General features: G+C 72.5%; 100 protein-coding genes (1 of these 100 cut by a window edge). 42 read left to right on the top strand and 58 right to left on the bottom strand.

Translation table 11 applies throughout. The features are described 5' to 3' along the window. Positions 1–394 carry the 3' end of a zinc-dependent metalloprotease gene (locus ACGFWJ_RS26515; protein ID WP_392954025.1) on the top strand. It extends 1,163 nt beyond the left edge of the window, so only the last 394 of its 1,557 coding nucleotides appear in the window; the start codon falls outside the window, past its left edge; its stop codon occupies positions 392–394. Next, the gene (locus tag ACGFWJ_RS26510; RefSeq protein WP_387637516.1) at positions 391–954 is read left to right on the top strand and encodes an NUDIX hydrolase; all 564 of its coding nucleotides are present in this window, start codon (positions 391–393) and stop codon (positions 952–954) included. The genes ACGFWJ_RS26515 and ACGFWJ_RS26510 overlap by 4 nt, the downstream gene beginning before the upstream one ends. Before the next feature lie 89 nt (positions 955–1,043). On the opposite strand, the gene ACGFWJ_RS26505 is transcribed toward ACGFWJ_RS26510, so the two are convergent. After that, on the bottom strand, positions 1,044–1,703 hold the full coding sequence (locus ACGFWJ_RS26505; RefSeq protein WP_392954022.1) for a M48 family metallopeptidase: 660 nt from the start codon (positions 1,701–1,703) through the stop codon (positions 1,044–1,046). Positions 1,704–1,932: 229 nt separating this feature from the next. Here ACGFWJ_RS26505 and ACGFWJ_RS26500 point away from each other — a divergent pair, with 229 nt between their 5' ends. The 3 genes from ACGFWJ_RS26500 to ACGFWJ_RS26490 all read left to right on the top strand — a co-directional run bounded on the left by ACGFWJ_RS26500 (position 1,933) and on the right by ACGFWJ_RS26490 (position 5,361). Then, positions 1,933–3,042 carry a ThiF family adenylyltransferase gene (locus ACGFWJ_RS26500; protein ID WP_392954020.1) on the top strand — a complete coding sequence of 370 codons (1,110 nt, stop codon included), beginning with the start codon at positions 1,933–1,935 and terminating at the stop codon, positions 3,040–3,042. Positions 3,043–3,362: 320 nt separating this feature from the next. Further along, positions 3,363–4,697 (top strand): ABC1 kinase family protein, encoded by a 1,335-nt coding sequence (locus ACGFWJ_RS26495; RefSeq protein ID WP_392954017.1) that lies wholly within the window; start codon positions 3,363–3,365, stop codon positions 4,695–4,697. 79 nt (positions 4,698–4,776) lie between these two features. After that, positions 4,777–5,361 (top strand): hypothetical protein, encoded by a 585-nt coding sequence (locus ACGFWJ_RS26490; RefSeq protein WP_392954014.1) that lies wholly within the window; start codon positions 4,777–4,779, stop codon positions 5,359–5,361. A gap of 43 nt (positions 5,362–5,404) precedes the next feature. Here the strand turns inward: ACGFWJ_RS26490 and ACGFWJ_RS26485 are convergent, their stop codons facing one another. The 5 genes from ACGFWJ_RS26485 to ACGFWJ_RS26465 all read right to left on the bottom strand — a co-directional run bounded on the left by ACGFWJ_RS26485 (position 5,405) and on the right by ACGFWJ_RS26465 (position 10,477). Further along, positions 5,405–6,478: a phosphotransferase gene (locus tag ACGFWJ_RS26485; RefSeq protein ID WP_387865577.1), complete on the bottom strand. Its 1,074-nt coding sequence runs from the start codon at positions 6,476–6,478 to the stop codon at positions 5,405–5,407. Positions 6,479–6,656: 178 nt separating this feature from the next. Beyond that, positions 6,657–7,067 carry a hypothetical protein gene (locus tag ACGFWJ_RS26480; RefSeq protein ID WP_392954010.1) on the bottom strand — a complete coding sequence of 137 codons (411 nt, stop codon included), beginning with the start codon at positions 7,065–7,067 and terminating at the stop codon, positions 6,657–6,659. Further along, entirely contained in the window at positions 7,064–7,429 is a 366-nt protein-coding gene (locus ACGFWJ_RS26475) for a WhiB family transcriptional regulator (RefSeq protein ID WP_387637533.1), read from the bottom strand. The genes ACGFWJ_RS26480 and ACGFWJ_RS26475 overlap by 4 nt, the downstream gene beginning before the upstream one ends. A 171-nt stretch (positions 7,430–7,600) precedes the next feature. Continuing rightward, positions 7,601–8,020: a hypothetical protein gene (locus ACGFWJ_RS26470; RefSeq protein WP_392954007.1), complete on the bottom strand. Its 420-nt coding sequence runs from the start codon at positions 8,018–8,020 to the stop codon at positions 7,601–7,603. A gap of 159 nt (positions 8,021–8,179) precedes the next feature. Next, positions 8,180–10,477 (bottom strand): ATP-dependent DNA helicase UvrD2, encoded by a 2,298-nt coding sequence (locus ACGFWJ_RS26465; protein ID WP_392954004.1) that lies wholly within the window; start codon positions 10,475–10,477, stop codon positions 8,180–8,182. A gap of 167 nt (positions 10,478–10,644) precedes the next feature. On the opposite strand from ACGFWJ_RS26465, the gene ACGFWJ_RS26460 reads away from it, so the two are divergent. After that, positions 10,645–10,896, top strand: a complete 252-nt coding sequence (locus ACGFWJ_RS26460; protein WP_387637542.1) for a mycoredoxin — start codon at positions 10,645–10,647, stop codon at positions 10,894–10,896. A 22-nt stretch (positions 10,897–10,918) separates the two neighbouring features. Here the strand turns inward: ACGFWJ_RS26460 and ACGFWJ_RS26455 are convergent, their stop codons facing one another. The 6 genes from ACGFWJ_RS26455 to ACGFWJ_RS26430 all read right to left on the bottom strand — a co-directional run bounded on the left by ACGFWJ_RS26455 (position 10,919) and on the right by ACGFWJ_RS26430 (position 18,622). After that, on the bottom strand, positions 10,919–11,698 hold the full coding sequence (locus ACGFWJ_RS26455; RefSeq protein WP_387637544.1) for a GntR family transcriptional regulator: 780 nt from the start codon (positions 11,696–11,698) through the stop codon (positions 10,919–10,921). A gap of 212 nt (positions 11,699–11,910) precedes the next feature. Continuing rightward, on the bottom strand, positions 11,911–12,852 hold the full coding sequence (nudC, locus tag ACGFWJ_RS26450; RefSeq protein ID WP_392954000.1) for an NAD(+) diphosphatase: 942 nt from the start codon (positions 12,850–12,852) through the stop codon (positions 11,911–11,913). Between the two features lie 55 nt (positions 12,853–12,907). Further along, positions 12,908–14,305, bottom strand: coding sequence for a dipeptidase (locus ACGFWJ_RS26445; RefSeq protein ID WP_392953997.1), 1,398 nt, complete (start codon positions 14,303–14,305; stop codon positions 12,908–12,910). Positions 14,306–14,389: 84 nt separating this feature from the next. Then, on the bottom strand, positions 14,390–17,230 hold the full coding sequence (locus ACGFWJ_RS26440; protein WP_392953994.1) for an FtsX-like permease family protein: 2,841 nt from the start codon (positions 17,228–17,230) through the stop codon (positions 14,390–14,392). After that, positions 17,227–17,991 (bottom strand): ABC transporter ATP-binding protein, encoded by a 765-nt coding sequence (locus ACGFWJ_RS26435; RefSeq protein ID WP_387637555.1) that lies wholly within the window; start codon positions 17,989–17,991, stop codon positions 17,227–17,229. Before ACGFWJ_RS26435 ends, ACGFWJ_RS26440 begins: the two co-directional genes overlap by 4 nt. Positions 17,992–18,007: 16 nt before the next feature. Then, positions 18,008–18,622, bottom strand: a complete 615-nt coding sequence (locus ACGFWJ_RS26430; protein WP_387637558.1) for a PadR family transcriptional regulator — start codon at positions 18,620–18,622, stop codon at positions 18,008–18,010. 78 nt (positions 18,623–18,700) lie between these two features. On the opposite strand from ACGFWJ_RS26430, the gene ACGFWJ_RS26425 reads away from it, so the two are divergent. Next, positions 18,701–19,612 carry an endonuclease/exonuclease/phosphatase family protein gene (locus tag ACGFWJ_RS26425; RefSeq protein ID WP_392953990.1) on the top strand — a complete coding sequence of 304 codons (912 nt, stop codon included), beginning with the start codon at positions 18,701–18,703 and terminating at the stop codon, positions 19,610–19,612. Between the two features lie 4 nt (positions 19,613–19,616). Here ACGFWJ_RS26425 and ACGFWJ_RS26420 read toward each other — a convergent pair whose 3' ends face one another. The 4 genes from ACGFWJ_RS26420 to ACGFWJ_RS26405 form a co-directional block, all read right to left on the bottom strand. Next, positions 19,617–20,804, bottom strand: a complete 1,188-nt coding sequence (locus ACGFWJ_RS26420) for a PP2C family protein-serine/threonine phosphatase (RefSeq protein WP_392953987.1) — start codon at positions 20,802–20,804, stop codon at positions 19,617–19,619. 198 nt (positions 20,805–21,002) lie between these two features. After that, on the bottom strand, positions 21,003–24,191 hold the full coding sequence (locus tag ACGFWJ_RS26415) for a UvrD-helicase domain-containing protein (protein ID WP_392953984.1): 3,189 nt from the start codon (positions 24,189–24,191) through the stop codon (positions 21,003–21,005). Next, entirely contained in the window at positions 24,178–27,450 is a 3,273-nt protein-coding gene (locus ACGFWJ_RS26410; protein ID WP_392953981.1) for an ATP-dependent helicase, read from the bottom strand. Before ACGFWJ_RS26410 ends, ACGFWJ_RS26415 begins: the two co-directional genes overlap by 14 nt. Before the next feature lie 111 nt (positions 27,451–27,561). Then, positions 27,562–27,900, bottom strand: a complete 339-nt coding sequence (locus ACGFWJ_RS26405) for an MGMT family protein (RefSeq protein WP_387637571.1) — start codon at positions 27,898–27,900, stop codon at positions 27,562–27,564. A 143-nt stretch (positions 27,901–28,043) separates the two neighbouring features. On the opposite strand from ACGFWJ_RS26405, the gene ACGFWJ_RS26400 reads away from it, so the two are divergent. After that, positions 28,044–30,851 carry a lysylphosphatidylglycerol synthase domain-containing protein gene (locus ACGFWJ_RS26400; protein ID WP_392953978.1) on the top strand — a complete coding sequence of 936 codons (2,808 nt, stop codon included), beginning with the start codon at positions 28,044–28,046 and terminating at the stop codon, positions 30,849–30,851. Here ACGFWJ_RS26400 and ACGFWJ_RS26395 read toward each other — a convergent pair. From ACGFWJ_RS26395 to ACGFWJ_RS26370, 6 genes are all read right to left on the bottom strand, one after another. After that, on the bottom strand, positions 30,848–31,774 hold the full coding sequence (locus tag ACGFWJ_RS26395; protein ID WP_392953975.1) for an NAD-dependent epimerase/dehydratase family protein: 927 nt from the start codon (positions 31,772–31,774) through the stop codon (positions 30,848–30,850). The two genes, ACGFWJ_RS26400 and ACGFWJ_RS26395, sit on opposite strands and share 4 nt — an antisense overlap. 150 nt (positions 31,775–31,924) lie before the next feature. Beyond that, positions 31,925–33,103, bottom strand: coding sequence for an adenylyltransferase/sulfurtransferase MoeZ (moeZ, locus tag ACGFWJ_RS26390; RefSeq protein ID WP_387637578.1), 1,179 nt, complete (start codon positions 33,101–33,103; stop codon positions 31,925–31,927). 161 nt (positions 33,104–33,264) lie between these two features. Continuing rightward, positions 33,265–34,209 (bottom strand): NAD-dependent epimerase/dehydratase family protein, encoded by a 945-nt coding sequence (locus tag ACGFWJ_RS26385; RefSeq protein WP_387637580.1) that lies wholly within the window; start codon positions 34,207–34,209, stop codon positions 33,265–33,267. After that, positions 34,206–35,279, bottom strand: coding sequence for a hypothetical protein (locus ACGFWJ_RS26380; RefSeq protein ID WP_392953971.1), 1,074 nt, complete (start codon positions 35,277–35,279; stop codon positions 34,206–34,208). Before ACGFWJ_RS26380 ends, ACGFWJ_RS26385 begins: the two co-directional genes overlap by 4 nt. Further along, positions 35,276–36,808: a DUF3492 domain-containing protein gene (locus ACGFWJ_RS26375; protein WP_392953968.1), complete on the bottom strand. Its 1,533-nt coding sequence runs from the start codon at positions 36,806–36,808 to the stop codon at positions 35,276–35,278. Before ACGFWJ_RS26375 ends, ACGFWJ_RS26380 begins: the two co-directional genes overlap by 4 nt. Before the next feature lie 300 nt (positions 36,809–37,108). Beyond that, positions 37,109–38,026, bottom strand: a complete 918-nt coding sequence (locus ACGFWJ_RS26370) for an alpha/beta fold hydrolase (protein WP_392953965.1) — start codon at positions 38,024–38,026, stop codon at positions 37,109–37,111. Positions 38,027–38,253: 227 nt separating this feature from the next. On the opposite strand from ACGFWJ_RS26370, the gene ACGFWJ_RS26365 reads away from it, so the two are divergent. The 3 genes from ACGFWJ_RS26365 to ACGFWJ_RS26355 all read left to right on the top strand — a co-directional run bounded on the left by ACGFWJ_RS26365 (position 38,254) and on the right by ACGFWJ_RS26355 (position 39,682). After that, positions 38,254–38,910 carry a TetR/AcrR family transcriptional regulator gene (locus ACGFWJ_RS26365; protein ID WP_387637590.1) on the top strand — a complete coding sequence of 219 codons (657 nt, stop codon included), beginning with the start codon at positions 38,254–38,256 and terminating at the stop codon, positions 38,908–38,910. A gap of 141 nt (positions 38,911–39,051) precedes the next feature. After that, positions 39,052–39,279: a DUF3107 domain-containing protein gene (locus ACGFWJ_RS26360; protein WP_387637592.1), complete on the top strand. Its 228-nt coding sequence runs from the start codon at positions 39,052–39,054 to the stop codon at positions 39,277–39,279. A 121-nt stretch (positions 39,280–39,400) separates the two neighbouring features. Further along, a complete protein-coding gene (locus ACGFWJ_RS26355) occupies positions 39,401–39,682 on the top strand; it encodes a hypothetical protein (RefSeq protein ID WP_387865603.1) in 282 nt (93 codons plus the stop codon). Positions 39,683–39,689: 7 nt separating this feature from the next. On the opposite strand, the gene ACGFWJ_RS26350 is transcribed toward ACGFWJ_RS26355, so the two are convergent. Continuing rightward, complete coding sequence (locus tag ACGFWJ_RS26350; RefSeq protein WP_380487407.1) at positions 39,690–40,415, bottom strand: ferritin-like fold-containing protein; 726 nt, start codon at positions 40,413–40,415, stop codon at positions 39,690–39,692. 582 nt (positions 40,416–40,997) lie between these two features. Between ACGFWJ_RS26350 and ACGFWJ_RS26345 the strand changes: the two genes are divergently transcribed. The 6 genes from ACGFWJ_RS26345 to ACGFWJ_RS26320 all read left to right on the top strand — a co-directional run bounded on the left by ACGFWJ_RS26345 (position 40,998) and on the right by ACGFWJ_RS26320 (position 47,491). Beyond that, complete coding sequence (locus ACGFWJ_RS26345) at positions 40,998–43,418, top strand: DEAD/DEAH box helicase (RefSeq protein ID WP_392953960.1); 2,421 nt, start codon at positions 40,998–41,000, stop codon at positions 43,416–43,418. Positions 43,419–43,609: 191 nt separating this feature from the next. Then, entirely contained in the window at positions 43,610–44,464 is an 855-nt protein-coding gene (locus tag ACGFWJ_RS26340) for an alpha/beta fold hydrolase (protein WP_392953957.1), read from the top strand. Between the two features lie 418 nt (positions 44,465–44,882). Continuing rightward, positions 44,883–45,026 carry a hypothetical protein gene (locus tag ACGFWJ_RS26335; RefSeq protein WP_167349416.1) on the top strand — a complete coding sequence of 48 codons (144 nt, stop codon included), beginning with the start codon at positions 44,883–44,885 and terminating at the stop codon, positions 45,024–45,026. A gap of 259 nt (positions 45,027–45,285) precedes the next feature. Further along, entirely contained in the window at positions 45,286–45,924 is a 639-nt protein-coding gene (locus ACGFWJ_RS26330) for a DUF6758 family protein (RefSeq protein ID WP_392953954.1), read from the top strand. A 47-nt stretch (positions 45,925–45,971) separates the two neighbouring features. Beyond that, on the top strand, positions 45,972–46,820 hold the full coding sequence (locus ACGFWJ_RS26325) for a PHP domain-containing protein (RefSeq protein ID WP_392953952.1): 849 nt from the start codon (positions 45,972–45,974) through the stop codon (positions 46,818–46,820). A gap of 53 nt (positions 46,821–46,873) precedes the next feature. Then, the gene (locus ACGFWJ_RS26320) at positions 46,874–47,491 is read left to right on the top strand and encodes a MarC family protein (protein ID WP_387637610.1); all 618 of its coding nucleotides are present in this window, start codon (positions 46,874–46,876) and stop codon (positions 47,489–47,491) included. 40 nt (positions 47,492–47,531) lie between these two features. On the opposite strand, the gene ACGFWJ_RS26315 is transcribed toward ACGFWJ_RS26320, so the two are convergent. Next, on the bottom strand, positions 47,532–48,182 hold the full coding sequence (locus ACGFWJ_RS26315) for a suppressor of fused domain protein (RefSeq protein WP_387637612.1): 651 nt from the start codon (positions 48,180–48,182) through the stop codon (positions 47,532–47,534). A gap of 436 nt (positions 48,183–48,618) precedes the next feature. On the opposite strand from ACGFWJ_RS26315, the gene ACGFWJ_RS26310 reads away from it, so the two are divergent. Continuing rightward, positions 48,619–49,734, top strand: coding sequence for a magnesium and cobalt transport protein CorA (locus ACGFWJ_RS26310; protein ID WP_387637614.1), 1,116 nt, complete (start codon positions 48,619–48,621; stop codon positions 49,732–49,734). Between the two features lie 18 nt (positions 49,735–49,752). Here the strand turns inward: ACGFWJ_RS26310 and ACGFWJ_RS26305 are convergent, their stop codons facing one another. Next, positions 49,753–50,670: a DMT family transporter gene (locus ACGFWJ_RS26305; protein ID WP_392953949.1), complete on the bottom strand. Its 918-nt coding sequence runs from the start codon at positions 50,668–50,670 to the stop codon at positions 49,753–49,755. A 120-nt stretch (positions 50,671–50,790) separates the two neighbouring features. Here ACGFWJ_RS26305 and ACGFWJ_RS26300 point away from each other — a divergent pair, with 120 nt between their 5' ends. The 4 genes from ACGFWJ_RS26300 (at position 50,791) to ACGFWJ_RS26285 (ending at position 54,581) form a co-directional block, all read left to right on the top strand. Beyond that, positions 50,791–51,324 (top strand): hypothetical protein, encoded by a 534-nt coding sequence (locus tag ACGFWJ_RS26300; RefSeq protein WP_392953946.1) that lies wholly within the window; start codon positions 50,791–50,793, stop codon positions 51,322–51,324. Positions 51,325–51,461: 137 nt separating this feature from the next. Further along, a complete protein-coding gene (locus tag ACGFWJ_RS26295) occupies positions 51,462–52,745 on the top strand; it encodes a magnesium transporter MgtE N-terminal domain-containing protein (protein ID WP_392953943.1) in 1,284 nt (427 codons plus the stop codon). Then, positions 52,735–53,364 (top strand): DUF1003 domain-containing protein, encoded by a 630-nt coding sequence (locus tag ACGFWJ_RS26290; protein WP_392953940.1) that lies wholly within the window; start codon positions 52,735–52,737, stop codon positions 53,362–53,364. Before ACGFWJ_RS26295 ends, ACGFWJ_RS26290 begins: the two co-directional genes overlap by 11 nt. A gap of 56 nt (positions 53,365–53,420) precedes the next feature. Next, positions 53,421–54,581 carry an Mrp/NBP35 family ATP-binding protein gene (locus tag ACGFWJ_RS26285; RefSeq protein WP_387865619.1) on the top strand — a complete coding sequence of 387 codons (1,161 nt, stop codon included), beginning with the start codon at positions 53,421–53,423 and terminating at the stop codon, positions 54,579–54,581. 79 nt (positions 54,582–54,660) lie between these two features. Here the strand turns inward: ACGFWJ_RS26285 and ACGFWJ_RS26280 are convergent, their stop codons facing one another. The 4 genes from ACGFWJ_RS26280 to sigE all read right to left on the bottom strand — a co-directional run bounded on the left by ACGFWJ_RS26280 (position 54,661) and on the right by sigE (position 57,622). After that, positions 54,661–55,317 (bottom strand): hypothetical protein, encoded by a 657-nt coding sequence (locus ACGFWJ_RS26280; protein ID WP_387865620.1) that lies wholly within the window; start codon positions 55,315–55,317, stop codon positions 54,661–54,663. A gap of 209 nt (positions 55,318–55,526) precedes the next feature. Next, the gene (locus ACGFWJ_RS26275) at positions 55,527–55,949 is read right to left on the bottom strand and encodes a sec-independent translocase (protein WP_387637633.1); all 423 of its coding nucleotides are present in this window, start codon (positions 55,947–55,949) and stop codon (positions 55,527–55,529) included. Between the two features lie 132 nt (positions 55,950–56,081). Next, positions 56,082–56,918 carry an anti-sigma factor family protein gene (locus ACGFWJ_RS26270; RefSeq protein WP_387637636.1) on the bottom strand — a complete coding sequence of 279 codons (837 nt, stop codon included), beginning with the start codon at positions 56,916–56,918 and terminating at the stop codon, positions 56,082–56,084. Then, positions 56,915–57,622, bottom strand: coding sequence for an RNA polymerase sigma factor SigE (sigE, locus tag ACGFWJ_RS26265; RefSeq protein WP_387637639.1), 708 nt, complete (start codon positions 57,620–57,622; stop codon positions 56,915–56,917). The genes ACGFWJ_RS26270 and sigE overlap by 4 nt, the downstream gene beginning before the upstream one ends. Positions 57,623–57,869: 247 nt before the next feature. Here sigE and ACGFWJ_RS26260 point away from each other — a divergent pair, with 247 nt between their 5' ends. Next, positions 57,870–58,547 carry an O-methyltransferase gene (locus ACGFWJ_RS26260; RefSeq protein ID WP_387637642.1) on the top strand — a complete coding sequence of 226 codons (678 nt, stop codon included), beginning with the start codon at positions 57,870–57,872 and terminating at the stop codon, positions 58,545–58,547. 105 nt (positions 58,548–58,652) lie between these two features. Here the strand turns inward: ACGFWJ_RS26260 and ACGFWJ_RS26255 are convergent, their stop codons facing one another. After that, entirely contained in the window at positions 58,653–58,820 is a 168-nt protein-coding gene (locus ACGFWJ_RS26255; RefSeq protein WP_014137929.1) for a DUF3117 domain-containing protein, read from the bottom strand. 292 nt (positions 58,821–59,112) lie between these two features. Between ACGFWJ_RS26255 and ACGFWJ_RS26250 the strand changes: the two genes are divergently transcribed. Continuing rightward, positions 59,113–59,913 carry an enoyl-CoA hydratase/isomerase family protein gene (locus ACGFWJ_RS26250; protein ID WP_392953935.1) on the top strand — a complete coding sequence of 267 codons (801 nt, stop codon included), beginning with the start codon at positions 59,113–59,115 and terminating at the stop codon, positions 59,911–59,913. A 102-nt stretch (positions 59,914–60,015) separates the two neighbouring features. On the opposite strand, the gene ACGFWJ_RS26245 is transcribed toward ACGFWJ_RS26250, so the two are convergent. Together ACGFWJ_RS26245 and ACGFWJ_RS26240 are read right to left on the bottom strand one after the other, a co-directional pair. Beyond that, positions 60,016–60,582 carry a DNA-3-methyladenine glycosylase I gene (locus ACGFWJ_RS26245; RefSeq protein WP_392953933.1) on the bottom strand — a complete coding sequence of 189 codons (567 nt, stop codon included), beginning with the start codon at positions 60,580–60,582 and terminating at the stop codon, positions 60,016–60,018. Next, the gene (locus tag ACGFWJ_RS26240) at positions 60,579–61,034 is read right to left on the bottom strand and encodes a DivIVA domain-containing protein (RefSeq protein ID WP_392953931.1); all 456 of its coding nucleotides are present in this window, start codon (positions 61,032–61,034) and stop codon (positions 60,579–60,581) included. The genes ACGFWJ_RS26245 and ACGFWJ_RS26240 overlap by 4 nt, the downstream gene beginning before the upstream one ends. Before the next feature lie 207 nt (positions 61,035–61,241). On the opposite strand from ACGFWJ_RS26240, the gene folP reads away from it, so the two are divergent. After that, on the top strand, positions 61,242–62,054 hold the full coding sequence (gene folP / locus ACGFWJ_RS26235) for a dihydropteroate synthase (protein ID WP_392954060.1): 813 nt from the start codon (positions 61,242–61,244) through the stop codon (positions 62,052–62,054). Positions 62,055–62,074: 20 nt separating this feature from the next. On the opposite strand, the gene ACGFWJ_RS26230 is transcribed toward folP, so the two are convergent. Together ACGFWJ_RS26230 and dapE are read right to left on the bottom strand one after the other, a co-directional pair. Then, the gene (locus ACGFWJ_RS26230; RefSeq protein WP_387637652.1) at positions 62,075–62,857 is read right to left on the bottom strand and encodes a TIGR00730 family Rossman fold protein; all 783 of its coding nucleotides are present in this window, start codon (positions 62,855–62,857) and stop codon (positions 62,075–62,077) included. Between the two features lie 340 nt (positions 62,858–63,197). Continuing rightward, positions 63,198–64,271, bottom strand: a complete 1,074-nt coding sequence (dapE, locus tag ACGFWJ_RS26225) for a succinyl-diaminopimelate desuccinylase (RefSeq protein ID WP_392953929.1) — start codon at positions 64,269–64,271, stop codon at positions 63,198–63,200. Positions 64,272–64,427: 156 nt separating this feature from the next. Between dapE and ACGFWJ_RS26220 the strand changes: the two genes are divergently transcribed. Together ACGFWJ_RS26220 and ACGFWJ_RS26215 are read left to right on the top strand one after the other, a co-directional pair. Beyond that, positions 64,428–65,381, top strand: a complete 954-nt coding sequence (locus ACGFWJ_RS26220; RefSeq protein WP_387637658.1) for a hypothetical protein — start codon at positions 64,428–64,430, stop codon at positions 65,379–65,381. A gap of 347 nt (positions 65,382–65,728) precedes the next feature. Beyond that, complete coding sequence (locus ACGFWJ_RS26215) at positions 65,729–66,457, top strand: hypothetical protein (RefSeq protein ID WP_392953927.1); 729 nt, start codon at positions 65,729–65,731, stop codon at positions 66,455–66,457. 56 nt (positions 66,458–66,513) lie between these two features. On the opposite strand, the gene dapC is transcribed toward ACGFWJ_RS26215, so the two are convergent. Both dapC and fdxA read right to left on the bottom strand, forming a co-directional pair. After that, a complete protein-coding gene (gene dapC / locus ACGFWJ_RS26210) occupies positions 66,514–67,659 on the bottom strand; it encodes a succinyldiaminopimelate transaminase (protein WP_392953924.1) in 1,146 nt (381 codons plus the stop codon). Positions 67,660–67,676: 17 nt separating this feature from the next. Then, positions 67,677–68,003: a ferredoxin gene (gene fdxA / locus ACGFWJ_RS26205; RefSeq protein ID WP_350511846.1), complete on the bottom strand. Its 327-nt coding sequence runs from the start codon at positions 68,001–68,003 to the stop codon at positions 67,677–67,679. Positions 68,004–68,223: 220 nt separating this feature from the next. Between fdxA and ACGFWJ_RS26200 the strand changes: the two genes are divergently transcribed. Further along, positions 68,224–69,135 (top strand): GNAT family N-acetyltransferase, encoded by a 912-nt coding sequence (locus tag ACGFWJ_RS26200; protein ID WP_392953920.1) that lies wholly within the window; start codon positions 68,224–68,226, stop codon positions 69,133–69,135. Between the two features lie 50 nt (positions 69,136–69,185). Continuing rightward, complete coding sequence (locus tag ACGFWJ_RS26195) at positions 69,186–70,055, top strand: transglutaminase family protein (RefSeq protein ID WP_392953918.1); 870 nt, start codon at positions 69,186–69,188, stop codon at positions 70,053–70,055. Between the two features lie 241 nt (positions 70,056–70,296). On the opposite strand, the gene ACGFWJ_RS26190 is transcribed toward ACGFWJ_RS26195, so the two are convergent. The 5 genes from ACGFWJ_RS26190 to ACGFWJ_RS26170 form a co-directional block, all read right to left on the bottom strand. Beyond that, positions 70,297–70,926, bottom strand: a complete 630-nt coding sequence (locus tag ACGFWJ_RS26190) for a response regulator (protein WP_392953916.1) — start codon at positions 70,924–70,926, stop codon at positions 70,297–70,299. 10 nt (positions 70,927–70,936) lie between these two features. Further along, positions 70,937–72,169 (bottom strand): sensor histidine kinase, encoded by a 1,233-nt coding sequence (locus tag ACGFWJ_RS26185; RefSeq protein WP_392953914.1) that lies wholly within the window; start codon positions 72,167–72,169, stop codon positions 70,937–70,939. A gap of 8 nt (positions 72,170–72,177) precedes the next feature. After that, the gene (locus ACGFWJ_RS26180; protein WP_392953911.1) at positions 72,178–72,900 is read right to left on the bottom strand and encodes an ABC transporter permease; all 723 of its coding nucleotides are present in this window, start codon (positions 72,898–72,900) and stop codon (positions 72,178–72,180) included. After that, positions 72,897–73,850, bottom strand: coding sequence for an ABC transporter ATP-binding protein (locus ACGFWJ_RS26175; RefSeq protein WP_392953909.1), 954 nt, complete (start codon positions 73,848–73,850; stop codon positions 72,897–72,899). The genes ACGFWJ_RS26180 and ACGFWJ_RS26175 overlap by 4 nt, the downstream gene beginning before the upstream one ends. Positions 73,851–73,971: 121 nt before the next feature. After that, positions 73,972–76,089 (bottom strand): alpha/beta fold hydrolase, encoded by a 2,118-nt coding sequence (locus tag ACGFWJ_RS26170; RefSeq protein WP_392953907.1) that lies wholly within the window; start codon positions 76,087–76,089, stop codon positions 73,972–73,974. Positions 76,090–76,318: 229 nt separating this feature from the next. Between ACGFWJ_RS26170 and ACGFWJ_RS26165 the strand changes: the two genes are divergently transcribed. From ACGFWJ_RS26165 to ACGFWJ_RS26120, 10 genes are all read left to right on the top strand, one after another. Next, positions 76,319–76,513, top strand: coding sequence for a DUF2304 domain-containing protein (locus ACGFWJ_RS26165; protein ID WP_380487809.1), 195 nt, complete (start codon positions 76,319–76,321; stop codon positions 76,511–76,513). A gap of 67 nt (positions 76,514–76,580) precedes the next feature. Continuing rightward, on the top strand, positions 76,581–77,468 hold the full coding sequence (gene mshB / locus ACGFWJ_RS26160; protein ID WP_392953905.1) for an N-acetyl-1-D-myo-inositol-2-amino-2-deoxy-alpha-D-glucopyranoside deacetylase: 888 nt from the start codon (positions 76,581–76,583) through the stop codon (positions 77,466–77,468). Next, on the top strand, positions 77,465–77,920 hold the full coding sequence (locus ACGFWJ_RS26155; protein ID WP_392953903.1) for a DUF6113 family protein: 456 nt from the start codon (positions 77,465–77,467) through the stop codon (positions 77,918–77,920). The genes mshB and ACGFWJ_RS26155 overlap by 4 nt, the downstream gene beginning before the upstream one ends. Before the next feature lie 300 nt (positions 77,921–78,220). Then, positions 78,221–80,575: a hypothetical protein gene (locus ACGFWJ_RS26150; protein ID WP_392953900.1), complete on the top strand. Its 2,355-nt coding sequence runs from the start codon at positions 78,221–78,223 to the stop codon at positions 80,573–80,575. Positions 80,576–80,768: 193 nt separating this feature from the next. After that, positions 80,769–82,496, top strand: a complete 1,728-nt coding sequence (locus ACGFWJ_RS26145; RefSeq protein ID WP_392953897.1) for an ABC transporter family substrate-binding protein — start codon at positions 80,769–80,771, stop codon at positions 82,494–82,496. A 484-nt stretch (positions 82,497–82,980) separates the two neighbouring features. Next, complete coding sequence (locus ACGFWJ_RS26140) at positions 82,981–84,018, top strand: ABC transporter permease (RefSeq protein WP_392953894.1); 1,038 nt, start codon at positions 82,981–82,983, stop codon at positions 84,016–84,018. Positions 84,019–84,107: 89 nt separating this feature from the next. Beyond that, a complete protein-coding gene (locus ACGFWJ_RS26135) occupies positions 84,108–85,871 on the top strand; it encodes an ABC transporter substrate-binding protein (protein WP_392953891.1) in 1,764 nt (587 codons plus the stop codon). Positions 85,872–85,952: 81 nt separating this feature from the next. Then, complete coding sequence (locus tag ACGFWJ_RS26130; protein WP_392953888.1) at positions 85,953–86,930, top strand: ABC transporter permease; 978 nt, start codon at positions 85,953–85,955, stop codon at positions 86,928–86,930. Between the two features lie 64 nt (positions 86,931–86,994). Continuing rightward, entirely contained in the window at positions 86,995–88,068 is a 1,074-nt protein-coding gene (locus tag ACGFWJ_RS26125) for an ABC transporter ATP-binding protein (protein WP_387637700.1), read from the top strand. A 10-nt stretch (positions 88,069–88,078) separates the two neighbouring features. Continuing rightward, complete coding sequence (locus tag ACGFWJ_RS26120) at positions 88,079–89,143, top strand: ABC transporter ATP-binding protein (RefSeq protein ID WP_392953885.1); 1,065 nt, start codon at positions 88,079–88,081, stop codon at positions 89,141–89,143. A gap of 54 nt (positions 89,144–89,197) precedes the next feature. Here ACGFWJ_RS26120 and ACGFWJ_RS26115 read toward each other — a convergent pair whose 3' ends face one another. The 17 genes from ACGFWJ_RS26115 to ACGFWJ_RS26035 form a co-directional block, all read right to left on the bottom strand. After that, positions 89,198–90,280, bottom strand: a complete 1,083-nt coding sequence (locus ACGFWJ_RS26115; RefSeq protein WP_392953883.1) for an ABC transporter ATP-binding protein — start codon at positions 90,278–90,280, stop codon at positions 89,198–89,200. Then, a complete protein-coding gene (locus ACGFWJ_RS26110; protein ID WP_392953880.1) occupies positions 90,270–91,322 on the bottom strand; it encodes an ABC transporter ATP-binding protein in 1,053 nt (350 codons plus the stop codon). Before ACGFWJ_RS26110 ends, ACGFWJ_RS26115 begins: the two co-directional genes overlap by 11 nt. Positions 91,323–91,338: 16 nt before the next feature. After that, positions 91,339–92,352, bottom strand: coding sequence for an ABC transporter permease (locus ACGFWJ_RS26105; protein ID WP_387868308.1), 1,014 nt, complete (start codon positions 92,350–92,352; stop codon positions 91,339–91,341). Then, positions 92,345–93,271, bottom strand: a complete 927-nt coding sequence (locus ACGFWJ_RS26100; protein WP_392953877.1) for an ABC transporter permease — start codon at positions 93,269–93,271, stop codon at positions 92,345–92,347. Before ACGFWJ_RS26100 ends, ACGFWJ_RS26105 begins: the two co-directional genes overlap by 8 nt. Before the next feature lie 78 nt (positions 93,272–93,349). Continuing rightward, a complete protein-coding gene (locus ACGFWJ_RS26095) occupies positions 93,350–94,972 on the bottom strand; it encodes an ABC transporter substrate-binding protein (protein ID WP_392953874.1) in 1,623 nt (540 codons plus the stop codon). A 252-nt stretch (positions 94,973–95,224) separates the two neighbouring features. Then, positions 95,225–96,241, bottom strand: coding sequence for an ABC transporter ATP-binding protein (locus ACGFWJ_RS26090; RefSeq protein WP_392953871.1), 1,017 nt, complete (start codon positions 96,239–96,241; stop codon positions 95,225–95,227). Continuing rightward, positions 96,234–97,286 (bottom strand): ABC transporter ATP-binding protein, encoded by a 1,053-nt coding sequence (locus ACGFWJ_RS26085; RefSeq protein WP_387637722.1) that lies wholly within the window; start codon positions 97,284–97,286, stop codon positions 96,234–96,236. Before ACGFWJ_RS26085 ends, ACGFWJ_RS26090 begins: the two co-directional genes overlap by 8 nt. Positions 97,287–97,303: 17 nt before the next feature. Further along, complete coding sequence (locus tag ACGFWJ_RS26080) at positions 97,304–98,227, bottom strand: ABC transporter permease (RefSeq protein ID WP_392953867.1); 924 nt, start codon at positions 98,225–98,227, stop codon at positions 97,304–97,306. Further along, a complete protein-coding gene (locus ACGFWJ_RS26075; RefSeq protein WP_387637728.1) occupies positions 98,220–99,146 on the bottom strand; it encodes an ABC transporter permease in 927 nt (308 codons plus the stop codon). Before ACGFWJ_RS26075 ends, ACGFWJ_RS26080 begins: the two co-directional genes overlap by 8 nt. 138 nt (positions 99,147–99,284) lie before the next feature. Then, complete coding sequence (locus ACGFWJ_RS26070; RefSeq protein ID WP_392953863.1) at positions 99,285–100,910, bottom strand: ABC transporter substrate-binding protein; 1,626 nt, start codon at positions 100,908–100,910, stop codon at positions 99,285–99,287. A gap of 345 nt (positions 100,911–101,255) precedes the next feature. After that, complete coding sequence (typA, locus tag ACGFWJ_RS26065; protein ID WP_392953860.1) at positions 101,256–103,160, bottom strand: translational GTPase TypA; 1,905 nt, start codon at positions 103,158–103,160, stop codon at positions 101,256–101,258. A gap of 201 nt (positions 103,161–103,361) precedes the next feature. Beyond that, positions 103,362–105,902: a SpoIIE family protein phosphatase gene (locus ACGFWJ_RS26060; protein WP_387637735.1), complete on the bottom strand. Its 2,541-nt coding sequence runs from the start codon at positions 105,900–105,902 to the stop codon at positions 103,362–103,364. A gap of 75 nt (positions 105,903–105,977) precedes the next feature. After that, positions 105,978–108,788, bottom strand: coding sequence for a SpoIIE family protein phosphatase (locus ACGFWJ_RS26055; RefSeq protein WP_392953856.1), 2,811 nt, complete (start codon positions 108,786–108,788; stop codon positions 105,978–105,980). A gap of 216 nt (positions 108,789–109,004) precedes the next feature. Further along, positions 109,005–109,400, bottom strand: coding sequence for an NUDIX domain-containing protein (locus ACGFWJ_RS26050; RefSeq protein ID WP_387637740.1), 396 nt, complete (start codon positions 109,398–109,400; stop codon positions 109,005–109,007). A 45-nt stretch (positions 109,401–109,445) separates the two neighbouring features. Next, the gene (locus ACGFWJ_RS26045; protein ID WP_392953852.1) at positions 109,446–109,916 is read right to left on the bottom strand and encodes a CYTH domain-containing protein; all 471 of its coding nucleotides are present in this window, start codon (positions 109,914–109,916) and stop codon (positions 109,446–109,448) included. An 80-nt stretch (positions 109,917–109,996) separates the two neighbouring features. Continuing rightward, positions 109,997–110,206, bottom strand: coding sequence for an SPOR domain-containing protein (locus ACGFWJ_RS26040; RefSeq protein ID WP_392953849.1), 210 nt, complete (start codon positions 110,204–110,206; stop codon positions 109,997–109,999). A 61-nt stretch (positions 110,207–110,267) separates the two neighbouring features. After that, positions 110,268–111,071 carry a methyltransferase domain-containing protein gene (locus ACGFWJ_RS26035; RefSeq protein WP_392953846.1) on the bottom strand — a complete coding sequence of 268 codons (804 nt, stop codon included), beginning with the start codon at positions 111,069–111,071 and terminating at the stop codon, positions 110,268–110,270. 138 nt (positions 111,072–111,209) lie between these two features. Here ACGFWJ_RS26035 and ACGFWJ_RS26030 point away from each other — a divergent pair, with 138 nt between their 5' ends. The 3 genes from ACGFWJ_RS26030 to ACGFWJ_RS26020 all read left to right on the top strand — a co-directional run bounded on the left by ACGFWJ_RS26030 (position 111,210) and on the right by ACGFWJ_RS26020 (position 113,009). After that, entirely contained in the window at positions 111,210–111,797 is a 588-nt protein-coding gene (locus ACGFWJ_RS26030; protein ID WP_392953843.1) for a pyridoxamine 5'-phosphate oxidase family protein, read from the top strand. Positions 111,798–111,828: 31 nt separating this feature from the next. Then, positions 111,829–112,275 carry a deaminase gene (locus tag ACGFWJ_RS26025; RefSeq protein ID WP_387637754.1) on the top strand — a complete coding sequence of 149 codons (447 nt, stop codon included), beginning with the start codon at positions 111,829–111,831 and terminating at the stop codon, positions 112,273–112,275. Between the two features lie 74 nt (positions 112,276–112,349). Continuing rightward, entirely contained in the window at positions 112,350–113,009 is a 660-nt protein-coding gene (locus ACGFWJ_RS26020; protein ID WP_392953839.1) for an HAD-IA family hydrolase, read from the top strand. Positions 113,010–113,402: the final 393 nt, after the last annotated feature.

Raw genomic sequence — 113,402 nt, 5'->3', positions numbered from 1 at the left:
GACCTTCGCCACCCTGGTCGGCCTGGAGCTCCGCCCGCGCCGCCTGCGCGACGCCTCCCGCCTGTGGGCCTCGCTCGCCGACGCCCGAGGCGTCGAGGGCCGGGACGCGCTCTGGAGCCACCCCGACATGCTGCCCACCGCCGCCGACCTGGACGACCCGGACGGCTTCGTGCACCGCGACACCACCGCCGAGACCGAGGGCGGCTTCGACTTCGACGCGCTGAACAAGCTGCTCGGCGAGGCCGCGGGCGGCGGCGCCGGGAAGCCCGACCTGACCAAGGGCGACGCCTCCACCGAGGGCGATGCCTCCGCCGAGGGCGACTCCGACAAGCCCGCTTCGGGCAAGTCCTCCCCAGACAAGGACGACGACGGCACGGAGGGCGACACCAAGTGACGTCGCTGCACACCGATGCCGTCCGCGCGCTGACCGACTGGGCGCCCGACGAGGACGGCCAGCAGGAGCTGCGCCGCGACTACCTGGCGCACCTGGCGGCCCACCCCGACGGCCTGTGGCGGGCCTGCCTGCCCGGCCACATCACCGCCAGCGCGCTGGTGGTCGACCCGGCCGAGGGGCGGGTGCTGCTGACGCTGCACCCCAAGGTCGGCAGGTGGCTGCAGATGGGCGGCCACTGCGAGCCCGGGGACGAGACGCTGGCCGCGGCGGCGCTGCGCGAGGCCGTCGAGGAGTCCGGCATCGCCGAACTGGAGCTGCTCGCGGTCGGCGGCCGCACCGCGCCGGTGAAGCTGGACCGGCACCACGTGCACTGCCTGGGCAAGGACCGGCCGGAGAACATCCACCTGGACGTGCAGTACGTCGCCCTCGCCCCGGCCGGGGCGCGCGAGCTGATCAGCGAGGAGTCGCTGGACCTGCGCTGGTTCGGCTGGGAGCAGCTGCCGGCCGACACCGACCACTCGGTGCGCGACCTGGTGGCGCGGGCCCGGGCGCTGGTCTGAGGCCACTCGCTTTCGACCCCTGTGGGGCCCTGACGGGTCCCGCGGGGGTCGTCGCGCGTCCGGGGGGCGTCGCGCGTCCGGGAAGACCGTCAGGTGTTCCGGGCGCCGGGGATGTGCGGCAGCCGGGCGGCGGAGGCGACGCCCTCCAGGTAGCCGCGAGCCCGCTCGGTGCGCGGGTAGGCGTCCAGCAGCGCCCAGAACCGGGGGCCGTGGTCGGGCACCAGCAGGTGGGCGAGCTCGTGCAGCAGCACGTAGTCCACCACGTACTCGGGCATGCCCTGGAGACGATGGGAGAGCCGGATGGTGCGCTCGCTGGGGGTGCACGAGCCCCAGCGGGAGTTCTGGTTGGTCACCCAGCGGACCTGGTCGGGCTCGGCGCGGCCGCCCAGGTACAGCTCGGAGAGCTCGGTGGCCCGGGCCTGCAGGGCCTCGTCGCCGAGCACCCGGCGCTTCTCCTGCGCGGCCAGTTTGTCGAGCATCTGCGCCACCCAGCGCTGTTCCTCGGCGTGCGACATCCGGGCCGGGATCAGCACCACGGTGCGGTCGCCCTCGCGGTAGGCGGAGACGGTGCGGCTGCGGCGGGCGCTGCGGCGCACCTCGACCTTGCTGCGGTCGATGCCCCGCTCGGGGCCGCGGGCCCGGTCGGCCTCGGTGCTGACATGCGCACCGGGCGCCGCGGCCGTGGACCCGGAGGCCGCCCGGGCACGCCTACGCGACGCCGACCGATGGGAGTCGCGTTCGGCTGCCATGGCATGGACGTTACCCCGTCCTCGCGACAGAAGTCCGGCACCGGGACGGCGCGGCCCCGGGGACCACCCGGGCGCGTTGTCCACAGGCTGTGCACGGCGATGACCGGATTGTCAGTACGGGCCTGTGGACAACGCGCTTTCGTGTACGGAAGGTCGCGGGCATGCTGCGGTCACCAGTTGATCCGACGCCTCGACCGGGACGCCGGAGACCGACGCTTGGAGGACCGACATGCGCCCCGTGATCAAGCCCGCCCTGTCCCGGCTCTGGCGGGAGAAGCAGACCCTGCAGTTCGGCACCGTCCGGCGGCATGCCCGCCTGATCGAAGGCGTCGACCGCAAGCTCGCCATGTTCCTGGAACTGATCGACGGCACCCGGGACGGGCCCGCGCTGGTCGCCGCCGGGAAGCGGATCGGCCTGAGCGCCGAGTACTGCCAGGGCATGCTCGACTCGCTCGCCCGGAGTGAACTGCTGGACGACACCGAGGCCTTGGCCAACGTGCTGGAACTGCACCCGCCGGCCCGCCGGGAGTTGCTGGGGCCCGACCTCGCCTCGCTCTCCCTGGTGCACCCCGCGCCCGAGGAGGCCGCCGCCGTGGTGCAGAGCCGCGCCGCGGCCCGGGTCGAGGTGCGCGGTGCGGGGAGGGTCGGCGCGGCCGTCGGCACCGCGCTGGCCGCCGGCGGCATCGGCGAGGTCGCCGTGCTCGACCGCGGCCGGGTCACCGTCCGGGACTGCGCACCCGGCGGTTTCCCGCCGGGAGACGTCGGGCGGCTGCGCGCCACCGCCGCCCGCGAGTTGGTGCACCGCGCCATCGGTGCCCCGGTCGGCGAGCGCTACAAGCGGCCGCCCGCCACTCCCCCGCCGCCCACCCTGGTGGTGCTCGCCCCGCGAGACGGCTCCGCCGCGTACACCGGCGCCGCCGTCGACGCCCAGGAGTTGATGCGGGCCGGCATTCCGCACCTGTACACCGGGGTGCTCGAACACCTCGGCGTGGTCGGCCCATTGGTCGTCCCGGGGGCCTCCGCCTGCGGCAGCTGCGCCACCCTGGCCCGGCGGGACGAGGACGAGGCCTGGCCCCGGCTGCTCGCCCAGCTGATCGACGAAGGCCCCGGCCGCCCCCGCGCCCCGGCCTGCGACGGCGCGGTCGCCGCCTCCATCGCCGGGCTCGCCGCCCTGCACGTCCAGCTGTACCTGGACGGGGTGCTGCCACCGAGCGTGGACGGCTGGTGCGAACTGTCCGCGGCCGACGGCATGGTGCGGCGGCTGCGGCTGCGCAGTCACCCCGACTGCGGTTGCCTGTGGCAGTCCGTCACACCCGCCCAAGCGGGCACAATGGCATAGGACATGCCTTCGGGTCCGTCCGGCGAGACCCAGCCGATCCACCGCACGCCCTGCCCGGTGCACGCCTCCGGAGCGCGCGGCCCGGCGGGGAGGAGCGCCGGGCGGGCCCCGGGAGTCCACGTACCACCGCCGGCGGGGGGCCGCCGGTCGGTCCGGCTGATCTGGAGGTCCGGTGAGCGATCTACCGCGCAAGGCAGTGACCGGCACGGCGCGACCGGTCGCCCACCCGCGCCCGGCGGCGGCCCGGCGGCATGTGGCGACGGCTGGTCTGGCGACGGCGACGGCCGCTGTTGACCGCACGGCCCGAACGGAGACGGCCGATGTCTGAGATGCCGCGCAAGGCGGTCTCCCGTACGGCCCGGCTGGCGGCGCTGCCGCTGAGCTTCGCCGGCCGTGCCACGCTCGGCCTGGGCAAGCGGCTCGGCGGACGTCCGGCGGAGGAGGTCGCGGCCGAGCTCCAGGCCCAGACCGCCGAGCAACTCTTCGCCACGCTCGGCAAGTTGAAGGGAGGTGCGATGAAGTTCGGGCAGGCCATGTCGGTCTTCGAATCGGCCCTCCCGGAGGACGTGGCGGGCCCCTACCGGGCCGCACTGACCAAGCTCCAGGACTCCGCCCCGGCCATGCCGACCCGCACCGTGCACTCGGTGCTGGCCGCCGACCTGGGCGACGACTGGGCCGCCAACTTCCGCTCCTTCTCCGATCAGCCGTCCGCCGCCGCCTCCATCGGTCAGGTGCACCGGGCCGTCTGGCAGGACGGGCGGGACGTCGCGGTCAAGATCCAGTACCCGGGCGCGGGCGACGCCCTGCTCAGCGACCTCGGCCAACTCGCCCGGCTGGCCCGGATGCTGGGCCCGCTGATCCCGGGCATGGACATCAAGCCGCTGATCGCCGAGCTGCGCGAGCGGGTCGCCGAGGAGCTCGACTACCAGTTGGAGGCCGAGTCGCAGCAGCTGCACGCCCAGGAGTTCGCCGACGACGCCGACATCCGGGTGCCCCGGGTGGTCGCCCAGTCCGGGCGGGTGCTGGTCACCGAGTGGCTGGACGGCAAGCCGCTGTCCCAGGTCATCTCCGACGGCACCCGGACCGAACGCGACCGGGCCGGGCAGCTGCTCGCCCGCTTCCTGTTCGCCGGCCCGGCCCGCACCGGCCTGCTGCACGCCGACCCGCACCCCGGCAATTTCCGGCTCGTCAAGACCGGCCGGGCCGCCTCCAGTTGGCAGCTCGGCGTGCTCGACTTCGGCACCGTCGACCGCCTCCCCGGCGGTCTGCCCCGCCCGATCGGCACCTCCCTGCGGCTCGCCCTGGCGGGCGACGCAGGCGCCGTCTACGACCTGCTCAAGCAGGAGGGCTTCGTCCGCCCGACCATCTCGCTCGATCCGGACGCGGTGCTCGACTACCTGCTGCCGATCATCGAACCCACCCGTGCCGAGCAGTTCACCTTCAGCCGCGAGTGGATGCGCACCCAGGCCGCCCGGATCGCCGACCCGCGCTCCCCCGCCTACAACCTCGGCAAGCAGCTCAACCTCCCGCCCTCCTACCTGCTGATTCACCGCGTCACGCTCTCCACCATCGGTGTGCTCTGCCAGCTCGGCGCCACTGTCCGCCTGCACGAGGAACTCCTCCGCTGGCTGCCCGGCTTCGCCGAGCCCGAATAGACGCCCGCCGGACGGACGGACGGAAGAGGGCACGGGCAGGCAGGTGGCGGACCATACCCGGTGGGAACAGTCGTTCCCGGTGCGGTTCCTGATCGTCGGCGAGCGCGACGACGAGGACGCGATCGGTGTGGACCTGCTGCTCGGCCGGTGCGCCGCCGTCGAGGGGCTGTTCGCCGACCCGCCGCCGCCGCCGCGCGAGATCCTGGCGCTGCCCGGCTCGGCCGCCCGCGAGGTCTGGCGGCAGTGGCAGCCCGGGCCGCCGCAGCAGCCGGGCAGTTGGCGCGGGTTGAGCGTCGCCGCCAAGGAGGAGTGGCAGTCGCCGGCGCTGGATCGGCGCGATCCCGAGCCGGACCGCTCCGGCGGCGAGTACCACCTGGCGGGCGCGGGCGTCGAGGACGAGACCGGCCTGCACTGCGCCCTGGGCGAGGCGATCAACGGCCCGGGCGGCTACTACGGGCGGGAGTCGATGGGCTTCGCAGACTGCCTGGGCGGCGGTTTCGGCGCGGTCCCGCCGTTCACCCTGGTCCGGCACGACTTCGCCGCGATTTTCGCCGCAACGGAGCGGGAGTTGGCGGAAGAGACCGACCTGCCCGCGGGGCGGAGCTGCCCGGAGTTCCTGGCCAGGGCGATGGAGTACCGCAAGGTGCGGGTGGTCCGCGCCTGACGGTCCGCCGGGGAGCGCCCGGCGGGCGGGAGCCGACGGCGGGTCAGGAGCGTTCGCTCGGCAGCGGCCCGGCGGCCGGCCAGGCGGTCCGGACGCGGGTGGCGAGGGTGGCGCAGAAGCGGCCGAAGACCGGGAGGGCGCTGTCCTCGCCGGCCAGGGCGGCCACGGCCCGGAGGCGGTGTGCCAGGCGGCGGCGGGCGGTGGCGTTGCCCCAGGTCCAGTCCGCGTGGTGTACGCGGGCGAGTTGGTCGGCGAGGCCGCGTTCGGCCTTGGGGACGAGGGCATCGCCGCGCAGCAGCCAGCCGGCGCAGGCGTCGGCGAGCTCGGCGTCGGTGGCGGCCGCGGTGCCGGTGGCGGCCCGCCAGGCGGTGCGGTAGGCGGCCTCGGCCTCGGTGAGTACGTCGGCGGGCGGGGCGGTGGAGCACCAGCAGGTGGGGAAACCTATTCGCAGATAGGCGAATTCGGCCGCGCCCGGGCCGAGCGAGGACTGCTCGAAGTCGATGAACCGGACGCCCTCGGCGGTGTGCAGGTCATTGCCGGGGCAGGGATCGCCGTGCAGCAGCGCGTGCCGGACGGGGGTGGCGGAGAGCCGGGCGAGCAGTGCCTCGGCCTCGGCGCGGGCACCGGGCGGGGCTGGGACGTCGAGGGCGCGGGCCAGCGCGAGGAAGCAGCCGAGGTCGCGGCCGGTCGGTCCGGTCCAGGCGGGCAGCGCGGTGCCGGGAGCCGTCCCGGCCAGGTCGTCCAGGTCGGCGGGGGCGCTCGCGTGCAGCCCGGCCAGCGCGACGGCGTAGTCGATCTGCCAGCCGGGGCCGGGGGTGCGGTTCTCCAGGCGTTCCAGCACCACCATGCGCGCGTCGGGGTCGGTACCGAGCAGCGTGGGCACCACAGGGCGACCGGCGCGGCCGGCCCGCCGGGAGGCGAGGGACAGTGCGGCCGCCTCGCGGGCGTAGCGGTCGTCGGCGCCGGGCGAGTCGACCAGTTGCTTCACCACCACCGGGGCGCCGGACAGTTCGGCCCGCCAGACCCGGGAGCGCGGACTGCTGGCCAGGCGGCGGACCTTGCGCGGCGAACCGAGCTCGGCACGCAGCCGCTCGCCGAGCGGAAGGGAGGACCACATGCGGCACATCCTCGCACGTTACGTTCGAGCGACGAACGACAGTACGACCCTGCGGAGTTGGACGGGGAAACGCCTGGACGCGCCGATGGCCGGCTCCCGGGAGAGGAGTCGGCCATCGGCGTTCAGGGGTTGGTCACCGATGTGGGCACGGGCCCGGTCGGCGGGGGCGGAGCGTCCGTCACATCAGGGCGACGGCAAGGGCCTTGCGGGCGCGCAGGGAGGCCTGTTCGGCCTTACGACGCAGTCGCGTCGCGCGCATCACCCGCAGGCCGAGGCGTTGCTCCTCGGCCTCGTGGAGGCGTTCCTGCATATGCGCACGCGCCAGGGATTCTTGGAGGAGATTCATCTCGAGGGTCCTGTTCTGGATCTGAAGTTCGGTGGTCTGCTCGGAGCGGACGGTCGGATCGATGCCGGCGGGGTTCATGTGGTGGTCCTGCTCGTGGTGCGTAGTCGGGAAGGGACGGGTCAGTTCGGAGTCGGCCTTGGCGGCCGCGAGGCGTACCGAGTCGCGCAGTGCGGTGTCCAGCGGGGGCTGCTCTCCCCTGCGGACGGCTGCGGCTTCGGTGCGGGGACGGGCTGCGGGGTTCACGCCATGACCTCGGTCTTGCGCGGACGGCCACGGGGACGCTTGCGGGCGACGACGACGCCCTGGACGAAGAGCTCGCCACCCCAGACGCCCCACGGCTCGCGGCGCTCGAGCGCGCCGGTCAGGCAGGAGGCCTTGACGGGGCAGGTGCCACACAGCGACTTGGCGTACTCGACGTCGGCGGGCGTCTCCGCGAAGAAGACCTCCGGGTCGAAGGCCCGGCACGGAATGGGAAGCCCGAGCGAGTCAGCCTCGTCGATGGCGGTGAGCTGCATGAGTGTTACCTCCGGGGGGTCGGCCTGGTCGGCCTTGATGGTCTTGTCGGGTACGGACGGGAGGGGCGGCGGTGTGATGACCGTGGACACTGTGGGCGTCTTCCTCGTCTTTTGATGGGTCCGGCCGGGCTCGTTGTTCGAGTTCGGCCGGAGGCCCGCGTGGGGCCTGGGTGGGTCGTGCGTACCGGACAAAACAGAAGGGCCGCGGAACCCGGTTGCTGGGTTTCCGCGGCCCTGGAGGCACCGCCCTGACGGGTTGCGTCAGGGTCGTTCGCTCCAGGGTCCAGGCCCGCGGAAAGCCTGCTTCCGGACGGCTCCGGCGCCGCGAACGGCGGCCGTGGCCAGAATGCTCTGCTGCTTCTGCTGCTTGACTCCGGCACCGACGACGGCCGCATAGCGACCATGGGCCGCTTCTGCCGCTACTGCCTTCGGTGCCTTGGTCGGTCGCTCATCGGACAGCGTGATGCCGTCGACAAACACGGACCGGTCACGGGACGGACCCGCCTCGACACTGGTGCCCTCAGCATTGCCACGACCACTGACAAGGCAGTGCTCGGCAATCAGCAGGACTCCGGCGTTGCCGCCGGCCACGTCGAGACCCAGACCCGGCACGAGGACGCGCGCGGGCATGGCGAGGGTGGACATCGGGTCAATCATTTTGGTGATCGTCTTCGTCGACACTGAACTCGCCTCCTCTCGGCGTCTCGCGGTGCCCAGTCCCCCGGGCTCCGATATCTGGTTGATGGTCAGCGCACGCAGAAACAAGCCCTCTGCGAGCGTTGCGGTCTCGTCCCCTTGACCGCTCCGGCAGGCTATTGCGCCGTACGCGCGGCGCGCAAACTATTTTTCCGGCGAGTTTTCCGGTGAGTTCTCGGCCTGCTCGGCGGCCTCGTCCCCGGGTGAGTCCTGCACCTGCTCCCCGTCGGGCTCCCCCACGAGCTCCGGACTCTCCCCCGCACACAACAACAGCACGTCGGAACCGTACTTGTCCAGCTTCATGGCCCCCACCCCGGAGATCCGGGAGAGCTCCGCGAGGCTGCCCGGCACGTTCTCCGCGATGGCCATCAGGGTGGCGTCGGTGAACACCACGTAGGCCGGGACGCTCTGCTCCTTGGCGCGGGCCGAGCGCCACTCGCGCAGCCGCTCGAACAGCGCCTCGTCCATGTTGGACGGGCAGTCCTCGCAGCGGCCGAGCTTGCGCTCGACGGCCTCGGTCAGGGTGCGGTCGCAGACCCGGCACTTGACGGGGCCACGCACCCGGCGCGCGGCCGGGCGCTCCGCCCCGGGCTCGATGCCCCCGCGCCCGCCGCGGGTGCGCGGGCCGGAGCTGGAGGAGCCGGGGCGCAGGCCGTCCAGGAAGCGGGTGGGCTTGCGGGAGGCGCGGCCGCCCGGCGAGCGGGACAGCGACCAGGAGAGGGTGAGGAAGCGGCGGGCCCGGGTGACGCCGACGTACAGCAGGCGGCGCTCCTCCTCGACCTGCTCGTCGGTCTTGGCGTAGATGATCGGCAGCGTGCCCTCGGTGAGGCCGACCAGGAACACCGCGTCCCACTCCAGGCCCTTGGCGGCGTGCAGCGAGGCCAGCGTGACGCCCTCGACGGCGGGGGCGTGCTGGGCGGCGGCCCGGGCGTCGAGTTCGGCGACGTAGGCCGAGAGGTCGGCGCGCTCGCCGGCGGCGGTGCGGGCGGTCTCGAACTCCTCGGCGAGGCGGACCAGCGCGTTCAGCGACTCCCAGCGCTCGCGGACGGCGCCGGAGCCGGCCGGGGCGGTGGCGGAGAAGCCGCGGGTGGCGAGCACCGCGCGGACCTGGGCGGCGAGGTCGGGCGCGCCGGCGGTCAGCGGGTCGTCGGCGGCCCGGGCGGCGCCCTTGAGCAGCACCCCGGCCTCCCGGACCTCGGGCCGCTCGAAGAACCGCTCGGCGCCCTTGAGCTGGTAGGAGATGCCGAGGTCGGCGAGCGCCTGCTCGTACACCTCGGACTGGCTGTTGGTGCGGAACAGCACGGCGATCTCGCTGGCCCGCACGCCGGTGCCGAGCAGGTCGCGGATCAGCCGGGCGGTGGACTCGGCCTCGGTGGGCTCGTCCTGGTACTCGCGGTAGACCGGCTCGGGACCGGCCTCGCGCTGGGAGATCAGCTCCAGGCGGTGCTGGGCGGCCTGGCCGCGGGCCTGGGCGAGCAGGCCGTTGGCCAGGTGCACCACCTGCGGGGTGGAGCGGTAGTCGCGCACCAGCTTGACCACCGTCGCCTCGGGGTGGCGCTGACGGAAGTTCAGCAGGTAGTCGGGGGTGGCGCCGGTGAAGGAGTAGATGGTCTGGCTGGCGTCGCCGACCACGCAGAGGCTGGCGCCGCCGTCGCCGCCCGTCCACTGCTCCAGCAGGCGCTGCTGGAGCGGGGAGACGTCCTGGTACTCGTCGACGGTGAAGTGCCGGTACTGGGCGCGGACCCGGTCGGCGATCTCCGGGCGGTCCTCCAGGATGGCGGCGGTGAGGAGCAGCACGTCCTCGAAGTCGATCAGGCCGCGGTCGCGCTTGGTCTGCTCGTAGGCGGCGTAGACCCGGGCGATCTCGGCCGGGTCGCGCGGGGCCTCGCGGGCGGACTTGGCGACGGCGGTCGGGTAGTCGTCGGGGACGACCTGGGTGACCTTGGCCCATTCGACCTCGGCGGTCAGGTCGCGCAGTTCGGTGCGCTGGACGCGCAGGCCGCTGCGGCCGGCCGCCTCGGCGACCAGCTGGACCTTGCGCTCCAGCAGCCGGGGGACGTCTCCGCCGATGGCGCGCGGCCAGAAGTACTGGAGCTGGCGCAGCGCGGCGGAGTGGAAGGTGCGGGCCTGGACGCCCTCGGCGCCGAGCTGGCGCAGCCGGCCGCGCATCTCGCCGGCGGCGCGGGCGGTGAAGGTGACGGCGAGGACCTGGGCGGGCTGGTAGACGCCGCTGCGCACGCCGTAGGCGATCCGGTGGGTGATGGCCCGGGTCTTGCCGGTGCCGGCGCCGGCCAGCACGCAGACCGGGCCGTGCAGGGCGGTGGCCACGGCGCGCTGTTCGGGGTCGAGTCCGGCCAGCACGGCGTCCGCTCCGAGGGGGGCGAAGCCGCCGGGGCGGTGCTGCTGGCTGGGGCCGCCGAGGCCGGGGAGGTCATCCTGCATGCCTTCCATCCTCGCAGGCGCGCCGGACAGTCCGGACGGTGTTGTCCACAGGCCCGCTCGGATGATCGGATCGTGCCACTGTTACCCGTCCTGGAATGGGGGCGGCCCGCCGGACGTTTGCTCCGTGGGCTGCACGCCCCGTTCGTCGACCGAAGGAGTCCCTCACCATGTCCGGCACCGTCACGATGTACAGCACGACCTGGTGCGGCTACTGCAACCGCCTCAAGAGCCAGCTGGACCGCGAGGGCATCGCCTACACCGAGGTCAACATCGAGCAGGACCCGGCCTCGGCGTCCTACGTGGAGTCGGTGAACGACGGCAACCAGACGGTCCCGACGGTCGTGGTGGTCGGCGCCTCCGGCGAGCAGAGCGTGATGACCAACCCGAGCCTGCGCCAGGTCCAGGCCGCGCTGGTCTGACCACTGGGCGCCCGGGCCCCGGTCAGCCGGCCGGGGCCGGGTCGCCGAGTTCGTAGAGCAGCCGGGCCCGGTCGGCTGCGTAGCGGGTCTCCACCACCCGGATCGGGCCGCGCCGGTCGCGGGTGACGCGGGTGTTGACCAGCAGTGGCACGCCGGGTCCGAGCCCGAACCAGGCGGCCTCGGCGGGGTCGGGCATCCGCGCGGTGAGGTGGTCGGTGGCAGCGGTCTCGGTGCGGCCGAGGTCGGCCAGTGTCCGTTCGTCGCCGCCGGGGGCGGGCAGGTCCTCCATCAGCGGGGTGCCGGCGGCCAGTCCGGGCCGGTAGTGGCTGTCCTCGATGGCGTAGGGCTCCTGGGCGACGCGGCAGAGCTGGCGGCGCATCATGACGCTGTCGTCGGGCTGGAGTCCGAGCCAGTCGGCGATGTCGCGGCGGGCCCGGACGGCCCACACCTCGTACTCGAAGCTGAGGTCCAGTCCGGCTGCCCGGGCTTCGGCGGCGTACGTCTCGCCGCCGGCCGGCAGGGCGCCGCGGCGGTGCGGCCGGGGATAGACCCGGTGGTCGTGCCGGGCCCGGCGGCGCAGGAAGGTGCCCTTGCCCTGGACGCGCACCAGCCGGCCCTCGTTGACCAGGACGTCGACGGCGAGGCGGACGGTGTTGCGGGCCACCCGGTACTGCTCCTCCAGTTCGCTCTCGACGGGGAGCCGGCCGTCGTCCTCCCATTCGCCGGAGTCGATGCGGCGGCGCAGGTCGGCGGCGATGCGCTGGTACTTGGGCGGGGTCGCGGCGGCGCGGGGGATCGTCACGCGAGCGAATGTAGTCAGGCCTTTTGTGGCATTTCAGCCGAACCGGGCAGCCATGGTCGCGGGTCTGTTCGGGAAACCCTGGCGATTCCGCCCCGGGGGATTCGAACATTTCCGTTCGGCGGAGCGGGACCCGGCCGGTCCCCCGGGTCGGTCGGATGCACCGCAGGGGCGCGCGGAGTGCTCCGCACGCCCCTGCGGGTACCGCTTTTCGCTCACCAGCGGGCGGCCGCCGGAAGCGGTTCGCCGTACCAGAGTTCGACCAGGTGTCGGGCGATCGAGATGCCGGACGGCGGCAGGATCTCGCCGGCCGCCATGCCCGCCCGCAGTTCCTCCCGGGTGAACCAGCGGGCCTCGGACAGCTCCTCGCCGTCCACGGTGATCCCGGTGCCGTCGGGGTGCGCCCGGCCGAGGAAGCCGAGCATCAGGCTGGACGGGAACGGCCAGGGCTGGCTGGCCACGTACTCGACCTCGGCGACCCGGACGCCCGCCTCCTCCAGCACCTCGCGGCCGACCGTCTGCTCGATCGACTCGCCGGGCTCGACGAACCCGGCCAGCGTCGACCAGCGGCCCTCCGGCCAGAGCGCCTGCCGGCCCAGCAGGCAGCGGTCCTCGCCGTCGGTGATCAGCATGATCACCGCCGGGTCGGTGCGCGGGTAGTGCTCGGCCGCGCAGGAGGTGCAGCGGCGCAGGTGTCCGGCGCCGGCCTTCTCGGTGCGGTGGCCGCACCGGGAGCAGAAGGTGTGCAGCCGGTGCCAGTGCTCCAGGGCGACGGCGTGCACCAGCAGCCCGGAGTCCCGGTCGGAGAGCGAGCCGCCGACCTCGCGCAGCCCGGCCGGGCGGGCGTCGCCGTCCAGTCGGCCGGGCAGCGACTCGCAGTCCAGCGCGAAGTAGTGGACGCCGTCGTCGTCGGTGCCCAGGAAGTAGCGGGAGCCGTTCTGCGGGGCCTCGAAGGAGGGCAGCAGCACCAGTTCGGTGCGGCTGCCGGTGTCCACCACGAACGCCTCGCCGCCGGCGATCGGCAGCACCTTGGTGGTGGGGTGGCTCCAGGCCGCGGCCAGCCACGGCTCGTCGAGTCGGCGGTGCGCCGACCGGTCCACCCCGGCGCGGGTCAGCGCGAGGTGCTTGGTGTCAGGGGCGCTGCTCAACTCGTCCATCCCCGTTCGCTTCGGTACGGCAGGTACGGCGCCTTCGCCGCTTCGGGACGCGCGCTCACGGCCGGAAGTTCTCCGCGAGGTCGCCCCACAGGTACGCGGAGGTCTCGACGCCCTTGCGGAGCAGGTCGAGTTCCACCTTCTCGTTGATCGAGTGCCAGCCGTCCGAGGGCACCGAGATGCCGAGGAACAGCACCGGCGCGCCCAGCACGTCCTGCAGGTCGGCGGCCGGGCCGGAACCGCCCTCACGGGTGAACAGGATCTTCTGCTCGAAGGCCCGGCCCATCGCCCGGACGGTGGACTGCAGGGCGGGGTGGTCCAGCGGCGTCAGGCACGGGCGGGTGGCGCCCGGGAAGACGATCTCGTACCGGATGCCCGCCGGGACCTGCGCGGAAACCCAGGCGGCGACGGCCTCCCGGACCTTCTCCACCTCCATGCCGGCCACCAGCCGGAAGGACAGCTTGAGGTGCGCCTCGGCCGGGACGATGGTCTTGCCGCCGGGGCCGGTGTAGCCGCCCCAGATGCCGTTGACCTCGGCGGTCGGACGGGCCCAGACCCGCTCCAGGGTGGTGTAGCCGGCCTCGCCCTGGGTGCCGTACGACTTGGCGACCTTCAGCCACTGCGCCTCGTCGAAGGGCAGTTCGGCGAACAGCGCCCGCTCCTCGTCGGTGAGTTCGACGATGCCCTCGTAGAAGCCGGGCACCGCGACCTTGCGGTCCGCGTCGTGCAGGCCGGCGGCGAGCGCGGCGGCCACGTCGGCCGGGTTGGGGACGGCGCCGCCGAACGAGCCGGAGTGGATGTCGCTGTCCGGGCCGTACAGGTCGATCTGGCAGTCCGCCAGGCCGCGCATGCCGGTGCACACGGTCGGGGTGGTCTCGGACCACATGCCGGTGTCGGAGATGATCACCACGTCGGAGGCGAGCCGGTCGGCCTCGCGGCGCACCAGGGCGGCGAAGTTCGGCGAGCCGGACTCCTCCTCGCCCTCGATCAGCAGCTTGAGGTTGACGGCGGGCGCGGTGCGGCCGGTGGCGGCGAGGTGGGCGCGCACGCCGAGGGTGTGGAAGAAGACCTGGCCCTTGTCGTCGGCGGCGCCGCGCGCGTACAGCCGGCGGCCGACCACGGTGGGTGTGAACGGCTCGGTGTCCCAGCCGTCCTCCTTGGCGGCGGGCTGCACGTCGTGGTGGCCGTAGACCAGCACGGTCGGCGCGCCCTCGTCGCCGGACGGCCACTCGGCGAACACCGCGGGCAGCCCGTCCGTCTCCCACACCTCGGCGACCGGGAAGCCGGTCGCGCGCAGCTTGTCGGCCAGCCACTCGGCGGAGCGGCGGACCTCTCCGGCCCGGCCGGGGTCGGCCGAGACGGAGGGGATGCGCAGCCAGTCGGCGAGGTCGGCCAGGAAGGTGTCCTCGTGCTGGTCGATGAAGGAGCGGACGGCGCTGTCCGGGGTTTTCGTCATGCGGACGACTTTAGTTCGCCCGGATGGGTCCGTGCCCACGGCCTCCCTCGGCCGTGAGCACGGTCACCCTGCCTGTGCCGGGCCTCAGGCGGCCCGGCGGCCCATGGCGATCTTGGAGCGGGTGAGCGCCGCCGCGAGCAGCACCGCCAGCACCGGCAGGCCGATCACCATCGCCGCGAGTTCGCCCCACGGGATCGCGATCACCGCTTCGGGAGCGGGCTGGCCCGGCATCGCCCACTTCGCCTGGTCCTGCGCCTGGAAGATGCGCAGCGCGATGGACGGGACGGCACCGCAGAACAGACCGAGCACCGCGCCCATCGCGGCGATCACACCGCACTGGAAGCCGGACAGCCGGCGCCGGATGCCGCCGCTCGCGCCGACCGCGGCCAGCGTGGCGAGGTCCTGCTGGGAGTCCGCGGCGGCCAGGCCGGTGGCGATGCCGGCCGCGCCGAGCGCCACCAGTCCGGCGAACACCGTCAGACCGACGGTGATCAGGTCGACGTCCGGGTGGAAGCCCCGCTCGACCGTGATCATCGCGTTGTCGTCCAGCTTGGCCAGCGAGCCGTTGGCCTTCTGGTACGCCTTGTCGGACGGCTCCGCGGTGGGCATCCAGAGCGAGCCGGCCGCCCGGGTGCCCAGGCCGATCTTCTCGGCGGTCTGGCGGGTCATCATGGCGTTGCCGAACGGCGCCTGGACGTGCACCTCGACCGCGTCCGCCACCAAGTGGCGCTCCGCCGGCCGGTAGTTGTTGTCCTCGCGCATCTTCTTCTGGTCGAAGGGGTCGGTGACCAGCAGGTCGACCTTGCCGTTCTCCACGTAGTCGGGCCGGAACACCAGGATCTTGCCGTCGGCGAGGGCCTTCTCGGCGGCCTGGTCGCGCACCCCGAACAGGGTGTGCAGCAGGGCCGCGTCACCGACCAGGGTTTCGCCGAACATGGTGCTCCGGCGCTCCCCGCGGTTCCGGTTCACCTCACAGCGGGGGTCGGTGTGCAGGCGCTCGTACTCCTCGGCGGAGCGGGCCGAGTCGGCCGGGCAGCGCTTGGACTCCGGCAGCACGACCTGGACCCAGCCGCAGGGCGCGCCGGGGTTGCACTTGGCGGTCGGCGTCGCGTCCCACACGTCGGCGCGCTCGCCGAGGTCGGGGATGTTGCTCTCGATCACCTCGCGCATCATCGGCAGCCGGTTCTGGTCGGCGGCCGGCCCCCAGCCGGCGTACAGCGCGACGGTGTTGGGGGGCGCCGACGGCATGTACTCGCGGCGCTGCTGCTCGGTGCTGCTGGTGGTGTAGATGCCCACGGCGACGGCACCGGCCACGGCGGCCATCACCGCGGCCACCGCCGGGGCGGTGCGGCCGCGGTGGCGCACCGAGTCGCGCAGCGCGAGGCGCGGGCTGAGCGGCAGGTGGCGGCCGAGCCGGCCGAACAGGCCGATCAGCATCGGGGTGCACATCAGCATGCCGATCTCGGCGATCACCGAGCCGCCGAGCAGGCCGTAGACCACGGCGGTGCCGGTGGCCGCGCAGGCCAGCGCCAGGGCGGCGCCGCCGCCGATCATGATCAGGCCGAGCACGGCGACGATCCGGCTGGGGGGCTTGCTGCCGCCGCGTCCGGTGAGCGCCACCACCACGTCCTGCCGGGAGGCCTGGACGGCGGGCACCACGGCCGCGAGCAGGCCGGTGACCAGGCCGACCACGACGATCGCCAGCAGGTCGAGCGGCTGCAGGTCGAAGTGGCCGAAGCGGCGTCCGGCGAACTGTTCGGCGTTGTCGCGGAACACCGCGACCAGCACGATCGCGAGCACCAGGCCGGTCAGCGCGCCGGTCACGCCGAGCACCACTCCGCCGCCGAGCACCACGGCGCGCACGTGCCCGCGGTCGCCGCCGCCGGCGGCGAGCAGGCCGAGCTGGCGGCGCGAGCGGCGGGCGCCGACCGCGAAGGCCGGTCCGGCGAGCAGCACGATCTCCAGCAGGGCCATGCCGACCACGGTGCCGACGATCGCGACGGTCACCTTGTCGATGCCGCCGTAGTCCTGCCGCCCGGGCTGCTGGTACAGCGGCACCTCGGAGCGGGCGGGCGGGTCCATCAGGACTGCCTTGGAGGCGACCGCGAAGCCGTACTTGTTGAGCTCCAGCACCTTCGGCCAGTCCAGCGCGGCCGCTCCGGCGGGCAGTTGGACCAGCCAGGTGTCGCGGCTCTCCGGGACGACCGTCCGGTCCGGGTCGGCCTGCGCGAGCGGGGCGATCACGCTGCCGGGGCGGGCGAACAGTTCGGCGCGCTTGAGTTCGGCGGGGATCTCGACGACGGCCGTGATGGTGAACGGCTTGGACTCCAGGCCGTGGATCGCGGTGGAGTCGCCGAGCCGCAGCCCGGACTGGTTCAGGAACTCCTGGGTGGCGGCGATCTCGTTCGGCTGGGCCGGGGCGGTGCCGCGGATCCTGTTCACCATGCCGTGCCAGACCTGGTCGGACAGGTCGACCTCGACGGCCTCGACCGTCATCCGGCCCTCTTTGGTGGTGACCGTGGTGCGCGGTCCGGCGGGCATCGGCACCAGCTTGGTGCCGGCCGGGAGCAGTTCCTTGATCAGGTCGACGGGCTCGGTGCTCGCGCTGCGCTGCTCCTCGGGCGTCTTCGCCCGCGGCTTTCCGTCGGGGCCGGGCGCGCCGGTCTGGGTCTCGTCGTCGGGGTTGGGCGCCTGCAGGACGATGTCGCCGCGCTGGCTCACGGAGATCCGGGCGTCGGCGGTGCCCATCACCCGGGCGACCTTCTCGCCCGGTTCCAGCTGGGCACTGCGGGCGACCACGTCGACGCCGGCCACGCCGAGGATCGGCAGGCCGATCATCGCCACCACCAGGGCGCTGCGGCCCTTGGCGCGCATCGCGTCGCGGCGGGCGATCCGCAGGGCTGCCCGCCAGGCGGTCAGCCTCACTGGTCCTCGCCCTTCAGCGCGTTGGCGGCGGCGGTGACCAGCAGGGTGCCGGCGTCCTGCCGGGCGGTCTCGTCGACCAGCCGGCCGTCGCGCAGGAACACCACCCGGTCCGCCCAGGCGGCGTGCCGGGCCTCGTGGGTGACCATCATGGCGGCGGCGCCGGCGTCGCAGCGGGCGCGCAGGACGGCGAGCACGGATTCGCCGGTGGTGGAGTCGAGGGCGCCGGTGGGCTCGTCGGCGAGCACCAGGCGGCGCTCGCCGATCAGCGCGCGGGCGATGGCGACGCGCTGCTGCTGGCCGCCGGACATGTCGTCGGGGAAGCGGTCGGCGAGTTCCGGGATGCCGAGTTCCTCGAGCGCGGCGAGCGCCTCCTTACGGGCGGCGCGGGCGGATATGCCGTCGAGTTCGCGGGGCAGCGCGATGTTCTCGGCGGCGGTGAGCGCCGGGATCAGGTTGTAGTCCTGGAAGACGTAGCCGACGGAGCGGCGGCGGACCGCGGCGAGCTTCTTGCGGTCGAGGCTGCCGAGCACGATGCCCTCGACCAGTACCTGGCCGTCGCTGGGGCTGTCGAGGCCCCCGGCCAGGGTCAGCAGGGTGGACTTGCCGGAGCCGGAGGGCCCCATCACGGCGACCAGCTCGCCGGGGTACACCTTCAGGTCCACGGCGCGCAGCGCGTGCACCTCGGCGGCGCCGTGGCCGTGCACGCGGCTCACCCGGTCCAGGTGCAGCACGGGCTGGGCCGGCTTGAGTTGTTCGGTCATCGCTCCCCCAGGAGTTTCAGAGGCGGCCGCGGGCGCGGCTCTTGACGCCGCGGCGCGCGGGCGGCGCGGCGGCGGGTTCGGCCGTGGCAGCGGCCTGTCGCTCGGCGTGCTTGCCGAGTCGGGATTCGCAGTGGTCCAGCCAGCGGATCTCCGCCTCGGTCTGGAAGATCAGCTGCTCCAGCACCAGCAGCCAGGCCAGGTCCGCGCCGTCGCCGGTGTCGGCGGCCAGCGCCCGGCCCTTGAGCCGGGTGTAGTCCTGCAGCGCCTGCATGCTGTGCCGGCGCTGGCCCTGGACGACGCCGGTGACGTCCACTCCCGGGACGGTCACCGCCATCGCCAGCTTGATGGCCAGTTCGTCGCGCGGCGGGTTGGTGCGCGGCACCGGGGTGTCGAACCAGCGGAGCAGTTCCGCGCGTCCTTCGTCGGTGACGGCGTAGAACTGGTGGCCCTCGTCGTCCTCCCCCGCGGACTCGACCAGGCCGTCGCGCTCCAATCGGCCCAGGGTGGTGTAGACCTGGCCGACGTTCAACGGCCAGGTCGCCCCGGTACGGGCCTCGAACTCGGATCGCAGCTGGTAGCCGTAGCGCGGGCCCTGGTCGAGCAGGGCGAGCAGGCCGTGACGGATCGACATACTGAGTATGTATACCCGGTATGGCCTGACCTGCTCAAGCCGCCACCCCGGTCACACCCACCCGGTACCGTCGGCTCCGTGACCACTCTGCGGATCGCCACGTACAACCTGCTGCACGGCCAGCCGCTCGCCGCCGACGGCAGCCCCGCGCCCTACCCGGTCGAGCCGGGCGGCCCGCTGGCCGAGGCCGTCGCCGCGCTGGACGCCGACGTCCTCGCCCTCCAGGAGGTGGACCGCGGCCAGGAGCGCTCCGGCCGCACCGACCAGGCCGCCGTCGCCGCCAAGGCGATGGGCGCCGCCGACTGGCGCTTCGCCGCCGCCCTGCACGGCACCCCCGCCCGGTCGGCCGGCTGGGTCACCGACCCGGCCGTCCCGGGCCTCCAGGTGTACGGGCCCGCCGAGGCGGACGACGGCGCCGACCGCCCGTCGTACGGCACCGCGCTGCTGACCAGGCTGCCGGTGCTGCACTGGCGGGCCCGCCGGTTCGCGCCCGCCCCGTTCGGGCTGCCGCTGCGGGTGGCCGGGCGGCGCGGGCTGACGGCGGTGCCGGACGAGCCGCGGGCCGCGCTGGCGGCGGTACTGGCCGGGCCGGCCGGGGAGTTCACCGTGGTCGCCGCGCACCTGTCGTTCGTGCCGGGCTGGAACGTCGCGCAGCTGGCCGCGATCCGGCGCTGGATCGCCGACCTGCCGCAGCCGTACCTGGTGCTCGGCGACTTCAACCTGATCGGCGCGGTGCCGCGCACCGTGCTCGGCTCGGCGCACGCGATCCAGCGCACCGCGGCCCGCGACCGGGTCCGCACCGCCCGCCGCACCCGCCTGCAGGGCTGGTACGACCTGGCCCGCACCCCCACCTACCCGGCGCACCGGCCGACGGTGCAGTTCGACCACATCCTGGGCATCGGCGTGCCGCGCAGCACGGTCGGCTCGGTGTCGGCGCCGCGCACCGGGGTGTCCGACCACCGGCCGCTGGTGGTGGAGATCGAGGTCTAGGCGTTCAGAGGGTGTGCCCGACCGGTGCCTCGGCCTGCTGCTGCGCGGGCAGTTGCACCGGATCGAACTGGAGCATCAGCATGGCGGCGTCGTCGCCGAGCTTGTGCCCGACGTGCCGGACGACGTCCTCGTGCAGGCGGTGCAGGACCTCGACCGGGCCGCTGTCGGCGAGCAGCGGCAGCCGGTCGGTGAGCGGGTAGAACGCGCCGAGGTGGTCGCGGGCCTCGATGACGCCGTCGGTGTACAGCAGGATGCGGTCGCCGGGTTCGGTGATGAGCAGTTGCAGCGGCGGGCAGACGTCGACGGGGTCGAGCACCCCGAGCGGCGGGACGGTCTCGTCGGCGGTCAGCAGCCGGGGCGCGTCCTCGCCGCGCAGCAGGACGGGCGCGGGGTGGCCGCAGTTGGCGATCTCCAGGGCGCCGTCGGGGCGGACCCCGATCAGCACCAGGGTGACGAACTCCTCCTCGACGCCGGGGTGGTCGTTCTCGTGCAGGGCGCGGTCCAGGCTGACGGCGAGCCAGCCCGCCACCCGGTCCAGCGCGGGTTCCTGGTGGGCGGCCTCGCGGAACGCGCCGAGCACGGCGGCGGCGGTCTCCACCGCGGCCAGGCCCTTGCCGCGTACGTCGCCCATCACGGCGCGCACCCCGTGCCGGGTGTTGACCACCTCGTACAGGTCGCCGCCGATCGAGGCGTGCGCGGCGGCGGCGGCGTAGCGGACGGCGGCCCGTACCGGCCCGACCCGTTCGGGCACCGGGCGCAGCAGCACCCGGCGGGCGACCTCGGCGACCAACTGGGCCTCGGCGAGGGCGAGTTCCTGGCGCAGCCGGAGGGTGGCGCTGAGGTGGCCGATGCCGGCGATGAGCACGATCGCGGCGACGGTGGCGGTGTGCACGGACTGGCCGAGCACGCCGTTGTACCAGGCCATGCCGAAGGCGCACACTTCGGCGAGCGCGCCGGTGAGCAGCGGGTACCAGGTCCGCCGGGAGACCACGGCGGCGAGGGCGGGGACGGCGGTCAGTGCGGGTTCGACGGTGACGTGGCTGTTGGTCAGCAGGTCGAGGGAGACGACCAGCGCCATGCCGATCAGCGGCAGGGCGTGCGAGGTCTTGGGCCATGTGCCGGTGACGGTGTTGGGTACCGGCCCTGGGGTGGGGCCGTGGAGGACGTCCCTGATCCATCCGGTCGCGCTCAACGTCGGTCTCTCCAGCGGAAGGTGCGGGTGCTGCTCGGCACCTGCGGGTCTGACGGGAGGTCAGGGGGTCGGGGCCCTGACGGCGGCCGGAGTACGGGAGGATGACCGGTTACCGACCCCACAATAGGCACGAAACGTGCAGGGCGCACAGGTTTCACTTGATCTCGTGACGGGTTGAATGCTCTGAGTGACTCTTTTCTACCTATTCCCGATCAGAAGATCGCTCAACTCTTTTCGGCCGGGAAGTCCTGACGGTGTTTCGATCCGGCCGCTGCGCACGTAGCAGAACGAGGCCGTGACCTGCTCCACCGGGACGCCCGCCTGCTCGGCCCAGGCGAGGCGGTAGACGGCGAGTTGCAGCGGGTCGCCGCTGTCCTCCCGGCCGGTCTTCCAGTCCACCACCTCGTAGCGCGGTGACCCTGCGCCACGGTCCGCGTCCCGGTAGACCGCGTCGATCCGGCCGCGCACCACCCGTCCCGCCAGCACCAGTTGGAACGGCGCCTCGACCCGGTAGGGGGTGCGGCCGGCGTACGGGCCGCGCAGGAAGGCCTCCTTGAGGCGCTCCAGGTCGCGTTCGTCCTCGATCTCGTCGATGTCGACGTCCAGGCCGGGCAGCGCGTCCGGGCCGAGCAGCAGCGGCTGGTCGAACCGGGCCTGCACCCAGGCGTGGAAGCGGGTGCCGCGGCGGGCGGCGGGTGCGGGCGGGCGGGGCATCGGGCGGGCGAGTTCGCGGGCGAAGCCGTCCGGGTCGGCGGCCAGCCGCATCAGCTCGGTGGCGGACAGCGAGGCGGGCAGCTCGACCTCCCGGACGGTGCGCCGGGAGCGCTCCAACTCGCCGATCAGCGCGCTCAGATCGCGGTCCCAGGAGGCCACCGTCCGCTGGTCCTCGACGCCCATCTGCTCGGCCTCGGGCGCGGGCGCCCCAGCGAGCCGGCGGCGGACCACGTCCGCGACCCGGCGGCGGGCGTGCTGTGCGGACGGGTCGAGCGGCAGCGGCCAGGGGGTCTCCACGGACACGTCGAACGCCGGGTTCTGCGCATCGCCCGCAGGCTCCTCGGCCCAGTGCCCGATCTCGCCGTTGCCGGGCCGCTCGGCGTGCGCACGCAGCTTCAGCAGGAACTCGGACGGCCCGCGCCGGCGCTTCTGCGAGGGCCCCCACCAGTGGCCGGAGGCCAGCAGCAGCGACCGCGGGCGGGTGAACGCGACGTAGCCGAGCCGCAGTTCCTCGACCTCGGCGTGGTGCGCCATCTCCTTCTTGAACAGGCCCATGCCCTTGGCGTTCCACGCCGGGTCGGCGGGCAGCGTGGCGGCGTCGCCGCGCAGCGCGTGCGGCAGCACCTTGCGAGTGGAGGTCCAGCGCTCCCGGCCCTGCCCGGACGGGAAGCCGCCCTTGACCAGGCCGGGGACGGCCACCACGTCCCACTCCAGGCCCTTGGACTTGTGCGCGGTGAGCACCTTGACGGTGTCCTCGCCGCCCGGCAGCCCGGCGTCCAGGCCGCGCTCGTACTCCTGGGCGGCCCGCAGGAAGGCCAGGAAGGCGGCCAGGCCGGGGTCGCCGTCCAGGTCGGCGAAGGACGCGGCGATGTCCAGGAAGGAGTGCAGGGTCTCCCGGCGGCGGGCGGCCAGTGCCAGCGGGGAGGCGGACAGTTCGACCTCCAGGCCGGTGACGGTCAGCACCCGGTGCAGCACGTCCATCAGCGGCTCGGCGAGCGCCCGGCGCAGGTCGCGGATCTCCCGGGCGAAGCGGGCGAAGCGCACCCGGGCCTCGGGCGAGAACGGCAGCTCGTCGGGCTGTTCGGCGTCGACGAAGGTCTCCAGCGCGTCGGCCAGCGAGACCACCTCGGTGGGGTCGGTCTCGGCGACGGCGGCGGCGAGGGGGTCCTGGTCGCCGAGCCGGGCGGTGCGCACCAGGTCGGCGGCGCGGCGGCCGAGCAGGGCCAGGTCGCGCGGGCCGATCCGCCAGCGCGGGCCGATCAGCAGGCGCACCAGGGCGGCGTTCGCGGTCGGGTCCTGGAGTACCTCGCAGACGGCCACCAGGTCGGCGACCTCCGGGAGTTGGAGCAGTCCGCCGAGGCCGACCACCTCGACCGGGACGCTCCGCGCCACCAGCGCGGCGTGGATGTCGGGGAAGGCGGTGCCGGCCCGGCAGAGCACGGCGATCCGGCCGGGCGCGGTGCCGGTGCGCACCAGGTGGGCGATCGAGTCGGCCAGCCAGTCCACCTCCTCGGCGTGGGTGGGCAGCAGCGCGGTGCGCACGTACCCGTCGAGTTCGGCGCCGGGCGCGGGCCGCAGCGCCTCCACGCCCTCGTGCATCTCGCGCAGATCAAAGGCCAGTTCGTTGGCGAAGGCGAGCAGCCGGCCGCCGCTGCGGCGGTTCTCGCTGAGCGCGAAGCGGTGCGCCGGGCTGCCGTCGGCCTGCGGGAAGTGCTGCGGGAAGTCGTCCAGGTTGGCGACCGAGGCGCCGCGCCAGCCGTAGATCGCCTGGCAGGGGTCGCCGACTGCGGTGACAGGGTGTCCGGCGCTGTCGGGGCCGCCGAACAGGCCTGCCAGCATGAGGCGTTGGGCGACCGAGGTGTCCTGGTACTCGTCCAGCAGCACCACCCGGTACTGCTCGCGCAGCAGCCGGCCGACCTCGGGGCGCTGCTGGGCGAGGCGGGCGGAGGCGGCGATCTGGTCGCCGAAGTCGAGCAGGCCGAGCTTCTGCTTGCGGGCCCGGTAGTCCTCGACCAGGTGCAGCAGCTCCTGCCGGCCGCGGGCGGCCTTCGGGACGGCCCGGAGGTCCTCGTTGCTCAGCTTGACGGTGGCCAGGTGGTCGAGCAACTCCTCGTCCCAGTCGCGCAGTTGCGACGGCTCGACCAGGTGTTCGGCGAGTTCGGAGTCGAGCGCGATCAGTTCGGCGACCAGCGCGGAGAAGGTGCCGGTGAGCGCCGGGTAGGGGCCGCGGGCCTGCCGCAGCACCCGGGCGGCGAGCTGGAAGCGGGTGGCGTCGGCGAGCAGCCGGACGTCGGGTTCGATGCCCAGGCGCAGGCCGTGCTCCTTGAGCAGGGTGCCGGCGAAGGCGTGGTAGGTGGAGATCTGCGGGTCGCCGAGCGAGTCGTCCTCGCGCACGCCGGCCCGCAGCAGCGAGGCGCGGACGCGTTCGGCGAGCTCCCCGGCGGCCTTGTTGGTGAAGGTCAGGCCGAGCACCTGTTCGGGGCGCACCGCGCCGGAGCCGACCAGCCAGACCACCCGGGCGGCCATCACGGTGGTCTTGCCGGAGCCCGCGCCGGCCACGATCACGCCGGGGGCCATGGGCGCGCCGATGGCCGCCAACTGCTCGGTGTTGAACGGGATGCCGAGGAGTTCGCGGAGCTGGTCCGGGTGTTCGAGCAGCTCAGTCGACGACATGCCGGCCGTCCCGCTGCGCGGAGCAGCTGCCGCGGAACGCGCAGCGGCCGCAGCGCTCGCCCGCGGTGGGGGTGAACCGCTCGGCGAGCACCCGGCCGGCGGTGTCGGCGAGCAGGTTCTCGATCCACGGGTCGCCGTCGGGCGGCAGCTGCTGCTGCACCTTCGGGGCGTCCGGCTCGCCCTTGGCGGGCTCCCGCAGGTGGACCAGTTCGGCGCCGCCCGGGACGGCGCCGTGCTCGAAGCCGGGCAGGCCGTCGAGCGCGCCGCCGCGCACCGCCAGCTGGTAGACGGCGAGTTGGCGGTGTTCGGGCAGCGACTTGTCGGTCGGGATCTGCTTGCCCGTCTTGAAGTCGACGACGTAGGCGCGGCCGACCGCGTCGGCCTCGACCCGGTCCATCGAGCCGCGGATGCGCACCGCGACGCCGCCGACGTCCAGGGTGAGGTCGAAGCCGTGCTCGGTGGCGACGGTGGTGCGCTCGCGTTCCAGCACGTGCCAGTGCAGGAAGCGTTCCAGGGCGGCGCGGGCCTCGGTCTTCTCCTGCTGGGACTTCCACGGCGCGTCGAAGGCCAGGGCGTCCCACACGGTGTCCAGGCGCTCCATCAGGACGGCCAGGTCGGCGGGGGTGCGGCCGGAGCCGACCTCGTCGGCGAGGGCGTGCACCACGTTGCCGAAGCCCTGGGCGGCGGAGGCGGTGTGCCCGGCCTTCACGTCCTTCTCCAGGAACCACTGCAGCGCGCAGGACTCCAGCTGCTCCAGGCCGCTGCCGGACAGCCGCACCGGCAGCCCGGGCTCGCGCAGCGGCTCCGGGGCGGCGGTGGCGTCGACCAGGCCCCACCACTGGTCGGGGTGGGCGGCGGGGACCAGCGGGCGGCCCTCCTCGTCGACGGCGGCGGCGAGGGTGGCGAGGCGTTCGGCGGCGGCCCGGCGCAGCTGCGGGGAGCGGGTGGGGTCGACGGTGACGGCGCGCAGTTCGGCGACCAGCGCGGGCACCGCGAGCGGGCGGCGCGGGCGGGCGGTGATGTCGGCGACCTTCACCTGCGGGACGCGTTCCAGCACCCGGCCGGTGCGGGGGTCGAGGGTCTCGCGGTACAGCTCGCGCAGGAACCGGGAGGGTTCGTCGCCGTCCTCGGCGGGGGCCTTGACGGCGGTGACCACCAGGCGTTCCTTGGCGCGGGTGGCGGCGACGTAGAACAGCCGGCGTTCCTCGGCGAGCAGCGCGGCGGCCGACAGCGGTTCGGCGAGGCCGTCGCGGCCGATCCGGTCGGCCTCCAGCAGCGAGCCGCGGCGGCGCAGGTCGGGCCAGAGCCCTTCCTGGACGCCTGCCACCACGACCAGGCGCCACTCCAGGCCCTTGGAGCGGTGCGCGGTCATCAGCCGCACCGCGTCGGGGCGGACGGCGCGCACCCGCAGGGTGTCGGCGGCGATGTCCTGGGCCTCGACCTCGGCGAGCAGGTCGAGCGCGCCGCGGTGGCCGGAGACCCGTTCCTCGGCGCGGGCGGCGGTCTCGAACAGGGCGCACAGCGCGTCCAGGTCGCGGTCGGCGTTGCGGCCGGCCGCGCCGCCGCGCAGCGCGGCCCGTTCCAGCCGTTCGCGCCAGCGCCGGGAGCCGTCCCACAGCTCCCACAGCGCGTCCTCGCCGGACGCGCCGCCGGCCAGCAGTTCGCGGACCTTGCGCAGCAGCACGCCGAACTCGTAGGCGCGGCGGGCGTACGGGGCGTCCAGCAGGGCGAGCAGTTCGGGCTGCTCCAGCGCCTCGCGGACGAGTTCCTCGGCGGGGCGGACCACGCCGGCCACGCCCTCCTCGGCCAGCGCCCGGCGTTCCTCCTCGCGCAGGGTGCGGCCGAGGCGGCGCAGGTCGGAGCCGTCCAGGGCGGCGAGCGGGCCGGTGAGCAGGGTGTGCGCGAGGTCGGCGGTGAGCGCGCCCTCGCCCTCGGCGCACACCCGCAGGGCCAGCAGCAGCGGCGTGACGGCGGGTTCCTCGCGCAGCGGCAGGTCGTCGCCGTCGATCTCCAGCGGGACGCCGGCGGCGGCCAGCGCGCGGCGCACGGCCGGTATCGACCGGGAGCCGGCCCGCACCAGCACCGCCATCTGGCCCCACGGGACGCCGTCCTCCAGGTGGGCGCGGCGCAGCAGGTCGGCGACCGAGTCGAGTTCGGCGCCGGGCGTCGGGTAGGTGTACACCTCGACGGCGCCGCCCTCGCGGGAGGGCAGCAGGGCGCGGTGCGCGGCGAGCTTGTCGGCGGGGAGGCGGCCCATCGGCATCCGGCGGGCGAGTTCCCGGGAGGCGGCCAGCAGTACCGCGCCGGAGCGCCGGGACACCCGCAGCACCTTGACCTCGGCGGGCCGGCCGTCGGCCTGCCGGAAGGCGTCGGGGAACTCCAGGATGCCGTTCACGTCGGCGCCGCGGAACGCGTAGATCGACTGGTCGGGGTCGCCGACCGCGACCAGGTCGCGGCCGCCGCCGGCCAGCCGCTGCAGCAGCCGCACCTGGGCCGGGTCGGTGTCCTGGTACTCGTCGACGAACACCACGTCGTAGCGGTCGCGCAGTTGCCCGGCGACGTCCTCGCGTTCGGCGAGCAGTACGGCGCGGTGGACGAGTTCGGCGTAGTCGAGGACGCCGCGCAGGTCGAGCACGTCCAGGTATTCGGCCAGGAAGTGCGCGGCGGCGGCCCAGTCGGGGCGCTGGACGCCCTCCGCGAAGCGCAGCAGCTCCTGCTCGCCGAGGCCGAGTTCGCGGCTGCGGGCGAGCACCGCGCGGACTTCGTCGGCGAAGCCGCGGGTGGTCAGGCAGGCCCGCAGGTCGAGCGGCCAGCGGATGGTGGCGGTGCCCGCCTTGGCGTCCTCGGCGCCGCCGGCCAGCAGCTCGCGGACCATCACGTCCTGCTCGGGGCCGGACAGCAGCCGCAGCGGCTCGGCGTACTCCTCGGCCGGCTGGTGGGCGCGCAGCAGGGCGTAGCAGAACGAGTGGAAGGTGGTGGCCTGCGGGGCGGTGGTGCCGATCCGGGCGGTCATCCGGTCGCGCAGTTCCATCGCGGCCTTGCGGCTGAAGGTGAGAACCAGCACACGCTCGGGGGCGGCGCCGTCGGCGATCCGCCGGGCGACCGCCTCGACCAGCGTGGTGGTCTTGCCGGTGCCGGGCCCGGCGAGCACCAGCAGCGGCCCCGACGCGTGCTCGACCACCGCCTGCTGGAAGTCGTCCAGCACGGGCGGGTCGGGCTGCGCGAGGGGGCTGCGCACCAGGCGGAACGGTGAGGTCACTGCGGTCCAGGGTCGTACGGCGGTTCAGTGGCGGGCGGTGGGGAGAGTGGGGCCCGCCGCATCGAGCCTACGATCCTGCACCCACAGACCCCTCCCGCGCACGTTCCCCGGTCAGGGCTGTGCGGCTGTCCCGTCCCAGCGGGCGGCCCGCAGATCGACCCTGGGCTCGCCGGCGACGGTGCGCAGCGGAGTACCCTCGGCGCGGTACTCGGGCAGCGCCCGGTGCTCGTGGCCGGGCAGCGGCCGCCCGTCCGCGCGGATCACCCGCCACCAGGGCACCGAGCCGCCGTACATCGCCATCACCCGGCCGACCTGGCGGGGGCCGCCGCGGCCCAGGTACTCGGCGACGTCACCGTAGGTCATCACCCGGCCCGGCGGGATCCGCTCGGTCAGGTCGAGCACCGCCTCCGCGTACGGCGGGATCTCGGGCACCTCGTCCGGCTCGGTCATCCGACGTATTCTTCCCCATCCGGTCGATTTCCAGCACCCCGTGCGGGCGATGCGGCACGCGGGATACCGCCCCTGGACCGCACCGGGGTTCCGGGCATGGCAGCATCTTCGGGGCAGTGCGACACGCGAGGAAACAAGACCAGATGACCGGGACGGCTGAATTGAACGTGGACAAGGGCTCCGAGGAGTCCGCCACCGACGGTTCCGCCCCGCGGGGCAAGGACGCCCCACCACCGGTCGACCTGCGCCACCGGGCGCGGGACGCGCACCACACGGGGGAGGACGCGGTGGCCGCTCAGCTGCCGCCGGACGACGGGTCGGACCGTCCGGACACACCGGACCGGCCGCCGGAGCGACCGGACCAGCACGGGAACGGACAGAACGAGCGACCCGACGACGAGCGACCCGACGACGAGCAGCCCGACAACGAGCGACCCGACGACGAGCAGCCCGAGGCGGGCGAGCCGGGCGGCGAGTACCTGGCAGTCGACGAACCGCTGCTGCCGCCGCGCGCCCACCGGCCCTCGGACCTGCTGCGGTTCCTCGCCGGGCTGCTCGGCATCGTCGCGGTGTTCGTGCTGGCGCAGGTGGCGGTCTCCACCACCAGCGGCATCGAGAGCGACATCACGATCAATGCCAAGCGGATCCCGGACCTGCTGTCCACCATCGCCGCGCTGGTCTCCTCGGTCGCGGTGCTGGCGGTGCCGTTGGCGTTCGCGGTCGAGCGGCTGATCAAACGCGACGGCCTGCGGGTCGCCGACGGCGTGCTCGCCTCGGTGCTCGCGTACGGCGTCTCACTGGGCGTCGACTGGTGGGTGGCGGCCAGCGCACCCGAGGAGATCCGCAACGCGCTGACCCAGTTCCCGCCGGGCGACGGCGAGCAACTCACCGACCCGGTGCACGGCTACCTCGCCCCGGTGATCGCGTACATGACCGCCGTCGGCATGTCGAGCCGGCCGCGCTGGCGGGTCGCGCTGTGGATCGTGGTGATCCTCTCCGGCGCGACCGAACTGGTCAACGGCTACACCACCCCGCTGTCGCTGCTGCTCACCGTGCTGATCGGCTGGTCGGTGGCGTACGGCACGCTGTACGCGATCGGCTCGCCGAACATCCGGCCGACCGGGCAGCACCTGATGATCGGCCTGCGCAAGGTCGGCTTCACCCCGTCCGCCGCGCACACCGCCCCCGACGGCCCCGGCGGCACCCGCCGCTACCTGGTCGTGCAACAACAGGGGCCGCTGCTCGACGTGCACATCATCGACCGCGAGCAACAGGCCTCCGGCTTCTTCTACCGGGCCTGGCGGCGGCTGCGGCTGCGCTCGGTCGCGGTCCGCCGCAGCCCGCAGTCGCTACGCCAGGCACTCGAACAGGAGGCGCTGATCGCGTACGCGGCCGCCGCCTCCGGGGCCCGCGCCCCGCAACTGGTCGCCACCTCCGAGCTCGGCCCGGACGCCGCGATCCTGGTCTACGAGAACGTGGCCGGCCGCACCCTGGACGAGCTCGCCGACGAGGAGGTCACCGACGCGGTGATGACCTCGTTCTGGACCTCGGTGGCCACCCTGCACGAGCGCCGGATCGCCCACCGCCGGCTCACCGGCGAGTCCCTGCTGGTGATGGACGACCGCACCGGCTGCCTGATCAACCTGTCCGGCGGCGACATCGCGGCCGGCGACCTGACCCTGCGCATCGACATCGCCCAGCTGCTCACCACCTTCGCGCTGCGCACCGGCCCGGAGCGGGCGGTGGCCGCCGCCACCGAGGCGCTCGGCCCGACCCGGATCGCCGAGGCGCTGCCGCTGCTGCAACCGGTCGGCCTGAGCCGGCAGACCCGCGGCGACCTGAAACGGATGACCAAGGAGCGGAAGGCCGCCGCGAAGGCGCTGGCGCTCAAGCAGGTCGCGTCGGGCGAGCGCACCCAGCAGCAGGCCGAGGAGGACATCGCGCAGGCCAACGAGGACCTGCTGTCCAAGCTGCGCGGGCAGATCCTGCAGATCGCCCCCGAGGCGCCGCTGGCCCCGGCCAAGCTGGAACGCCTCAAGCCGAAGACGCTGATCATGCTGGTGGCGCTGACCTTCGCCGCCTACCTGGCGCTGACCACGATCCGGCCGGACCAGTTCAAGGTCTCCCAGATGAACTGGGCCTGGGCGGCGGCCGCGCTGGCCGCCGCGGCCGCCTCGTACGTCGCCGCGGCGATGAGCCTGACCGGTTTCGTCCCGGAGAAGCTGCCGTTCGGCCGGACGGTCGCGGCGCAGGTCGCGGGGTCGTTCGTGAAGCTGGTGGCGCCTGCGGCGGTCGGCGGCATCGCGCTGAACACGCGCTACCTGCAGAAGGCCGGGATCCGGCCGGTGCAGGCCGCCGCCTCGGTGGGCGCCTCCCAGCTGGCCGGGCTCGGCGGCCACCTGCTACTGCTGTTCGCCTTCGGCCTGATCACCGGCACCCAGACCAACGGGGACCTGGGCGCCTCCCGGGCGGTGATCATCGGGGTGCTGTCCGCCGCGGTGCTCGCGCTGGTGGTGGCCGCGGTGGCCCCGCTGCGCCGGTTCGTGGTGACCCGGGTCCGCTCGCTGTTCTTCGGCGTGATCCCGCGGATGCTCGACCTGATGCAGACCCCGCGCAAGCTGGTCACCGGCTTCGGCGGCATCCTGCTGCTGACGCTGTCCTTCACCGCCTGCCTGGACGCCTCGGTGCAGGCGTTCGGCGGCGGCGGGCACGTCACCTACTCGGCCGTCGCCGTGGTGTTCCTGACCGCGAACGCGGCCGGTTCGGCGATCCCCACCCCGGGCGGCATCGGCCCGGTCGAGATCGCCCTGATCGGTGCGCTGACCGCGGCCGGCGTCCCGCTCACGGCGGCCACCCCGGCGGTGTTCCTGTACCGCCTGCTGACCTTCTGGCTCCCCGTCCTCCCGGGCTGGATCGCCTACAACGTCCTCCAGCGCAGGAGTGCGCTCTAGCCCTTCGGGTACGCGGCGACGATCCCGGCGAGCATCTCCTCCCAGGGCGTCGGCGCCAGCCCGAAGGTCTCGCGGGTGGCGCTGTCGTCGAGCACGAACGGGCGCTCGAACTGGTAGGCGGTCTCCCGGGCGGCGCGGATCGTCGGGTCGGCCAGGCCGAGCAGGACGAGCACCGGGCGCGGGATGCCGGTGACCTTCGCGGCGGGCCGCCCGGCGGCGGCGCACAGCTCGGCGACCACCTGCCGCTGGCTGCGCGGCGCGTTGCTCGGCACGTGCCAGGCCCGGCCCCAGGCGCGCTCGTCGGCGGCGACGGTGGCCAGCAGGCGGGCGACGTCCTGCGGGGCCGTCCAGCTGTGCGGCGCGTCCGGGTCGCCGAGGACCTGGACGGTGCGGCCGGCCAGGGCGCGGGAGAACGCCCGGTCGTCGAGCGCGCCGACCGCGTTCGCGGCCAGGTAGTCGGAGCCGCGCACCTCGGTGACCCGGACCCGCCCGGCCTGGTGCGCGGCCAGCGCGTCGCGCCACATGGTGGCCCGCACCTCGCCCTTGGTGGAGACCGGCCGCAGGGGCGTGTCGGGGCTCATCGGCCCGTCCACCGCGCCGTAGCCGTACAGGTTGGAGACGGTGGCCAGCACCGCGCCGCCGTGCTCGGCGGTGGCGAGCAGCGACGCGGCGAGCGGCGGCCACACCTCGGGCCAGCGGTGGTACGGCGGGTTGGCGCAGTTGTAGAGGACCGCGGCGCCCTCGGCGGCGGAGCCGAGCGCCTGCGGGTCGGACGCGTCCAGTTGCAGGCGGCGCACGCCCTCCAGCGGGGCGGCGGAGGCGCCGGTGCGGGTGACCACCACGACCTCCTCGCCGCGCTCGGCGAGCAGCCGCGCGGTGGCCGAACCGACCGGCCCGGCCCCGACCACCACATGCTTGCCCATCGGACTCCCCCGCTCCCTCGAACTCGAACGCCTGCGCCACGGCCGGCGCAGGGGTGCTGTTCCGCACCGATGGTCACGCAAAACCGCCCGACCGGGGGAATTCCCCTGGTCGGGCGGCTCGATGACTGTGCGTCAGCGCGGGGCGCGGCGTCAGTAGACGGGCTTCTCCGGCTCGATCTGGTTGACCCAGCCGATCACGCCGCCGCCCAGGTGCACCGCGTCCGCGAAGCCCGCGGCCTTGAGCACGGCGAGCACCTCGGCCGAACGGACACCGGTCTTGCAGTGCAGCACGATCCGCTTGTCCTGCGGCAGGTCCTGCAGGGCGTTGCCCATCAGGAACTCGTTCTTCGGGATCAGACGGGCGCCCGGGATGCTGACGATCTCGTACTCGTTGACCTCGCGGACGTCGATGATGTCGATGTCCTCGCCGTTGTCGATCCACTCCTTGAGCTGCTTGGAGGTGATCGTGGAGCCGATCGCGGCGGCCGAGGCCTCCTCCGAGACGACACCGCAGAACGACTCGTAGTCGATCAGCTCGGTGACGGTCGGGTTCTCGCCGCAGACCGCGCAGTTGGGGTCCTTGCGGACCTTCACCGAGCGGTACTGCATCTCCAGGGCGTCGTAGATCATCAGTCGGCCGACCAGCGGCTCGCCGATGCCGGCCAGCAGCTTGATCGCCTCGTTGACCTGGATCGAGCCGATCGAGGCGCACAGCACACCGAGCACGCCGCCCTCGGCGCAGGACGGGACCATGCCCGGCGGCGGGGCCTCCGGGTACAGGCAGCGGTAGCACGGGCCGTGCTCGGCCCAGAAGACGCTGGCCTGGCCGTCGAAGCGGTAGATGGAGCCCCACACGTACGGCTTGCCGAGCAGCACCGCGGCGTCGTTCACCAGGTACCGGGTGGCGAAGTTGTCGGTGCCGTCGACGATCAGGTCGTAGCCGGAGAAGATCTCCATCACGTTGTCGTTGTCGAGGCGCTCCTCGTGCAGCACCACGTTGACCAGCGGGTTGATCTCCTTGACGGAGTCGCGCGCGGACTCGGCCTTGGAACGGCCGATGTCGGACTGGCCGTGGATGATCTGGCGCTGCAGGTTCGACTCGTCGACGGTGTCGAACTCGACGATGCCGAGCGTGCCGACACCGGCGGCGGCCATGTACATCAGGGCCGGCGAGCCGAGGCCGCCGGCGCCGACACAGAGCACCTTGGCGTTCTTGAGCCGCTTCTGCCCGTCCATGCCCACATCGGGGATGATCAGGTGGCGGGAGTACCGGCGGACCTCTTCGACAGTGAGCTCGGCGGCCGGCTCGACCAGGGGTGGCAGCGACACGGGGACTCCGATGGTCGTCAGTTTCTCGTTCGACTACGCCAACAGTGTCACGCGCCGGGGGTATTCCAAGACAGCAGGTCCATTTGCTGAGATGGCCGGCGCCGGATGGCGAGACTTCGCCCCCCGCGCCGAACCCCCTGGTCAAGCCGCGCCCAACCGGATCAGACCCGGCAGGCGGTCTCCAGCCAGACGTCCCCGAGCGACTCCTCCAGCGGCACCTGTGTCCGCCATCCGAGACGGTCCCGGGCGGTCCGGACGTCCGCCTGCCGCCAGTGCACCGGCTCGGCGGCCGCCCGCGCCTCGGCCGCCCGGACGCCCTCCGCGGCCGTCTGCTGCGCGGGCAGCACCACCTGGCGGGCGTCCTCGCTGATCGTCCCCTCGAAACCGGACGCCCTGACCAGCAGGTGTGCCGCCTCCCGGGCCCGCACCGCGTGGCCGCTGCCGATGTTGATCACCCCGGTGGCCGCGGACACCGCCGCCGCCTGGATCGCCCGCGCCACGTCCCGGACGTCCACGAAATCCCGGTAGCCGGACAGGTCCGGCATCCGCACCTGGGCCTCGTCCTGCTCCAGCGCCCGCCGCAGGCCCTCCGCCAGCCGCCCGAACAGCGAGGCCGTCGGGGACCCCGGGCCGACCACGTCGAACACCCGCAGCACCAGCGCGTCCAGGCCCGAGCTCAGCACCAGCTCGGTGCCCGCCAGCTTCGACACCCCGTACGGCCCGACCGGACGCGGCTCCGCGCCCTCCGGGATCGGCCCGCCCGGCTGGGCCGGACCGTACTCCGCGGCCGACCCGACGTGCACCAGCCGGGCGGGCTCCCGGCTGCGCCGGATCGCCTCGCAGACCGTGGCCACCGCCAGCGTGTTCGCCCGGATCAGCGCCCGGGACGTCCCGTAGGTCGCCCCCGCGCAGTTGATCACCACCTGCGGGGCGACCGCGTCCAGGAACCGGGCCAGCGCGCCCGGACTCCCCGAGGCCAGGTCGAACCTGATGTCGGCGGAATCGCTCCGGCCCAGCACGGTCACCTGGAGCCCCTCCTCCGCCAGCAGCCGGTCGGCGACCCGCCGGCCGATGAACCCGTCGGCTCCCAGCAGCAGCACCCTCATCGGGCCCAAGTCCTTCCATCAGGCCCGGCACCGGCCGGGCAACGAGATCTGATCGACAAGTCGGAGTACGCGCCCGGCCGGGTGGTGAGCGGCCAGGCGTGCCCGGCCAGCAGCACGGCCGGGCCGAGCGCGGCGGCCAGCACCGGGCCCGACGGCGGCGCCCCGAGCCAGTGCGCGGGGCCGGGCAGCGAGAGGACGGCGGCGCCGGCCGCGGCGGTCAGCACCGCGATCGCGGCGGTGCCGGGCCGCCCCGCGCCGCGCACCACGCCGGCCAGCAGCGGCAGCACGCCGCACACCAACAGCGCGGCCTGCACGGTGCCGGACCGGCCCCCGACCGTCACCCGGCCCAGCACGGCGAGCACGGCCAGCTGCGCCAGTACGGCCAGCGGCAGCACGGGCCGCAGCCGGGAGCGGAACTCCCGCAGCGTGGCGACCCCCGTCTGCCGCTGCCCGAACCGGCGCACCCGGGCCGCACCCCACCCGGCGACCGCACCGCCGAGCGCGACCACGAGCGCCACGCCGGGGTCGGCGGCGCAGAGCAGGGCGAGCAGCAGTCCGCTGCCGGCGCCCTCGCCGAGCGCGGACCGCTGCGCGCAGTGGCCGGTCCACCATCCGGACGGCCCGGGTCCGGCCTGCGCCGGGTCGTCGAGCAGCCCGTCGTCCGGCTGCCACCCGGCGACCGGCCCCGGCACGCTTCCGCACCGGTCGGCGACCAGCGCGTGCCCGCCCGCGCCGACCAGCACGGCCAGCACCCCGCCCGCCACCCCGCCGAGCGCGGCGGCCGGCAGCAGCGGCAGCAGCTGGACGGCGGCGCCGCACAGCGCGGCGGGCAGCCGGGCCGGGGCCACCGGCAGCGGTTCGGGCGCGGGCGGGCGGCGCGGCACCCGGGCGTACAGCTCCTCGGCGAGGCCGAAGACGTCGGCGTGCCGGTAGCGGGCGGCGCCGTCGGCGGCCAGGCCGGAGTCCTCCAGGGCGGCGGCGATCTCCAGCGGGTCCACCGCCCGCTCGCACAACTCGCGGTTGGCATCCAGGAGTTCGCGGACGGGATCCGCTGATGGCGACGTGGTCACACCGCCTCCGCGAGCGCGGGCAGCGGTGTCCCGCCGGCGGCCACCCAGTACTCGGCGGGGCGGGCGAACGGCCGCGCCGGGGTGCCGGGCCCGGCCGGGAAGGCCGGGTAGCGGGAGACCAGTTCGAGGTAGATCTCGCGGAACGCGCCGACCACGGGCTCCACGCCGAAGCGTTCCTGCGCCCGCAGCCGACCGGCCAGACCCAGCCGGGAGCGCCGCTCCCGGTCGCGCAGCAGCGCCAGGCAGGCCCCGGCGAGGGCACGCGGGCTGCGCGGCGGCACCAGCAGCCCGGCCCCGAGCACCTCGCCGGCCACCCCGACCTCGGTCGCGACCACGGCGCGGCCGCTGAGCATGGCATCGGCGAGCAACCGGGGGCTGCGCTGGGCGAGCGCGCTGAACACCACGACGCTGCCCGACTCCCAGGCCGCGGCCAGGCTCTCCGGCCGTCCGGCGAACTCGACGGCCCCGGCGATGCCGAGCCGATCGGCGATCGCCTCGCAGTGCGCCAGGTAGCCGGGCGCGCCCTCCTCGCCGTACATCCGCAGCCGGGCCTCGGGCAGTTCGGCGCGGACCTGCGCGAAGGCGTGCAGCATCAGTTCGGGGTCGCGGCCGGGCTCCAGCGCGCCGGCCCAGACCAGGGTGGGCGCCTCGGGTTCGGCCCCGGCGGCGTCCCGCCCGGTGGCGGGGGTGCCCTCGTGGACGATCCGGGTCCGGACGGGGTCGCCGCCGCAGTGCCGCTGCCACTGCCGGTCGTAGTCGCTGCCGGGGGTGAGCACGGCGGCCTGCCGGTAGGTCTCCTCGGTGAGCTGCCGGAAGAACGACAGCAGCAGGGCGCGTACCGGCCAGCGGTAGGGGGCGGAGCGGTAGCCGCGGTACTGCTCGCGCAGGTGCAGGCCGTGCTCGGTGACGACGAACGGGACGCCGTGCAGTTCGCGGGCGACCAGCGCGGGCAGCGCGGCGGGGCCGCCGCCGACCACGTGGCACAGGTCGGCGCCGCCGAGCCCGGCCGGTCCGGTGCCGTACCAGGGCGCGGACAGTGGCCGCAGGCACTGTTCGAGCAGGTCGGCGGCGACCAGCACGTCGCAGACCTGCGGCCCGCCGCCCGCGGTGTCGGCGCCGGGCATCCGCCAGATCCGCTCCAGCGCACGGTGCGCGTGGCCGGAGGCGAGGAACGCGGGCAGTGCGTCGTCCTCCCGTCCGAGCGCGGCCAGCCGGTACAGCGCGGGCCCGAACCCGGCCCGCTCGCCGGGCATCACCAGTGCGCGGACCAGTTCCTCGTACGCCCGGAGGTAGCCGCGGCGGCGCAGCGCGGTGGGCCCGCGGCCGGCCGGGCGGCGGCCCCAGATGGGCAGTTCGTGGACGCCGTGCAGGCCGCGCACCCCGGTGGGCGGGGCGGGGCCGTCACCGGGGAGCAGCCGGTAGAGCCGGAACTCGTGCTCGGGCAGGCCGCCGACCAGCCGGCCGCACCAGCCTCCTCCACCACGCTGCGCGTTGGTGTGACTGCCCTCGGTGAGCAGAGCTATGCGCACGACGCCTCCTGAGCAAGAGCGTTTCGACGGGGTTCCGGCCCTACGACACAGGAAGTGCGTCCGTGCTCGACGGCCGTCCGGCCGGCGTCCGCTCCCCGCGTCCACCGCCGTCGCCGTCTCGCCCCCCACACCTGTTCGGTCCGACAACACGACGGTAGAGCGCCGGGCCGGACCCCTTGGGGGCCCGGCCCGGCTTGCCACCTGATCGAGTGAACGGCCGTGACCTCACGCGCCTCGGCTGCGTTCTCGCCCGCAATGCCCGATGCACTCGGCGCCCGGGGTGCTCAGCGCCCGGGGTACTCAGCGCCCGGGGTCGACCTCCGCGAGCAGTTCGCGCACCGCGCGGGCCACCGGCTCGGGGTGCTCCAGCATCGCCACGTGCCCGGACTCGGGGAGCACCAGCAGCCGGGCGTCCCGGAACGCGGCGCAGGCCCGCCGGGCGGAGCGGTAGGAGACCAGCTTGTCCTTCAGCCCGTACACCAGCAGCACCGGCACCTCGACCTGCCGGGCCTGCCGCCACAGCGACTGCTCGCCGCGCTCGGTGTAGGCGCTGACGATGCCGCGCGCGGACCCGGCCATCGCGTGCAGCGCGTACGGCAGCGCGGTGCGGCGCCGGTACTCGGCGACGGCGCGCGCCCGGCGGTGCGCGGGGATGCCTTCGGGGTCGCCGTAGACCAGCCGCAGCAGTTCGGCGGTGACGCTCTCCGGGTCGCTGCCGGCGTTGCGGCGGCGGACCAGTTCGGCGAAACCGGGGACGGCCAGCAGCCCGGTTGGCCAGGCGGTGCGCTGCGGGGGCAGTTCGGGCAGTGCCGGGGAGATCAGGGTGAGGCTGCGCACCAGGTCGGGCCGGAGCGCGGCGAGCCGGACGGAGACCGCGCCGCCGAGCGAGTTGCCGAACAGGTGGACCGGTCCGCGGCCGGTCTCCTCCAGGTAGCCGATGACGGCGCGGACGTGTCCGGAGACGCTCAGGTTCCCGTCCAGCGGCGGCGCGGACCAGCCGAAGCCGGGCAGGTCGACCGCTTCGCCGTCGACGTCGTCGGAGAGCTGGTCGAGCAGCTCCAGCCAGTTGTCGCCGGAGCCGCCGAGCCCGTGCACGAACAGGGCGGGCGGGAGTCCGTCGCGGGGCTCGGTATGGCGGCTGACGGCCACTTCCGCTCCGGGCACCTCGACGGTGCGGTAGGGCTCCAGGGCGGCGGGAGGGTGCTGGGCGGCGCTCATGGAGCACGATGGTAGTGAGGACGGCTCGCCACCGGTGCGATTCGGCCCGTCCCGACCCGTTCCCGGGCCCGTCCGGACCTGTGGACACCCCTGGTCCGGGCCGTATTGTGGGCTCCCGACAAGGGCGGTGGTGCGCTTTACTCGGCTTCACCCGCGCACGAGCGGGTTACCGAAAAGTAGAATCAACACCTTGCCAGCCCATCGCAGACCGTGAAGTGAGGAGCGCCGTGACGGCCATCCAGGAGGCGCAGGAGCGCCCGCGCGGTGCCCGCCTGCCGCGAAGCGCCCGCCGTGAACAACTGCTCGGAGCCGCCCAGGAGGTGTTCGTCGCCCAGGGCTACCACTCGGCCGCCATGGACGACATCGCCGAGCGGGCCGGCGTCAGCAAGCCGGTGCTGTACCAGCACTTCCCCGGAAAGTTGGAGCTCTACCTCGCGCTGCTGGACAAGCACTGCGACGCCCTGGTGGACGGCACCCGGGCGGCGCTGGAGGCGACCAACGACAACAAGCAGCGCGTCGCCGCCACCATGGAGGCGTACTTCCACTACATCTCCAGCGAGTCCGGCGCGTTCCGGCTGGTCTTCGAGTCGGACCTGACCAACGAGCCGGCCGTGCGCGACCGGGTCGAGCGGGCCACCGACCTGAGCGCCACCCTGGTCTCCAAGGTGATCGCCGAGGACACCGACCTGCCGGAGGCGGAGGCCAAGCTGCTCGCGGTCGGTGTCTGTGGCATGGCCCAGATCACCGCCCGGTACTGGCTGTCCCAGGAGTCCGAGATCCCGCGCGACGAGGCGATCCGGCTGGTCGCCAGCCTGGCCTGGCGCGGTCTGAAGGGCTTCCCGATGCACCCCGCCCTGGAGGGCTCCGGCGCCGGCGGCGAGTGAGCGCCGATTCGGCCCTGAGCGGACCGACCCGGGACGTTCGCCTCCGAGCCGCTCCGCTGCCTTAAGGTGAAGCCCGTACGGCGCGCCGCCCGCGAAATGCGGTTCGAGCGCGCGCGGCCAGCTACCGGAGGGACGGAAGCCGTGGAGGTCAAGATCGGCGTGCAGAACGCGAACCGGGAGATCGTCCTGGAGAGCGCGCAATCTGCCGAAGAGGTCACGGAAGCGGTCGCCAAGGCCCTGGACGGCAGCGCCAAGCTGCTCACCCTGTCCGACGAGCACGGCCGCAAGGTGATGGTCCCGGCGGACCGCCTCGCCTATGTCGAGATCGGCGAGCCGTCCGTCCGCAAGGTCGGCTTCGGCACGCTCTGAGTCTGCGTTCACCGGCGCCCCGTTCCCCCACCTGGGGGGACGGGGCGCCGTGCTGTGTACCGGCGGCCCCGGGCGGGTAGGCGGTGGGTGCCGCAGCGCCGCACAACCCCGGGAGGCAGCCGTGTGGGAGACGACCGCGTTCGTCCTGATCGGCCTCGCCGTCGGGTTCGGCGCCCTGCTGGTCCGGCCCGAGCTGTTCCCCGGGTCGCGCGCCCTGCCGGTCGGCACCGCCCTGGTGTCCGCCGTGCTGGCCGGGCGGCTCACCCACTACGTGATGGACGGGCACGTCCCGGCGGTGCAGCTGGCGGTGTCCGTCCTGGTGGCGGTGCTGCTGGTGTCGGTGCCGGCCCGGCCGGACCTCGCGGACCGGCGCCGGCGAGGCGGACGGCACCGGCACGCCTGACCACCGCTCAGGAGGCCAGCCCGAGCGCGGCCATCCGCTTGGTGTGGGCCTCGGTGATCCGGTTGAACATCTTGCCGACCTCGACCAGGTCGAAGCCGCGCACGTGCGCGCCGCCGACCAGCAGGTTCGACAGCGCGTCCCGCTCGGCGACCACCCGCTGCGCCTGGCTGAGCGCCTCGCCCATCAGTCGCCGGCCCCACAGCGCGAGCCGCCCGCCGACCCGCGGGTCCTCCTCGATCGCCTGCCGCACCCGGTCCACCGCGAACTCGCCGTGCCCGGTGTCGGCCATCACGCGCAGCACCAGGTCCCGGGTGTCGTCGTCCAGCCGGACCGCCACCTCGCGGTAGAAGTCGGTCGCGATGGCGTCACCGACGTACGCCTTGACCAGGCCCTCCAGCCAGTCGGACGGGGCGGTCATCCGGTGGAAGGCCTCCAGCGGCTCGACGAACGGCTCCATCACCGCGACCGGGTCGGCGCCCACCTCGGCCAGCCGGTCGTGCAGCAGCTGGTAGTGCTGGAACTCGGCGGAGGCCATCCGGGCCAGCGCGGCCTTCTCCGCGATGCCGGGCGCGAACTTGGCGTCCTCGGCGAGCCGCTCGAAGGCGCTCAGCTCGCCGTACGCGAGCGCGCCCAGCAGGTCGAGCACCGCCGCGCGGTACTGCGGGTCGGCGGCCCGGGCCGTCCAGGGCCCGATCGAGTCGGTGATCCCGTCACCGGGTTCCTGAGTCTCCATGGCACCTGACCTTAGTGGTCCCGACAGGTCCGGGGACCGCCCGCAGCCGTCCCGCCACCCCGGCGCGGCCAGTCGGAGTATTCGCCGTCACGTGTTCGAGTCGTCGCTTGACTGTATGGTAGGTAGTGAGGCCAGGTGTGAACCCGCGCGGCCCGTCCGTTCATCGGCAGGCCGCGCAGTCGTACCCGGTGGCGTTTCCGCCGCCCGGTGCACCGCTCCCGGCGCTCACGTACGCGGATGCCCGGTCGGAGACCCGATCGGCTCCGACCTGGCCCGAGCCTCGGGCCCAGGCACCGCATCAGGCCGAGCGAGGGCCGCCGCGGACCGCGCCAGGACGCGCCGGGCCGCACGCCCCCGTCAACGGGACGCCCTCCCCCGCGCCGCCCGCCCGACGCGCCCCTCACCGGGCAGCGCGGGCACGGCAGGACGCGCTCGAACTCGGCCCCTCCACACGGAAGAGGCAGCACCCTGTCCACCACCGCCGAACCCATCAAGACGACCTTCCGGGAACTCGGGATCCTCCCGGAGACCGCCGAGGCCCTGGAGGCCGTCGGCATCGTCCACCCCTTCCCGATCCAGGAGATGACCCTGCCGGTCGCGCTGACCGGCCACGACGTCATCGGCCAGGCCAAGACCGGCACCGGCAAGACCCTCGGCTTCGGCCTTCCGCTGATCGAGCGGGTCGTGGTCAAGGCCGACGTCGCCGCCGGCCGGGCCACCACCGAGCAGCTCACCGACAGCCCGCAGGCGCTCATCGTGGTCCCCACCCGCGAGCTGTGCACCCAGGTCACCAACGACCTGCAGACCGCCGGCAAGGTCCGCAACGTCCGCGTCCTCGCCGTGTACGGCGGCCGCGCCTACGAGCCGCAGGTCGAGGCCCTGAAGAAGGGCGTCGACATCGTCGTCGGCACCCCCGGCCGCCTGCTCGACCTGGCCGGCCAGCGCAAGCTCGACCTGTCCCAGGTCCGCGCGCTGGTGCTGGACGAGGCCGACGAGATGCTCGACCTCGGCTTCCTGCCCGACGTCGAGAAGATCATCACCATGCTGCCCGCCAAGCGGCAGACCCTGCTCTTCTCCGCCACCATGCCCGGCCAGGTCATCTCGCTGGCCCGCCGGTACATGAGCCAGCCCACCCACATCCGGGCCGCCGCACCGGACGACACCGGCACCACCGTCGCCAACATCGAGCAGCACATCTTCCGTGCGCACTCGCTCGACAAGGTCGAGATGGTCTCCCGGATCCTGCAGGCCGACGGCCGCGGCCTGGCGATGATCTTCTGCCGCACCAAGCGCACCGCCGCCGACGTCGCCGACCAGCTCACCAAGCGCGGCTTCGCGGCCGGCGCGGTCCACGGCGACCTCGGCCAGGGCGCCCGCGAGCAGGCGCTGCGCGCCTTCCGCAACGGCAAGGTCGACGTCCTGGTCTGCACCGACGTCGCCGCCCGCGGCATCGACGTCGAAGGCGTCACCCACGTCATCAACTACCAGTGCACCGACGACGAGAAGACCTACCTGCACCGGATCGGCCGCACCGGCCGGGCCGGCGCCTCGGGCACCGCCGTCACCCTGGTCGACTGGGACGACATCCCGCGCTGGCAGCTCATCAACAAGGCGCTGGACCTGCCGTTCAACGACCCGGAGGAGACCTACTCCACCTCCCCGCACCTGTACGAGCTGCTCCGCATCGCGCCCGGCACCAAGGGCATCCTGCCCCGCTCCGAGCGCACCCGGGCCGGCCTCGCCGCCGAAGAGGTCGAGGACCTCGGCGAGACCGGCGGCCGCGGCCAGCGCGCCGCGGGCCGCAACGGTGGCGGCCGCGGTGGACGGGGCGCTGCCGCCCCCGAGACCCCGGCTCCCGCCGAGCGTCCGTCCCGTCGCAGCCGCGAACGTCGCCGCACCCGCGGCGGCAGCTCCGTCGCCGACGCTCCGGCCGCACCCGAGGTGACCACCGCCGAGCAGCCCACCGCCGCTCCGGCCGCACCCGGTGAGGGCCGCAGCTCGCGTCGCCGCAACCGCAACCGTCGCAACTCCGCGGCCGCCGCGCCGGCCGTGGTCGAGACGGTCGCCGAGGTCGCCGAGGTCGCCGTCGAGACGGCTGCCCCCGCGGTCGTCGCGGAGCCGGTCGCCGAGACCCCCGCCGCCCGCACCCCGCGCAAGCGCACCCGCAAGGCCGCCGCCCCCGCGGTCGAGACGGTCGCCGAGGTCGTCGTCGAGACGGCTGCCCCCGCGGTCGTCGTGGAACCGGTCGCCGAGACCCCGGCGGTCCGCACTCCCCGCAAGCGCACCCGCAAGGCTGCCGCCCCCGCGGTCGAGACGGTCGCCGAGGTCGTCGTCGAGACGGTCGCCCCGGCGGTCGTCGCGGAGCCGGTCGCCGAGACCCCGCGCAAGCGCACCCGCAAGGCCGCGGCCGCGCCGGTGGTCGAGGAGACCGTCGAGGCCCCGGCGCCGCGCAAGCGCGCGACCAAGAAGGCTGCCGCCGCTGTCGAGGTCGTCGCCGAGGAAGCCGCTCCGGCTCCCCGCAAGCGGACCACCAAGAAGGCCGTCGCCGCCGTCGAGGCCGTGACCGAGGAAGCCGCCCCGGCGCCGCGCAAGCGCGCGACCAAGAAGGCCGTCGCCGCCGTCGAGGTCGTCGCCGAGGAAGCCGCTCCGGCTCCCCGCAAGCGCGCGACCAAGAAGGCCGTCGCCGCCGTCGAGACCGCGGCGGAGGAGATCCCGGCGCCGCGCAAGCGGACCACCAAGAAGGCCGTCGCCGCCGTCGAGGCCGTGACCGAGGAAGCCGCGCCGGCCCCGCGCAAGCGGGTCACCAAGAAGGCTGCCGCCGCCGTCGAGGTCGTCGCCGAGGAGGCCACCCCGGCTCCCCGCAAGCGCGCGACCAAGAAGGCCGTCGCCGCCGAGGTCGCGACCGAGGAAGCCGCACCGGCCCCGCGCAAGCGCGCCGTCAAGAAGGCCACGACCGAGGAGATCCCGGCCCCGCGCCGGACCCGCAAGGCCGTGGAGAAGTAACACCGCACCACCCCACCCGCCGGGGAGGGCCCGACCACCAGGTCGCGCCCTCCCCGGCGGCATTTCCGCCGCCCTGCCACGGCGCCGCCCCGCCCCTCGGCGTTTCCCCCGGCTCCGGCCGCCGGAGGCGGATTTGTGCTGCGTAGGGTGGCCCCGGGTTGTCGGGTGATCTGCCGGGAGGGCACGGAGATATGAGTACGCCGCCGTTTCTGAAGCTGCCGGGGTGTGTGCGGGCGGTCCGGGTGGGTGGGCTGGCGGCGTTGTGGGGGGAGCCGGTGGGGCCGGCGCGGGGGACGGCGTTGCTGGTGCCGGGGTTCACCGGGAGCAAGGAGGACTTCATCGCGCTGCTGGAGCCGCTGGCCGGGGCCGGGTTCCGGGTGGTCGCGGTGGATCAGCGCGGCCAGTACGAGTCGGGTGGCCCGGCCGACCCCGAGGCGTACTCGGTGCGAGCGCTGGGGGCGGACGTCCGGGCGCTCTCCGCGGAGCTGAAGGCCGAGGGCGGGCCGCTGCACCTGCTGGGGCACTCGTTCGGTGGTCAGGTGGTGCGGGAGGCGGTGCTGTCGGCGCCCGGCGCGTTGCCGTGGGCGTCGCTGACGCTGATGTCGACGGGGCCGGGGGCGATCGATCCGGCGGAGGCGGCGCGGACGAGGCTGCTGCTGGACGCGCTGGAGTCGATGGACCTGGAGTCGATCTGGCAGGTGATGCGGCAGCTGGAGGGTGAGCGGGTGCCGCCGCTGGATCCGGAGATCGCGGACTTTCTGCACCGTCGCTGGCTGGCGAACCTGCCGCAGGCGCTGAAGGCGGCGGCGGCGCACCTGGTGGCCGCGCCGGACCGGGTGGACGAGTTGGCGGCGGTCGGGCTGCCGAAGCTGGTGCTGTCCGGCGAGCGGGACTACGCCTGGCCGGTCGAGGAGCAGTCGCGGATGGCGGAGCGCCTGGGCGCGCTGCGCACCGTGGTGCCCGGCGCGGGGCACTCGCCGAACGCGGAGCGCCCGGCCGAGACGGCGGCGGCCCTCGCCTCGTTCTGGTCCGCGCAGGGCGCGTGACGGCGGGGCGCACCGTTTTCCCGGCGGATCCGGGCCATGGGCGGGCCTTCTGACGGTTGATCAGAAGTCGGCTCCCGTTTTCGCGCGACAAGGATCGTTAGCTCGGGTAATATTTGATTCAGTCCGGAATCAGAACCCTCCGACGGCCGCACCCTCCTCCGGCCGTCGAAATGACGGATTTACCGGCGGGAAACCGCCGGGTAGCAGCGTCGCGGCACAGTGAGACAGGGGCATCGTCGCCCCACTCCGGCTGCCGCACTGTAAGTGCCGCTGAAGAAGTCCTGCTTGAGAGTGGGGGGAGCGACGGGTGACTGCACCTGCCGGACGTCCGACCCAGCCAGCGCCGGCAGGCCATCGCACGATGGCCTACCGCCGGCCGAGTCCGCCTCGGAGCCCGAGGACGGGAAGGGAGAGGCCCATGCGTTTCGAGATCCTTCGTCTGGATCACGCCGGAGCGGAGACCGATCGACTGATCGCCGACGCGGCGACCGTCTCCGAGTACCTGAAGACCGCCGCGCAAACGGGCGAACGCCTGTACATCCGGCCGTGCAAGGCCGTGTGACCGAACGCGGACGAGCCGCCGAGCCGTCCGACGTTCCGATACCCGGCTGACGCCCCGTCACCACAGGAGACCCCTGGGACGACGGGGCGTCAGTGTGTTCGGGGGCCGCGACCTGCGGGGGGTTTGGTGCCCTGCCGCCCGGGACATCTACCCTGCCGGACCCGGGCCGTTGCCGGGGCGGCGTGTGGCGGCTCGTGGCGGACTCCTTCCGGGTGATCGTCCTTGACGCAGCAGTCCGGAGGGAGGACCGTTGTCGGTTATGAGGGGCGAGCCAAGCTGTCCGCGATGTGCCGGTCGGGTCCGCGCCCCCGGCCTCTTCTCCGACACCTGGCAGTGCGACCGGCACGGTGCCGTACACCCGATGCAGCCGGTACTGCCCCCCAGTATCGAAGCCCTGAACGTTGCCGTGAACCGCTCCCAGGTGCCCGTCTGGATGCCCTGGCCGCTGCCGGTCGGCTGGCTGTTCACCGGGATCGCGCACGCGGGTGACGACCTGTCGGGGGCGCGCGCCACCGCCGTCGCCTGCTCGGGGCCGGCCCCGCTCGGCGGGTTCGGCGAACTGGTGCTGGTGGCCGAGGAACTGGGCATCGGCCTGGGCGCCCGCTACGCGGGACTGGACGGGCCGGACCCGGGCGAGGACGTCGCGCTGTACAAGCCCGCGGACGCCAAGCTGATGGCGGCCGGCCGGCCGACCCCGATGTTCCACGTCCCCGACGCCCCGGACGACCGGGCGGTGTACGTCGGCGAGGCCCGCGGCCTGTGGCTGTGGGCGATCGCCTGGCCCGAGCAGTCGGCGCTGCTGATGCACGACGAACTGGTGCTGACGGACCTGCGCGACGCGGGGGCCGAACTCGGCCTGCTGCCCTGCGGGGCACTCTCCCCCCGCCTGCTCGGCTGAGCCACTCCCCGCCCCTGCCGTCCCGGCGGCTCCCTATCCTGGGCGCCATGCGTATCGATCTGCACGCCCACAGCAATGCCTCGGACGGCACCGACTCCCCGGCCGAACTGGTCGCCAACGCGGTGGCCGCGGGCCTGGACGTGGTGGCGCTGACCGACCACGACACGGTGGCCGGGTACGGCGAGGCGACGGCCGCGCTGGCCGGGACGGGCCTGACCCTGATTCCGGGCGCCGAACTCTCCTGCCAGGTGGGCGGGATCAGCATGCACCTGCTGGCGTACCTGTTCGACCCGGCGGAGCCGGCCTTCGCGGCCGAGCGGGAGCTGGTGCGCACCGACCGGTTCCGGCGCGCGCGGGCGATCGTGGAGCGCTGCCGGGAGCTGGGCGCGCCGATCAGCTGGGAGCAGGTGCAGCGGATCGCCGGGGCCGGTTCGGTAGGCCGTCCGCACATCGCGTCCGCGTTGGTGGAGGCGGGCGTGGTGGCGAGCGTCTCGGACGCGTTCACGCCCGAGTGGCTGGCCAACGACGGGAGGGCGGACGTCCGCAAGCACGAGACCGACCCGGCGCTCGCGGTGCGGCTTGTACGGGCGGCGGGGGGCGTACCGGTTTTCGCTCACCCCGGAGCGGACAAGCGGGGCCGGACGGTGTCGGACCAGGTGATCGCCGATCTTGCGGCGGCCGGGCTGGCCGGCCTGGAGGTCGACCACACCGACCACGACGAACCGACCCGGGCCCGACTCCGCACGCTGGCAAGCGAGTTGGGGCTTTTCGTGACGGGCTCCAGCGACTACCACGGCAGCCGCAAGATCGTCCGACTGGGCGAGTACACCACTGCGCCAGAGGTGTACGAAGCACTGGTGTCCCAGGCGACCGGAGCCACTCCCATCACCGGCTGAAAGACCCGGCGCGTCCCGCCGCACCCGGGGTCCGAAGCGCGCACAATCCCGGCATGCTCACCGTCATCGACGGCAAGGTCTTCGGCTCACTCTTCATCACGCTGTTCGTGATCATGGACCCGCCGGGCATCATGCCGATCTTCCTGGCGCTCACCTCCGGCCGGACGCAGAAGGTGCAGCGCCGGATGGCCTGGCAGGCCACGCTGGTGTCACTCGGGGTGATCACCTGCTTCGGGCTGTTCGGGCACCAGATCCTCGACTACCTGCACGTCTCGATCCCGGCCCTCCAGGCCTCCGGCGGGGTCCTCCTGCTGCTGATCGCGCTGGACCTGCTGACCGGCCGGATCGAAGAACCCACCCAGACCAAGGACGTCAACGTCGCCCTGGTCCCACTGGGCACGCCGCTGCTGGCCGGGCCCGGTGCGATCGTCGCGGTCATCCTGGCCGTACAGGGGGCCAGCACCGGAACGCAGCACCTGGCGCTCTGGTCGGCGATCGTCATCATGCATCTGATCCTCTGGCTGACCATGCGGTTCTCGCTGTCGATCATCCGGGTGATCCAGGAGGGCGGCGTGGTCCTGATCACCCGGCTGGCCGGCCTGCTGCTGTCGGCGATCGCGGCGCAGCTGGTGGCCAACGGGGTGTTCGGCTTCATCGAGCTCCACCCCTAGGCCTCCACCCCTGGGCCTCCACCCGCGGGCCGACGCGGGCTCAGTCCAGCGGGACGCCGCGGCGGTTCGGGTCGCGCAGGTCGGTGCCGTGCTTCAGCCAGCGTTCCTCCAGGGCGCCCGCGCCCTGGACACGCTTGAACGCGGCCTCGTTGGGCGTCATCGGCAGCAGCGGCAGGAAGCGCACCGCCTCGGCGGGGGCCGGGAGTTCGAGGTCCTCGACCAGGCCGCCGGGCTCGGCGGCCAGCACCGAGGTGAACGGGGCGCCGGTCCACAGCGGGGAGCCCAGGTCGAGCGAGCCGCCGGGGGCCACCACCAGGCCCTCGACCTGCGGGCTGGCGGCGAACACCACCAGCGCCTTGTGCACCTCGTCCCGCCCGCCGCGCACGGTCAGCACCAGCTCGGCGCGCGGGCCGCGCACCGGGTCGGCGACGGGCGAGGACGGGTCGGCCATCGGGGCGGCGGCCATGCCGAGCGTCGCGTAGCGGACCAGGCCCTCGGCGTCCGGGCCGAAGCGCAGCACCTCGATGCGGTCCGCGCCGACGAAGGTGACCGCGGCGCGGCCGGAGGGATCGCCGAAGGTGCTGATCAGCCGCGCCTCGACGGCGGCCAGAACGGTCTGCCGGGTCGGGCCGGAGCCGTGGCCGGCGTCGGGATCGGAGAAGTCGCCGAAGAGCGGGAAGTCGTGCGCCATGCCGCGACCTTAGCGCGCGGCGCGCGGGCAAGCTTTGGCGCGACCTTTACCCGGCGGACGCCGAACTCCGGGGCTCAGTACGGGGAAGAGCTGTTAATGTGAGCGGTCGGCCTTGTGAATACGAACCAGGGCCGCGACGGCCCCCGCGCGGGCCCCGGCGTGGAGGAGGTGGTCACGGTGGACAGCAGTCGACCATGCAGTACCGGCAGCTCTCTCCGGCCCACCCTGGCCCGCCGCCTTCACGGCTGACCTGGGCTCACACGCAGCGTGGCGTCCGGCCGGGAGAGCACCTTCCCCGGGGTCGAGCCGTCGAAACCCGCCCAGCAACGGCTTTCTGGCGCACCATCGGCTCCGGCGTGTCCACCGGTGTTTTCCGCCGTCGCGTTCGCCCTGCCCTGCCGGGGTGCGCGCCGGTCCGGCCCAAGGAGTCCGCGCCATGTCGATGATCAACAACCTGCGCGCCGCCGTCGTCCGCCCGACCCGCCGCCGGGCCGGTGACGATCTCGGACTGCCCTCCGGTACCAGCCCGTCCGCGGTGGTGGACTGCGCCGTCTACCAGCAGGGCAAGCGGATCGGCGAGACCTGCAGCCCGCGCGAGGCGGCCCGGCAGGTGAAGGCGGCCCACCAGAGCGGGCCCGGCTCGTTCAGCTGGATCGGCCTGCACGAGCCCACCGAGGCCGAGTTCGAGGGCATCGCCCAGCGCTTCGGCCTGCACCCGCTGGCGGTGGAGGACGCGGTGCACGCGCACCAGCGTCCCAAGGTCGAGCGATACGACAACATGCTGTTCGCGGTGTTCAAGACCGTGCGCTACATCGAGCACGAGCAGCTCACCCCGACCAGCGAGGTGGTCGAGACCGGCGAGCTGATGGTGTTCGCCGGCCCCGACTTCGTGATCACCGTCCGGCACGGCGCGCACTCCTCGCTGCGCGCCCTGCGGCTGCGGCTGGAGGCCGACGCGGAGGGCACCGGCCTGCTCGCCCTCGGCCCGGCGGCGGTGCTGCACGCGATCGCCGACCACGTGGTGGACAACTACCTGCTGGTCGCCGAGCGGCTGCAGAACGACGTGGACGAGATCGAGTACGGCGTGTTCGCCAACCGCGGCGGCAGCGGCGCCGACGTCGGGCGGGTCTACCAGCTCAAGCGCGAGGTGCTGGAGTTCAAGCGCGCCGTCACCCCGCTGCTGCGGCCGATGCTGCAACTGGCCGAGCCCGTCGCGCGGCTGGTCGACCCGGAGATGCAGAAGTACTTCCGGGACGTCGCCGACCACCTGGCCCGGGTCAGCGAGCAGGTGCAGGGCTTCGACGAACTGCTCAACTCGCTGCTCCAGGCCAACCTGGCGCAGGTATCGGTCGCCCAGAACGAGGACATGCGCAAGATCACCGCGTGGGCGGCGATCTTCGCCGTCCCCACCATGATCACCGGCGTGTACGGCATGAACTTCGAGCACATGCCGGAACTCCAGTGGACGTACGGCTACCCGACCGTGCTCGGCGTGATCGCGCTGATCTGCGTCGGCATGTACCGGGGCTTCCGCCGCAACGGCTGGCTGTGAGGCCGACCGGGCGGAGCGTCAGCGGCGCTCCGCCCGGGCCACCAGGACCAGGCCCAGCAGGATCATCCCGACCGCCGGGTAGGCGGCGATCGGCGGCCACTGGCCCAGCCACACCGCCGCGATCAGCGCCGCGCCCGGGGTCTCCAGCAGGATCGCCGTCGAGGTGACCGACGGGCCCAGCGTGCGCACCACCCGGTTGCTCAGCGAGTGCCCGAGCAGCTGCGCCGCCACCATCAGCAGGACGATCTGCCACCACGCGCCGGCCGGCCAGCCCGACAGCCGCGTACCCATCAGCAGACACACCGCCAGCAGCGCGACCGCGCAGGTCGCGTAGCAGATCAGGGTGTACGCGGTGGTCGACACGGTGCGCCGCACCTCCGCGCCCAGCAGCACGTACCCGGCCGCCGCGGCGCCCGCGGCCAGCGCCAGACCGTCCCCGAGCAGGGCGCGCAACGACACCGACAGATCGACGCCGGTCAGCACCAGCACGCCCGCGAACGCCAGCCCCGTGCCCAGCCACACCAGCCGCGGCGCGCGCACCCCGAACAGGCGCATCAGCAGGATCGTCCACAGCGGAGTCGTCGTCACCAGCGCGGTCGCGGACGCCACCGACGTCATCCGCAGGCTGGGCATCCACAGCGCGAAATGCAGCGCCAGCAGCACACCCGCCGCCATCGCCAGCAGCAGCGACCGCCGGGAGATCCCGCGCAGCTCGGCCCGGTGCCGCCACAGCGCGTACGGGCCCAGCACCGCCACCGACATGCCGTTGCGCCAGAACGCGATCGCCAGCGCGGGCGCGGCCGTCGCGCTGATCAGCGGGGCGGACAGCGAGATGCCCGCGATCGACACCGCCAGCAGCAGCAGGTCGGTGCGCGGCAACACCCGCTGCTGATCGGCCACCGCGGGCGCGGCGGGGGCGGTCCTGGTGGCGGGCACGGTTCTCCTTCGGCGGACGGGGCGGGGCAGGAAACACCGTAAGGGCTGTCCGCCCGTCATGGCACTGTCGTCCCGGGGGATGGAACCGTCCCCCGAGGACCAGGCCGTACGCTGTGCGGCATGGAGCGTACGACGACCGCGAGCCCGGCAGACTTCCTCGACCGGGCCCTGGTGGAGGAGTCCGCCAAGAAGTCCGGCCTGCTCTGGGTGCAGCCCGCCGGGCAGCCGCACGCCCGTCCGCTCTGGCACGCCTGGCACGACGGCGCCGTGATCGTCGTCGGCGACGGCGCCGAACAGCCCCTGCACGGCCTCGCCGCCGGCACCACCGCCACCCTCACCGTCCGCAGCAAGGACAAGGGCGGCCGACTGGTCACCTTCCCCGCCACCGTCACCGCCGTCGCCCCCGGCACCCCCGCCTGGGACGGTGCCGTCGAGGAACTCAAGGGCAAGCGCCTCAACGCCCCCGACACCGACACCATCGGCGACCGCTGGGCCCGCGAGTGCCGCATCCTCCGCCTGGAGCCCGCCGGCCCCCTCGCCCCCCACCCCGACGGCGCCCTCACCGCCACCCCCGTGCCCACCCCGGCCACCACCCGCAAACCGATCCCGGCCGGCCTCCCGAAGCTCCTGTTCAAGAAGAAGCAGAAGCGCTGAGCGCAAGCAGGCACGTGGGGAACTGCGCGGGACGGAAGGCACCCGCCAAGAAGATCGCGGCACCTCAATGACCTGCCGCCCCGACGCGCCACCGATAGATTTGGGTGGTTGTGTCCGTTTCCCCCCGAGGGAGTCGCATGGCGGGGCCAGGCAGCCGAGTGTTCATCTCCCACCTCTCCGGGGTCGCGGTGTTCGACCCGAACGGCGATCAGGTGGGCCGGGTCCGTGACGTGGTGGTCTCGTTGCGTCTCGGTGGCAGCCCGCCCAGGGTTCTCGGGCTGGTGGTGGAGGTGATCGGCCGCCGCCGGATCTTTCTGCCGATGACCCGGGTGACCAGTCTGGAGTCCGGCCAGGTGCTCTCCACCGGCCTGCTGAACATGCGTCGGTTCGAGCAGCGTCCGTCGGAGACGCTGGTGCTGGCCGAGCTGCTCGACCGCACCGTCACCCGCACCAAGACCGCCGACGAGGTGACCGTGCTGGACGTCGCGATGGTGCAGACCCGCCTGCGCGAGTGGGAGATCGACAAGGTTTTCGTCCAGGTCGGGAAGCCTCCGTCCCGGCTGCGCAAGGCCAAGGGCGAGCAGTTGCTGCTCGACTGGTCCGCCGTCACCGGTTTCTCGCTGTCGGAGGAGGGTCAGGGCGCGGCCAACCTGCTGGCCACGTTCGAGCAGTTGCGTGCGGCCGACCTGGCGAACGTCATGCACCACCTGTCGGCGAAGCGCCGGGCGGAGGTCGCGGCGGCGCTCGACGACGACCGGCTCGCGGACGTCCTGGAGGAGCTTCCGGAGGACGACCAGGTGGAGATCATCGGCAAGCTCAAGGAGGAGCGGGCCGCGGACATCCTGGAGACCATGGACCCGGACGACGCCGCCGACCTGCTCTCCGAACTGCCCACCGAGGACGCCGAGCGGCTGCTGCGTCTGATGGAGCCCGCCGAGGCGGCGGAGATGCGCCGGCTGCTCTCCTACGAGGAGGACACCGCGGGCGGCCTGATGACCACCGAGCCGATCGTCCTGGAACCCGATGCCTCGGTCGCCGAGGCGCTCGCCCGGGTGCGGATCTCCGACACCAAGCCTGCGCTGGCCGCTCAGGTGTACGTGTGCCGCCCGCCGAACGAGACTCCGACCGGCACCTATCTGGGCACCGTGCACTTCCAGCGGCTGTTGCGCGAGCCCCCGTACACGCTGGTCGGTTCGATCGTGGACGACGACCTCGACCCGCTGCCGCCGAACACCCCGCTCCAGCTGATCACGTCCTACCTGGCCACCTACAACCTGGTGGCGGCGCCCGTGGTCGACGAGGACGACCACCTGCTGGGCGCGGTCACCGTGGACGACGTGCTGGACCACCTGCTGCCGGACGACTGGCGCGAGGGCTCGGCGCACGGCATCCCCACCGACGAGGTGCTCGATGGACAGTGACCGCAAGCGCCACCACGACTCGCCGGGCCAGCGGATCCAGGGCGAGCTGCGCCAGCTGCGCCAGCTGCGCGAACTGCGGACCCGGGAGCAGCGCGTGCGCCGCGAGGAGCGCCCCGGCCAGTCCCCGGGCTCCCGTTCCCGGCTCGACCAGCCGCGCACCGGCCGCCCGGGCCTGATCCACCTGCCCGCCTGGGACCCGGAGGCGTTCGGCAAGCTCTCCGAGCGGATCGCCCGTTTCCTGGGCACCGGCCGGTTCATCGTCTGGATGACGGTGGTGATCATCGCCTGGGTGGCGTGGAACACCCTGCTCCCGCCCGGCGTGCGCTTCGACAGCTACCCGTTCATCTTCCTCACCCTGGTGCTGTCGCTGCAGGCCTCGTACGCGGCCCCGCTGATCCTGCTCGCGCAGAACCGCCAGGACGACCGCGACCGCGTCAACATGGAGCAGGACCGGGCCCGCAGCGACCGCAACATCGCCGACACCGAGTACCTGACCCGCGAGGTCGCGGCGCTGCGGCAGGGCCTAGGCGAGGTCGCCACCCGCGACTTCATCCGGTCCGAACTGCAGTCGCTGCTCCGGGAGATCGACGAACGGCGGGAGCCCGCCGAGCCGTTGTGACCCGCGGCACGCTACCGGCGAGTCGGGGGCGGGGCGCAGCGCCGTACCATCAACACATGGCCAACGAGACAGAGGTGGCGGCCGGGGTGACGGAGCAGTCCGTCCAGGAAGCCCTGGCGACCGTCCACGACCCGGAGATCAACCGTCCGATCACCGAGATCGGCATGGTGAAGTCCGTCGAGATCGGCGACGGCGGCGCGGTGAAGGTCGCGGTGTACCTCACCGTCTCGGGCTGTCCGATGCGCGAGACGATCACCCAGCGGGTCACCGACGCGGTGTCCGCCGTTCCCGGCGTCACCGCCGTCTCCGTCGAGCTCGACGTGATGAGCGAGGAGCAGCGCCGCGAGCTGTCGCAGCTGCTGCGTGGCGGCGCCCCGGAGCGGGAGATCCCGTTCGCCAAGCCGGGCACCCTGACCCGGGTGTACGCGGTCGCCTCCGGCAAGGGCGGCGTCGGCAAGTCCTCGGTGACGGTCAACCTGGCGGCGGCGCTGGCCGCGGACGGCCTGAAGGTCGCCGTGGTGGACGCCGACATCTACGGCCACAGCGTGCCCCGCATGCTGGGCGTCGAGGGCCGGCCCACCCAGGTGCAGGACATGATCATGCCGCCGGCGGCGCACGGCGTGAAGGTCATCTCGATCGGCATGTTCACCCCGGGCAACGCGCCGGTGGTGTGGCGCGGCCCGATGCTGCACCGCGCGCTGCAGCAGTTCCTCGCCGACGTGTACTGGGGCGACCTGGACGTCCTGCTGCTCGACCTGCCGCCCGGCACCGGCGACATCGCGATCTCGGTCGCACAGCTCGTCCCGAACGCCGAGATCCTGATCGTCACCACCCCGCAGATGGCCGCCGCCGAGGTCGCCGAGCGGGCCGGCACGATCGCGCTGCAGACCCACCAGAAGATCGTCGGCGTCATCGAGAACATGTCGGGCATGCCGTGCCCGCACTGCGACGAGATGATCGACGTCTTCGGCACCGGCGGCGGTCAGACCGTCGCCGACGCCCTGACCCGCAGCGTCGGCGCGACCGTTCCGGTCCTCGGCTCCATCCCGATCGACGTCCGCCTCCGCGAGGGCGGCGACGACGGCCGCCCGGTCGTCCTCTCCAACCCGGACTCCCCCGCCGGCTCCGCCCTGCGCACCATCGCGGGCAAGCTCTCCGGCCGCCAGCGCGGCCTGTCCGGCCTCTCCCTGGGCCTGACCCCGAAGAACAAGTTCTGACGGACCCCCAGCACCACGAACGGCCCCGGGCACCTGCCCGGGGCCGTTTCTGCTGGAGCCGTAGGGTGTCCGGCCGGGCCTACCGTCCGTCGTAGGTCGCCAGGTCGGGGACGGTGGTGAAGCCGATGCCGTACGCGGAGACCGAGCGGCCGTAGGCGCCGATGAGGACGCCGGGGGCCTCGCCGGCCAGGACCCAGCCGTATTCGGATTCGCGGTAGCGGAAGGGCTGCGGGACGCCGTTGACGGGGAGGGTGAGGGAGGACCAGGCGGGGCCGTCGAGGTCGTCGGCCAGGTCCCAGGCGAGGGTGGACTGCTGGTCGAGCCAGTGCTGGCGCAGGGTGCGGTCGAGGTTGCCGGGCCAGGTGGCGGCGAGCAGGCCGGAGCCGGCCAGCCAGGCGGCGGAGGACGCGGAGGTGGCTTCCAGGGTGCCGGTGTTGTCGGCGCTGCGGCGGACCTCGCGGCGGGCCACGGTGACCACCAGCGCGAAGCGGCGGGTGTCGCGCGGTTCGGGTCCGCGGGCGGGTTCGTCGCCGTGGCCGAGGGTGCCGTAGTCGGGGAGGTCGGACTGCGCGGCACGTGAGTTCTGGCCGGTGCCGACCTGGCCGAGCCAGCGGCGGCCGGTCCAGCCCTCGTCCAGGCCGTACCAGGGGAAGTCGGCGGCGCGGTAGGGGGCGAGGGGGTCGGCGGCGGGCCGACGCGTGGCGGCGGGTTCTGCGGTCGTTTGCGTGGCGTCCACTGCGGGCCTCCTCGGCTGTGCTCCTGCCACGGGCGGGCTCCATGGTGGCGCACCGCGGCCCCTCCGTCCGGGAAAACCGGGCCGGACACGGCCGGGCGTGACGGACCGCACAGCGCCCGCCGTCCGGGGAGGTAGTGGACACGATAGCGGCGCGGACGACGACGCCCCGCCTGCCGGGCGGGGCGTCGGGGTCGGGCGGGGAGCGCCGGTCAGGTGGCGTCCGGGTCGAACGGCGGGCGCTCGCCGGCCGCGAGGGCCGGGCCGTTGCTCAACGGGGAGGCCGGCTTGGAGAAGTCGACCGAGGCGCTCGGGGTGCGCGTCGGCTCGCCGTTCAGCGCGGACTTGAGGTCGACGCTGTCCTTGAGGTCCTTCAGCCCGAGCGGGTCGTCGTTGTCGCCGAGCAGTTGCTTGCGGACGAAGGTCTTCGGGTTGAGGTCCTCGAAATCGAAGTTCTGGAACTCCGGCCCGAGTTCGCTGCGGATGTCGTCCTTCGCGTTGTCCGCGAAGGAGCGGATCTTGCGAATGAACGCCATGGTGTCCTGAATCAGCTTCGGAAGCTTGTCCGGCCCGAAGATCACGATGGCCATGATGACGATCGTCAGGACCTCGAGTCCGCCTATGTCTCCGAACACCTGAACTCCCAGCCACCCGACAACGCTGAACCAAGGGTAAACGCGGGCGGCCGTTCCCCGGCCTTCCTCAGGTGAATCCGTGGTAAAGACCACCTGGGCGACCGGCGTCGACGGCGTGCCGGTGAAGGCAGGCTAGCGCAGGACCTGGAGCTGGTCACCGCTGGGCGACGGCTGCGGGCTGGCCTGCAGCCGGGCCCGCATCGGAAAGTCCGGGGCGTCCATTTGCTGCTGCGCGTTGACGGGGACGATCGCGCCGCCGACGGGGGTCACGCTGGTGGGCTGCCGGTTGGGGCCGCCCTGGCCCGTGGTGAGGCCGCCGACGCCGCTGAGCGTGACCGCGGCGACCGAGAACGCCCCGGCGGCGGCGAACACCAGCCGGCGACCGCGGGGCGGAACCGGGCGGGGGGTGGGCAGCTCGGCGAGCGCGGCCAGCGGACGCGGTGCGGCGGACGGGCGGGCACCGAACAGACCGGCCCGCGGGTCGATCCCGGGTATCGGGGCGTCGGCGCCCAGCGCGCCGCCGCCGAAGCCGGCGCCCCGGCCGAAGGAGCCGCCGGTGAGCCTGCTGCCGCCGAACACGGCACCCGACGGCCCATCAGGGCCCGATTCGTCCTCCGGCAGCGCGGCCACGGCCAGCAGCCGGGCCATCAGCGCCGCGGACGGGCCGGGCGCGCCGGCGTCGCTGAGCGTCCGCTTGACCGCGCGGGCGCCCTCCGCCTCGGCCAGGCACTCCGGACACGTCGCCAGGTGGGCCTGCACCCGCTCGCGGGCGTCGTGGCCGAGTTCGCCGTCCAGGTACGCGGTGAGGCGGTCGCCGAGGTGGTGGTGCTCCTCGGCCGCCGGCTCGACCGGACGGATCGTCACGGGCCGCAGCTCGGCCGCCGCCGGGGCCTGCTCGGCGGCGCGGCGCAGCGACGCCCAGCGCGAGCGGCCGGTGGCGTCCGCGCGCTCGGGGGCGTGATCGCTCATGACCCCCTCCGGTCGCTTCCGCCCGGTTCGGCACCGACCGCCACGGGCTCGACGGAGCCGCCCCGGCGCGAACGGCCCGCGGCGGCGTTCGGCGCCCGGTGCTTGAGGGCGGCGCGCAGGTGCGAGCGGCCGCGGTGGATCCGGCTGCGGACGGTGCCGAGCTTCACCCCGAGGGTGGCGGCGATCTCCTCGTAGGAGAGGCCCTCGATGTCGCACAGCACCACGGCGGCACGGAACTCCGGGGCGAGGGTGTCCAGCGCCTGCTGGACGTCCGCGTCGAAGTGGGTGTCGCTGAAGTGCTGGGCGGGGCTGGGCTCACGGCTGGCCAGGCGCTCCGCCGCGTCCTCGGCGAGGGCGTCGAAGCGGATCCGCTGGCGGCGGCGCACCATGTCCAGGAACAGGTTGGTGGTGATCCGGTGCAGCCAGCCCTCGAACGTGCCGGGGGTGTACGTGGACAGCGAGCGGAACACCCGGACGAAGACCTCCTGCGTGAGGTCCTCGGCGTCGTGCTGATTGCCCGTCAGCCGGTAGGCGAGGCGGTAGACCCGGGCGCTGTGCGCCTCGACGATCTCCTCCCAGCTGGGCGGCGTCCAGCTCTGCGCGTCGGGCCCCTCCGCGAAGGACGCGAGCTTGCCGGGGGCCTCGGCCACCGAGTCGTCGGCTGCGGTCGACTTGTCCAGGGGGGAGTGCACAGACTGGTTCATCACGGGCTTCGGCGTACGGGCCGACGTGGTGCCGCGGACGTGCCGCTGCACAGGGACGTCGCCCTCGGCCACACCTCCTCGGTCGGCTCTTCTGCCCAGCAGAGCCACCACCATATCCACCTCACACGTCAAGCCCGGATAAGAGCGGTCGAACAGCGACCGCCGCGGGCGGTCCGGCCACCCACGACAACTCAACGGCCAGCCGTCGAACGCGGTTCCCGGACGGCCAGTAGTCTGTCGCTGGAATTTGTCGACTTCCATCGACATCGGCGCTCCGGAAGAGGCAGCCATCACCGAGTTCGGGCCCCAGCGAGTGGCCCTCGCCGACACCTACGTCGGCGAGGACGCGGTGCTGACCTACGCCCGGGCCCAGTCGGCCCGCACCGGCATACGCGCGATCGAACCCAGCGGCGGCGCGGCCCTGCGCCTGCTGGCCGCCGCGCTCGACGCCAAGGCGGTGGTCGAGATCGGAACCGGCACCGGCGTCTCCGGCGTCTACCTGTTGCGCGGCATGCGGCCCGACGGCGTGCTCACCACCGTCGACTCCGAACCCGTCCGCCAGCAGTACGCCCGCGAGGCGTACCTGGCCGCCGGATTCGCCGCCAACCGGGCCCGCTTCATCCCCGGCCGGGCCCGCGACGTGCTGCCCCGGCTCGCCGACGGGCAGTACGACCTGGTGTTCTGCGACGGCGACCCGGCCGACTCCGGCTTCCACCTCACCGAGGCGATGCGGCTGCTCCGGCCGCGCGGCGTGGTCTGCTTCGAGGGCGTCTTCCAGGAGGGCCGGCTCGCCGAACCCGAGGCCGACGACCCGCAGACCCGCGCGGTGCGCGACCTGGTCGCCGACATCCGGGAACAGGGCGACACCCTGCTGCCCGCGCTGCTCCCGGTCAGCGACGGCCTGCTCTGCGCCGTCAAACGCTGAACCCGCCCGGACACGCGGAACGGGCCCGCTCCCCGCACCGGGGGACCGGGCCCGTCGAACACTCCCGGAGCGCCCGGGACGTGCGAGTGGCAGTACCCGCTCGGGTCAGCCGCAGGCCTTCTTCAGAGCCTCGCCCAGAGCGTCCGCCTCGTCCGGCGTCAGCTCCACCACCAGGCGCCCACCCCCTTCGAGCGGAACTCGCATGATGATGCCCCGCCCCTCCTTGGTTACCTCCAGCGGGCCGTCACCCGTCCGCGGCTTCATGGCCGCCATGCTCGTTCCCCTTCCTGCAACCGTTCAGGTACGCACCGGCAGTCCGTCCACCGCCGGTATCGAACGCATTGATCGGAAGCCATTATCCCGCATGCGACCGCTCGATGACCAACATCACTCTCTCCGCCAAGCCTCCCGAACCCGCACCAAAGCGCCGATTACCGGCCGGAAGCCGCATCCCGCCGCACTCCGACACGCCCGCCAGGGGTGCGCCACCTCACACTCCCCCACCCGGCCGCACTCCGGCATGCTGTGCCCACGACAGCCCACCGCGACCCGGGAGCCCTCACCGATGTCCGACACCGTGCGCTACCACCGCGACGGCGCCCTCGCCGTCCTCACCATCGACCGCGCCGGCGCCATGAACGCCCTCGACGTCGCCACCAAGGTCGCCCTCCGGGACGCCGTCACCACCGCCGCGACCGACCCCGACGTGCGGGCCGTGCTGCTCACCGGCGCCGGCCAGAAGGCCTTCTGCGTCGGACAGGACCTCAAGGAACACCTCGGACTGCTGCACCACCAGCAGGAGACCGGCGAGAGCGCGCTGCGCACCGTCGCCGAGCACTACAACCCGCTGGTCCGCGCCCTCGCCGGGATGCGCAAGCCCACCGTCGCCGCCGTCAACGGCATCGCGGCCGGCGCCGGCGCCTCGCTCGCCTTCGCCTGCGACTTCCGGATCGTCGCCGACACCGCCGGCTTCAACACCTCCTTCGCCGGCGTCGCCCTCACCACCGACTCCGGCGCCTCCTGGACCCTCCCCCGCCTGGTCGGCCACGCCCGCGCCACCGAACTCCTGATGCTCCCCCGCACCGTCCGCGCCGACGAGGCCCTCACCCTCGGCCTCGCCACCCGCGTCGTCCCCGCCGCCGAACTCGCCGCCACCGCCCACGAGTTCGCCCTCACCCTGGCGAGCGGCCCGACCGTCGCCTACGGCGCGATCAAGGAGTCGCTGGCGTACGGCGCGTCCCACTCGCTGGACGAACTCCTCGACAAGGAGGAGGAGTTGCAGACCATGGCCGGCAACAGCGAGGACCACCGCATCGCGGTCGATGCGTTCGTGGCCAAGGAAAAGCCCACCTTCGTGGGCAAGTAGCTCCCAACCCCCGCGCCCCGTCAGGGGCGCGGGGAACGGCGCGAAGGGGAACGGCACCCCCGGTAAGGTCCGTGGACGGCGCGCCGTGGCTGCTCGGGCGGGCTACCGCGCGTGGCAATCGGCCAGGTGATCGTTCACCAGCCCGCACGCCTGCATCAGCGCATACGCCGTCGTCGGCCCCACGAACCGGAACCCGTTCTTCTTCAGCGCCTTCGCCAGCGCCGTCGACTCCGCCGTCACGGCCGGCACCTCCGCCAGCGTCTTCGGCGCCGGCCGGGCCGGGTCCCCGGCGTGGCTCCAGACCAACGCGTCCAGCTCGCCCTCGAGTTCACGTGCGGCGCGGGCGTTGGCGATGGTGGCGACGATCTTCGCGCGGTTGCGGATGATTCCGGTGTCGGCCAGCAGCCGTTCCACGTCGTCGTCCCCGAACTCCGCGACCTCGGCGATCGAGAAGTCCCGGAACGCCGCCCGGAAGCCTTCGCGGCGCCGCAGGATGGTGATCCAGGACAGCCCGGACTGGAACGCCTCCAGCGAGATCCGCTCGAACAGCGCCTGCTCGCCGTGGACCGGACGGCCCCACTCGGTGTCGTGGTAGACCCGGTAGTCGTCGGACGAGTCGCCCCATCCGCAGCGCAGCAGCCCGTCCTCACCGAGCACGGCGCCGGTCACGAGCGGTCACCCTTCTCGAACTTCTCGGACGTCTCTGACTTCTCGGACTTCTCGGAAGCGGCGTCGGCAGGGCCCTCGGAGAGGGGCTTCTTCTCCAGCACGGCCGTGAACGACTCCAGCCCGGGCAGCGGCTCGCCGGACGCGCCGCCCGTCGCCTCGACCGAGCCGCGCACCGCGCCGACGGCCTCCAGTTCGGCGATCTTCGCGTCCCGGAGGGCGAGTTCGGCGCCGAGGCGGTCGAGGACGTCGTCGACCTCGTCCATCCGGTAGCCGCGCAGCGCCATCGGCAGGCGCAGGTCGTCGACGTCGGTGCGGCTGAGTGGGCGGTCCTGCGGGAGGCGTGCGGTGAGGCGGTCGTGCTCCGCCTCGGGGAGGGATCCGCCGCCGCCGAGTGCCACCAGCGCGGCACCGCCGACCACCACGGCCATCGCAACCACGATCACCCAGAACACGAGCGTCCTCCGTCAGTCCCCGGCAGTTCCGGCTCCGGCAGTTCCGGCCCGGCAGTTACGGTCGGCTTCGGCCCGTGGTCAGGATCAGGTGGGATCATGGTCCGGTACAGGCCGGGGCCCATCATTGCACCCGGGAGCGCTGAGGAGGAGACAACGGTGGCACTACGCCTCGGCACAAGGGAGTTCGGCCCGGACGAGCTGGTCGTCATGGCGATCGTCAACCGCACCCCGGACTCGTTCTTCGACCGGGGGGCGACCTTCGCCGACGAGGCCGCGTTCGCCGCGGCGGACCGGGCGATGGCCGAGGGCGCGGCGATCCTGGACATCGGCGGGGTGAAGGCCGGGCCGGGCGAAGAGGTCACCGTCGAGGAGGAGTTGCGGCGCACGGTGCCGTTCGTGGCGGAGCTGCGCAAGCGCCACCCGGACGCGGTGATCAGCGTGGACACCTGGCGGCACGAGGTCGGCGAGGCGGTCTGCGAGGTCGGTGCGGACCTGCTGAACGACGCCTGGGGCGGCTTCGACCCGAAGCTCGCCGAGGTCGCGGCCCGGTACGGCGCGGGCCTGGTGTGCACGCACGCGGGCGGCGCGGAGCCGCGCACCCGTCCGCACCGGGTGGGGTACGAGGACGTGATGACGGACATCCTGCGGGTGACCGTCGGGCTGGCCGAGCGGGCGATCGAACTCGGGGTGCGCCGCGACGGGTTGATCATCGACCCGGGGCACGACTTCGGGAAGAACACCCGGCACTCGCTAGAGGCGACCCGCCGGCTGCCGGAGATGACGGCGACCGGGTTCCCGGTGCTGGTGTCGCTGTCGAACAAGGACTTCGTCGGCGAGACGCTCGACAAGCCGGTGGACGAGCGGCTGCTCGGCACCCTGGCCACCACCGCCGTCTCCGCCTGGCTGGGCGCGCAGGTCTACCGGGTGCACCAGGTCGCGGAGACTCGTCAGGTGCTGGACATGGTGGCGTCGATCCGCGGCACCCGTCCCCCGGCGGTCGCCCGCCGGGGGCTCGCCTAGGGTCCGTCCGTCCGCCTCGGCTAGGCGGGCGTGCCCTGCGGCTTGCGGGCCTCTTCCAGGACCTTCAGCACCTCGGCGACGTCGTCGGTGACGTGGAACAGTTCGAGGTCCTCGGGGTTGGCCTTGCCCTGGGCGACCAGGGTGGACTTCAGCCACTCCACCAGCCCGCCCCAGTAGGCGCTGCCGAACAGGATCACCGGGAACCGGGTGACCTTGTGGGTCTGCACCAGGGTGAGCGCCTCGAACAGCTCGTCCAGGGTGCCGAGTCCGCCGGGGAGCACCACGAAGCCCTGGGAGTACTTCACGAACATCGTCTTGCGGACGAAGAAGTAGCGGAAGTTCAGGCCCAGGTCGACGTACTCGTTCAGGCCCTGCTCGAAGGGCAGCTCGATGCCGAGGCCGACACTCAGCCCGTCGGCCTCGACGGCGCCCTTGTTGGCGGCCTCCATCGCACCGGGGCCGCCGCCGGTGATCACCGCGTAGCCCGCCTCGGCGAGGGCCCGCCCGATCTCCACGCCGGTCTGGTACTCGGGCGAGCCGACCTGCGTCCGGGCGGAGCCGAACACGCTGATGGCGGTGGGCAGTTTGGCGAGCGCGCCGAAGCCTTCGACGAACTCCGAGGTGATCCGCAGCACCCGCCACGGGTCGGTGTGCAACCAGTCGGTCGGCCCGGTGGTGTCCAGCAGGGCCTGGTCCGTCGTTTTCGTCTCGACCTGGTCCCGCCGCAGCAGCACCGGGCCCTTGCGCTTCTCGGGCCACGGCTTCCTGGCCCTGCGGACGGGTTCATCTCCGTTGGCTGTCATGACGAAACCCTACGCCTGACAAGGCAACTTTCCGAGGAACAACGGGAAACGGCTGCCCGTCCGCCAAAGGCCGTGCGACGGCCAGGGGTTGTCCGGCCGGTCTTGTCGGATCAGCGCGCGGATCCCCCAGCCCTTGGGGGCTGGGAGGTGCCCCCATTTCGCGCCCGGCTGGGAGTGCCGGCGAACCGTCCTCGTACTGGGTGTACTTGGATGGTTTGCCGGTGCTTCCGTGGGGGCACCTCCCAGCCCCCTGGGGCTGGGGGTGGGGGCACCTCCCAGCCGCCAGGCTGGGGGCGGATGATCCGGCTTCGCGCGCCCGGCAAGACCGGCCGGACAACCCCTACGCGGTGAGCCAGGCCCGCAGGCGGGCCTCGACGTCGGCGATCGCGGTCAGCGAGCAGTGCTCCTCGCGCTTGTGTGCCAGATTCGGGTCGCCGGGGCCGTAGTTGACCGCGGGGACGCCGTGCGCGGAGAACCGGGCGACGTCGGTCCAGCCGAACTTGGCCCGCGGCTCGCCGCCGACGGCGGCCAGGAAGGCCTGTGCGGCGGGCTGGGAGAGACCGGGGAGAGCGGCGGGGGAGGCGTCCACGATGTCCAGCTGGTAGCCGTCGAAGACCTCCCGCAGGTGGTCCTCGGCCTGCTCCAGGCTGCGGTCGGGGGCGAACCGGAAGGCGACGTGGATCCGGCACTCGTCGGGGATGACGTTCCCGGCGACGCCGCCGTCGATCCGGGTGGCGTTCAGGCCCTCGCGGTACTCCAGGCCGTCGATGACGACCCGTCGGGGCTTGTACTCGACCAGCCGGCGCAGCACTTCGGCGGCCTTGTGGATGGCGTTGTCGCCGAGCCAGCTGCGCGCGGCGTGGGCGCGCACGCCGGTGAGCGTGATGTCGGCGCGCAGGCTGCCCTGGCAGCCGCCCTCGACGACGGCGCCGCTGGGTTCCATCAGGACCGCGAAGTCGGCCGCCAGCCAGTCGGGGTGGGTGGCGAACAGGTGGCCGAGGCCGTTGCGCTCGGCCTCCACCTCCTCGTTGTCGTAGAACACGTAGGTGACGTCGTGGTTGGGCTCCTCCACCGTTGCGGCGAGCCGGAGTTGGACCGCGACGCCGGACTTCATGTCGGACGTGCCGCAGCCGTAGAGCAGGTCGCCCTCGACGTGCGAGGGCACGTTGTCGGCGATCGGGACGGTGTCCAGGTGTCCGGCGAGCACCACCCGCGCGGCCCGGCCGAGGTGGGTGCGGGCGACCACGTTGTTGCCGAACCGGTCGACGGTGAGGTGCGGGTAGGCCCGGAGCGCGGCCTCGACCGCGTCGGCGAGGGCGGTCTCCTCGCCGCTGACGGACGGGAAGTCGACGAGGCGGGCGGTCAGCGTGCCGCCGTCGAGGGTCAGGTCGAGGGGCTCGTTCGGGCTGCTCATGGCGGCCACCCTACCGAGCGGCCGGGCGGCCCCGGGGCCTGGCACGCAACCGCGCGGACCCGTACGACCGTCCGAACGGTTACGGTGTCCGCGGACGGCGCGGAATCGGAAAGCGGACCGCTGCGTGGACGACGGACGACGAGGAGAGGGGCCACGGTGGCCACAGACGCCGAGTACTCGGAGGGTGGCGCCGAGGAGCGCCGTCGGCGGCCGTGGCGGCGAATCCTGGTGGGGGTACTGGCACTTGCGGTGGTCGGCGGCCTGGTGGTGTGGCTGAACCGCGAGAAGATCACCGTCCCGGACGAGGGCTGCAAGGTCACCGCCACGTCCGGTTCCGGGTCGATGGAGCTGGGCGCGGCGGCGAACGCGGCGACCATCACGGCGGTGGCGATGTCCCGCGGCCTGCCCGAGCGGGCGGTGACGATCGCGCTGGCGACCGCCATACAGGAGTCCAAGCTGCGCAACCTGGAGGGCGGCGACCGGGACTCGGTGGGCCTGTTCCAGCAGCGCCCGTCGCAGGGTTGGGGCACCGTCGAGCAGATCATGGACCCGGTGTACGCGACCAACAAGTTCCTGGACGCGCTGGTGAAGGTGAACGGCTACGCGCAGATGCCGCTGACCGACGCCGCCCAGCAGGTGCAGCGCAGCGGCTACCCGCAGGCGTACGCCAAGCACGAGAACAACGCGACGCTGCTGGCCACCGTGCTGATGGGCCGCGAGCCGGCGGCGCTGAACTGCGTGGTGCACGAGCTTCCGCAGCCGGACGCGGCGGCACCGCCGGCCACCGGCGTGTCCGACCGGGTGCGCCGGGAGTTCGGCAAGGCGGTGACGGTGGCAACCGCCGACAAGGCGGCCAAGGACCCGCGCGAGGTGCTGGCCTTCACCCCGCAGCCGACCGCGAGCACCGCGAGCGCGGGCGGCACCCAGCAGACCGGCTGGGCGCTGGCCCAGTGGTCGGTGGCGCGGGCGGCGGACCTGGGCATCGGGCAGGTCGCCTACGACGGCAAGGTGTGGCGGGTGGACCGGCCCAACGACGGCTGGAAGCCGCTGCCGACCGCCCCGACGGACCGGGTGCTGGTGACGCTGGGCGCGCCGCCGAAGAAGAAGTGACGGCGCCGGCGGTGCGTTGACGCACAAATGCCCGGGTGACGGCCCACCGGGTGATTCGCGTCAACTCCCGCTGACGGCACGGCAGTCGGCGAACCGCCGACACGCCGGTCCGGGACGCGGACGAGGGTTTCCGTGCCCGCCAAGGGAAGTGACGATTCTTCAGTCGTCGCATCGTGGACGATCCACCCGGTTTGCCGGAAAGCGGATCGTCCGATCTTTACCAACCCTTGACCTTGACCGGCCGAAACCTTCCCGGTGCTCTTGCGGTCATACACGTCGCCCGCCGGGCGGACAGCCGTACCGGCCGTCCGCCCGGCGGACCGTAGACCTCACCTCTTAGGAGCACCATGTCCCTCCCCCTCACGCGCCGGCTCGCCCAGGCCGCGCTGCTCGTCGCCGCCACCGCGGCGCCGCTCGCGGCCGCGGGTGCCGCCTCCGCCTCCGAGGTGGTCCCGCAGACCGACCTGGGCGCCGGAGTGACCAAGCTGGCCAACGTCCCCAACTCGGGCGACACGGTGCAGGGGGCGAGCCACGAGCTCGGCCACATGGTCGGCACCACCGGCTCCGCGGCCCTCGCGGCGGGCGGTCCGGCCGTCGGTGACGCGGCCGGCAGCACCGTCGCGCACGCCCTGCCCTCCACCGACGAGGCGCTCGGCCACCTCGGCCCGGCCGCCCACGCCGACCAGCTGACCGGTGCGCTCGGCACGCTGTCCGACCGGGTCGTCCCGGCCGTCGAGCAGAAGGTCGGCCCTGCGGTCACCGACAAGGTCCTCCCGGCCGCCCGCAAGGCCACCGCCACCCCGCTCGGTACCGTCGCCAAGAACCTGCCGGTGGACCGCCTGGCGCAGAGCCTGCCGGCCGCCGAGAAGCTCGCCCCGGTCCTCGGCGCCGTCCAGTCGCTGCCGGTCACCGGCGCCGTCGCAGGCCTGGCCGAGCACGAGTCCGCCAACCGCCTGGGCGGGATGCCCCCGATGGGCGGCACCAACAACCCGCTGAGCGGCCTGCTGGGCGCCACCCCGCTGGGCGGGCTGCTCGGCGGGCTGGGCGGCGCGGGCGGCAGCCACCTCGCCGGCTGATCCGTCGCACGAACGCCGAAGGGGCGGAGCCGACCGGCTCCGCCCCTTCCACGTGCTTAGCGCTTGAGCCGCTCCACGGCGGCGGCCACCCGCTCGTCGGTGGCGGTGAACGCCACCCGCACGAAGCGGTCGCCCGCCGGGCCGTAGAAGTCGCCGGGGGCCACCAGGATGCCCAGCTCGGCGAGTTCGGCCACGGTCTCCCAGCACGGCCGGTCCTGGGTCGCCCACAGGTACAGGCTCGCCTCGGAGTGCTCGATCCGGAACCCGTACGCCTCCAGCGCGGCCCGCAGAGCGCCGCGCCGCTTGGCGTACCGCTCCCGCTGCTCGGCGACGTGCGCGTCGTCGGCGAGCGCGGCCGCGGTGGCCGCCTGCACCGGCGCGGGCACGATCATGCCGCCGTGTTTGCGGATCTCCAGCAGCTCACGGACCACCACCGGGTCGCCGGCCACGAACGAGGCCCGGTACCCGGCGAGGTTGGAGCGCTTGGACAGCGAGTGGACGGTGAGCAGCCCCTCGTGCGAGTCGCCGCACACCGACGGGTGCAGCACCGACACCGGCTCGGCCTCCCAGCCGAGTTCGAGGTAGCACTCGTCGCTGACCAGCAGCACCCGGTGCTCCCGGGCCCACTCGACGGCGCGGCGCAGCTCGTCGGCGCCGAGCACCCGTCCGGTCGGGTTGGACGGCGAGTTCAGCCAGAGCAGCCGGACCTTGCCGCCGTCCAGCTCGTCGATGTCCCCGTACGCGACCGGCTCGGCGCCGCAGAGCAGCGCGCCGACCTCGTAGGTGGGGTAGGCGAGCTTCGGGTAGGCGACCTGGTCGCCGGGGCCGAGGCCGAGCTGGCCGGGCAGCCACGCCACCAGTTCCTTGGAACCGACGGTGGGCAGCACCGCAGCGGGGCCGATCTCGGCGCCGACCCGGCGGTTCAGCCAGCCGGCGATCGCCTCGCGCAGGGCCGGCGGGCCCCACACGGTCGGGTAGCCGGGCGTGTCGGTGTGCGCGGCCAGGGCCTGCTGGATCAGCTCCGGCACCGGGTCCACGGGGGTGCCGACGGAGAAGTCGCACAGCCCGTCCGGGTGGCTCTCGGCGGTGCGCTTGTACGGTTCGAGCTTGTCCCACGGGAAGACCGGCAGGCGGTCGGATACGCGGCGCGCCGCCCCCGGGTGTCCCGGGAACGGCGCGTGCGTGCTGTCGTTGGTGCTCACAGCGTGGATGCCACCGATCAGTGGTCGGCGTTCTGCGGGGGCAGGGCCGCGATGAACGGGTGGTCACGCTCGATCAGGCCGAGCTTGGAGGCGCCGCCGGGCGAGCCCAGGTCGTCGAAGAACTCGACGTTCGCCTTGTAGTAGTCCTTCCACTCCTCCGGAGTGTCGTCCTCGTAGAAGATCGCCTCGACGGGGCACACCGGCTCGCACGCACCGCAGTCCACACACTCATCCGGGTGGATGTAGAGGGAACGCGAACCCTCATAGATGCAGTCGACGGGGCACTCCTCGATGCACGCCTTGTCCTTCACGTCGACACAAGGCTGCGCGATGACGTAGGTCACGCTGTCGTTCCTCCTCGGAAGGGCTGCCGCCCTACTGTTTACTCGGTCGCGCGGTGCGCGCGGCGTCGTCGATGCCCGCCCCTAGTATCGCGGGTCGGGGGACGCAAATGCACAGGAGGTGCGGTTGATGGTCGGCGGAGTACCGCTGGAGGCCCGTCCGGAGGTCCGGATAGACCCGTCTGACGTGGGAAGACGCGTCTCGGCGCGGCGTGCTGACGGCGTGGCGGACGGACGGCCGGTGTTCCGCGATGTGATCGGCGTGCTCACTTCCTGGGACGGCGACGGGTTGACGATCGAGTCCCGGCACGGCGTGTCGGCGCGTTTCGCCGCAGATCTGCTGGTCGCGGGCAAGCCGGTGCCGCCGTTCCCCGCCCGGAACGTCCCGATGCCCGGCATCACTCCGGCCGAACTCCAGCGGACCGCGGCGCGCGGCTGGCCCGCCGTCGAACAGCAGCCGCTCGGCGACTGGGTGCTGCGCGCCTCCGCCGGTTTCACCAAGCGCGCCAACTCGGTGCAGGCGATCGGCGACCCCGGCCTGCCGCTGGACGAGGCGCTGGACCTGGTCCGCGACTGGTACGCGGCCCGCGGCCTGCCCGCACTCGTCGAGGTGGTGGACGGCGCCTCGCCGCCCGGACTCGACGGGCTGGGCGACCGGTTGGCCCCGACCACGGTCCGCAAGGCCCGGCTCGGCGGACTGACCAGGGCGGCCGCACCGGACAGCTGGCGGCAGGTCCGGCTGTCCCGCACGGCCGACCGCGACTGGCTCTCGCTGTACCGCCGGGTGGGCGACGACCCCGCCCTGGAGACCGCCGCCGGCGCCGTCCTGCACGGCGGGCCGTCGGTCTGGTTCGCCCACGTGCCCGGCCCCGACGGCACCCCGCTCGCGATCGGCCGGATGGCGGTGGACGGCGACTGGGCCGGGTTCTCCGCGATCGAGGTCGTCCCGGCCGCCCGCCGCAGCGGCCTGGCCACCACCGTGATGGCGGTACTCGCCGCGCGTGCCGCCGAAGAGGGCGCCACCGGCGCCTACCTGCAGGTCGAGGCCGACAACCACGGCGCTCAGGCGCTCTACGACCACCGGGGCTTCACGACCAGTCACACTTACCATTACGCGCGCCTTCCCCAGCGGTAGCGTGCACCACCTGAACCGAGCCACGAACCGCTGCTGAACCGAAGGCCGCAGTGACCGAGCAGAGCAGAACCCGCTTCCGAGCCGAGGCCCGGGCCGACAACCCCGACCCGGTGCTGCTGTGCCTGCTCGCCGCCGCCGAGCACACCCTCGGCGACCCCGGCGACAGCGCCGAACCGCCCGACCTCGACGCCGTCCTGAGCGCCTGCCAGACCGCCCTGGACCGGCACGCCGCCGCCATCCGCGAGGCCGTCGCCGAACGCCGCCCGCGCGGCCCCGAGGAGACCGCCGCGCTCCTCGCGGCGGTGCTCGGCGGCCGGGAACGCTTCCACGGCCGCCAGTCCGACTACCAGCGGCTGGAATCCTCCCTCCTCCCCGAGGTGCTCCGTCGCCGCCGCGGGCTGCCGATCATGCTCTCCCTGGTCTGGTCGGCGGTCGCCGCCCGGGCCGGCCTGACCGTCCACGGCATCGCCCTGCCCGGCCACTTCATCGTCGCGGTCGGCGGGCCCGACGGGAGCGACGACTACGTCCTCGCCGACCCCTTCCACGGCGGCCGCCTGCTCGACATCCCCGACGTCGAACGCCTGGTCGCCGCGTCCGGCCACCCCTACACCCCCGAACTGCTCACCCCCGCCCAGCCGCTCGACACCGTCCTGCGCGTCCTCGGCAACATCCGCCACTGGGCCGCCGAACGCCCCGAACACGCCCGCACCCAGCTCTGGGCCGCGGAACTCGCCCTGCTCCTCCCCCGCCACCCCGCACAACTCCGGCTGGAGCGCGCCGAGTTGCTGGTCAAGACCGGCGATTTCCTGGGCGGGGCCGCGGAGATGGACTCGTACGCGGAGATCCTGGACGCGTTCGACCCGGACAGTGCGAGACGCGTCCGCGACGAAGCCAAGTCGGCGCGGCACCGACTGAACTGAGGGCGCGAGAGGGTGCGAAACCGGGGGCGCGGGGAACTGCGCGAGGCGGGAGGCACCCCGTCCCCAAGATCGCGACGCAGGACAATGACCTGCACTTGATCGCGACCTTGGGGACGTGGTCTGCGCTGGTCGCGCAGTTCCGCCCCCTCGGCTTCGCCTGGGGGTACCCCCAGCGCCCCTGTTTTCGCACCCGCCTGCTCGCGCAAGTCTCCCCGCGCCCCTGGTGGTTCACCTCATCCTGTTACAGCCAGCCCTTTTCGCGGGCGACCCGTACCGCCTCCGCGCGGTTGCGCGCCGAGGTCTTCTGGATCGCCATCGACAGGTAGTTCCGCACCGTCCCCTCGGAGAGGTGCAGCCGGGCCGCGATGTCCGCGTTGACGGAGCCGTCCGCCGCCGCGGCCAGGACGTCGCGTTCGCGCGGGGTGAGGGGGTTCGCGCCTTCCGCGAGTGCGGCGGCGGCCAGGGTGGGGTCGATGACCTTCTCGCCGCGCAGGACGCGCCGGATCGCTTCGGCGAGTTCCGCGGCCGGCGCGTCCTTGACCAGGAACGCGTCGGCGCCGGATTCCATGGCGCGGCGGAGGTAGCCAGGGCGGCCGAAGGTGGTGGCGATGACGACCTTGGTGCGGGGGTGGACGCGGCGGATCTCGGCGCAGGCGTCGATGCCTGTCATGCCGGGCATCTCGATGTCGAGGACCGCGACGTCGATCCGGTGTTCCGTCACTGCGGCCGCGACCTCGTCGCCGCGGGCGACCTGGGCGACGACGTCGAGGTCGTCCTCCAGGGAGAGGAGTGCGGCGAGGGCCTCCCGCACCATGCTCTGGTCTTCCGCCAGGAGTACGCGTACTTGCTGGTCGCCGGTTCGGTCCGTCACGGGGCGCAGCCTATTCCCCGCTGGGGCCGGGTCGCAGGGGGACGAGGGCGCGCAGCCGGAAGCCCTTGCCGCGGTTGGCGGGGCCGGCGTCGAGGTGGCCTCCGACCTGTTCGAGGCGTTCGCGGAGGCCGGAGAGGCCGTTGCCGGGGTGGGACTTGCCGGGGCCGGGGCCGTTGTCGACGACTTCCAGGACGGCGTGGCGGCCGTCGTCCTCCCAGGTCTCGTCGAGGTGGACGGAGCAGCGGGTGGCGCCGACGCCGTGCCGGACCACGTTGGTGACGGCTTCGCGCAGGGCCCAGGCGAGGGCGCCGGTCTCCTCGGGGCCGAGGCCGGGGCGTTCGTCGGTCAGGCGGGGGTCGGCGTCGAGTTCGATCCGGCTGGCGGTCAGGGCGGTGCGGGCGGCGGCGAGTTCGACGGCCAGGGTGGGGCGGCGGAAGCCGCTGACGGCTTCGCGGACGTCGGTGAGCGACTGCCGGGCGACCTTTTCGATGTCGCCGACTTGGGCGCGGGCCTCGGCGGCTTTCTCGGCGTCCATGAAGCGGCCGGCGAGTTCGCTCTTGATGGCGATCAGCGAGAGCGAGTGTCCGAGCAGGTCGTGCAGGTCGCGGGCGAGGCGCAGCCGTTCCTCGGAGGCGGCGAGGTGGGCGACGGCGGTGCGGGCTTCGCGCAGTTCGCGCATGGTGGTGACAAGGCGCTGCATGCCGTACATGGCGAGGCCGGCCAGCAGGCAGGGCAGCCCGACCGCGACCAAGGTGGTGCGGTCGGCGGCGGTGGCGAAGCCGATGGTCGCGAAGACCCCGGTGACGCCGGCGATGCCGGCGAGGGCTTTGCGGCCGGGCAGGATGATGGCGGCGCAGACCGAGGTGTAGGTGAACAGGGTCAGCCAGGCTTCGCCGAGGCCGATCGAGGTACCGACGGCGATGCCGAGGATCAGCGCGAACGGCAGGTACTGCCTGGAGCGGGTGGTCCGCCGGCTGTTGCGGATCACCACCAGCGACATGTAGGCGGCCAGGAAGACCACCAGCAGCGCCGCTCCGGCCGCGGTGGCGGCGGTGGTGTGCCGGCCGGTCGCCAGGTCCTGGACGGGGTACAGCAGGTAGAACGCCCAGACGGACGTCCACATCAGCTTGACCAGGAGCTGGCGGCGGGTGTCGACGGGCGCGCCCGGGTACGTCGTCCAGCGGCCGTCCGGCCCGTCCTCCCCGGGGTGGTCGGGGCGGCGGGCCGGGCCGGTGGTCTGCATGCGGGCCATCATGCCTGCCGGGAGTCCTTGCGGTACAGGTAGGCCGCGACGGCCGTGAACAGCACCAGGAAGCCGGCCAGGGCGGCGATCGCGGAGCCCGCGACGCCCTGGCCGTGGATGAACGAGGCCAGCTGGTTGTAGTCGTAGACGGGGTTGAACCGGGCGAAGGTCTTCAGCGAGTCGCTGACCGGGAACCAGGTGCCGCCGAGCAGTGCCATCAGCATGTAGACGATCATCACGACGGGCTGGACGGCGTCCGGCTGGGCGGCGTACCCGAGGGCGACGCCGAGCGCGGCGAACACGAAGCTGCCGAGCCACAGGACGGCGGCCAGGCCGAGCCACTGGGTGGCGGTGAGGTCGACGCCCTCGATCGCGCCGACCGCGAAGACCACGGCGATGGCGGGCAGCGTGGTGACGGCGCAGGCGGCGATCTTGCCGATGGTGTAGGCCCGGCCGGGCAGTGCGGTGAGCCGGAGTTGGCGGGTCCAGCCGGCCTTGCGTTCCAGCGAGATCCGCTGCGCGGAGCCGGTGAGGACGGCGCCGACCGCGCCGAAGGTGGCCATCGAGACCATGAAGTACGACTTGACGGAGACTCCGCCGGCCACGGTGCCGCCGCTGCCGTAGGCGCTGATGAAGAACACGTACAGCAGGGCCGGGTAGAGGACGATGAGCATCAGGTACTTCTTGTTGCGCAGGGTGCGCAGGATCTCCAGCTGGATCAGGGTGGTCATCGCGCGCTCTCCTCGTCGTCCTTGTCCTTCTCTCCGGTGATGGTCAGGAAGGCCTGTTCCAGGCCGAGGCTGGTGACCTCCAGCCCGCGCGGGTACAGGCCGGCCTTGTAGAGCGCGGCGACGCCCGCGTCGGCGTCGGTGGAGCGGATCCGGACGGTGTGCACGCCGTCGGTGCGGGTGCTGACGTCCAGTCCGACGGTGCCGGGCAGGGCGCGCAGCACGGCCTCGTCGAGCGGGCCGCCGTCGGAGGGGTGCAGTTCGAAGCCGATCCGGCGGGCGCCGGCCTTGGCCTTGATCTCGGCGGAGGTGCCGTCGGCGATCAGCCGGCCCTTGTGCAGGACCAGGACCCGGTCGGCGATGGAGTCCGCCTCTTCCAGGTAGTGGGTGGCGAACAGCACAGTGCGGCCGGCGTCGGCCTGGGCGCGCATGGTGGCCCAGAACTGCTGGCGGACCGAGACGTCCATGCCGGTGGTGGGTTCGTCCAGCACGATCAGGTCGTTGGCGCCGGCCACCGCGAGGGCGAACCGGACGCGCTGTTCCTGGCCGCCGGAGAGCTTGTCGACCCGGCGGTCGGCGAGGTCGGCGATCCCGGCGGTCGTCAGCACCTCCTGGGGCTTGTGCCCCTTGGGGTGCACCTTGCAGGCGAGGGTGACCAGTTCGCGGACCTTGACGTCGCTCATCAGGCCGCCGCTCTGCAGCATCGCGCCGACCCGGCCGCCGGTGATCGCCTCGCGCGGGGTGCCGCCGAACAGTTCGACGGTGCCGCTGTCGGGTTCGCGCAGGCCCAGCAGCAGGTCGAGGCTGCTGGACTTGCCCGCGCCGTTCGGGCCGAGCAGGGCGACCGTCTCGCCCGGTCGCAGGACCAGGTCGAGTCCGTTCACCGCCTTCACCCGGCCGTAGCTCTTGCTGACGTTCCGGAAGGCCGCGACCTCCCCCGTTCCCGTACCCATCTGTCTCTCAGTCCCTTCGGAGCCGTTTCTCTGCGACTCCTCAAGACTCCTCGGAACGGGGGTGCCGTCGGCAGTGTGCACCGTCGTGACGTCCGCATGACGGATGTCACGGGTGCACCGGTTACGCCATGCCCAGGGCGTCCTTCAGGAACCGGACCTGGAGCAGCAGCAGGTTCTCCGCGACGTCCTCCTGCGGCGTCATGTGGGTGACCCCGGAGAGCGGCAGCACGGTGTGCGGGCGGCCGGCGGCGAGCAGCGCGGTGGACAGCCGCAGGCTGTGCGCGACCACCACGTTGTCGTCGGCCAGGCCGTGCACGATCATCAGCGGCCGGCGCAGCGAAGGAGCCAGCGCCACCACCGAGTTGGCCTCGTACGCCTCCGGTTCCACCGCGGGGTCGCCGTAGTAGCGCTCGGTGTAGTGGGTGTCGTACAGGTCGTGCTCGGTGACGGGCGCGCCGGCCACCGCGGCGTGGAATACGTCGGGCTCGCGGAGCACGGCGGCGGCGGCCAGGTAGCCGCCGTAGGACCAGCCGCGGATGGCGACCCGGCCGAGGTCTAGCGGGAACTCCTCGGCGAGCGCGTGCAGCGCGTCGACCTGGTCGGCGACGGTGATCTCGGCGGTGCGCCGGTTGATGGACTTCTCCCAGGCGGGGCTGTGCCCGGGGGTGCCGCGCCCGTCGGCGACGATCACCGCGAAGCCCTGGTCGGCGAACCACTGCGAGGTCAGGTGCGGGTTGTGCGCCTGCACCACGCGCTGCCCGTGCGGGCCGCCGTACGGGTCCATCAGCACCGGCAGGTCGCCGTCCACGTCCGGGTCGTAGCCGGTGGGCAGCAGCACCGCGCAGGGGATCCGCCGCTCGCCGGCGAACCGGAACACCGGGCGGGCGGTCAGCAGCGGGGTGTCCGCGTGCGAGGCGATCACCAGCGGTTCGGCGCCGTCCCGCAGCACGGTGACGGTGGTGCCGGGCCGGCGCGGGTCGGCGGTGGTGAGCACGGTGGTACCGCCCCCGCGCACCGCGCCGAGCGCGCCCTCGCCGAGCTCCCGCACGCCGTCCGGGCCGTACGTGAAGACGCCGAGCCAGCCGGGCGGGCGTCGCTCGAACTCGGCGGCGCCGCAAGAGGCCGAGAACAGCACCTGCTCGCCATCCAGGCCGAGCACCGAGCGGACGTGCAACTCGGCGTCGGTGACGGCCTGTTCGCCGACCATCAGGACCCGGGCGTCGCCGTGGTCGGCGATCCGCACCAGCTGCCCGTCGGCGCGCCGTACCGGGACGCCGCCGAACAGCTCCAGCCAGTCCTCGTCCCGCTCGGTGAGCAGCACGGTGGTGTCACCGGTGGCCGGGTCCACCTCGAGCACCAGCTGTTCGCGCTGGTCACGGGCCTGCACCTGGAGCAGCGGCGGGCCGCCGGCCGACCAGTGCACGCGGGCCAGGTAGGGGTGGGCGGCACGGTCCCAGCGGATCTCGGTGCGGGTGCCGTCCAGGCCGAGCAGCCAGAGTCCGACCTCGGCGTTGGGGGTGCCGGCGGCCGGGTAGGCGATCTCGACCGGCGGGCGCCCGGGGTTGGCGGGGTCGGCGATCCACCAGCGGCGCACCGGCGTGTCGTCGACCCGGGCGGCGAGCAGCGCGCTGCCGTCGGGGGCCCACCAGTGGCCGCGGTCGCGGCCCATCTCCTCCTGGGCGATGAACTCGGCCTGCCCCCAGCTGATGCCCTCGCCCTCGGGCCCGGCGAGCAGCCGGTCGCCGCTGCCGTCGAGGGCCGTCACCCGTAGCTCGCCGCCGGGGGTGGCGTACGCGACGTGGTTGCCGTCCGGACTCGGGCGCGGGTCCAACAGCGGTGCAGCGGCGGGCAGTTCGCGGTACTCGCCGGTCTCCACCGCGACCGCGAACAGCCGCCCGGAGAGGGCGAAGACCGCGGTGCGCCCGGCGGAGTCCAGGGTGTAGCCGACGATGCCGGCGGAGGTCTCCCGGCTGCGTTCGCGACGGGCCCGCTCGGCGGCGGACAGCTCCTCGGCGCCGCCGCCGAGCAGCACCGCCGGGTCGGCGAGCACGGTCTCGGCGCCGGTCGCGACGTCCAGGCTCCACAGCAGGTTGGCGGGCGCCCCGGCGCCCCGGGAGCGCAGGAACAGCACCCGCGCGCCGTCCGGGGTGACGCTGAACGACCGGGGCGCGCCGGTGGTGAACCGGTTGGTGCGCGCGTACTGCCGGGGGAAGGTGTCGTGCGGCTTCTCGGTGGTCATGCCGCAGACCCTAGGGCCTCACTCCTTCGGAGCAGCCCGCCGCACCCGCGGCGTACGGCCGTTCGGACCGCCCCTGACCGGCGGCGCTGTACCCGAACGAGGCCGCCACGACACCCCGGACGGGCTCACGGAACGTCACCCGGAGGTCACCGATCCGGTATCAGTTGACCATCGTTCCGCCCGCTGCCCCTCCCCGGGGCGGCGCACCCGAGGAAGGGTGTGAGCCGTCATGGCTTTGTCCGTCTCCGCCGCCGTCCTGATGCTCTTCGTGGTCTGGCTCCTGGTCCGGCGTTCGGGCCTGAAACTGGGCCATGCGCTGGTGTGCGCACTGCTCGGCTTCTACCTGGCCTCCAGTTCGATCGCACCGTCGATCCAGGAGGTGACGGCCAACCTGGCCGGAATGATCAACAGCTTGAAGCTCTGACCGCCGCCCGCGTGCCGCCACGGCCTGTCCGGGGAGTCCCCTCCGGGCAGGCCGTAAGCTGCCGGACATGACCTCCGTACCCCCGGCCGACGCGCGCGGGCTGCTGCTGGTGCACGCCCACCCCGACGACGAGTCGATCAACAACGGCTCCACCATGGCGCGTTACGCCGCCGAGGGCGTCCGGGTCACCCTGGTGACCTGCACCCTGGGCGAGGGCGGTGAGGTGATCCCGCCGGAGCTGGCCCACCTGGCGCAGGACCGGGACAACACCCTGGGCGCCCACCGGATCGTCGAACTGACCGCCGCCATGCAGGAGTTGGGAGTCACCGACCACCGTTTCCTGGGCGGCGCGGGCCGCTACCGGGACTCCGGGATGATGGGCGTCGCGGACAACGAGGACCCGTCCTGCTTCTGGCAGGCCGACGTGGACGAGGCCGCCGGCCACCTGGTCGCGGTGATCCGCGAGACCCGCCCGCAGGTGCTGGTGACGTACGACGAGGACGGCGGCTACGGCCACCCCGACCACATCCAGGCCCACCGGGTCGCGCTGCGCGGCTACGAGCTGGCCGCCGACCCGGCGTTCCGCCCGGAGCTGGGCGAGCCCTGGCGGATCGCCAAGGTCTACTACAACCGGATGCCCCGCTCGGTGATCGAGGCCGGGCTGCGCCGGACCGCCGACGAGGCCCCGTTCAAGGGCGTCGCACCGGTCGACCAGATCCCCGGCGTGGTCGACGACCTGCTGATCACCACCGCACTCGACAACGCGGCGCACGCCGGTGCGAAGGCCGCCGCGATGCGGGCGCACGCCACCCAGATCGTGGTGGACGGGCAGCACTTCGCGCTCAGCAACGAGCTGGGCCAGCCGCTGCTGGCCACCGAGTACTACCAGCTGGTCCGCGGCGCGCTCGGCCCCGGCGGCCCGGAGAGCGACCTGTTCGCCGGGGTGGCCCGGTGAAGCTCCTCCACCCCTTCTTCGGCAGCCGCGACGACCGCCTGGGCGAGCGGCTGCCGCCGCGCGGCGTCCGGATCGCCGCCTACGCGGTGCTGTTCCTGCTGGGCGCGGCGGTCTCGGTGTGCGGAGCTTTCGTGCAGGCTCTGTGGGCGCCGGTGGGCGTGCTGCTGGCCCTGCTGGCCTGCGCCGGACTGTTCTACGGCGGGCTGCGGGCGACCGGCACCAAGCTCGGCGCGGGCGCCCCGCTGGCGGGCTGGTTCGTGGTGCTGGCGGTGCTGCTGGCGCCCCGTCCGGAGGGCGACCTGGTGCTCTCCGCGACGGCGACCGCGTACGCCTACCTGTTCGGCGGCTCGGTGCTCGGCGTGGTGTGCGCGACCCTGCCGACCCGCTCCGGGTTCCTGTTCGGCGTACCGGCGCCGCAGCCCCGACAGGCCGTCAAGGACGGCGGCCAGTAGCGCCGTACCGGGGGGATCCGGACCATCGGCATCCCCCGGCCGTCCGACGGGTCGTATGCACAGTCGGTATGGTGGTGCTTCGGCGGGCCACTCCCTCCGTTTGGCCCGAACCGGGCCGGGCGGTACCTTCGGCACCACTCGCGTGACGGGGCGTTGCCGCAGCCGACATGTGAACAGCCGATGTCCCCGGGGCCGTTCGGCCCGCCGCACGCCGCACGCGCCGCCGTACGGCGGCCCAACCCGCCCCATACGCAGCGGACGGCCCAGCCGGCCCGGCCGCGAATCCGGAGCAGAGCAGCATTGAGCAGCCGCGAATCTGACAACGCCCACCCGCAGCCCCGCCGCGGCGGCCCCGACGCGTACCCGTCGGGCACCCCGCCGTACGGCACCGGCCTGCCCGGTGGACTTCCGGACCCCGCCGCCGCACGGACCGCTCCCGGCGCCCGCGCCGACGAGGCCGACGGGCCGAAGACGGAGACCACGCTGACCACCCGGATCCGGATCAACATCCCCGGCTCCCGGCCGATCCCGCCGGTCGTGGTGCAGAGCAAGGTCAAGGACGAGAAGCCCGCCGAGCCGGCCGGCCCGCGCCACCGCGGCGGGGCCGGCGGCGACCCGGTGCTCGGCGTGATGGACGCCGGCGCCGGCCGCGGCACGGCCACCCCGCCGAAGCTGCCGCCGGAGTGGCAGGAGCCCGCCGCGCCCAAGGCCTCCGAGTCGGAGTCCACCGGCGAGTGGTTCAAGCCCCGGCAGAAGAGCCGTCAGGAGCCCACCCCGGCTCCCGCGCCGGCTCCCGCGCCGGTCACCCCGGCGGCCCCGGCGGCGGGCGGCCCGGCCGGCGGCCCGCAGGCCGCGCCGCGCCCGTCCGGCGCCCCGGCCTCGCCGTTCGCCCCCGCCGCCGAGCCGTCGCAGCAGCAGGCGCCCGTGCCCGGGCAGCAGCGGCCGATGGCCGCTCAGGACCCGTACGCGGCCGAGCAGCAGCCCGAGCAGCACCACCAGCGGCAGCCGATGGCCGCTCAGGACCCCTTCTCGGGCCGTCCGCGGGCCGCCACGCCGCAGCGCCGGCAGCAGCAGGCGCCGCAGGGCGAGCCGTTCGCCGCCGCCCAGGACCCGTACGCCGCCCAGGACCCGTACGCCGGTGCCCAGGAGCCGTACGCCGCCCAGGAGCCGCAGGGCGAGCCCTTCGCGGGCCCCCAGGACCCGTTCGCCGCCGAGGCCCCGGACGCGGCCCGGCCGCAGCGCGGTGGCGTGCCGCGCGGCCAGGGCGCCCCGGCCCCGTTCCCCGGTGGCCAGGACCCGTTCGCGGCCGAGCCGGCCGCCGCCCAGGGCCCGGACGCGGAGCCGGAGGACACCCAGATCGGCGGCTTCGACCCGATCACCGGCGAGGAGTCGCCCCGGGGCGGTGCGATAGCCGCTGACCCTCCGACCACCCAGCTGTTCCTGAACGCCCCGAAGACGCCGTCCGGTCCGGCCGCGGCCGACCCCTTCGCCGCCGACCGGCCCCGTCCGGCGAACGGCAACGGCAACGGCAACGGCAACGGCGGCAACGGCGGCGGCCGGTTCGCCGACCTGCCCGAGGCGCAGCCGTTCCCCGGCGGGCCGCGGGCGGCGGCGCCCAGGCGCGACCTGTCGAACGACCAGCCGCCGGTGGAGCCGGAGGAGGCCGAGAAGCCCGCCCCGAAGAAGCCGGCCGCCAAGAAGTCCGGTGGCGGCAAGGCCAAGAAGCTCATGGTGACGGGCGTCGCCGGCCTGGTGTTCCTGGGCGCGGCGGCGTACGGCGCGGGCCTGATGATGAATCAGTCCGACATTCCCAAGGGCGTCACGGTGCTGGGCACCGACATCGGCGGCGACTCCCGCGACCAGGCGGTGACGGCGCTGGACGGTTCGGTCGGCAAGGCCGGGCAGCAGCCGCTGCGGCTGAAGATCGGCGAGCAGTCGGTGACCCTGGACCCGGCCAGTGCCGGTCTGAGCTTCGACACCACGGCGACGGTGGACGGGCTGACCAAGCACAGCTACAACCCGGTCGAGGTGCTTTCCTCGCTGACCGGCAGCAGCAAGGCGGTCGAGCCGCAGGTGCGGGTGGACAAGGCGAAGCTGAAGGCGGCGCTGGACGACCTGGCCTCGAAGTCCGGGCAGGGCCTGCAGGAGGGCTACGTCAAGTTCACCGAGGCGGGCGCGGGCGCCGCCGTCGTGGTGCCGGGCAAGGCCGGACAGGGCCTGGACTCCTCGTCGGCCGCCGACAAGGTCGAGCAGTCCTACCGGGACCGGGCGGCCGGCAAGCCGGACGCCGAGGTGGCGCTGCCGCTGACCGACGCCAAGCCGAAGGTCGGTCAGGACGCCCTGCAGGCCGCCGCGGAGAGCATCGGCAAGCAGGTGCTGAACGGCCAGATCACCATCTCCGCGGGCACCAAGCAGTTCAACTTCGGCAAGAGCACCGCGGCGAAGGCGCTGACGCTGGTCCCGGACGCCTCCGGCAACGTCGTCCTGAAGTGGGACCTGGACGAGCTGACCAAGGCCCTCGGCACCACCTTCGACAAGGTGAAGATCACCAAGGCCGGCCAGTCCTCGGCGATCACCGCGCAGGACGTGGCGGACGCGGTCGGCCAGACCATCGCCAAGACGGGCCGGGACCGGGCGTACAAGTTCGCTGGCTGACCCGCCGTCAACACCCGCGCCGGGCCGGGGCTCCACCGTCGGAGCCCCGGCCTTCGGCATGCTGGCGAATCCTCGCCAGTGGCGTCCCAGAACGGGACGAAACGGGCGGCGGGCGGGGTGGCCGCGCCGCGTTATCAAGACTTGATCGACCGCTGGTCGACAACTTGTCGTACCGATACGCAAGATGTGCCGCGTGCCGAGACCCCCCGCCCCGCGAAGCCGCCGCGCCCTCGCCCTGACCGCCTCGGTGGCGGTGCTGTCCTTCGCGCTGTGCTCCTGCGCTTCGAAGAGCGGGTCGGACGACGGCGGATCCAGGGTTCCGACGGGCGGCGACGCCCCCCGGATGACGCAGCAGGCGCTGAACGCGAAGCCGCGCGCGGCACTGCGCCAGGGCGGCACCCTGAACTGGGCGATCGACCAGTACTCCGGCCAGTGGAACCCGATCCAGGCGGACGGCCCCGAGGTCTCCACCAACGACGTGGCCAAGGCGCTGCTGCCGACCTTCTGGCGCTCCGACGCGGGCGGCATGCAGACCCCCAACCCGGCCTACCTGACCGACGCCACGAGCGAACTGCGGCAGGGCAAGCAGACCGTGGTGTGGACGCTCAACCCGAAGGCCCACTGGTCCGACGGCACCCCGATCACCTGGCGCGACCTGCAGGCCGACTGGCAGGCGCTGAACGGCCAGGACCCGGCGTACCGGACCGCCTTCAGCAACGGCTTCGACCAGGTGGAGAGCGTGGTCCGCGGCCAGGACGACCACCAGGCCGTGATGACCTTCCGGGAGCCGTACTCGGAGTGGCAGGCGATGTTCAACAACGCCGGCAACGCCCCGCTGCTGCCCGCGAAGTACATCGCCACGCCGGAGCTGTTCAACACCTCCTTCAAGGGGCGCTTCCCGGTCACCGCCGGTCCGTTCAAGGTGGAGAAGATGGACCCGGAGGCGCGCACCGTCACGGTGGTCGCCGACCCGGACTGGTGGGGCGACAAGCCGCTGCTGGACCGGATCGTCTTCAAGGCGATCGACACCGGGAAGATGCCGCAGGCGTTCGCCGCCGGCACGGTCGACTACTACAACAACGGGCCCAACACCGAGGGCTACCGGATCATCGGGTCCACCCCGGGCGGGGAGGCCCGCCGGGCCGGCGGTCCGAACCTGCGGCACCTGGTGCTGAACGGCCGCAGCCCGCTGCTGGCCGACCCGAAGCTCCGGCAGGCGCTGGTCCGGGCGATCGACCGGGCGGAGATCACCCGCACCGACCTGGCCGGCCTGGACTGGCCGTACGTGCCGATGAACAACCACTTCCTGGTGCCGTCCCAGCACGGCTACCAGGACAACTCGAGCGGCCTGAGCCGCTTCGACCCCGACGCCGCGAAGGCGTCCCTGGACTCGCTGGGCTGGAAGCTCGGGCCCTCGGGCGTCCGCACGAAGGACGGCAAGGAGCTGACGCTGCGGTTCGTGGCGCCGGCCGACAACAACCTGGCCGCCAACGAGAGCGCGCTGGTCACCCGGATGCTGGGACAGGTCGGGGTGAAGGTGACGGTGCAGACCGTGCCGGCCGGTGAGTTCTTCGACGGCTACGTGTACAAGCACGACTTCGACCTGACCGCGTTCGCGCTGATGGGCACCCCCTTCCCGGTCTCCAACTCGATCAGCACCTTCCAGCAGGACTCCGGCTCCAACTGGTCCCAGGTGGGCACCAAGGCGCTCGACCGGGCCATGGCGGACGCCGCCAAGGCCGACAGCGTGGACGACCGGACGACGGCGCTCAACCGGGCCGACGCCGAGGCGTGGGAGGTGGCCGGCATGGTTCCGCTGTACCAGCGCCCGGCCATTTACGGCGTCCGGAAGAACCTCGCCAACCTCGGCGCGGCCGGGCTCGGCGACCTCGTCTACGAGAACATCGGGCTGCTGAAGTAACGCCCGCGCGGCGAAGTCTCGCCAATGGCGGGAAATTGCCAGGCGGTCGACGCCGGGCCTGCCGCCCGAATTGGGTGACCCCTACCCATGAATTCGCTCCGGCATGCCCGAAAACGCAGGTGTCCGATTATCGGACACTCAATTGCCGAGCCCAATTCCACCGAATAACACCAAAACGGACACGGGGTCTACGCGCGTCGCGAGATCGGCCCGCTGAACTCGCTGTCCAGATAGCGGACCTGACAGTTCATCGTTACGGACACGTGAACGAGCCTTGATCACGTTTGTCCGGTTTTGACCGTCTCGATCGGAGGCTGTCAAGAGTTCAGGAACTACAAAGTGGTTGACATTCCAGCACGAAGCAGGAAATGGGCCCCTGACAACTGAGGAACTCTTGACGTTCGATAAACGACTTGCAAGAGTCCATTCATCCAAGTTCTTACTCCTTGCTTCTGCACGGACCACGGTCGGGAGCTTTAGCACCATGACGACGCCTACTGGGGCCACGACGGACGGGGACACCCCCGGGTCCACGTCGGACCTCGCGGACAACGCCTCGGCCGACGCGCCCGCCGAACCCGGCTTCCGCGGCCTCTCTCCCGGGAAGCTGATGTGGCGCCGCTTCCTCCGTGACCGCACCGGCGTAGTGAGCGCCTGTGTGGTGCTGTTCTTCATCCTGGTGGCGATCTTCGCGCCGCTCATCTCGATGATCTACGGCAACGACCCGCAGACCCACTACGGCCAGGACGACCCGACCCTGCTGACCGACTCCGGTCTTCCGGTGGCCCCCAACGGCGGCATGAGCGGTGACTTCTGGTTCGGTCTGGAGCCGGGCCTCGGCCGGGACATCATGATGCAGCTGGTCTACGGCATCCGTACCTCGCTGATCATCGCCTTCGCCACCTCGATCCTGACCACCGTGATCGGTGTCGCGCTCGGCATCGCGGCCGGCTACCTGGGCGGAAAGGCCGACTTCTTCATCGGCCGCGTCATCGACGTGCTCATGTCGTTCCCGTCGCAGATCTTCCTGATCGCCACCATGCCGGTGGTCACCAGCCTGCTGGTGAGCAAGAACGAGAAGATCCCGGAGTGGCTGCCGTTCGTCGCGGTGACCATCGTGCTCTCGCTGCTCGGCTGGATGGGCCTGGCCCGCATCCTGCGCGGTACCGCGCTGGCGCTGCGCGAGCGGGAGTTCATCGAGGCCGCCAAGGTCACCGGTGCCTCTCCGATGCGGATCATCTTCAAGGAGATCCTGCCCAACCTGTGGACCCCGATCCTGGTTCAGGCCACCCTCGCGCTCCCGGCGTTCGTCACCGCCGAAGCCGGCCTGTCCTACCTCGGTGTGGGCGTCAGCGAGCCGGTCCCCGACTGGGGCCGGATGATCGCCGACGCGGCGAACTACCTGCGGACCGACGTCACCTTCCTGCTCTTCCCGGGCCTTGCCATGGTGATCTTCGTTCTCGCCTTCAACCTGCTCGGCGACTCCGTCCGGGACGCCTTCGACCCCAAGGCCAACCGCTAGCAGGTCCTCAAGACTCCGGGGGGATGGGAAAGCCAGCCCCGGGCACCCCACTGCACATAGTCACTACACCTACCCCAGGCAGGATGAAGATGAGTTCTCGCAAGTCGCGGCTCGCTGCAGCCATCATGGTCGCCGGGGCCCTGACCGTCACCACGGCGTGCTCCAGTGGCCACTCCAACAACGACCCGAAGGCGAGCGGCTCGAAGGAGCCGGTTGCCGCCACCACGATCTCCGTCGGCACCGCCGAGGACTCGAAGGGTCCGGCCATCCCCGAGCCCGGCGCGAAGAAGGGCGGCACGGTCAACATGATCGACCGCGACGACTTCTCGCACCTGGACCCGGCCATGGTCTACATGAACTACAACGCCGAGGCCTCGCTGCTGTTCACCCGTCAGCTGACGGGCTACAAGACCGGCGCGGACGGCTCGCAGAAGCTGGTCGGCGACCTGGCCACCGACACCGGCACCACCACCGACGGTGGCAAGACCTGGAAGTTCACGCTGAAGGACGGCGTGAAGTGGCAGGACGGTGCGCCGATCACCTCGGCCGACATCAAGTACTCGATCGAGCGCACCTACGCCTCGTTCATCAAGGGTGGCCCGACCTACATCCAGCAGTGGATCTCGGGTGACAACTACCGCGCCGCCTACACCGGTCCGTACGACGGCAAGGAACTCGACGCGATCACCACCCCGGATGACAAGACCGTCATCATCGCGTTCCAGGACGTCCACCCGGACGCCAACTTCACCCTGGCCATGACCGGCTACGGTGCCGTGCCGAAGGCCCACGACACCAAGGAGGAGTACGACAAGAAGCCGTTCTCCTCGGGCCCGTACCAGATCACCGAGCACGTCACCGACCGCTCGCTGGACCTGGAGCGCAACCCGAACTGGGACGGCGCCACCGACCCGATCCGGAACGCGTACCCGGACAAGTGGCACATGACCTTCGGTGTCCAGACCCAGCAGTCCACCGAGCGCTTCATGGCGGACAACGGCGACGACAAGAACACCTTCACCTTCCACAACACGGTCAACCCGACCTACGTGGACAAGGTCAAGGGCGACGAGAAGCTGAAGTCCCGCACGCTCGAGGGTCTGACCCCGTACGTGGACTACTACTACATCAACAACAGCCGCATCAAGGACCAGAAGGTCCGCGAGGCGCTGGTCAAGGCGTTCCCGCACCAGCAGACCCGCCAGCTGCAGGGCGGCACCTCCTACGGTGACTACGCCACCTCGTACATGAGCCCGACCGTCCTCGGCTTCGAGTCGTACGACCCGTTCGAGATCAAGAAGAAGCCGCAGGGCGACATCGAGGCGGCCAAGAAGCTGCTGACCGAGGCGAACGCCCAGGGCCAGACCATCGTCTACGCCTTCAACAACACCCCGATCCAGCAGAAGGTCACCGAGGCCATCCGCACCAACCTCGAGGCCGCCGGCTTCAAGTTCGTGCCGAAGCCGCTGGACTCGAAGACCTACTACGACGCGATCCAGGTCGTCAACAACGAGTTCGACCTGTACTGGGGTGGCTGGGGCGCCGACTGGCCGACCGGTTACACCTCGCTGCAGCCGGTGTGGGACGGCCGCATGATCGCCGACGGTGGTCAGAACTACGCCCACGTGAACGACCCGGAGATCAACGCCGCCATGGACGCGGCGGTCAAGATCGCCGACCCGGTCGCCCAGGGCAAGGCGTGGGCCGCGATCGACAAGAAGCTGCAGGACAAGGCGTACTCGATCCCGGACGTGTACCAGCGTTCGCTGAGCCTGTACGGCTCGGGCCTCGGCGGCGTCAAGTTCGACACCCTGGCCGGCCTGCAGTCGCCGCTCAACATCTACGTCAAGTAGTAGTCATCACCGAGCAGTAGCTCACGGTGGGGCACCGGCACGACCTGCCGGTGCCCCTCCCCGATCAGGAGAGCCCGTCCGATGCTCCGATTCCTCGTCCGCCGATCACTCGGCGCTCTCGTCATTCTGGTGATCGTCTCGATGGTCACCTATGCGCTGTTCTTCGCGATCCCGGCGGACCCGGCGCGGCTCTACTGCGGCAAGATCTGCACGCCCGAGAACCTCGCCCTGATCAGGCACGACATGGGCTTCGACAAGTCCCTGCCGGTCCAGTACTGGAACTGGCTGAGCGCCATCTTCACCGGTGGCACCTACAACAACGTGGCCTGCTCCGCCCCGTGCTTCGGCTACTCCTTCGACAAGAAGGAACTGGTCGGCAGCATCCTGGCGGACCGCTTCCCGACCACCCTGTCGCTGACCGTCGGCTCCGCCGTGATCTTCCTGATCTTCGGCATCGGCACCGGCATGCTGGCCGCCCACAAGCAGGGCAAGCCGGCCGACAAGATCGCCAGTGCCGCCTCGCTGGTCGTCTCCTCGATGCAGATCTATGTGGCCGGTCCGCTCGCGCTGGTCGCCCTGGTCTACAGCACCGACCTGCTGGACCAGCCCACCTACGTGCCGATCACCCAGGACCCGGTCGGCTGGTTCACCGGCCTGCTGGTCCCGTGGATCGTCCTGTCGCTGATCTGGACGGCCAACTACACCCGTATGACCCGCTCCTCGATGGTCGAGCAGCTGTCCGAGGACTTCGTGCGTACGGCCCGCGCCAAGGGCATGTCCGGCACCTCGGTCTTCATGCGCTACGCCTGGCGCGGCGCGATGGGCACCATCGTCACCGTCTTCGGCATCGACCTCGGCGTCCTGCTCGGCGGCGCGATCATCACCGAGACCACCTTCAGCCTGCACGGCCTGGGTGAGCTGGCGATCCACTCCTTCAACGACTCCGACCTCTCGCTGCTGGTCGGTGTCACCGTGGTGGCCGCCACGCTGATCGTGTTCTTCAACATCATCGTCGACGCCGCCTACGCCCTGATCGACCCGCGCATCCGCCTGGCCTGACCGGCCGCACCCCAGGCCGACCCAGCAGTCCCGACCTCACGTACCGCACCGAGGAGCCCAGTCCATGACCACCCAGGCCAAGCCCGAGGAGGCCTCGTCCGCCGGCAGCGGCGGCGACAAGCCGTTCCTCTCAGTCCGCGACCTCTCGGTCCGTTTCAGCACCGAGGACGGCGTGGTCCGGGCCGTGGACAACCTCTCCTTCGACGTGTCCCCGGGCAGCACGCTCGGCATCGTCGGTGAGTCCGGCTCCGGCAAGTCGGTGACCAACCTGGCCGTGCTGGGCCTGCACAACCCGGACCGGACCGACATCACCGGCTCGATCAAGCTGGACGGCCAGGAGCTGGTCGGCGCGTCCAACCGCGAGCTGGAGAAGCTCCGCGGCAAGACCATGTCGATGATCTTCCAGGACCCGCTGACCGCGCTGTCGCCGTACCACACCATCGGCAAGCAGATCGGCGAGACGTTCCGCAAGCACACCGGTGCCTCCAAGAAGGAGTCCCGGGACCGGGCCATCGAGATGCTGACCCGGGTCGGCATCCCGCAGCCCACCACCCGGGTCGACGACTACCCGCACCAGTTCTCCGGCGGTATGCGCCAGCGCGCGATGATCGCCATGTCGCTGGTCTGCGACCCCAAGCTGGTGATCGCCGACGAGCCGACCACCGCGCTGGACGTCACCGTCCAGGCCCAGATCCTCGACCTGCTGAAGGACCTTCAGCAGGAGATGGGCACCGCGATCATCCTGATCACCCACGACCTGGGCGTGGTGGCGCGCACCGCGCAGAACATCATGGTGATGTACGCGGGCCGGGCCGTGGAGCGCGGCACCGTCCGCGAGGTCCTGAAGGCCCCGCAGCACCCCTACACCTGGGGCCTGCTGTCCTCGATGCCGAGCCTGACCGGCGACGTGGACCTGCCGCTGCGTCCGGTCCGCGGCACCCCGCCGAGCCTGATCAACCTGCCGACCGGCTGCCCGTTCAACCCGCGCTGCGACTTCGTCGAGCAGGTCATCGGCGGCGGCTGCACCTCGGAGCGCCCGCCGCTCGCCCCGGCCACCGGGCACGCCGCTGCCTGCCACCTGAGCGCGGCGAAGCGGCAGGACATCTTCATCGACCAGATCAAGCCGCGGCTCGGCTGAGAGGGACATCATGAGCAACGAACTGACCCTCGAAAAGCCGGGCGGCGCCGCCACCGGTTCCGGTGACCCGCTGCTGACCATCAAGGGCGTGCAGAAGCACTTCCCGGTGATGGACGGCTTCCTGTTCAAGCGCCAGGTCGGCGCGGTGCACGCGGTGGACGGCGTGGACCTGGAGGTCTTCGGCAGCGAGTCGGTCGGCCTGGTCGGCGAGTCCGGCTGCGGCAAGTCGACCCTCGGCCGGCTGGTGACCCGCCTGCTGGAGCCGACCGGCGGCGAGATCCGCTACAACGGCCAGGACATCACGCACGCCTCCCGCAAGGAGCTGGCGCCGATCCGGTCCGAGATCCAGATGATCTTCCAGGACCCGTACTCCTCGCTGAACCCGCGGCACACCGTCGGCGCGATCATCGGCGCGCCGATGGAGATCAACGGGATCAACCCGAAGGGCGGCATCCAGCGCCGGGTGCAGGAGCTGCTGGAGACCGTCGGTCTCAACCCGGAGCACTACAACCGCTTCCCGCACGAGTTCTCCGGCGGCCAGCGCCAGCGCATCGGCGTGGCCCGCGCGCTGTCGCTGAACCCGAAGCTGATCGTCGCGGACGAGCCGGTCTCGGCGCTGGACGTCTCCATCCAGGCGCAGGTCGTCAACCTGCTCCAGGAGCTGCAGCGCGAGCTGGGCATCGCCTTCCTGTTCATCGCCCACGACCTGTCGGTGGTGCGCCACTTCTCGCAGCGTGTCGCGGTCATGTACCTCGGCAAGATCGTCGAGATCGCCGACCGCAAGTCGCTGTACGAGTCGCCCCGCCACCCGTACACCCACGCGCTGCTGTCCGCCGTGCCCGAGGCCGACCCGGACGACAACCGCGAGCGGATCCGGCTGACCGGTGACGTCCCGTCGCCGCTCAACCCGCCGTCGGGCTGCCGCTTCCGCACCCGCTGCTGGAAGGCGCAGGAGAAGTGCTCCGTGGAGGAGCCGCCGCTGATCCAGCTGTCCGGCAACGTCGCAGGTCACCTGACTGCCTGTCATTTCCCGGAGGACGGCTCGACGGCCGCCGTTCCGGAGCAGCGCGCCTGATCCCGCGTCACGCCCGAAGAGGGCCCCCACCGCTCGGTGGGGGCCCTCTTCGTGTCAGGTGTTCTCGCGTTCGGCGGCGAAGTGGCAGGCCGAGTCGTGCCGGGCCCGGCCCTCCAGCCACTCCCGGACGGTCAGCGCCGGGTCCTCCCGCTCGCACCGCTCCTGGGCCTTCCAGCACCGGGTACGGAACCGGCACCCGGACGGCGGGTTGGCCGGCGAGGGCACGTCCCCGATCAGCACGATCCGGTCCCGGGACTCCCGCGCGGTCGGGTCGGGCACCGGGACGGCGGACAGCAGCGCCTGGGTGTACGGGTGGGTGGCGTGGTCGTAGATCTCCAGGTCGGTGCCGATCTCCACCATCCGCCCGAGGTACATCACGCCGACGCGGTCGGAGATGTGCCGGACGATCGACAGGTCGTGCGCGATGAACATGTAGGACAGCTCGAACTCGCTCTGGAGCTGTTCCAGCAGGTTGATCACCTGGGCCTGCACCGACACGTCCAGCGCGGAGACCGGCTCGTCGCAGATGATGATCTCCGGCTTCAGCGCCAGACCGCGCGCGATGCCGATGCGCTGGCGCTGGCCGCCCGAGAACTGGTGCGGATACCGGTTGATGTACTCCGGGTTCAGACCCACCACGTCCAACAGATCCTGAACGGCCTTGCGGCGGTCGCCCTTCGGCGCCACCTCGGGGTGGATCTCGAACGGCTCCCCGATGATGTCGCCGACCGTCATGCGCGGGTTCAGCGAGGTGTACGGGTCCTGGAACACCATCTGGATGTTGCGCCGCACCGCCTTCAGCGCGGAGCCCGACAGGCGCGAGATCTCCTCGCCCTTGTACTTCACCGACCCGCCGGACGCGGGCTCCAGGTTCATCAGCACCTTGGCCAGCGTGGACTTGCCGCAGCCGGACTCGCCGACGATGCCGAGCGTCTCCCCCTGCATCAGGTCGAAGGACACCCCGTCGACGGCCTTGACCGCGCCGACCTGCTTCTTGAGCAGGACGCCCTGGGTCAGCGGGAAGTGCTTGACCAGGTTCCGCACCTCCAGGATGGGTTCGCCGCGCCGCACCTCCTGGGCGAACGCGACCTCCTCGGGGGTGGTCGCCCCGAGCGGTGTGGCGCCGTTAGCTGTCATGGAGGGTCTCCTTCCAGAAGAAGCACGCGCTGCCCCGCCCGGCCAGCGGCGTCCCGTCGTCCTCGGTCACCTGCGCCAGCGGCGGCACCTCCTGCCGGCACACCTCCTGCGCCCGCGGGCAGCGCGGGTTGAACGCGCAGCCGGCCGGGATCCGCAGCAGGTTGGGCGGCAGGCCCTTGATCGCGTAGAGCTCCTGGCCCTTCTGGTCGAGACGCGGAATGGAGTCCAGCAGGCCGCGGGTGTACGGGTGGGCGGGGCTGGCGTACAGGTCGTGCACGGGGGCGGTCTCGACGATCCGGCCCGCGTACATGACGGCGATCTTGTCCGCGACGTCGGCGACCACACCGAGGTCGTGGGTGATCAGGATCAGACCCATGTGGTACTCGGCCTGGAGCTCCGCCAGCAGGTCCATCACCTGCGCCTGGACGGTGACGTCCAGCGCCGTGGTCGGCTCGTCCGCGATGATCAGGTCCGGCTCCAGGGCCAGCGCCATCGCGATCATGATGCGCTGCCGCATGCCGCCGGAGAACTGGTGCGGGTAGTCGTCCACCCGCTCCGCGGCGGCGGGGATCCGCACCCGGTCCATCAGTTCGACGGCCTTGGCCTTGGCGTCCTTCCGGTTGCTGCCGCGGTGCGCCCGGTACATCTCGCCGAGCTGGTAGCCGACGGAGAGCACCGGGTTCAGCGAGGACAGCGCGTCCTGGAAGATCATCGCGATCTTCTGCCCGCGGATCTTCCGGCGTTCGTCCTTGGACATCTTCAGCATGTCCCGGCCGCGGAACAGGATCTCCCCCTTGGGGATACTGGCCGGCGGCATGTCGAGGATGCCCATGACGGCCTGCGCGGTGACGGACTTTCCGGAGCCGGACTCGCCCAGCACGGCGAGCGTCTCACCCGCGCTGACGCTGTAGTTGACGCCGTTGACGGCCCGGACGACGCCGTCGCGGGTCTTGAACTCGACGTGCAGGTCCTTCACGTCCAGCAGCGGGCCGGTGTAGGGCTCCTCGCGGGCCGGGCGGGCCTGGTCGGCGGCGGTGGTCATGTGCCTCTCCCCTCGCTCAGCGCAGCTTCGGATCGAGGGCGTCGCGCACCGCGTCGCCCAGCATGATGAAGGCCAGCACGGTGATGGAGAGCGCCGCGGCCGGGAAGAACAGCACGAACGGCGCCTGCCGGATCACCTTCTGCGCGGAGGAGATGTCCACGCCCCAGGAGATGGTCGGGTCCTGCAGGCCGATGCCGAGGAAGCTCAGCGTCGCCTCCGCCGTGATGTACCCGCCCAGCGCGATGGTGGCGACCACGATCACCGGGGCGATCGCGTTCGGCAGGATGTGCCGGAACATCAGCCGCCCCGTCCCGGCGCCCAGTGCCCGCCCGGCCACCACGTAGTCCGACTGCTTGACGGTGATCACCGACCCGCGCATCACGCGCGCCAGTTGGGTCCAGCCGAGGAAGGCCAGCGCGATCACCACCGACCACACGTTGCGGGTGGCGAACGCGTTCAGCAGCACCAGGGCGCCGAGCAGCAGTGGGATGCCGAAGAAGATGTCGGTGACCCGGGACAGCACCGCGTCGACGCTGCCGCCGAAGTACCCGGCGACCATCCCGGTCAGGCCGCCCAGCAGGGTGACCGCCAGGGTGACGCAGATGCCGACCGTGATCGACGCCCGCGCCCCGTAGATCACCCGGGCGTAGATGGACCGGCCCTGCCCGTCGTAGCCGAACCAGCCGGCCCCGAAGAAGTCCGTCCAGTTCGGCCGGCGCAGGTAGTTGTGGAGCAGGTCGGAGGCCCGTGGATCGGTGCTGGTGAACAGCTGCGGGAAGACCGCGATCAGGATCAGCAGCACGATCAGCGCCGCCGAGACCAGGAAGATCGGCCGCCGCCGCAGATCCCGCCAGGCGTCGCCCCACAGGCTGCGGGCCTGCTCCCGCTTGCCGGGGTCCGGTTCGATCAGCGAGTCCCGCTCCACCGCCAGGCCCTGCTGGCCGACGTAGTCCAGGTGGTCGCTGTCGGTGGGGTTGATGTTCCGCAGCGGATCGTGGTCGTCCGGGAGGGACTCGTTGCGGTCAGGCATAACGGATCCTCGGGTCCAGGACGGCATACAGCAGGTCGACGATCAGGCTGGCGAGCAGGTACACCATCACCAGCACCGTGACGATGCCGACCACCGTCGGGCCTTCCTTCTGGTTGATCGCCCGGTAGAGGACGTTGCCGACACCGGTGATGTTGAAGATGCCCTCGATGACGATCGCGCCGCCCATCAGCGCGCCCAGGTCGGTGCCCAGGAACGTCACCACCGGGATCAGCGAGTTGCGCAGCAGGTGCCGCCCGACGATGGTCCGCCGCGGCAGGCCCTTGGCCACCGCTGTGCGCATGTAGTCGGCGCGCAGGTTCTCGCCGATCGAGGTCCGGGTCAGCCGGGCCACGTACGCCAGCGACAGCGAGGCCAGCACCAGGCCGGGCAGGATCAACTGGGTGATGTCCCGGGAGTCCTGGACCGTCGCCGTCACCCAGCCCAGGTTGATCGCGAACACCGTCTGCGCGATGTACCCGAGCACGAACACCGGGATCGAGATCACGACCAGGGTCAGCAGCAGCACCGCGGTGTCCGCGACACTTCCCCGCTTCAGGCCGGCGATCAGGCCCAGCGGCAGGCCGATCACGATCTCGAAGAAGAACGCGACCAGCGCGAGCCGGATGGTGACCGGGAAGGCGTCCTTCATGATCTCGGAGACCGGGCGGCCGGTGAAACTGGTGCCGAAGTCCAGGTGGAAGATGTTGTTCATGTAGTGCAGGTACTGCTTCCACAGCGGCTGGTCGAGGTAGTACTGGTGCTTCAGGTGGGCCACGGTCGCCGGGTCGGCCGCCTTGTCGCCGAACATCGCCGCGATCGGGTCGCCCGGCAGGCTGTACACCATCAGGAAGATCAGCAGCGTGGCCCCGAAGAACACCGGGATCATCTGGAGCACGCGCCGCAGGACGTAATGACCCATGGGAGCCCTCCCTCCGAGGGGGTGACCGGTGTGGCCCCGCCCTCCGTGCGGGGAGGGCGGGGCCGGCGCCGGACGGGATCAGCTCTTGACCTCGACCTGGGTCCAGGCCGGGTTGCCGAAGGAGTCGAACGACACGTTCTGCACCTTGTTGGAGTAGCCGGAGTTCGTCCGGTAGTACCAGAGCGGGATGGCCGGCATGTCCGTCGCCAGCTGCGCCTCGGCCTGCTGGTAGCCGGTCGCGGTGTCCTGGATCGACGCGGCCTTGTCGGCCTCCGTGGCGAGCTTGTCGAACTCCGGGCTGGAGTAGCCGGTGTCGTTCGAGGCCGCCCCGGTGCGGTACACGTCCGCCAGGAAATTCGCGTTCAACGGGTAGTCCTGCACCCAGCCGGTCCGGAACATGCCGTTGATCTGGTGCCCGGTGATCGCCGCCCGGGCGGTCTTGAAGTCGGTCTTCGGGTCACCGGCGCAGTTCACCCCGGTCGTCTGCCGGATCGAGTTGCAGACCGCGTCCACCCACTCCTTGTGACCGCCGTCCGCGTTGTAGGTGATCTTCAGCGAGTTCCCGGGGACGCCACCGCCCTCCTGGATCAGTTGCTTCGCCTTGTCCGGGTTGTACGTGCAGAAGTCCCCGCACGTCCCCGCCTTGTAGCCCTCCACCCCCTCCGCGACCCACGCCGACGCCGGCGCCCGCGAACCCTGGAGCACCGTTCTGGTGATGGTGTTCCGGTCGATCGCCATCGACAGTCCCTGCCGGACCTTGGCCTTGTCCGCCCCTTGCCACTCCGGCTGGTACAGCGTGAACCCGACGTTCTGGATCCCACCCTGCGGAGCGTCGATCGCCCGGGAGCCCAGATCTCCCTTGTAGTTCGCCAGTGCCGACGGCGGCACCTGGTCCATCACGTCCAGGTTGTTCGACTGCAGGTCCGCGTAGGCCGCCTCCGCGTTGGTGTACATCTTGAACACCACGCCGCCGTTCTTCGGCTTGTCCACCCCCTGGTAGTTGGCGAACGTCTTGGTGACCACCTGCGAGTTGTGGTCCCAACTCACGAACTCGTAGGGCCCGTTGCCCACCGGCTTCTGCCCGTAGCCCGCCGGGTCCTGGTAGAAACCCTCCGGAAGCGGCGAAAAGGCCACGTACCCCAGCTTGTACGGGAAGTACGAGACCTTGTGGTTCAGCTTGATCGTGAAGTGCGTCCCGTCCTGGACGGTCAGCCCCGACATGGTGTCCGCCGTCGGACTGCCGCTCTCCGGGTGGACGTCCGGGTAGCCCTGGATGTCCTCGAACCACGAACTGTTGATCTGGTTGTTCTTGGTGTTCGCCGCCCAGTTCCACGCGTCCACGAAGCTCTTCGCCGTCACCGGCGTCCCGTCGTGGAACGTCCAACCCGACTTCAGCACCACGGTGTACGTCTGCGCGTCAGTGGTGTCGATGGTGTCCGCGACCTGGTTGCGCAGCTTCCCGGTGGCGGGGTCGTAGTCCACCAGGCCCTTGAACAGGTTCTGCACGATGCGCCCGCCACCAACCTCGTTGGCGTTCGCCGGCTGCAACGGATTCTGCGGCTCGGAGCCCTGGTACGTGAACGTCTTGGCGGCATCCGACGGACCGTTGCTCGAACTGCCGCCACCACCACAACCCGTGGCCATCAGGGCCACGGACGTCGCACTGACCACGGCCCGGCGCACACGGGTGCCTGAAGGCATGGAGCTTCCTCCTCAAGGGTGCATGACGCATCTCACCTCATGAGAAGTGCCGCCGAGCGGTCACGCGACCACAGCGCAGCCGGACGGAGCACACCAACCAGGGGCGCTGGGGGTACCCCCAGGCGAAGCCGAGGGGGCGGAACTGCGCGCAGCGGAAGGCACCCACCAGCAAGATCGCGTCGCGGGCAATGACTTGCCGTTGATCGCGACCCGGCTGATGGGTGCCTGGTTACTCGTGCCCGTGGTTGTGCGCTACGCCGCCGCGACCTCGCGCTCCGCAGCGAAGTGGCACGCCGACTCGTGCTTGGCCTCGCCGGTCAGCAGCTCCGGAACGGCCAGCAGCGGCAGCTCCGTGGAGCAGCGCTCCTCCGCCTTCCAGCAGCGGGTGCGGAACCGGCAGCCGGACGGCGGGTTCGCCGGGGACGGGATGTCGCCGGTGAGGATGATCCGCTCGCGGCTCTCGCGGCCGGTCGGGTCGGGCACCGGCACGGCGGACAGCAGCGCCTGGGTGTAGGGGTGGGTGGCGTGCTCGTAGATCTCGGCGTCGGTGCCGATCTCGACGATCTTGCCGAGGTACATCACGCCGACGCGGTCGGAGATGTGCCGGACGATCGACAGGTCGTGCGCGATGAACATGTAGGACAGCTCGAACTCGCTCTGGAGCTGTTCCAGCAGGTTGATCACCTGGGCCTGCACCGACACGTCCAGCGCGGAGACCGGCTCGTCGCAGATGATGATCTCCGGCTTCAGCGCCAGACCGCGGGCGATGCCGATGCGCTGACGCTGGCCGCCGGAGAACTGGTGCGGGTACCGGTTGATGTACTCGGGGTTGAGCCCGACCACGTCCAGCAGATCCTGAACGGCCTTGCGGCGGTCGCCCTTCGGCGCCACCTCGGGGTGGATCTCGAACGGCTCCCCGATGATGTCGCCGACCGTCATACGCGGGTTCAGCGAGGTGTACGGGTCCTGGAACACCATCTGGATGTTGCGCCGCACCGCCTTGAGCGCGGAGCCCGACAGGCGCGAGATCTCCTCGCCCTTGTAGAGGACCTGGCCGGCGGTCGCCCGCTCCAGGTTCATCAGGACCTTGGCGAGGGTGGACTTGCCGCAGCCGGACTCGCCGACGATGCCGAGGGTCTCGCCCTTGTCGAGGGTGAAGGAGACGCCGTCGACGGCCTTGACCGCGCCGACCTGCTTCTTGAGGAGGACGCCCTGGGTGAGCGGGTAGTGCTTGACCAGGTCGCGGACCTCCAGGATGGGCTCAGCCATGGAGGGTCTCCTTCCAGAAGTGGCAGGCGCTCTTGCGGCCGGCGAGTTCGGCCCCGTCCCGGTCGGTGACCTGGTGCAGGGCGGGGATCTCGGTGCGGCACAGGTCGGTGGCCACGTCGCAGCGCGGGTTGAACGCGCAGCCGGCCGGGACCTTGTAGAGGTTGGGCGGCAGGCCCTTGATCGCGTAGAGCTCCTCGCCCTTCTGGTCGAGGCTCGGGATCGACCGGAGCAGGCCCTTGGTGTAGGGGTGGGCGGGGCTGGCGTACAGGTCGTGCACGGGCGCGGTCTCGACGATCCGGCCGGCGTACATGACGGCGATCTTGTCCGCGACGTCGGCGACCACACCGAGGTCGTGGGTGATCAGGATCAGACCCATGTGGTACTCGGCCTGGAGCTCGGCCAGCAGGTCCATCACCTGCGCCTGGACGGTGACGTCCAGCGCGGTGGTGGGCTCGTCCGCGATGATCAGGTCCGGCTCGAGGGCCAGCGCCATCGCGATCATGATGCGCTGGCGCATGCCGCCGGAGAACTGGTGCGGGTAGTCGTTCACCCGCTGCGCGGCGGCGGGGATGCGGACCCGGTCCATCAGTTCGATGGCCTTGGCCTTGGCCTCCTTGCGGGAGGCGCCCTCGTGGACGCGGAACATCTCGCCGAGCTGGTAGCCGACGGAGAGCACCGGGTTCAGCGAGGACAGCGCGTCCTGGAAGATCATCGCGATCTTGCGGCCGCGGATCTTCCGGCGTTCCTCGTTCGACATCTTGAGCATGTCCCGGCCGCGGAACATGATCTCGCCGGCGGTGACCCGGCCGGGCGGCATGTCGAGGATGCCCATGATGGTCTGCGCGGTGACGGACTTGCCGGAGCCGGACTCGCCGAGCACGGCGAGGGTCTCGCCGGCGGCGACCGAGTAGTTGACGCCGTTGACGGCCTTGGCGATGCCGTCCCGGGTCTTGAACTCGACGTGCAGGTCGCGGACTTCGAGCAGCGGGGTGCCGGGGACCAGGCGGTCCTTGGTGGCAGTGGTCTTCTCGGGTGCGGTGGTCATGATGCGGGCCGCCTCTCTCAGCGCAGCTTCGGGTCGAGGGCGTCGCGCACCGCGTCGCCGAGCATGATGAACGCCAGCACGGTGATGCTGAGCATGCCGGCCGGGAAGAACAGCGCGAACGGCGCGGTACGGAGGACCTTCTGGGCCGAGTTGATGTCGATGCCCCAGGAGATGGTCGGGTCCTGCAGGCCGATGCCGAGGAAGCTCAGCGTGGCCTCGGTGGCGATGTATCCGCCGAGCGCGATGGTGGCGACCACGATCACCGGGGCGATCGCGTTCGGCAGGATGTGCTTGAGCATGATCCGGCCGGTGCCGGCGCCGAGCGCCTTGGCGGCGGTCACGTAGTCCGACTGCTTGACGGTGATCACCGAGCCGCGCATCACGCGGGTCATCTGGGTCCAGCCGAGGGCGACCAGGGCGAAGACCACCGACCAGACGGTGCGGGTGGTGAAGGCGTTCAGCACGACCAGCGCGCCGAGCAGCAGCGGGATGCCGAAGAACATGTCGGTGATCCGGGAGATCACCGCGTCGACCCAGCCGCCGTAGTAGCCGGCGATCATGCCGGCCAGGCCGCCGAGGACGGTGACGCCGGCGGTGACGCAGATGCCGACCACCACGGAGGCGCGGGCGCCGTAGATCATCCGGGCGTAGATGGACCGGCCCTGGCCGTCGTAGCCGAACCAGTCCGCCTGGAAGAAGTGCAGGTAGTTCGGCTTGCTCAGGTAGTGCAGGCGCAGGTCGCCGGCCCGCGGGTCCACCGAGGTGAACAGGCTGGGGGCGATCGCGAAGGCGATCAGCAGCACGATCAGCGCCGCCGAGATGATGAAGATCGGCCGCTTGCGCAGGTCGTGCCAGGCGTCCGAGCCGAGGCTGCGGGGCTTCTCCGGCTTGGGCTCGGCGGAGCCCTGCGCCGGGGCGGTCTTCTCGATCAGGTCAGGCATACCGGATCCTCGGGTCCAGGACCGCGTAGAGCAGGTCGACGATCAGGCTGGCGGCCAGGTACACCAGCACCAGCACGACGACGAAACCGGAGACGGTCGCGCCCTCGTTGAGGTTGATGGCGTGGTACAGCGCGTTGCCGACGCCCTTGACGTTGAAGATGCCCTCGGTGACGATCGCGCCGCCCATCAGGGCGCCGAGGTCGGTACCCAGGAAGGTCACCACCGGGATCATCGAGTTGCGCAGCAGGTGGGTACCGATGACCTTGCGCCGGGGCAGGCCCTTGGCGATCGCGGTGCGCATGTAGTCCGACTTGATGTTCTCCGCGATGGAGGTGCGGGTCAGTCGGGCGACGTACGCGAGGGACAGCGAGCCGAGCACGATGGCGGGCAGCATCAGCTGGCCGAGGTTCATCGAGTCCTGAACGGTCGGGGTGATCCACTTGAGCTGGATCGCGAAGACGTTCTGGAAGATGAAGCCGAGCACCGGGACCGGGATCGAGATCAGCAGCAGGGTGAACACCAGGGTGCTCTTGTCGAACGCCTTGCCGCGGCGCAGGCCGGCCAGCAGGCCGATGCCGACGCCGACCACCAGCTCGAAGAGGAAGGCCAGCAGCGCCAGTCGGATGGTGACCGGAAGGGCCTCACCGATGACGTCGACGACCTTGCGGCCGGACAGGGTCTCACCGAAGTTTCCCCGGAACAGGTCCCCCATGTAGTTGAGGTACTGCTGGCCGATGGAGACGTCGAGTCCCATCCGGTGCTTGAACGCCGCCAGCTGTGCGGGGTCGGCGGCCTTGTCTCCCCACATGGCCGCCGCCGGGTCGCCGGGCAGCATGCGGGTCATGAAGAAAATGATCGTGACCGTGCCCAGGAACACCGGGATCATCTGGAGCAGTCGCCTAGCGACAAAGCGCCCCATCGTGCCTCCAATTTACTGCTCTGACGGGCCGTCGTCCCGATCAGAGTTCTTGGCGTGACAACGGCCGGTGCCGGTCCGCCCGGTGGGGCGGGGACGGACACCGGCCGTGTCGGTTCGAGCCGCGCGGTGCCGGCTCGGTTACTTCTGCTTGACCTCGACCTGGGTGAACACCGGGTCGCCGAACGAGTCGTACTTCACGTTCTGCACGTTCTTCGAGTAACCGGTGGTGGTCTTGTAGTACCAGAGCGGGATGGCCGGCATGTCCTTGGCCAGCTGGGCCTCGGCCTGCTGGTACAGGGCGGCGGTCTCCTCGACGGTGGTGGCCTTGTCCGCCGCGGCGGCCAGCTTGTCGAACTCCGGGCTGGAGTAGCCGGCGTCGTTGGCGTCGGCGCCGGTGCCGTACACGTCGCGCAGGAAGTTGGCGTTCAGCGGGTAGTCCTGCTGCCAGCCGGTCCGCATCAGACCGTCGACCTTCTTGCCCTTGATCAGGTCACGGGCGCTCTTCATGTCGGGCTTCGGGTCGCCGACGCACTCCACGCCGGTGGCCTGGCGGATGGAGTTGCAGACCGCGTCCACCCAGTCCTTGTGGCCGCCGTCGGAGTTGTACAGCACGGTGATCTTGTTGCCGGGGACGCCGCCGCCCTCGGCGATCAGCTGCTTGGCCTTCGCCGGGTTGTAGGTGCAGGCCTCGCCGCAGGTGTTGTCCTTGTAGCCCATGGCGCCCGGGGCGACCCAGGTGTTGGCGGGCTGGCGGGAGCCGTTGAGCACCGTCTTGGTGATGGTGTCGCGGTCGATCGCCATCGACAGGCCCTGCCGGACCTTGGCCTTGTCCTGGCCCTTCCAGGAGTCCTGGTAGAGCGAGAAGGACAGCGCCTGGATGGAGCCCTGCGGCTGGTCGACGGCCCGGTCGCCCAGGTCGCTCTTGTAGGAGGCGAGGTCGCTCGGGTCGACCTGGTCCAGCACGTCCAGGTTGTCGGAGACCAGGTCCTTGTACGCGGCCTCGGGCTGCGAGTAGCTCTTGAAGACGACGCCGCCGTTCTTCGGCTTGTCGACGCCCGCGTAGTTGTCGTAGGCGGCGAGGGTGATCGCCTTGTTGTGCTCCCACGAGACGAACTTGTAGGGGCCGTTGCCGATCGGCGACTGACCGTACTTGGCCGGGTCGGTGTAGAACACCTTCGGCAGCGGCGCGAAGGCGGTGTAGCCGAGCTTGTACTGGAAGTACGACACCGGGCCGGTCAGCGCGATGGTGAAGTGGGTGTCGTCGACGACCTTCAGGCCGGACATGGTGTCGGCGGTCGGGTCGCCCTTGGCCGGGTGGACCGCGTCGTAGCCCTGGATGTCGGAGAACCAGTTGGAGTTGATCTGGTTGTTCTTGACGTTGGCGGACCAGTTCCACGCGTCCACGAAGGACTGCGCGGTCACCGGGGTGCCGTCGTGGAAGGTCCAGCCGGACTTCAGGGTGACGGTGTAGTTCTGCGCGTCGGTGGTCTCGATCTTGTCGGCGACCTGGTTGCGCAGCTGGCCGTTGCCGGGGTCGTAGTCCACCAGACCCTTGAACAGGTTCTTGATGACGCGACCGCCGCCGACCTCCATGGCGTTGGCGGGCTGGAGCGGGTTCTGCGGCTCGGCGCTCTGGTAGCTGAACGTGCCCTGAGCGTTGGCCGGCCCGGAAGCGCCGTCCGAAGAGCCGCTGCCGCAAGCAGTGGCGGCGAGGGCGACCGCGACGGCCGCGACAACCCACTTGGCCTGGCTGGCACCGCGCATGGGTGTGCCTCCTGAAATCGTGTTACAGATCGCTCGCGGCCTGGCGCGCACCCCTGCGCAGGAGCCTCGACCCGAGCTCGACTGCACCCACTATCGGTCACCCTTGGATACGGAATTGACCAATCCAGATTTCAATTTGGTCACATGAATGTTGGATGAATCTCAAAAATCGGACATTGCAGACATAGCCAGACAGGGGCGAAACGGACAGTTGTCACAGATGACGATCAGTGACGTCCGATTAACGAACACCCCCTCTCCAGCCGTCCATGACGGAGAGTCACCAAAAACACGACCGGCCGGCGTCCCGAAGGACACCGGCCGGTCGGCCGAAACTGGCGGGCGTCAGCCCTTCTTGGCGCGCGACGCGGTGCGGCCGCGGTCCTTGGCGTCCAGGACGACCTTGCGGATGCGCACGGTCTCCGGGGTCACCTCGATGCACTCGTCCTCGCGGCAGAACTCCAGCGACTGCTCCAGCGAGAGCTTGCGCGGCGGGACGATCGACTCGGCCACGTCAGCGTTCGAGGAACGCATGTTGGTGAGCTTCTTCTCCTTGGTGATGTTCACGTCCATGTCGTCGGAGCGCGAGTTCTCGCCGACGATCATGCCCTCGTACACCTCGGTGCCGGGGTCGCAGAACAGCACGCCGCGCTCCTGCAGGTTGGTCATCGCGAAGGCGGTGACCACACCGGAGCGGTCGGCGACCAGCGAACCGTTGTTACGGGTCGTCAGGTTGCCGAACCACGGCTCGTAGCCCTCGTGGATCGAGTGCGCGATGCCGGTGCCGCGGGTGTTGGTGAGGAACTCCGTCCGGAATCCGATCAGGCCGCGGGACGGCACCACGAACTCCATCCGGACCCAGCCCGAACCGTGGTTGGACATGTTGTCCATCCGGCCCTTGCGGATGCCCATCAGCTGGGTGACGGCGCCCATGTGCTCCTCGGGGACGTCCACCGTGAGGCGCTCGACCGGCTCGTGGGTCTTGCCGTTGACCTCGCGGGTGACGACCTGCGGCTTGCCGACGGTCAGCTCGAAGCCTTCCCGGCGCATGGTCTCGATCAGGATGGCCAGCGCCAGCTCACCGCGGCCCTGCACCTCCCAGGCGTCGGGACGCTCGGTCTCGAGCACGCGCAGCGAGACGTTACCGATCAGCTCGCGGTCCAGGCGGTCCTTGACCTGGCGGGCCGTCACCTTGCGGTCGACCTTGCCGGCGGACTTGGCGTCCGCGCCCTTGCCGGAGCCGCCCTTGCCGACCAGCGGCGAGGTGTTGGTGCCGATGGTCATCGAGATCGCCGGCTCGTCGACGGTGATCAGCGGCAGCGCGATCGGGTTCTCGGGGTCGGCGAGGGTCTCACCGATCATGATGTCGCCGATGCCGGCGACGGCGCAGATGTCACCGGGGCCGGCCACCTCGGCGGGCTTGCGGGTGAGCGCCTCGGTCATCAGCAGCTCGGAGATGCGGACGTTCTGGATCGAGCCGTCGCGCTTGATCCAGGCCACCGTCTGGCCCTTGCGCAGCTCGCCCTGCTCGACGCGGAGCAGCGCGATGCGGCCGAGGAAGTTGTCGGCGTCCAGGTTGGTGACGTGCGCCTGCAGCGGGGCGTTCTCGTCGAAGGTCGGGGCCGGGACGTGCTCCAGGATGGTGGAGAAGAACGGCTCCAGGTTCTCGGAGTCGGCCGGCACCGTGCCGTTCTCCGGCTTGGTCAGCGAGGCCACGCCGTCACGGGCGCAGGCGTAGACGATCGGGAACTCGATCTGGTCCTCGTCCGCGTCCAGGTCCAGGAACAGGTCGTAGGTCTCGTTGATGACCTCGTCGATCCGGGCGTCCGGACGGTCGGTCTTGTTGATGCACAGGATGACGGGCAGGCGCGCGGAGAGCGCCTTGCGCAGCACGAAGCGGGTCTGCGGCAGCGGGCCCTCGGAGGCGTCGACCAGCAGGACGACCGCGTCCACCATCGACAGACCGCGCTCGACCTCGCCACCGAAGTCGGCGTGGCCCGGGGTGTCGATGATGTTGATGGTGATCGGCGCGCCGCCGTCCTTGGGGTGGTACTTGACCGCGGTGTTCTTCGCGAGAATGGTGATGCCCTTCTCGCGCTCCAGGTCGTTCGAGTCCATCATGCGGTCGTCGAGGTGCTGGTGGGCCGCGAAGGCACCGGCCTGCTTGAGCATGGCGTCGACCAGAGTGGTCTTGCCGTGGTCGACGTGGGCGACGATGGCGACGTTGCGGATGTCGTTGCGCGTGGGCATGCGGCGCTGATTCTCCCGGAATCGTGGGTCACGGTGCCCGGCCCGCGTCAGCATTCACCGGTCCACCCACCGGGCACGGCACATGCCTCGGCTTCTCCCCATCGTACGGGGAAGCCCGCAATGGAGCAGAAACGGGCAGCCGGTCGAGGTTTGAATCACAACGGCCCGGCACCCGCTTCCGGTACGAACGGACGCCGGAGCCTAGAGGGACAGCTCGAACCAGACGATCTTGCCCTTGGGTGTGCGGCGGCTGCCCCAGCGCTCGGCCAGCAGCGAGACGAGCTGCAGGCCGCGGCCGCCCTCGTCGGTCTCCTGGGCGCGGCGCTGGCGCGGTTGGGCGTAGGCGTCGTCCCAGACCTCGCAGACCATGGTCTTGTCGCGCAGCAGGCGCAGCCGGATCTCGCCGCGGCCGTGCCGCAGGGCGTTGGTGACGAGTTCGCTGACCAGCAGTTCGGAGGTGTCGACGAGCTCGTCGAGGCCGCGTTCCAGCAGCCAGCCGCAGGCGGCCTCGCGGGCCCGGGCGACCGAGGTCGGCTCGGGCGGCAGCCGCCAGTCGCCGACCGAGCCCTTGGGCAGCGCGTGGACCTTGGCCATCAGCAGCGCGATGTCGTCCTCGCCGTGGTGCGGGTTGAGCTCCTCCAGCACCTGGTCGCAGAGCTCCTCCAGCTGGTCGGAGCCGTTGGTGAGGGCGGTGCGGAAGGCCTTCAGGCCCTCGTCCAGCTGGTGCTTGCGGGACTCCACCAGTCCGTCGGTGTACAGGCCGAGGACGGCGCCCTCGGGCAGGTCGACGGTGACCTCCTCGAACGGTTCGCCGCCGACGCCGAGCGGCAGGCCGGGCGGCACGTCGAGCATCCGGGCGCGCTCGCCGGGGGCGAGCAGCACCGGCGGGAGGTGGCCGGCGTTGGCGAAGGTGCAGCGCTGCTTGACGGCGTCGTACACGGCGTACACGCAGGTGGCGAGGTAGACCTCGGCGCCGGCCCGGTCCGGTTCGGCGTCGTCGTTGCCGAGGCCCCGGGCGATCTCGTCGAGGGCGGAGAGCACCTCTTCCGGGTCCAGGTCGAGCATCGCCAGGGTGCGCACGGCGGTGCGCAGTTGGCCCATCGCGACGGCGGCGCGCAGGCCGCGGCCCATCACGTCGCCGATCACCAGGGCGGTGCGGCTGCCGGGCAGCGGGATGACGTCGAACCAGTCGCCGCCGACCTCGGTGTTGTTGTTGCTGGGCAGGTAGCGGCGGGCGATCTCCAGGCCGGACGCGGCCGGGTTGCCCGGGGGCAGCAGGCTGCGCTGCAGGATCAGCGCGCGCTCGTGCTCGCGGCGGTACAGCCGGGCGTTGTCGACGCAGACGGCGGCGCGGGCGACGAGTTCCTCGGCGATCGCGACCTCGCGGGCGTCGAACGGCTCGCTGCCGATGGCCCGGGACAGCTGCACCAGGCCGAGCACCTGGTCGCGGGCGACCAGCGGCACCACCAGGGTGGAGCGCAGCAGCGGGTCGGGCCCGGGCTGCGGGACGACGCTGCGGCCGGTGCGCAGCGCGCGGGCGTGCGGGGAGCGCGGCGGGTAGCAGAGCGTGCCGCCGGCCTCGGCGACCCGGACGCCGCCGCGTTCGCTGCCGAGCACCGACGGGGCGTTGCCGACCACGCTGGAGACGGCGACCCGACGCAGTTCGCCGTTCTCCGGGTTGGCGGTGAGCGAGGAGTCGCCGGTGAGCAGCGCGGTGTACAGGTCGACGGTGGCGACGTCGCAGAACTGCGGGACGATCACGTCGAGCAGTTCCTTGGCGGTGGTCTCCAGGTCGAGGGTGGAGCCGATGTGGGTGGACGCCTCGTTGAGCAGGGCGAGGCTGCGGCGCACGCCGGCGGCCTCGCGTTCGGCGATGTGCCGGCTGGTGACGTCCTGGACCTGTCCGGCGACGCCGATCGGGCGTCCGCCGGCGGCGGTGAGGCGGTACAGCGAGACGGCCCAGGTGCGGTCGTCCTCGCGGGCGGCCGGGCGGCCGGGGCGGGCGGGGCCGGACAGCCGCAGGTCGAGGACCGGCTCCTGGCCGGTGAGGACCTTGCGCAGGGCGAGCAGCAGCCGGTCCGCGTCGGAGGGCCGGAACACGTCGCCGGGGGCGAGGCCCTGCAGGGCGGCGGGGCTGCGGCCGACGCCGGTGGCGAAGGCGGCGTTGACGCGCTGCAGCTTCAGGTCGGTGTCGAACAGGAAGAACCCGGTGGGGGTCTGGCCGATGACCGCCTCGGAGGCGGCCAGGTCGGTCTCGATGGCGCGCAGCCGGCCGAGGTCGACGGCCAGGCAGGTGGCGGAGCCGTCGGCGCTGTCGGGCATCGCGTAGACCTCTGCGAGGCTCTCCGCGCCGGACAGGTCCCGGTAGGGGGCGGTGCCGACCCACTCCTCGCCGGACAGGATGCGTTCCAGCCGGGCCCGGCCGCGCTGCCACAGTTCGCGCGGGACGAACGCGGTGATCGGGTCCGCGCCGACCGCCTCGGCGGCGGGCACGCCGAAGAATTCGGCGGCCCGGTCGCTCCACTGCGCGATCCGCCCGTCGGGGCCGATCGCGAAGGTGGCGACCCGGATGTAGTCGTAGATGGTGCCCGAGGAGGCCTGTTCCCAGCCGTCAGGGAGGGTGGCAGGCACCGTCGGGGCACCCGGCTGCTCCGGCAGTGCGGCTCGGCCGCTGCTGCCGTGCGTCGTGTTCCGTGCCGGGAAGCTGTTCAACGGACCGACCCCTCCAACCCGCGCGCCCATCCGGTGTCGAGACGACCGAGTATTTCGATGTCCGAGTATTCATCATTCGGGCGTGGACGCACACGCCCTTCAACGTCACAACATCGACTCGGGTGGTTGAACGTCCGAGTCTGCCAGTTCGAACCAGACGACCTTGCCCAGCCCCTCCGCCCTGGTTCCCCAGCGCAGCGCGAGCCGGCGGACCAGTTCGAGACCGCGCCCGCCCTCGTCGCCGGCGCTCGCGTGCCGCTCCCGGGGCGGGTCCGGCAGCGGGTCGGAGATCTCCACCAGCAGCACCTCGCCGAGCGTGAGCCGGACCCCGATCGGGGCGCTGGCGTACCGGACGGCGTTCGTGACGAGTTCGCTGACCAGCAGTTCGGCGGTGTCGGTGAGTGCTTCGACGCCCCAGTCGGCGAGTGTGTGGCGGACCAGCCGGCGGGCCCGGGAGACCGCGGTCGGCTCGGCCGGCAGGGTCCAGCCGGCGGTGGGGGCGTCCTCCCGTTCCCGGCCCAGCCGGGCCAGCAGCAGCGCCACGTCGTCGGGTTCGCGGCCCTGCTCCATGGTGTCGAGGACGGCCTCGCACGCCTGCTGGATCGAGGCGTACGGCTGTTCGAGCACGCTGATCAACCTCCCGAGTCCCACGTCCAGATCCTTGTCCCGGGACTCCACCAGCCCGTCCGTGCACAGGGCGAGCAGGCTGCCGTCGGGGATCTCCATCTCGATGGATTCGAACGGCACCCCGCCGACGCCGAGCGGCGCACCGGAGGGCAGATCGAGCACCTGGCCGGCGCCGCCGGGCAGCGGGCCGCCGGAGCGGGCCGGCTCGGCGTCGGCGCCGGGCACCACCAGGACCGGCGGGATGTGGCCGGCCTTGGTGACGGTCAGGTTGCGCCGCGCGGGGTCGAACACCGCGTAGACGCAGGTGGCGAGCAGGGCCTCGTCGGGGCCCTGGGCGAGGTCGTCGGCGAGCTCGTGGACGTGCCGCAGGACCACCTCGGGCGCCAGGTCGAGGGCGGCCAGCACCCGGACCGCGGTGCGCAGCCGGCCCATCGTGGCGGCGGCCCGCAGGCCGTGGCCCATCACGTCGCCGACCACCAGCGCGGTGCGCTCGCCGGGCAGCGGGATGACGTCGAACCAGTCGCCGCCGACCTCGGTGCCGCTGGAGCCCGGCACGTACCGGTACGCCACCTCGACGCCGGCCGGCTGCGGCACCTGCTGGGGCAGCAGGGTGCGCTGCAGGGTGAGCGCGGCCGTCCGCTCGCGGGCGTACAGCCGGGCGTTGTCGAGCGAGCTGCCGGCCCGGTCGGCGAGTTCGACGGTGAAGGCCAGGTCGTCGCGGTCGAAGCCCTCCCGGTAGCCGGCCCGGCTGACCACCAGCAGGCCGATCACGATGCCGCGGGCCCGCAGCGGCACCACCAGCCGGGAGTGGATGCCGAGGTCGCGGGCGGCCTCCACCTTGGGGTCGCCGGGGAAGGACAGCGCCTCCAGTTCGGCGCCGGTGAGCAGTTCGGGGACGCCGCGGCGCAGCACCCGGCCGAACACCGAGTCGTCCTCGAAGGTGATCCGGGCGCTGCGCCGGAGCATGGTCTCCACCGCCGGCCCGTCCTCGACGCCGGCCACGCCGAGCTGCAGCAGCGAGGTGCGCCGGTCGTGGCCGTGCCGGGGCAGGTCGTCACCGTGCGCGACGGCCTGCAGCAGGATCACCGCGGCGTAGTCGGCCAGCCGCGGGACCACCGCGCCGGCCAGTTCCTGGGCGATCATCGAGGCGTCCAGCAGGTCACCGACCCGGGAGCCGAACTCGTTGAGCAGCGACAGCCGCCGCCGGGCGCCCTCCACCTTGGCCACCGCCCGGTAGCGCTCGGTGACGTCCATCGCGGTGCCGGAGATGCCGAGCACCCGGCCGGCCCGGTCGGTCATCCGGCTGAACGAGATCGACCGGTAGCCGCCCCGGCCGCTGTTCGGCGAGGCCAGCGTGACGTCGATGACGGGCTCGCCGGTGGCCAGTACCTGGCGCTGCAGGGCGGTGATCTCGTCGGTGGAGCGCTCCGGCATGGTCTCGCCGGTGGTGCGGCCGATGTGCGCCTCGGCGGGCAGGTTGTTCATCTCGGCCAGCGTGCGGTTGACGGCGGTGTAGCGCAGGTCGGTGTCCAGCACGGCGATGCCCAGCGGGGACTGTTCGAACAGCGCGTCGCGGACCGCGAGGTCGCGTTCGACGGCGCGCAGCGCGGCGGCCTCGGTGAGCGCGGCCTGCACGTAGGGGGCGCCGTCGCCGTCCACCAGCAGCGACAGCCGGACCTCCACCTCGACCGGCATGCCGTACCGGTCGCTGATGCCGGTGAAGCCGTGCCAGGAACCGCGGCTCAGCGTCTCCTGGAGGGCGGCCCTGGCGCGCTGCTGGTCGGCCGGGTCGGACAGCAGGTCCTCGATCGCCCGGCCGACCAGCACCTCGCTGGGCCAGCCGAGCATCTCCTCGGCGGTCGGGCTCCACAGCACCACCCGGCCCGCGGTGTCCAGGATGACGATCGCCACCCGCACCACGTCGAGCAGGCTGCCGCCTTCGGTGCGGCGGCTCGGGTGCAGCGTGGTCGGCGGGGCCTCGGAGCGCGCGGCCGGGTGCTGGCCGGGCCCGCCGGGGAACGCCCGGGCGGGGCGGCCGCGGGACGTACCGCTGCTCCGGGCGGACGGTTCGAGCCCGGCGGGGCGCTGCCCGGCGACGGGGCCGGCGGACGGCCCGGGGGTGGGCGGCGGCGGTTCGTGGCCGGGGTGGCGGCGCAGGCGGGCGCGGGCGGCCGCGCTGCCGGACCGGTCGGCGCCCCGGGGCAGTGCGGGGCGGCTCGGCCGCCGCGGCCCGCGCGGGGGCAGGCCCGACGCCTCGTGTTCTTCCCCGCCGTCACCCGGCTTCGCCACCTACGGGGCCTCCGGCCGTCGCTGGAACACGCCGCCGACGGGCTGCCGGGGCATGGGCCGTCGCCACGGCCGCGCCGAACCCGGCCCACTGATCGTGACGAATCAAGCCGAACACTGCCATACCCAGGGAAACGCGCAGCTATCCCGGCATACGGGTCGTCTGTCCGATTGGCGTACAGAACGGGCATTTCCCTGCGCGGCCGGGCTCTCCCGTGCTCAGTGCAGGTGGCCGTCGCGGTGCAGGTCGTCGAAGAGCAGCTGGTCGACCGGGGGGACGCGGTCGCGGTCGGCGTAGCCGAACCATTCGACATCCTCGATCTCGCTGCTGGCGGCGAGGGTGCCGGTGTATTCGGCGCGGTAGCAGGCCATCCGGACGGTGGGGCCGCCCGGGTGGGCGTCGGCGTGGTAGGTGCCGGCGTGGGTGACGGTGTCGGGGCGGATGGCGACGGTGAGTTCCTCGGCGATCTCGCGGGTCAGCGTCTGCAGGTCGGTCTCGTCGCCCTCGCGCTTGCCGCCGGGGATGTAGAAGACGTCCTTGCCGCGGGGGCGCGCGCAGAGGATCCGCCCGCCCTCCAGTCGCACCCACGCCACCGTGTCGATCAGCTCTGCCATGGCCGCCCTTGCCGTTCGTACCGCTCGTCGGCTCCCGACCCTATGTCAGGGGCGCGGCGGCCCGGCGGCGGTGGCGAGGTGCTGGTTCTTCAGGTCCGGGCGGTCGGTGACCTCGGGTCCGAACCAGGGCGGCGGGGTGAAGGCGGCGGCCTCCTCCCGGTCGGTGAACTCGACCTCGGCGGTGCGCAGTCCGGCCAGCCGGCCGTGGAAGGTGTCGACCACGGCCTCGCACCGGCCGAGCTGCACCACCCGGCGGGTCTTGGCGACCCGGGCCTGCTCGGTGGCGGGCCACAGCGCCTCGAACTGCTCGGCGGTGAGCGGGGTCTCCCACTCGCCGCGCACCAGGCCGGTGCCGCGCTTGACCGTCAGGGAGCACTCCCCGCCCTGGTCGCGCACCCGGGCCTCGGACCCCTCCGGCCCGATCACCAGGTAGCCCTGCCGGACTTCGAACTCCCGCCCGTCGGGGACGGTTTCGCCCGACGGCACCAGGAACTTGCGCTCGATCTCCTCAGCCAACGAAAGGCCCTCCTCGCTCGGCGTTCCGGCTCTCCCGGTGGCCGCCACGCTACGCGGCCGCGGGCGGCAGGGCCCGGAAGCTACGGGGCGCGGGTCCCCTCGGGCTGGGCGGGTCCGTTGGGGTCCTCGGCTTCGATCCAGTAGAGCTGCTTGTGACCGCGGGCCTCGTACTCGGCGGCCAGGGCCTCGGCGGCGGGGCGGGTGAGTCCGCGGGCGAGCAGGAAGCGATTGCCGTTGTCGTCCTGCCGCATGACGCGGTGCGTGGCGGGCGTGCGGTCCGGTTGTCCCATGGCGCCACACGGTAGCGGTCCGGCCCGATGGGGGGCGGGCCGGACCGCTCGGCTGGGCCAACTAGCTTACGCGCACCAGGAGTTCACCGTGCAGTACGGCGAACCAGGCGTCCGGATGCGCGGCCCAGCGGGGCCAGCCGGCGGCGATCCGGTCCAGGTCGGCGGGGGTGGCGAGGCCCTCGGCCAGGGCGGTGGCGGCGGTGTTGGAGTGCACCGTCCGCTCGGCCCAGCTCTCCGACCACCAGGCACGTTCGGCCTCGGTGGCGTACGTCCAGGTGCCGGAGGACGGCCGGACGTCGGTCAGCCCGGCGGCGTGCGCCCAGGACAGCAGTCGGCGGCCGGCGTCGGGTTCGCCGCCACTGGCCCGGGCGGTCTTCCAGTAGAGCGCCAACCATTCGTCCAGTTCGGGCAGTTGGGGGTACCAGGCCATCGCGGCGTAGTCGGCGTCGCGGACCGCGATCACCCCGCCGGGGGCAGTGACCCGGCGCATCTCGCGCAGCGCGGCGACCGGGTCGGCGAGGTGCTGGAGCACCTGGTGGGCGTGCACCACGTCGAACGAGGCATCGGCGTACGGGAGTCGGTACACGTCGGCGGCCTCGAAGGTCAGCTGCTCCAGCCCGCGTTCGGCGGCGAGCGCGGCGGCCTGGGCGAGCACCTCGGCGGACGGGTCGATGCCGATCACCCGGCCGGTCGGGCCGAGCCGGTCGGCCAGGTCGGCGGTGATCGTACCGGGCCCGCAACCGACGTCCAACAGCCGCTGCCCGGGGCGCAGTTCGGGCAGCAGATAGGCCGCGGAGTTGGCGGCGGTGCGGGTGCGGTGCGAGCGCAGGACGGCGGCGTGGTGCCCGTGGGTGTAGCCGGCCACGGCGGTTCCCCTCTCCCTCGAAAACGACCCTCCCAGGATAGGAAAACGTTCCACGAATCGGACAATCGCGTCTCGCACTGTGGGACGCTCCCCAATTCCCCTCGCCCGCCGGGCTCGGCCGGGCACAGAATCGCGGGTATGGGAAAGACCTACGAACGCATCGACGACCGGCTGCGCGCGTTCATCGACAGGCAGCCCGTGTTCTTCGTGGCCACCGCCCCGCTCTCCGGCGACGGACACGTCAACCTCTCCCCCAAAGGCCGGGCCGGCACCCTCGCCGTCCTCGACGAACTCACCGTCGCCTACCTGGACTTCGGCGGTTCGCACGCCGAGACCATCGCCCACCTGCGGGAGAACGGCCGGATCACCCTGATGTGGACCGCTTTCGAGGGCCCGCCGACGGTGCTGCGGGTGCACGGCCGGGGCGAGCCGGTGTTCCGCGACGACCCGCGGTTCGCCGAACTGCTGGGGCACTTCGACCCGTCCGCGGACGGCGTCGGGCTGCGCGCGATCGTCCTGGTGCGCGCGGAGAGGGTGAGCGACTCCTGCGGGTACGCCGTCCCGTTCATGGACTACCGCTCCGAACGCGACCTGCACGACCAGTACTTCACCCGCAAGGGCGAGGAGAATTTCAGCGCCTACTGCGAGGGCAAGGACTACGTCGCCGTCAGCATCGACGGCCTGCCCTCGGTGCCGCTCCCGCTGCCGCCGCGGCCCGTACGGTGAGGGGCGCCGTCCCGTACCGAAGGAGCCCCCCATGACCACCGACCAGGAGTGGCTGCGCCACGCGATCGAACTGTCCCGGCGCTGCCCGCCGTCCCGGACGGCGTTCTCGGTGGGCGCGGTGATCGTCGGTGCGGACGGCGAGGTGCTGGCCGAAGGCTTCAGCCGGGAGGTCGACGCGGTGAACCACGCCGAGGAGGCCGCGCTCGGCAAGCTCGCGCCCGGCGATCCGCGGCTGCGCACCGCCACCGTCTACAGCACCTTGGAGCCGTGCGGGCAGCGCGCCTCCCGGCCGCACCCGTGCGCCGAGTTGATCGTCGCGGCCGGGGTGCCGCGGGTGGTGGTGGCCTGGCTGGAGCCCGCGCTGTTCGTCACCGAGGGCCGGGGCGGCGCGCTGCTCACCGCGGCGGGCGTCGAGGTGGTGGAGCTGCCGGAGCTGGCCGCGGAGGCCCGGGCGGTCAACGCGCACCTGCTGGGGTGAGCCCGGACGGCCCTCGGCCCCGGTTTTGTACGATTGTGGAACAAACACTCGTCCGAGGCCCCCGAGGAGCCCCGATGCCCGTCCTCACCCCGCCGGTCCGGGCCGTCCTGCTCGACATGGACGGCACCCTGGTCAACTCCGACGCCGTGGTCGAACGCTGCTGGCGCCGCTGGGCCGAACGGAACGGCCTCGACGCGGACGAGGCGATGCGCACCGTCCACGGCCGGCAGGGCCACCTGACCATGGCCCTGCTGCTGCCCGACCGCCCGATGGAACAGAACCTCGCCGAGAACCGGCAGATGCTCGCCGAGGAGACCGCCGACACCGACGGCGTGGTCGAAGTCCCCGGCGCCCGACGCCTGTTGGAGTCACTGGCCGGACTGCCGCACGCCCTGGTCACCTCCGCCGACGACCGCCTCGCCCGAGTCCGGATGGCCGCCGCCGGCGTCCCGCTGCCCCCGCTGATGATCACCGCCGAACACGTCGGCGCCAGCAAGCCCGACCCCGAGGGCTTCCTGAAGGCCGCCGCCGAGCTCGGCGTCGCCCCCGCCGAATGCCTGGTGCTCGAGGACTCCGAAGCCGGCATCACCGCCGCCCGCGCCGCCGGCATGCCAGTCCTCGGCATCGGCCCCCGCGCCGCCGCCCACCGGCCTGATCACTGGGTGGACGACCTCACCGGTGTCACCGTCACCGCCGACCCGAACGGCGGCGGACTGGTCGTACGACTGCCCTGACGGGCACTCGGGCGCTGGGCGGGCCGCTCGTGCGGCCTCCCGGGCGGGCGTTCAGGCGTCGGCGGACTGTCGCGGGGCTGCTCCGGCGGATGCTCGGGCGTCGGCGAGGAACGCGGCAACCACTTGGACGCGGCACTCCGGGTGGCCGCTCAGCCAGGTGCCGAGCGTGTGGCCGACGGGCTGACCGTGCGACCTCCCTGGCGGCCGTTCAGGCGGCGGTCTGCCGGCAGTACGGCCTCCCTGACGCCCAACCAGGCAGCGGCGGGCCGACCATGCCCCCTCCTGCGACTGTTCAGGCGTCGGCGGGGCGGGCCAGCCGTGCGGCTGGGCGCGACGGCCGTTCGGGCGTCGGTGAGAGACGCGGTGGCCACCTGGGCGCGGCGCGCTCCGGGT

Source organism: Kitasatospora sp. NPDC048407, assembly GCF_043200475.1.
In the GTDB taxonomy this organism is placed as follows: domain Bacteria; phylum Actinomycetota; class Actinomycetes; order Streptomycetales; family Streptomycetaceae; genus Kitasatospora.
This window is presented reverse-complemented; position numbering and strand designations above follow the sequence as displayed.

Coding starts and splice junctions, on each gene's coding strand:
- ACGFWJ_RS26345 (WP_392953960.1), top strand. CDS start 40,998: ATGACCCTGCCGGTCGCGCTGACCGGCCACGACGTCATCGGCCAGGCC.
- ACGFWJ_RS26070 (WP_392953863.1), bottom strand. CDS start 100,910: ATGCGCGGTGCCAGCCAGGCCAAGTGGGTTGTCGCGGCCGTCGCGGTC.
- ACGFWJ_RS26250 (WP_392953935.1), top strand. CDS start 59,113: ATGTCCGACACCGTGCGCTACCACCGCGACGGCGCCCTCGCCGTCCTC.
- ACGFWJ_RS26140 (WP_392953894.1), top strand. CDS start 82,981: ATGACGACGCCTACTGGGGCCACGACGGACGGGGACACCCCCGGGTCC.
- ACGFWJ_RS26310 (WP_387637614.1), top strand. CDS start 48,619: ATGTCGATGATCAACAACCTGCGCGCCGCCGTCGTCCGCCCGACCCGC.
- ACGFWJ_RS26415 (WP_392953984.1), bottom strand. CDS start 24,191: ATGTCGTCGACTGAGCTGCTCGAACACCCGGACCAGCTCCGCGAACTC.
- ACGFWJ_RS26495 (WP_392954017.1), top strand. CDS start 3,363: ATGTCTGAGATGCCGCGCAAGGCGGTCTCCCGTACGGCCCGGCTGGCG.
- ACGFWJ_RS26340 (WP_392953957.1), top strand. CDS start 43,610: ATGAGTACGCCGCCGTTTCTGAAGCTGCCGGGGTGTGTGCGGGCGGTC.
- ACGFWJ_RS26115 (WP_392953883.1), bottom strand. CDS start 90,280: ATGACAGCTAACGGCGCCACACCGCTCGGGGCGACCACCCCCGAGGAG.
- ACGFWJ_RS26325 (WP_392953952.1), top strand. CDS start 45,972: ATGCGTATCGATCTGCACGCCCACAGCAATGCCTCGGACGGCACCGAC.
- ACGFWJ_RS26100 (WP_392953877.1), bottom strand. CDS start 93,271: ATGGGTCATTACGTCCTGCGGCGCGTGCTCCAGATGATCCCGGTGTTC.
- ACGFWJ_RS26180 (WP_392953911.1), bottom strand. CDS start 72,900: ATGACCACCCTGATCCAGCTGGAGATCCTGCGCACCCTGCGCAACAAG.
- ACGFWJ_RS26385 (WP_387637580.1), bottom strand. CDS start 34,209: ATGAGGGTGCTGCTGCTGGGAGCCGACGGGTTCATCGGCCGGCGGGTC.
- ACGFWJ_RS26460 (WP_387637542.1), top strand. CDS start 10,645: ATGTCCGGCACCGTCACGATGTACAGCACGACCTGGTGCGGCTACTGC.
- ACGFWJ_RS26465 (WP_392954004.1), bottom strand. CDS start 10,477: ATGCAGGATGACCTCCCCGGCCTCGGCGGCCCCAGCCAGCAGCACCGC.
- ACGFWJ_RS26255 (WP_014137929.1), bottom strand. CDS start 58,820: ATGGCGGCCATGAAGCCGCGGACGGGTGACGGCCCGCTGGAGGTAACC.
- ACGFWJ_RS26130 (WP_392953888.1), top strand. CDS start 85,953: ATGCTCCGATTCCTCGTCCGCCGATCACTCGGCGCTCTCGTCATTCTG.
- ACGFWJ_RS26230 (WP_387637652.1), bottom strand. CDS start 62,857: ATGACAGCCAACGGAGATGAACCCGTCCGCAGGGCCAGGAAGCCGTGG.
- ACGFWJ_RS26505 (WP_392954022.1), bottom strand. CDS start 1,703: ATGGCAGCCGAACGCGACTCCCATCGGTCGGCGTCGCGTAGGCGTGCC.
- folP (WP_392954060.1), top strand. CDS start 61,242: ATGGCGATCGTCAACCGCACCCCGGACTCGTTCTTCGACCGGGGGGCG.
- ACGFWJ_RS26025 (WP_387637754.1), top strand. CDS start 111,829: ATGACCACCGACCAGGAGTGGCTGCGCCACGCGATCGAACTGTCCCGG.
- ACGFWJ_RS26370 (WP_392953965.1), bottom strand. CDS start 38,026: ATGAGCGCCGCCCAGCACCCTCCCGCCGCCCTGGAGCCCTACCGCACC.
- ACGFWJ_RS26135 (WP_392953891.1), top strand. CDS start 84,108: ATGAGTTCTCGCAAGTCGCGGCTCGCTGCAGCCATCATGGTCGCCGGG.
- ACGFWJ_RS26395 (WP_392953975.1), bottom strand. CDS start 31,774: ATGGGCAAGCATGTGGTGGTCGGGGCCGGGCCGGTCGGTTCGGCCACC.
- ACGFWJ_RS26445 (WP_392953997.1), bottom strand. CDS start 14,305: ATGACGAAAACCCCGGACAGCGCCGTCCGCTCCTTCATCGACCAGCAC.
- ACGFWJ_RS26300 (WP_392953946.1), top strand. CDS start 50,791: ATGGAGCGTACGACGACCGCGAGCCCGGCAGACTTCCTCGACCGGGCC.
- ACGFWJ_RS26165 (WP_380487809.1), top strand. CDS start 76,319: ATGGCTTTGTCCGTCTCCGCCGCCGTCCTGATGCTCTTCGTGGTCTGG.
- ACGFWJ_RS26040 (WP_392953849.1), bottom strand. CDS start 110,206: ATGGGACAACCGGACCGCACGCCCGCCACGCACCGCGTCATGCGGCAG.
- ACGFWJ_RS26095 (WP_392953874.1), bottom strand. CDS start 94,972: ATGCCTTCAGGCACCCGTGTGCGCCGGGCCGTGGTCAGTGCGACGTCC.
- ACGFWJ_RS26400 (WP_392953978.1), top strand. CDS start 28,044: ATGACCGGGACGGCTGAATTGAACGTGGACAAGGGCTCCGAGGAGTCC.
- ACGFWJ_RS26120 (WP_392953885.1), top strand. CDS start 88,079: ATGAGCAACGAACTGACCCTCGAAAAGCCGGGCGGCGCCGCCACCGGT.
- ACGFWJ_RS26170 (WP_392953907.1), bottom strand. CDS start 76,089: ATGACCACCGAGAAGCCGCACGACACCTTCCCCCGGCAGTACGCGCGC.
- ACGFWJ_RS26185 (WP_392953914.1), bottom strand. CDS start 72,169: ATGCAGACCACCGGCCCGGCCCGCCGCCCCGACCACCCCGGGGAGGAC.
- ACGFWJ_RS26315 (WP_387637612.1), bottom strand. CDS start 48,182: ATGGCGCACGACTTCCCGCTCTTCGGCGACTTCTCCGATCCCGACGCC.
- ACGFWJ_RS26335 (WP_167349416.1), top strand. CDS start 44,883: ATGCGTTTCGAGATCCTTCGTCTGGATCACGCCGGAGCGGAGACCGAT.
- nudC (WP_392954000.1), bottom strand. CDS start 12,852: ATGGACGAGTTGAGCAGCGCCCCTGACACCAAGCACCTCGCGCTGACC.
- typA (WP_392953860.1), bottom strand. CDS start 103,160: ATGCCCACGCGCAACGACATCCGCAACGTCGCCATCGTCGCCCACGTC.
- ACGFWJ_RS26020 (WP_392953839.1), top strand. CDS start 112,350: ATGCCCGTCCTCACCCCGCCGGTCCGGGCCGTCCTGCTCGACATGGAC.
- ACGFWJ_RS26430 (WP_387637558.1), bottom strand. CDS start 18,622: ATGTCGATCCGTCACGGCCTGCTCGCCCTGCTCGACCAGGGCCCGCGC.
- sigE (WP_387637639.1), bottom strand. CDS start 57,622: ATGAACCAGTCTGTGCACTCCCCCCTGGACAAGTCGACCGCAGCCGAC.
- ACGFWJ_RS26085 (WP_387637722.1), bottom strand. CDS start 97,286: ATGACCACCGCACCCGAGAAGACCACTGCCACCAAGGACCGCCTGGTC.
- ACGFWJ_RS26270 (WP_387637636.1), bottom strand. CDS start 56,918: ATGAGCGATCACGCCCCCGAGCGCGCGGACGCCACCGGCCGCTCGCGC.
- ACGFWJ_RS26030 (WP_392953843.1), top strand. CDS start 111,210: ATGGGAAAGACCTACGAACGCATCGACGACCGGCTGCGCGCGTTCATC.
- ACGFWJ_RS26295 (WP_392953943.1), top strand. CDS start 51,462: ATGGCGGGGCCAGGCAGCCGAGTGTTCATCTCCCACCTCTCCGGGGTC.
- ACGFWJ_RS26060 (WP_387637735.1), bottom strand. CDS start 105,902: ATGGGCGCGCGGGTTGGAGGGGTCGGTCCGTTGAACAGCTTCCCGGCA.
- ACGFWJ_RS26075 (WP_387637728.1), bottom strand. CDS start 99,146: ATGGGGCGCTTTGTCGCTAGGCGACTGCTCCAGATGATCCCGGTGTTC.
- ACGFWJ_RS26330 (WP_392953954.1), top strand. CDS start 45,286: ATGAGGGGCGAGCCAAGCTGTCCGCGATGTGCCGGTCGGGTCCGCGCC.
- mshB (WP_392953905.1), top strand. CDS start 76,581: ATGACCTCCGTACCCCCGGCCGACGCGCGCGGGCTGCTGCTGGTGCAC.
- ACGFWJ_RS26350 (WP_380487407.1), bottom strand. CDS start 40,415: ATGGAGACTCAGGAACCCGGTGACGGGATCACCGACTCGATCGGGCCC.
- ACGFWJ_RS26080 (WP_392953867.1), bottom strand. CDS start 98,227: ATGCCTGACCTGATCGAGAAGACCGCCCCGGCGCAGGGCTCCGCCGAG.
- ACGFWJ_RS26500 (WP_392954020.1), top strand. CDS start 1,933: ATGCGCCCCGTGATCAAGCCCGCCCTGTCCCGGCTCTGGCGGGAGAAG.
- ACGFWJ_RS26125 (WP_387637700.1), top strand. CDS start 86,995: ATGACCACCCAGGCCAAGCCCGAGGAGGCCTCGTCCGCCGGCAGCGGC.
- ACGFWJ_RS26485 (WP_387865577.1), bottom strand. CDS start 6,478: ATGTGGTCCTCCCTTCCGCTCGGCGAGCGGCTGCGTGCCGAGCTCGGT.
- ACGFWJ_RS26405 (WP_387637571.1), bottom strand. CDS start 27,900: ATGACCGAGCCGGACGAGGTGCCCGAGATCCCGCCGTACGCGGAGGCG.
- ACGFWJ_RS26110 (WP_392953880.1), bottom strand. CDS start 91,322: ATGACCACCGCCGCCGACCAGGCCCGCCCGGCCCGCGAGGAGCCCTAC.
- ACGFWJ_RS26290 (WP_392953940.1), top strand. CDS start 52,735: ATGGACAGTGACCGCAAGCGCCACCACGACTCGCCGGGCCAGCGGATC.
- ACGFWJ_RS26435 (WP_387637555.1), bottom strand. CDS start 17,991: ATGACCGAACAACTCAAGCCGGCCCAGCCCGTGCTGCACCTGGACCGG.
- ACGFWJ_RS26090 (WP_392953871.1), bottom strand. CDS start 96,241: ATGGCTGAGCCCATCCTGGAGGTCCGCGACCTGGTCAAGCACTACCCG.
- ACGFWJ_RS26215 (WP_392953927.1), top strand. CDS start 65,729: ATGTCCCTCCCCCTCACGCGCCGGCTCGCCCAGGCCGCGCTGCTCGTC.
- ACGFWJ_RS26175 (WP_392953909.1), bottom strand. CDS start 73,850: ATGGGTACGGGAACGGGGGAGGTCGCGGCCTTCCGGAACGTCAGCAAG.
- ACGFWJ_RS26050 (WP_387637740.1), bottom strand. CDS start 109,400: ATGGCAGAGCTGATCGACACGGTGGCGTGGGTGCGACTGGAGGGCGGG.
- ACGFWJ_RS26320 (WP_387637610.1), top strand. CDS start 46,874: ATGCTCACCGTCATCGACGGCAAGGTCTTCGGCTCACTCTTCATCACG.
- ACGFWJ_RS26285 (WP_387865619.1), top strand. CDS start 53,421: ATGGCCAACGAGACAGAGGTGGCGGCCGGGGTGACGGAGCAGTCCGTC.
- ACGFWJ_RS26105 (WP_387868308.1), bottom strand. CDS start 92,352: ATGCCTGACCGCAACGAGTCCCTCCCGGACGACCACGATCCGCTGCGG.
- dapE (WP_392953929.1), bottom strand. CDS start 64,271: ATGAGCAGCCCGAACGAGCCCCTCGACCTGACCCTCGACGGCGGCACG.